The sequence below is a fragment of the Sphingomonas sp. 1185 genome (assembly GCF_040544655.1).
In the GTDB taxonomy this organism is placed as follows: Bacteria; Pseudomonadota; Alphaproteobacteria; order Sphingomonadales; family Sphingomonadaceae; genus Sphingomonas.
In genome coordinates this window covers 1-85,929 of record NZ_JBEPKL010000017.1, presented here as the reverse complement: position 1 = coordinate 85,929, position 85,929 = coordinate 1, and the positions used below count along the sequence as shown (strand labels likewise).

Annotated in this window: 74 protein-coding genes and 1 other RNA gene; 41 read left to right on the top strand and 34 right to left on the bottom strand. The window is 68.7% G+C overall.

The window, feature by feature from the left end:
• Nucleotides 1-165 precede the first annotated feature (165 nt).
• The 8 genes from ABIC44_RS12675 to ABIC44_RS12640 all read right to left on the bottom strand — a co-directional run bounded on the left by ABIC44_RS12675 (nucleotide 166) and on the right by ABIC44_RS12640 (nucleotide 7,314).
• Complete coding sequence (locus ABIC44_RS12675; protein ID WP_354295815.1) at nucleotides 166-855, bottom strand: N-acetylmuramoyl-L-alanine amidase; 690 nt, start codon at nucleotides 853-855, stop codon at nucleotides 166-168.
• A gap of 66 nt (nucleotides 856-921) precedes the next feature.
• Entirely contained in the window at nucleotides 922-1,812 is an 891-nt protein-coding gene (locus tag ABIC44_RS12670) for a CheR family methyltransferase (protein ID WP_354295814.1), read from the bottom strand.
• Nucleotides 1,812-2,927 (bottom strand): chemotaxis-specific protein-glutamate methyltransferase CheB, encoded by a 1,116-nt coding sequence (cheB, locus tag ABIC44_RS12665; RefSeq protein ID WP_354295812.1) that lies wholly within the window; start codon nucleotides 2,925-2,927, stop codon nucleotides 1,812-1,814. Before cheB ends, ABIC44_RS12670 begins: the two co-directional genes overlap by 1 nt.
• 32 nt (nucleotides 2,928-2,959) lie before the next feature.
• Complete coding sequence (locus ABIC44_RS12660) at nucleotides 2,960-3,325, bottom strand: response regulator (protein ID WP_307099978.1); 366 nt, start codon at nucleotides 3,323-3,325, stop codon at nucleotides 2,960-2,962.
• Between the two features lie 83 nt (nucleotides 3,326-3,408).
• Nucleotides 3,409-3,837: a chemotaxis protein CheW gene (locus ABIC44_RS12655; RefSeq protein WP_309696583.1), complete on the bottom strand. Its 429-nt coding sequence runs from the start codon at nucleotides 3,835-3,837 to the stop codon at nucleotides 3,409-3,411.
• A complete protein-coding gene (locus ABIC44_RS12650) occupies nucleotides 3,837-6,161 on the bottom strand; it encodes a chemotaxis protein CheA (protein WP_354295809.1) in 2,325 nt (774 codons plus the stop codon). Before ABIC44_RS12650 ends, ABIC44_RS12655 begins: the two co-directional genes overlap by 1 nt.
• 59 nt (nucleotides 6,162-6,220) lie before the next feature.
• Nucleotides 6,221-6,865, bottom strand: coding sequence for a histidine phosphotransferase family protein (locus ABIC44_RS12645; protein ID WP_307099983.1), 645 nt, complete (start codon nucleotides 6,863-6,865; stop codon nucleotides 6,221-6,223).
• A gap of 44 nt (nucleotides 6,866-6,909) precedes the next feature.
• Entirely contained in the window at nucleotides 6,910-7,314 is a 405-nt protein-coding gene (locus ABIC44_RS12640; protein ID WP_354295807.1) for a M67 family metallopeptidase, read from the bottom strand.
• Between the two features lie 17 nt (nucleotides 7,315-7,331).
• Between ABIC44_RS12640 and ABIC44_RS12635 the strand changes: the two genes are divergently transcribed.
• From ABIC44_RS12635 to ABIC44_RS12620, 4 genes are all read left to right on the top strand, one after another.
• On the top strand, nucleotides 7,332-8,279 hold the full coding sequence (locus ABIC44_RS12635; protein WP_354295805.1) for an RluA family pseudouridine synthase: 948 nt from the start codon (nucleotides 7,332-7,334) through the stop codon (nucleotides 8,277-8,279).
• A gap of 68 nt (nucleotides 8,280-8,347) precedes the next feature.
• The gene (rpoH, locus tag ABIC44_RS12630; protein WP_007404166.1) at nucleotides 8,348-9,253 is read left to right on the top strand and encodes an RNA polymerase sigma factor RpoH; all 906 of its coding nucleotides are present in this window, start codon (nucleotides 8,348-8,350) and stop codon (nucleotides 9,251-9,253) included.
• A gap of 2 nt (nucleotides 9,254-9,255) precedes the next feature.
• Entirely contained in the window at nucleotides 9,256-10,479 is a 1,224-nt protein-coding gene (locus tag ABIC44_RS12625) for a flavin monoamine oxidase family protein (RefSeq protein WP_354295803.1), read from the top strand.
• A 59-nt stretch (nucleotides 10,480-10,538) separates the two neighbouring features.
• Complete coding sequence (locus ABIC44_RS12620) at nucleotides 10,539-11,234, top strand: aspartate/glutamate racemase family protein (RefSeq protein WP_354295801.1); 696 nt, start codon at nucleotides 10,539-10,541, stop codon at nucleotides 11,232-11,234.
• Between the two features lie 63 nt (nucleotides 11,235-11,297).
• Here the strand turns inward: ABIC44_RS12620 and ABIC44_RS12615 are convergent, their stop codons facing one another.
• Nucleotides 11,298-11,954, bottom strand: a complete 657-nt coding sequence (locus ABIC44_RS12615) for an alpha/beta hydrolase (protein ID WP_007404127.1) — start codon at nucleotides 11,952-11,954, stop codon at nucleotides 11,298-11,300.
• 109 nt (nucleotides 11,955-12,063) lie between these two features.
• On the opposite strand from ABIC44_RS12615, the gene ABIC44_RS12610 reads away from it, so the two are divergent.
• From ABIC44_RS12610 to ABIC44_RS12575, 8 genes are all read left to right on the top strand, one after another.
• Complete coding sequence (locus ABIC44_RS12610) at nucleotides 12,064-13,110, top strand: cysteine desulfurase family protein (protein ID WP_307104593.1); 1,047 nt, start codon at nucleotides 12,064-12,066, stop codon at nucleotides 13,108-13,110.
• Complete coding sequence (locus tag ABIC44_RS12605; protein ID WP_354295799.1) at nucleotides 13,107-14,168, top strand: cysteine desulfurase family protein; 1,062 nt, start codon at nucleotides 13,107-13,109, stop codon at nucleotides 14,166-14,168. Before ABIC44_RS12610 ends, ABIC44_RS12605 begins: the two co-directional genes overlap by 4 nt.
• Entirely contained in the window at nucleotides 14,165-14,470 is a 306-nt protein-coding gene (locus ABIC44_RS12600; RefSeq protein WP_354295797.1) for a 2Fe-2S iron-sulfur cluster-binding protein, read from the top strand. Before ABIC44_RS12605 ends, ABIC44_RS12600 begins: the two co-directional genes overlap by 4 nt.
• A gap of 97 nt (nucleotides 14,471-14,567) precedes the next feature.
• Nucleotides 14,568-14,891 (top strand): hypothetical protein, encoded by a 324-nt coding sequence (locus ABIC44_RS12595; protein ID WP_354295795.1) that lies wholly within the window; start codon nucleotides 14,568-14,570, stop codon nucleotides 14,889-14,891.
• Between the two features lie 70 nt (nucleotides 14,892-14,961).
• Nucleotides 14,962-15,059: signal recognition particle sRNA small type (gene ffs, locus ABIC44_RS12590), an RNA gene on the top strand.
• A 209-nt stretch (nucleotides 15,060-15,268) separates the two neighbouring features.
• Nucleotides 15,269-16,954 carry a DNA polymerase III subunit gamma/tau gene (locus tag ABIC44_RS12585; RefSeq protein WP_354295794.1) on the top strand — a complete coding sequence of 562 codons (1,686 nt, stop codon included), beginning with the start codon at nucleotides 15,269-15,271 and terminating at the stop codon, nucleotides 16,952-16,954.
• Between the two features lies 1 nt (nucleotide 16,955).
• Nucleotides 16,956-17,279, top strand: a complete 324-nt coding sequence (locus ABIC44_RS12580; protein ID WP_307100000.1) for a YbaB/EbfC family nucleoid-associated protein — start codon at nucleotides 16,956-16,958, stop codon at nucleotides 17,277-17,279.
• Nucleotides 17,280-17,354: 75 nt separating this feature from the next.
• Nucleotides 17,355-17,609 carry a hypothetical protein gene (locus ABIC44_RS12575; RefSeq protein WP_354295792.1) on the top strand — a complete coding sequence of 85 codons (255 nt, stop codon included), beginning with the start codon at nucleotides 17,355-17,357 and terminating at the stop codon, nucleotides 17,607-17,609.
• A 644-nt stretch (nucleotides 17,610-18,253) separates the two neighbouring features.
• Here the strand turns inward: ABIC44_RS12575 and mtgA are convergent.
• The 3 genes from mtgA to ABIC44_RS12560 form a co-directional block, all read right to left on the bottom strand.
• Nucleotides 18,254-18,928 (bottom strand): monofunctional biosynthetic peptidoglycan transglycosylase, encoded by a 675-nt coding sequence (mtgA, locus tag ABIC44_RS12570; RefSeq protein WP_307100004.1) that lies wholly within the window; start codon nucleotides 18,926-18,928, stop codon nucleotides 18,254-18,256.
• 213 nt (nucleotides 18,929-19,141) lie between these two features.
• Nucleotides 19,142-19,309 (bottom strand): hypothetical protein, encoded by a 168-nt coding sequence (locus ABIC44_RS12565; protein ID WP_354295790.1) that lies wholly within the window; start codon nucleotides 19,307-19,309, stop codon nucleotides 19,142-19,144.
• Nucleotides 19,306-20,268, bottom strand: coding sequence for a threonine ammonia-lyase (locus ABIC44_RS12560; protein ID WP_354295788.1), 963 nt, complete (start codon nucleotides 20,266-20,268; stop codon nucleotides 19,306-19,308). The genes ABIC44_RS12565 and ABIC44_RS12560 overlap by 4 nt, the downstream gene beginning before the upstream one ends.
• Before the next feature lie 141 nt (nucleotides 20,269-20,409).
• On the opposite strand from ABIC44_RS12560, the gene ABIC44_RS12555 reads away from it, so the two are divergent.
• The 4 genes from ABIC44_RS12555 (at nucleotide 20,410) to ABIC44_RS12540 (ending at nucleotide 24,115) form a co-directional block, all read left to right on the top strand.
• Complete coding sequence (locus ABIC44_RS12555; RefSeq protein ID WP_307100012.1) at nucleotides 20,410-21,645, top strand: type III PLP-dependent enzyme domain-containing protein; 1,236 nt, start codon at nucleotides 20,410-20,412, stop codon at nucleotides 21,643-21,645.
• A gap of 184 nt (nucleotides 21,646-21,829) precedes the next feature.
• A complete protein-coding gene (locus ABIC44_RS12550; protein ID WP_309701615.1) occupies nucleotides 21,830-22,879 on the top strand; it encodes a 1,9-bis(guanidino)-5-aza-nonane synthase in 1,050 nt (349 codons plus the stop codon).
• Nucleotides 22,879-23,025 carry a hypothetical protein gene (locus tag ABIC44_RS12545; protein WP_309696624.1) on the top strand — a complete coding sequence of 49 codons (147 nt, stop codon included), beginning with the start codon at nucleotides 22,879-22,881 and terminating at the stop codon, nucleotides 23,023-23,025. The genes ABIC44_RS12550 and ABIC44_RS12545 overlap by 1 nt, the downstream gene beginning before the upstream one ends.
• A 106-nt stretch (nucleotides 23,026-23,131) precedes the next feature.
• Nucleotides 23,132-24,115: an alpha/beta hydrolase gene (locus tag ABIC44_RS12540; RefSeq protein WP_354295786.1), complete on the top strand. Its 984-nt coding sequence runs from the start codon at nucleotides 23,132-23,134 to the stop codon at nucleotides 24,113-24,115.
• 47 nt (nucleotides 24,116-24,162) lie between these two features.
• Here the strand turns inward: ABIC44_RS12540 and ABIC44_RS12535 are convergent, their stop codons facing one another.
• The 12 genes from ABIC44_RS12535 to ABIC44_RS12480 all read right to left on the bottom strand — a co-directional run bounded on the left by ABIC44_RS12535 (nucleotide 24,163) and on the right by ABIC44_RS12480 (nucleotide 39,636).
• Nucleotides 24,163-26,046, bottom strand: a complete 1,884-nt coding sequence (locus tag ABIC44_RS12535) for an XrtA/PEP-CTERM system amidotransferase (protein WP_354295784.1) — start codon at nucleotides 26,044-26,046, stop codon at nucleotides 24,163-24,165.
• 4 nt (nucleotides 26,047-26,050) lie between these two features.
• On the bottom strand, nucleotides 26,051-27,535 hold the full coding sequence (gene xrtA / locus ABIC44_RS12530; protein ID WP_354295782.1) for an exosortase A: 1,485 nt from the start codon (nucleotides 27,533-27,535) through the stop codon (nucleotides 26,051-26,053).
• A complete protein-coding gene (locus ABIC44_RS12525) occupies nucleotides 27,532-28,689 on the bottom strand; it encodes a TIGR03087 family PEP-CTERM/XrtA system glycosyltransferase (RefSeq protein WP_354295781.1) in 1,158 nt (385 codons plus the stop codon). Before ABIC44_RS12525 ends, xrtA begins: the two co-directional genes overlap by 4 nt.
• Nucleotides 28,686-29,717: a FemAB family XrtA/PEP-CTERM system-associated protein gene (locus tag ABIC44_RS12520; protein WP_354295780.1), complete on the bottom strand. Its 1,032-nt coding sequence runs from the start codon at nucleotides 29,715-29,717 to the stop codon at nucleotides 28,686-28,688. The genes ABIC44_RS12525 and ABIC44_RS12520 overlap by 4 nt, the downstream gene beginning before the upstream one ends.
• Entirely contained in the window at nucleotides 29,714-30,580 is an 867-nt protein-coding gene (locus ABIC44_RS12515) for an XrtA system polysaccharide deacetylase (RefSeq protein ID WP_354295778.1), read from the bottom strand. Before ABIC44_RS12515 ends, ABIC44_RS12520 begins: the two co-directional genes overlap by 4 nt.
• Nucleotides 30,570-31,913: an ExeA family protein gene (locus tag ABIC44_RS12510; RefSeq protein ID WP_354295820.1), complete on the bottom strand. Its 1,344-nt coding sequence runs from the start codon at nucleotides 31,911-31,913 to the stop codon at nucleotides 30,570-30,572. The genes ABIC44_RS12515 and ABIC44_RS12510 overlap by 11 nt, the downstream gene beginning before the upstream one ends.
• A 19-nt stretch (nucleotides 31,914-31,932) precedes the next feature.
• The gene (locus ABIC44_RS12505; RefSeq protein WP_354295777.1) at nucleotides 31,933-33,627 is read right to left on the bottom strand and encodes a porin family protein; all 1,695 of its coding nucleotides are present in this window, start codon (nucleotides 33,625-33,627) and stop codon (nucleotides 31,933-31,935) included.
• Entirely contained in the window at nucleotides 33,624-34,667 is a 1,044-nt protein-coding gene (locus tag ABIC44_RS12500) for an AAA family ATPase (protein WP_354295775.1), read from the bottom strand. The genes ABIC44_RS12505 and ABIC44_RS12500 overlap by 4 nt, the downstream gene beginning before the upstream one ends.
• Nucleotides 34,664-36,172 carry an XrtA system polysaccharide chain length determinant gene (locus tag ABIC44_RS12495; protein WP_309696643.1) on the bottom strand — a complete coding sequence of 503 codons (1,509 nt, stop codon included), beginning with the start codon at nucleotides 36,170-36,172 and terminating at the stop codon, nucleotides 34,664-34,666. The genes ABIC44_RS12500 and ABIC44_RS12495 overlap by 4 nt, the downstream gene beginning before the upstream one ends.
• A 14-nt stretch (nucleotides 36,173-36,186) precedes the next feature.
• Nucleotides 36,187-36,825, bottom strand: coding sequence for an XrtA/PEP-CTERM system exopolysaccharide export protein (locus ABIC44_RS12490; RefSeq protein ID WP_307100038.1), 639 nt, complete (start codon nucleotides 36,823-36,825; stop codon nucleotides 36,187-36,189).
• 88 nt (nucleotides 36,826-36,913) lie between these two features.
• Nucleotides 36,914-38,140, bottom strand: coding sequence for a pyridoxal-dependent decarboxylase, exosortase A system-associated (locus tag ABIC44_RS12485; RefSeq protein ID WP_354295773.1), 1,227 nt, complete (start codon nucleotides 38,138-38,140; stop codon nucleotides 36,914-36,916).
• Nucleotides 38,137-39,636, bottom strand: coding sequence for an AMP-binding protein (locus tag ABIC44_RS12480; protein ID WP_502959846.1), 1,500 nt, complete (start codon nucleotides 39,634-39,636; stop codon nucleotides 38,137-38,139). The genes ABIC44_RS12485 and ABIC44_RS12480 overlap by 4 nt, the downstream gene beginning before the upstream one ends.
• 302 nt (nucleotides 39,637-39,938) lie before the next feature.
• Here ABIC44_RS12480 and ABIC44_RS12475 point away from each other — a divergent pair, with 302 nt between their 5' ends.
• From ABIC44_RS12475 to ABIC44_RS12445, 7 genes are all read left to right on the top strand, one after another.
• Complete coding sequence (locus ABIC44_RS12475; protein WP_387428730.1) at nucleotides 39,939-40,187, top strand: acyl carrier protein; 249 nt, start codon at nucleotides 39,939-39,941, stop codon at nucleotides 40,185-40,187.
• On the top strand, nucleotides 40,184-40,879 hold the full coding sequence (locus ABIC44_RS12470) for an alpha/beta hydrolase family protein (protein ID WP_354295769.1): 696 nt from the start codon (nucleotides 40,184-40,186) through the stop codon (nucleotides 40,877-40,879). The genes ABIC44_RS12475 and ABIC44_RS12470 overlap by 4 nt, the downstream gene beginning before the upstream one ends.
• Nucleotides 40,867-41,694, top strand: coding sequence for a serine aminopeptidase domain-containing protein (locus tag ABIC44_RS12465; RefSeq protein ID WP_354295768.1), 828 nt, complete (start codon nucleotides 40,867-40,869; stop codon nucleotides 41,692-41,694). The genes ABIC44_RS12470 and ABIC44_RS12465 overlap by 13 nt, the downstream gene beginning before the upstream one ends.
• A gap of 75 nt (nucleotides 41,695-41,769) precedes the next feature.
• On the top strand, nucleotides 41,770-42,627 hold the full coding sequence (locus tag ABIC44_RS12460; protein WP_309696652.1) for an SDR family oxidoreductase: 858 nt from the start codon (nucleotides 41,770-41,772) through the stop codon (nucleotides 42,625-42,627).
• Nucleotides 42,628-42,652: 25 nt separating this feature from the next.
• A complete protein-coding gene (locus ABIC44_RS12455) occupies nucleotides 42,653-43,171 on the top strand; it encodes a ferritin-like domain-containing protein (RefSeq protein WP_354295766.1) in 519 nt (172 codons plus the stop codon).
• A gap of 31 nt (nucleotides 43,172-43,202) precedes the next feature.
• A complete protein-coding gene (locus tag ABIC44_RS12450) occupies nucleotides 43,203-44,069 on the top strand; it encodes a manganese catalase family protein (protein ID WP_307100053.1) in 867 nt (288 codons plus the stop codon).
• Between the two features lie 158 nt (nucleotides 44,070-44,227).
• Nucleotides 44,228-45,490, top strand: a complete 1,263-nt coding sequence (locus ABIC44_RS12445) for a M20/M25/M40 family metallo-hydrolase (protein ID WP_354295763.1) — start codon at nucleotides 44,228-44,230, stop codon at nucleotides 45,488-45,490.
• 115 nt (nucleotides 45,491-45,605) lie between these two features.
• On the opposite strand, the gene ABIC44_RS12440 is transcribed toward ABIC44_RS12445, so the two are convergent.
• Together ABIC44_RS12440 and msrC are read right to left on the bottom strand one after the other, a co-directional pair.
• On the bottom strand, nucleotides 45,606-46,607 hold the full coding sequence (locus ABIC44_RS12440) for an RcnB family protein (RefSeq protein ID WP_354295762.1): 1,002 nt from the start codon (nucleotides 46,605-46,607) through the stop codon (nucleotides 45,606-45,608).
• A 126-nt stretch (nucleotides 46,608-46,733) separates the two neighbouring features.
• Nucleotides 46,734-47,228 carry a free L-methionine (R)-S-oxide reductase MsrC gene (gene msrC, locus ABIC44_RS12435; protein WP_354295818.1) on the bottom strand — a complete coding sequence of 165 codons (495 nt, stop codon included), beginning with the start codon at nucleotides 47,226-47,228 and terminating at the stop codon, nucleotides 46,734-46,736.
• Between the two features lie 113 nt (nucleotides 47,229-47,341).
• On the opposite strand from msrC, the gene ABIC44_RS12430 reads away from it, so the two are divergent.
• The 3 genes from ABIC44_RS12430 to ABIC44_RS12420 are packed head-to-tail and all read left to right on the top strand — an operon-like array spanning nucleotide 47,342 to nucleotide 49,805.
• Nucleotides 47,342-48,232 carry a 2-dehydro-3-deoxygalactonokinase gene (locus ABIC44_RS12430; RefSeq protein ID WP_354295817.1) on the top strand — a complete coding sequence of 297 codons (891 nt, stop codon included), beginning with the start codon at nucleotides 47,342-47,344 and terminating at the stop codon, nucleotides 48,230-48,232.
• The gene (locus ABIC44_RS12425) at nucleotides 48,229-48,858 is read left to right on the top strand and encodes a 2-dehydro-3-deoxy-6-phosphogalactonate aldolase (RefSeq protein ID WP_309696662.1); all 630 of its coding nucleotides are present in this window, start codon (nucleotides 48,229-48,231) and stop codon (nucleotides 48,856-48,858) included. Before ABIC44_RS12430 ends, ABIC44_RS12425 begins: the two co-directional genes overlap by 4 nt.
• A gap of 5 nt (nucleotides 48,859-48,863) precedes the next feature.
• A complete protein-coding gene (locus tag ABIC44_RS12420; protein ID WP_354295760.1) occupies nucleotides 48,864-49,805 on the top strand; it encodes a Gfo/Idh/MocA family protein in 942 nt (313 codons plus the stop codon).
• Between the two features lie 167 nt (nucleotides 49,806-49,972).
• Here ABIC44_RS12420 and ABIC44_RS12415 read toward each other — a convergent pair whose 3' ends face one another.
• Nucleotides 49,973-53,059 (bottom strand): TonB-dependent receptor domain-containing protein, encoded by a 3,087-nt coding sequence (locus ABIC44_RS12415; protein ID WP_354295758.1) that lies wholly within the window; start codon nucleotides 53,057-53,059, stop codon nucleotides 49,973-49,975.
• Between the two features lie 447 nt (nucleotides 53,060-53,506).
• A complete protein-coding gene (locus ABIC44_RS12410) occupies nucleotides 53,507-56,563 on the bottom strand; it encodes a TonB-dependent receptor domain-containing protein (RefSeq protein ID WP_309701573.1) in 3,057 nt (1,018 codons plus the stop codon).
• Nucleotides 56,564-56,922: 359 nt separating this feature from the next.
• Here ABIC44_RS12410 and ABIC44_RS12405 point away from each other — a divergent pair, with 359 nt between their 5' ends.
• Nucleotides 56,923-57,954 (top strand): glycosylasparaginase, encoded by a 1,032-nt coding sequence (locus ABIC44_RS12405; protein ID WP_354295756.1) that lies wholly within the window; start codon nucleotides 56,923-56,925, stop codon nucleotides 57,952-57,954.
• A 95-nt stretch (nucleotides 57,955-58,049) separates the two neighbouring features.
• Here the strand turns inward: ABIC44_RS12405 and mprF are convergent, their stop codons facing one another.
• Nucleotides 58,050-60,611 (bottom strand): bifunctional lysylphosphatidylglycerol flippase/synthetase MprF, encoded by a 2,562-nt coding sequence (gene mprF / locus ABIC44_RS12400; protein WP_354295754.1) that lies wholly within the window; start codon nucleotides 60,609-60,611, stop codon nucleotides 58,050-58,052.
• A 388-nt stretch (nucleotides 60,612-60,999) separates the two neighbouring features.
• Between mprF and ABIC44_RS12395 the strand changes: the two genes are divergently transcribed.
• From ABIC44_RS12395 to ABIC44_RS12385, 3 genes are all read left to right on the top strand, one after another.
• Nucleotides 61,000-61,428, top strand: a complete 429-nt coding sequence (locus ABIC44_RS12395; RefSeq protein WP_354295752.1) for a PDZ domain-containing protein — start codon at nucleotides 61,000-61,002, stop codon at nucleotides 61,426-61,428.
• Complete coding sequence (locus ABIC44_RS12390; RefSeq protein WP_307100074.1) at nucleotides 61,397-62,086, top strand: winged helix-turn-helix domain-containing protein; 690 nt, start codon at nucleotides 61,397-61,399, stop codon at nucleotides 62,084-62,086. The genes ABIC44_RS12395 and ABIC44_RS12390 overlap by 32 nt, the downstream gene beginning before the upstream one ends.
• A gap of 77 nt (nucleotides 62,087-62,163) precedes the next feature.
• Entirely contained in the window at nucleotides 62,164-63,420 is a 1,257-nt protein-coding gene (locus ABIC44_RS12385; protein WP_354295750.1) for a sensor histidine kinase, read from the top strand.
• A gap of 137 nt (nucleotides 63,421-63,557) precedes the next feature.
• Here ABIC44_RS12385 and ABIC44_RS12380 read toward each other — a convergent pair whose 3' ends face one another.
• The gene (locus ABIC44_RS12380; RefSeq protein WP_354295748.1) at nucleotides 63,558-66,860 is read right to left on the bottom strand and encodes a trifunctional glycoside hydrolase family 18/polysaccharide deacetylase/glycosyltransferase family 2 protein; all 3,303 of its coding nucleotides are present in this window, start codon (nucleotides 66,858-66,860) and stop codon (nucleotides 63,558-63,560) included.
• Nucleotides 66,861-67,049: 189 nt separating this feature from the next.
• Between ABIC44_RS12380 and ABIC44_RS12375 the strand changes: the two genes are divergently transcribed.
• A complete protein-coding gene (locus ABIC44_RS12375) occupies nucleotides 67,050-67,799 on the top strand; it encodes an AcvB/VirJ family lysyl-phosphatidylglycerol hydrolase (RefSeq protein WP_354295746.1) in 750 nt (249 codons plus the stop codon).
• Between the two features lie 25 nt (nucleotides 67,800-67,824).
• On the opposite strand, the gene ABIC44_RS12370 is transcribed toward ABIC44_RS12375, so the two are convergent.
• Nucleotides 67,825-69,495: an alkaline phosphatase D family protein gene (locus ABIC44_RS12370; RefSeq protein WP_354295744.1), complete on the bottom strand. Its 1,671-nt coding sequence runs from the start codon at nucleotides 69,493-69,495 to the stop codon at nucleotides 67,825-67,827.
• Between the two features lie 174 nt (nucleotides 69,496-69,669).
• Here ABIC44_RS12370 and ABIC44_RS12365 point away from each other — a divergent pair, with 174 nt between their 5' ends.
• Nucleotides 69,670-72,102, top strand: a complete 2,433-nt coding sequence (locus tag ABIC44_RS12365) for a TonB-dependent receptor (protein ID WP_354295742.1) — start codon at nucleotides 69,670-69,672, stop codon at nucleotides 72,100-72,102.
• A gap of 99 nt (nucleotides 72,103-72,201) precedes the next feature.
• On the top strand, nucleotides 72,202-73,137 hold the full coding sequence (locus ABIC44_RS12360) for a cell wall hydrolase (protein WP_354295740.1): 936 nt from the start codon (nucleotides 72,202-72,204) through the stop codon (nucleotides 73,135-73,137).
• 7 nt (nucleotides 73,138-73,144) lie between these two features.
• Here the strand turns inward: ABIC44_RS12360 and ABIC44_RS12355 are convergent, their stop codons facing one another.
• Nucleotides 73,145-73,840, bottom strand: a complete 696-nt coding sequence (locus ABIC44_RS12355) for an HAD family hydrolase (protein ID WP_354295738.1) — start codon at nucleotides 73,838-73,840, stop codon at nucleotides 73,145-73,147.
• A gap of 94 nt (nucleotides 73,841-73,934) precedes the next feature.
• On the bottom strand, nucleotides 73,935-76,502 hold the full coding sequence (locus tag ABIC44_RS12350) for a PAS domain-containing hybrid sensor histidine kinase/response regulator (RefSeq protein WP_354295736.1): 2,568 nt from the start codon (nucleotides 76,500-76,502) through the stop codon (nucleotides 73,935-73,937).
• A gap of 184 nt (nucleotides 76,503-76,686) precedes the next feature.
• Between ABIC44_RS12350 and ABIC44_RS12345 the strand changes: the two genes are divergently transcribed.
• The 8 genes from ABIC44_RS12345 (at nucleotide 76,687) to ABIC44_RS12310 (ending at nucleotide 84,775) form a co-directional block, all read left to right on the top strand.
• The gene (locus tag ABIC44_RS12345) at nucleotides 76,687-77,139 is read left to right on the top strand and encodes a hypothetical protein (RefSeq protein ID WP_354295735.1); all 453 of its coding nucleotides are present in this window, start codon (nucleotides 76,687-76,689) and stop codon (nucleotides 77,137-77,139) included.
• Nucleotides 77,140-77,234: 95 nt separating this feature from the next.
• On the top strand, nucleotides 77,235-78,677 hold the full coding sequence (locus ABIC44_RS12340; protein WP_354295733.1) for a PepSY-associated TM helix domain-containing protein: 1,443 nt from the start codon (nucleotides 77,235-77,237) through the stop codon (nucleotides 78,675-78,677).
• 71 nt (nucleotides 78,678-78,748) lie between these two features.
• Nucleotides 78,749-79,267, top strand: coding sequence for a TspO/MBR family protein (locus ABIC44_RS12335; protein ID WP_354295731.1), 519 nt, complete (start codon nucleotides 78,749-78,751; stop codon nucleotides 79,265-79,267).
• A gap of 52 nt (nucleotides 79,268-79,319) precedes the next feature.
• The gene (coxB, locus tag ABIC44_RS12330; protein ID WP_354295729.1) at nucleotides 79,320-80,288 is read left to right on the top strand and encodes a cytochrome c oxidase subunit II; all 969 of its coding nucleotides are present in this window, start codon (nucleotides 79,320-79,322) and stop codon (nucleotides 80,286-80,288) included.
• The gene (ctaD, locus tag ABIC44_RS12325; protein WP_354295727.1) at nucleotides 80,285-82,795 is read left to right on the top strand and encodes a cytochrome c oxidase subunit I; all 2,511 of its coding nucleotides are present in this window, start codon (nucleotides 80,285-80,287) and stop codon (nucleotides 82,793-82,795) included. The genes coxB and ctaD overlap by 4 nt, the downstream gene beginning before the upstream one ends.
• Complete coding sequence (locus tag ABIC44_RS12320) at nucleotides 82,792-83,169, top strand: hypothetical protein (RefSeq protein WP_307100101.1); 378 nt, start codon at nucleotides 82,792-82,794, stop codon at nucleotides 83,167-83,169. Before ctaD ends, ABIC44_RS12320 begins: the two co-directional genes overlap by 4 nt.
• Complete coding sequence (locus tag ABIC44_RS12315) at nucleotides 83,166-83,744, top strand: cytochrome c oxidase assembly protein (protein ID WP_354295725.1); 579 nt, start codon at nucleotides 83,166-83,168, stop codon at nucleotides 83,742-83,744. The genes ABIC44_RS12320 and ABIC44_RS12315 overlap by 4 nt, the downstream gene beginning before the upstream one ends.
• Nucleotides 83,741-84,775 carry a c-type cytochrome gene (locus ABIC44_RS12310; protein WP_354295723.1) on the top strand — a complete coding sequence of 345 codons (1,035 nt, stop codon included), beginning with the start codon at nucleotides 83,741-83,743 and terminating at the stop codon, nucleotides 84,773-84,775. Before ABIC44_RS12315 ends, ABIC44_RS12310 begins: the two co-directional genes overlap by 4 nt.
• Before the next feature lie 10 nt (nucleotides 84,776-84,785).
• Here the strand turns inward: ABIC44_RS12310 and ABIC44_RS12305 are convergent, their stop codons facing one another.
• Nucleotides 84,786-85,556: an EAL domain-containing protein gene (locus ABIC44_RS12305; RefSeq protein WP_354295721.1), complete on the bottom strand. Its 771-nt coding sequence runs from the start codon at nucleotides 85,554-85,556 to the stop codon at nucleotides 84,786-84,788.
• Between the last annotated feature and the right edge of the window lie 373 nt (nucleotides 85,557-85,929).

Genomic DNA, 85,929 nt, shown 5'->3' with positions numbered 1-85,929 from the left:
CTTTGGGCTCGCTCAACCCCTCACCCAAGCTGCGCTAGCCAGCAGGCTGGCAAGCTTCGCTAACCCTCTCCCCTGTCCAGGGGAGAGGGAAGAAGCAATATTGAATGTCGATCCCGACCCAACGCCGTTCAGGCTGAGCGTAGTCGAAGCCCACGTCCCGCCCCCTCAATCATCCCCCTGCGGACGCGGGAGCAGCAGCGCGAGCAGGATCATCCGGCACTCCGCATCGATCTCGCCATCGATCAGCTCGGGGCGGAAGCGCCGCTGGAAGGCCATGATCGCCGCCATCCGGTCGGTCACGTCATAGCCGAACCGCTCCAGCGCCAGGCAGAAGCCCGCCTCGGTCCACATCGGGTCCATCAGGTTCTTGGTCGGGCGCGGCAGCGCCAGCCGCCGCCGGGCCAGCGCGCCCCAGGGGAAAAGCTCGCCGGGATCGCGCTTGCGGGCAGGCGCGATATCCGAATGACCGACGATGTTGCCGCGCGTGATGCCGTGGCGGCGCTGGATGTCGGCGACCAGTTCCATCACCGCCGCGATCTGTTCGTCGGGAAAGGGCCGATAGCCCCAGTCATGGCCGGGATTGACGATCTCGATCCCGATGCTCGCCGAATTGACGTCCTCGATCGCGCGCCAGTGCGAACGCCCCGCATGCCAGGCGCGCTTGTCCTCGTCGACCATGCGCATCACCGTGCCGTCCTCGGTCACCAGATAATGGCACGACACCTTGGCCTCCGGATCGCGCAGCCGGGCGATCGCCGATTCCGCGTCCTGCATCCCGGTATAGTGCAACACGATCATCGTTACGGGCAGTTGACGCGCGTCGAAATTGGGTGACGGCGTATCGACGATCGTCATGCAACCTCCTGAACAACCCCGCTGGGCCGCCCCTGTTAGCGGCATCGGAGCATCAAGGATATGACTTCATAGGCTCCTTATGGGATCGTCGGGATCGCATTTCTCGTAAACGCCGCGCCCGGCCGGATTGAGCTGGAACAGGTCGGTCTGGCCGATCACCGTCTCGCCCGCGCCCAGGATCAGTCCGCCCGAGGGCCGCATCGCGGCGGCCAGCGTCTGAAAGGCGCGCCGCTTGGGGTCGGGCGAGAAATACAGCATGACGTTGCGGCACAGCACCAGGTCGAAGGCGCCGCCCGGCGGCGGGTCGAGCACCAGGTTCATCTGGCGAAAGGCGATATGGCGCAGCAGGTCGGGGCGCGCGGCGAATTCATTGTTGGGCCGCCCTTCGAACCAGCGGACGAGATGCCGGATCGGCAGCCCGCGCTGCACCTCGAACTGGGTGTAGCAGCCGCTGCGCGCCCGAGCGAGCGCCGCCTCGCAGACATCGGTGGCGACGATCTCGGGCATCGCCGCCCCGCTCACCTGCTGACGCTCGGCAAAGATCATCGCCAGCGACAGGGGCTCCTGCCCGGTCGAACAGCCCGCGCTCCAGATCCGCGCGCGGCGGCCGCTGCGCTCCACCTCGGCGACGATCTCGACGATCTGGTCGAAGACATGCTGGTCGCGGAAGAAGGACGTCTCGCAATTGATCAGCGCATCGACCACCCGGCCCGCCAGATGCGGGTCGCGCCCGTCGAGCAGCGCGAGGACCAGCTGGTCCAGCGTCTCCAGCCGCCGTTCGCGCATCAGCGGCAGCAATACGGTGTCCACGCGGGTCGAACGGTGGCTGACGATCTGCTGCCCGGTGCGCGCCTCGAGCAGCGCGGCCAGGACGGTCAGCGCCTGGCGGGAGGCGGGCTCGGCGGCGGGGTTGGAGCGGATCGGCATCGCGCGGGGGCTGTGGGGCACGGACGCCATCACGGCTGCGCGGCCTTGGCCGCGCCTGCGGCCAGCATGGTGCCGATCGCCTCGGGCGGCAGGACCTGATCGGCCAGGTGGCGGCGGACGACCGCGCCGGGCATGCCCCAGACGACCGAACTGGCCTGATCCTGTGCGATGATCCTTCCCCCCGCCGCCTTCAACATCCGCGCGCCCTCCATCCCGTCACGCCCCATGCCCGTCAGCACGATGCCCCAGGCCCGGCTGCCCCACAGCTCCGCCATCGAGGCGAACATCGGGTCGACCGAGGGCAGGCAGCCGCTGCTCGCCCGGTCATGCTTCAGCCGGATCGACGCGCCGCCGTCGGGCAGCCCGACAAAGGTGACATGCGCATCGCCCGGCGCGATCAGGATCCGGCCCGGCCGCAACCGCATCCGGTCCTCGGCAATGTCGCAGGGCCGCCGCGCCACCGCCGCCAGCTGCGCGGCGAAATAGGACATGAAGGACGCGGGCAGGTGCTGGGTGACGACGATCGGCACCGACATGCTGGCGGGCACCCGTTCCAAGAGCTTGGCCAGCGCGTGAATGCCGCCCGTCGACGCCCCGATCCCGATCATCTCGGGCAGCGCCGCACCCCGTGCCGATGCCGGGGCGATCGGCGCTGTGGCGGCGGGCGACGACGATGCGTCGCCCTCCCCCATCCCGGCTCCGGCCCCGGTCCCGGCCCCGGTCCCGGCCAGCGCATCGAGCTTGTGCCGCAGGATCTCGCCGAACTCGGCCAGCCTCTGGGGCAGCGGCTTGACCAGCGTGTCGGCCGCGCCGTGCGCCAGCGCCTGCACCGTCGCCGCGCCGCCCTTGGGCGTGGAGGCCGAGACGATGATGATCCGCGCGCCGTGCCCCGCCGCCAGCATGCGCGGCAGGGCGGAGATGCCGTCCTGTCCAGGCATCTCGACATCCAGCAGGATGATGTCGACCCGGTTCTGGGCCAGAAAGGTCAGCGCGCCTTCGACATGGGTCGACTGCCCCGCGAGCACGAAGCGGTCATGCCCGGCGATCTGCCCGGCGATCAGCGCGCGCGCGACCGCCGAATCGTCGACGATCAGGATGCGGCTGGCCGGTCGCGGCGCGATATCGGGTTGGAGGAAAGACGCCATGGCGCTGCGCATGGGCGGCCGGTCGGCGGGGCTCAGATGACGCCGACCAGCTGGAGCTTGCTCTCCAGCGTGTCGCGGTCGAACGGCTTCATGATATATTCGTCCGCCCCGGCATCGATCGCCGCGCGGATATGCGCCATGCCGTTTTCGGTGGTGCAGAACACGATGCGCGGCCGCCGGTCCAGATTGGCCTCGCGCAGCGCACGCAGGAAATCCATCCCGCTCATCACCGGCATGTTCCAGTCGAGCAGGACCACGTCGGGCACCGATTCCAGACAGGCGTCCAGCGCCTCGCGCCCGTCGCCCGCCTCGCGCACCTGAAGGTCCAGCGTCTCCAATATATGTCGGGCGACCTTGCGGATCACCTTGGAGTCATCGACGACGAGACAGGTTTTCATGGGGCACGCCTTGTTACAGCAAAGACCCCAGCGGGATCCCGAAGGCCATCTAACCCTGCGAAAGTAAGAGCCGGGTTAATGGCTCAGGCGGCCGCCGCCGCGGGCGGCGGGACCAGCCGGGCCAGGTCGAGCACCAGCAGCGGCTCGCCGTCGCGCACCACCATGCCGCCCGCCGCGCGCGACCAGCGCCCCTCACGCGGCGGCGCATGCGGCATCGGGCGGGTCTCGAACGTCTCGATATCGTCCAGTGCATCGACCAGCATGGCGTAATAATGGCCGTCCTGCCGGGTGATGACCGCGCGGCGGATATGGTCGGCGGTCGGCTCCAGCCCCAGCGCCAGCCGGGTGTCGACCACGGTGATGACGCGGCTGCGCAGCGCGGTCAGCCCGCGCACCGACGGCTCGGCACGCGGCACCGCCACGACCTCGCCGATATCGACCACCGAATCGACCTGGTCGGCGTCGAACACCACGCCCTGGTCGGCGATGCGGGCGATCAGGAACAGCGGCATCAGCGGCCTCCCCGGCGCGCATGGCTGGCCAGCGCGGCGATCAGCGCGGGGCGGTCATAGCGATAGACGCTGTCGGCATCGGACGCCGCATCGCGCTCGCGGCGCAGTCGCACCACCGGCGCGCCCGAGGCATCCTCGGGCAAGGGCTCGTCCTCCATCATGAGGCGGACCGCGGGAACCTCGTCGTCCGCCGCCTGCACCGCACAGCGATAGCCATTGGCCTCCAGCACCGGGCGCAGGAAACGGTCCATCCAGGCCGCCCCCGCGCCGTCGAGCAGGCAGAGGAGCGGGCCATGGTCGCCCGCCCCGCTCGCCGTACCGCCGAACAGCGCCAGCGGGTCGAGGATTTCGATCGGCTCGCCCTGCCACACTGCGACGCCCAGCACCGTGCCGTCACCGGGCGACGGGGCGATATCGGCGGGCAGCTGAATGATCTCCAGCGCGGCGGCGATCGCATAGGCACATTCGGCCTCGCCATCGGTCAGGCGCAGCACCTCGATCTCACCCCCGACGGTCGCGCGGTCGAGCGCCAGGGCATCGACATGGTGCAGCGGCATCGTCGTCTCGCCCACCACCAGCCGGACGCGACCGCCCGAATGATGGACCGCCGCCGCCGCCGCCTTTTCGACCCGGTCGATCGCGCCCAGTGGCATCGCGCGGCGGCAGCCATCCAGATCGTCGAACAACAGCGCCGGGATCGCCGCTTCGTCGGCATCGTCCTCGCTCGCCGCGATGACCTCGCGGTGGAAGCGGAGCCCGGCCGCCTGCGCCAGCCCGCCGCCGTCGAGCAGCAGCATCGGCAGGCCGCTGTCGGGCAGCGTCTGTCCGGCATAAAGGCCGCTGCCCATCACCGCCGGGGCGGCGGGCTTGACCACCACCTCCTCGGTATCCAGCACATCGTCCACCCCCAGCGCATAGTCGCCGTCGCGGGTCGATATGATGACCAGCGTCATGGGCTCGGCGGGACCGACGCCCAGGAAACGGCCCAGCGGCAGCATCGGCAGACGCCGTCCGCGCACCGTCGCGACCTCGACCGCGCCGACCGGATCGATCCGGACCTGATCGCCGCGAATCTTGACGATCTCCTCGATCGACTGGCGCGCGATGGCGAAACGCTGGTCACCGACCGCGACGACGATGGTCGACATGATCGACAGGGTCAGCGGCACCTGGATGGTGATCGCCAGCCCCCGGCCCGGCCGGTTGTCCAGCGCGACGCGGCCGCCGACATGTTCGATATTGGCGCGAACCACGTCCATGCCGACCCCGCGTCCCGACATGGTCGACACCGTGTCGCGGCTGGACAGGCCCGGCTCGAAGACCAGCTTCTGCTTGTCGGCGGCGCTCATCGCGGCAACCTCGCCCGCGCTGTGGACGCCGTTCGCCACCGCCTTGGCGGCGATGCGTGCGACGTCGATCCCGGCGCCGTCATCCTCGATCTCGATCAGGATCTGGTTGCCCGACTGGCGCGCGGCGACGCAGATCTGCCCGGTCTCCGGCTTGCCCAGCCGGCGACGCTCGGCGGGGGTCTCGATGCCATGGTCGATCGCGTTGCGGATGATGTGGACCAGCGGGTCGCGCATCATCTCGATCATCTCGCGGTCGAGGTCAACATCCGACCCCTCGATGCGCAGCGACACCGCCTTGCCCAGTTCGGCGGCGGTGTCGCGGACCATGCGCGGCAGGGCGGAGAACAGCCCGTCGACCTTCTGCATCCGCGTCCGCGTCACCGTGTCGCGCATGTCGGCGACGGTCAGCGACAGCCGGTCTAGCGCCGCCTCGACCCGCGGGTCGAGCACGGAGTCGCGAAGCCGCCGCGCGAGTTCGTTGCGCGCCAGCACCATGTCGGACATGCCGCTCATCATCCGGTCGAGCAGGTCGACGTTCAAGCGGATGCTGCGCGGCGCGGCGCGGCTCGGCACCGCCACCTTGGCGACGGGGGCGACGGACGCGGTTTCCGTCCGGGTCAGCGCGGCGATCAGCGCGTCGTCGTCCGAATCGTCCAGCCCGGTCCCCGTCGCGATCGCCTCGACCACCGCGCCGATCCGGTCGACGATCCCCAGCACCGCATCGACCAGCGCGGTATCGGGCGTCCGGCTGCCGTCGCGCGCCGCCGCCAGCACGTCCTCGGCGGCATGGCTGAGCCGGGCAAGGCGCGGCAGGTCCAGGAAGCCGCAGCTTCCCTTGACGGTATGGACGAAGCGGAAGATCGCATCGAGCCGCGCCCGGTCGGCGGGCGCCGCTTCCCAGGCCACGATCTCGCCGGACAGCGCCTCCAGCGTCTCGCGCGTCTCGGCGATGAATTCCTGCAGCAGATCGTCCATAAATCCCCGAGGGCGCGTCCTTTCCGCTCCCTCTTGCCGCCACAAGATTAAAAGGGCGTTTACCCCGCCCGGATGGCCGCCCCCAGGATCATCGTACTGGGCGCAGGCTCATGGACCAGCGTCATGCCGCCATGTTCGTGGGTCAGCGTATGGACCAGGAATGCGGGTGCGGTGCGCGAGCCCAGCGGCTCGGTCCCCTGGCCCTCCATCAGCGTGCGGCGGATTTCGGGGTCGAGCAGGATGCGCGGCCCCTCGATCCGGATCGCGATCTCGATCGCCTCGCGCCCCGCCTCGGCCCCGATGTCGATCGTGCCGCCGCGCGCCAGCGCCTCGGCCGCGATCAGCGTCAGGTTCATCAGGATGCGCACCGCAGGCTTGGGCAGGCTGGGCTGTTCCACCAGCCAGCCCAGCGTCGTGCGGCGATTGTCGACCAGCAGCCCTTCGATCGCCGCCTTCGCCTCACCCATGTCGACCCGGTCGGCAAAGCCGCCGCCCGCGCCAAAGGCCAGGCGGAAGAATTTCAGCTTGTTGGCCGAGGCGCGCGCGCTGTCGGCCAGCAATTCCATGCAGCGTTCGCGCATGGCGGGGTCGGTTTCGTCGGCCAGCAGCTCCAGCCCGTTATTGAGCGCCCCCACCGGGGACAGAAGATCGTGGCACAGTCGCGAACACAACAGGCTCGCGAAATCCACCGGGCTGACGGTCATGAAAAATCCCTCGACAAACTGGCCCTTTGTGACGTGGGCATTCGCTATGCGCAAGCAAGTGCGAGCGGATCGAACCGGCCATGGCGTTCACCCGCCGCGACCGCGCGCCAGGCGGTGACCTGTCCGCCCCCCGAGATCAGCCAGATACTGCCGTCGGGCGCGGCATCGGCGGCGTCGCGCGGCGACGGTTCGGCCAGCCCGGTCGGGTGCGAGTGATAATGGCCGATCACCGGCGCCCCGCCGCCCCGCGCCGCGCGGTGCGCCGCGATCAGCGCGACCGGATCGATCTCGAACCGGTGCCAGGGCTCGGCCGCGACATTGGCGCAAGGCACGACCCGCGCGATGCGATCCCCCTGTCCCAGCAGCAGCCCGCAAACCTCCCGATCGGGCGAAGCGGCGGCGGTTATCAACAGGAAGTCCAGCGTATCGCTTGAAATCGTTACGGTCATGCCCAATTTACTAGGCTATGGACCGGGGGGTTTCCATCATCGATGCGCGGATCGCGCCCACAGCGGATGGCTGGCGGTTGGACCGTGCGCTGGCCGATGCGGTGCCGACTTTGTCGCGCGAACGGCTGAAGGTGCTGATCGCCAGCGGCGCGGTGACGCGCGATGGCGTGATGGCGCGCGACCCCGCCAAGCGGGCGGCGGCAGGCGATCTGTTCCAGGTCGCGGTCCCCGCCCCCACCCCTGCGCATAACGAGGCGCAGGATATCCCGCTCGTCATCGCGTACGAGGACGAGCATCTGATCGTCATCGACAAGCCCGCCGGGCTGGTCGTGCATCCGGCGGCGGGCAATCTGGACGGCACGCTCGTCAACGCGCTGCTCCATCATTGCGGCGGGTCGCTGTCGGGGATTGGCGGCGTGGCGCGGCCCGGCATCGTCCACCGGATCGACAAGGACACGTCCGGCCTGATGGTCGCGGCCAAGACCGACCGCACCCATGAGGGGCTGGCCAAGCAGTTCGCGGCGCACTCGATCGACCGCCGCTACCGCGCGATCACCGGAGGCATTCCGCGCCCCGCCGACGGCAGCGTCGACGCACCGCTGGCGCGCAGTCCGCAGAACCGCAAGAAGGTGGCGATCGTGCCGGGCGGCAAGCGCGCCGTGACTCATTACCGCACCATCGAAAAGCTCAACAACGCCGCGCTGGTCGAATGCCGCCTGGAGACGGGGCGGACGCACCAGGTTCGGGTGCATATGCAGTCGCTCGGCCACGCCTTGCTGGGCGACCCGGTTTATGGTAGAACAAAGGGTGCTCAAAAAGCCCTGCTCGATGAACTCGATTTCCGGCGCCAGGCCCTGCACGCGGCGCATCTGGGTTTCATTCATCCCATAAGCGGCCACGCTTTGGCGTTTGAGAGCCCGATGCCACCGGACATGCAGGAACTGTTCAGTCGGCTTCACGTATAGCAAAAGACCGCCTCGCGCCCGACGACGGGGCGAAACGGAATGACGCTCCAGAAAGGGAGATAAGGATCATGGCAAAAGGCAGCAACGTCCCGGCGACGATTCCTGCGCTCGGCGGGGAGCAGTCGCTCAACCGCTATCTGGCCGAGATCAAGAAATTCCCGATCCTTGCCCCGGAGCAGGAATATATGCTCGCCAAGCGCTTTCAGGAGCATGGCGACCCGGAGGCGGCGGCGCAGCTCGTCACCTCGCACCTGCGTCTCGTGGCCAAGATCGCAATGGGCTATCGCGGCTATGGCCTGCCGACGTCCGAGCTGATCTCGGAGGGCAATATCGGCCTGATGCAGGGCGTGAAGAAATTCGAGCCCGATCGCGGCTTCCGCCTGGCCACCTATGCGATGTGGTGGATCCGCGCCTCGATCCAGGAATATATCCTGCGCTCGTGGAGCCTCGTGAAGATGGGCACCACCGCGGCACAGAAGAAGCTGTTCTTCAACCTGCGCCGGATGAAGTCGAAGCTCGACGCGTTCGAGGACGGCGACCTGCGGCCCGAGGACGTGACCAAGATCGCCACCGATCTGGGCGTCAACGAGGACGAGGTCATCAGCATGAACCGCCGCATGGCGATGGGGGGCGACACCTCGCTCAACGTCTCGATGCGCGAGGATGGCGAGGGCCAGTGGCAGGATTGGCTCGCCGACGACGCGCCGCTCCAGGATTCGGTCGTCGCCGAGCAGCAGGAGGCGGATGTCCGCCACGACATGCTGGTCAGCGCGATGGACGACCTGAACGACCGCGAGAAGCACATCCTGACCGAGCGTCGCCTGACCGACGATCCCAAGACGCTAGAGGAACTGAGCCAGGTTTACGGCGTCAGCCGCGAACGCGTCCGCCAGATCGAGGTGCGCGCGTTCGAGAAGCTGCAAAAGGCGATGATGCGGATCGCCGGTGAGAAGCGGCTACTGGCGGCGGCCTGACCATGACCGGCCGCACCGTCGTCATCGGCGGCGGCGCGGCCGGGATCGCGGCAGCGCGGACGCTGCACGATGCGGGGCGGGATGTCCTGCTGATCGAGGCGGCGGACCGGCTGGGCGGGCGGGCGCAAAGCGTGCGGCTGCCGACCGGCCATGTGGTCGATCATGGCTGTGGCTGGCTCCATTCCGCCACGCGCAATCCCTGGACCGCCATCGCCGAGCAGGCGGGCTTCACCATCGACCGCCGCTCGCCCAACTGGCAGGTCCAGTGGAACGATCTGGGCTTTCCCGCTGACCGGAAACGCGCCTCGGGCGAGGCTTATGCCCGGTTCGAGGATGCGGCGATGGCCGCGCTCGACGGGCCGGATCGTCCGCTGTCCGACTTCGTAGGCGATGACGATCCCTGGCGGCCGATGATCGACGCGATCTCGGGCTATGCCAATGGCGCCTCGCTGGCCGAGGTGTCGCTGCACGATTGGGCGGCCTATGAGAATGCCGCGACCGACGACAATTGGGCGGTGGTCGAGGGCTATGGCACGGTCGTCGTGCATCATGCGGCGAATGTGCCGGTGCGGACCGGCGTCACCGCGACGCGCATCGACCATCGCGGCCAGACGATCCGCATCGAAACCTCGGCCGGGACCATCGAGGCGGATCACGTTATCGTGGCCGTCCCCACCCCGGTCCTGGCGGAAGGCAAGTTGACCTTCGACCCGCCCCTCCCCGCCAAACAGGAGGCCGCCGCCGCGCTGCCGCTCGGGATAGCGGACAAGGTCTTCCTGTCGGTCGAAGGCCCCCTGCCCTGGCCCGCCCATGCGCATCTGACCGGCAATCCGCACGCGCGGTGCACCGCCAGCCACCGGCTATCCCCCTTTGGCTGGCCGATCATCGAGAGTTTCTTCGGCGGCCCCTGCGCCGAGGCGCTGGAGGAAGACGGCGCGGCGGCGGCCTTCGCCATCGACGAATTGGTGGCGTTGCTGGGCAGCGACTGGCGGCGGCGCTTCACACCGTTGGACGCGACGCACTGGCGGCATGTGCCGCTGATCAGCGGCAGTTACAGCCATGCCAGGGTCGGCGATGCCGATGCGAGGGCCAGACTGGCCGAGTCGGTCGATGGTCGTGTCTTCTTTGCAGGCGAGGCCTGTTCGCGTGAAGATTTTTCCACCGCCCACGGCGCTTATGAAACGGGCGTGGCGGCGGCTCAGGATATCCTTTCAGCAGCACTCTAGGCATTTTTGCCTGCTTCCCGCATCATCCCCGACCGGGCATTGGTGCGATGGAGGCCGGGATGCGGACGATAGGATTGATCGGCGGCATGAGCTGGGAAAGCTCGGCCGAATATTATCGACTGGTCAACCAGGGCGTTCGCGATCGGCTTGGCCCGACCGCCTCGGCCTCCTGCCTGCTCTGGTCATTCAACTTCGCCGAGATCGAGGCGCTTCAGCACAAGGGTGACTGGGCCAGCCTGACGGCACGCATGACCGAGGCGGCGCAAAAGCTGGAGGCGGCCGGTGCAGATTTCCTTGTCATCTGCACCAACACGATGCACCGGACGGCCCCCGCCATCGAAGCGGCGGTGCGCATACCCGTGCTGCACATTGCCGACCCGACGGCAGAGCGCATCAAGGCCGCCGGTTTTCGCTCCGTCGGGCTGCTGGGCACGGCGTTCACGATGGAACAGGATTTCTACAAGGGGCGACTAACCGATCGTCACGGCTTGAACGTCATCATCCCCGATGCCGCCGACCGGGCGGCGGTCCACCGCGTCATCTATGAGGAGCTGGTCGCGGGCCAGGTCCTGGCACCATCGCGCGAAACCTATCGCGCGATCATTCGGCGCATGGTCGAACAGGGCGCCGAGGCGATCATCCTGGGATGCACCGAGATCATGCTGCTGATCGGCGCGGACGACAGCCCCGTGCCGGTGTTCGACACGACCGCGCTGCACGCGCACGCCGCCATCGAACGGGCGCTGGCCGACTGAGCCCGGCCATGAAAAAGGCCCCGGCTTTCGCCGAGGCCCTTTTCGTTCAACGATCCGACGCAATCACCGGATCGGCGAGTTCGGGTCCAGTCGCATGTCCAGATACCGGTCCACCGACCCCATCAGCTCGGGCATCTCATGCTCGAAGAAATGGTTGGCCTTGGGAATGGTGTCGTGATGGATGGTGATGTGCTTCTGGGTGCGCAGCTTGTCGACCAGCTTCTGGGTCGCCGCCGGGGTCGCGACCTCGTCCGCCTCGCCCTGGATGATGATGCCCGAGGAGGGGCACGGCGCCAGGAAGGTGAAGTCGTACATGTTGGCGGGCGGCGCGACCGAGATGAAGCCGCGAATCTCCGGGCGGCGCATCAGCAGCTGCATCCCGATCCACGCGCCGAAGCTGACGCCCGCGATCCAGGTGGTCGAGGCTTCGGGGTGGAAGCTCTGCACCCAGTCGAGCGCCGAGGCGGCGTCGGACAGTTCGCCGATGCCGTTGTCGAACGTGCCCTGGCTCTTGCCCACGCCGCGGAAGTTGAAGCGTAGCGTGGCGAAGCCGCGCCGCTGGAAGGTCTTGTAGAGTTCCTGCACGATCCGGTTGTTCATCGTGCCGCCCGCATTGGGATGCGGGTGCAGGATCATGGCGACGGGCGCGCGCGGACGCGGAGCGGGAGCGAAACGGCCTTCGAGGCGGCCTTCGGGGCCGGGAAAAATGACTTCGGGCATCAAAACTCGCCGATCTGGATCGCGCTGGTGGAGCGCCGGGAACGTTGCGCTATATAGGCGGGAAGGCCCTTTTCGCAATTGTTCGATCATTCCAGCTAGGGAACGAACCCTGTCCCGTCTTTACCTCGATCATGCCGCCACCACCCCGATGACCGATGCCGCGCGTGCGGCGCTGGCACAGGGATGCGCGGCCTGGGCCAACCCCTCCTCCCCCCATGCGGAGGGGCGCGCGGCCAAAAGGCTGCTGGAGGATGCTCGCTCGGCCATCGCGCGGGCGTTGGGCTGGGAGCATGAGATCCTGTTCACCAGCGGAGCCAGCGAGTCGCTGTCGATCGCGCTGACCCGGTCGATGGCGGAGCGGCGCTTCGTCGGCGCGATCGACCATGACGCGGTGCTGCGCGCCGCCCCGGATGCCGTGGTGATGCCGGTCGGGCCGGACGGCGTGCTGCGCCTGCCCGATCTGAGCGGTCCGCGCGCGGTCGTGACGGTGCAATGGGCCAATAGCGAGACCGGCGTGCGCCAGCCGATCGCCGAACTGGCCGAGGCGATCCACGCCGCCGGACACATCCTGCTGGTCGACGCCGCGCAGATGCCGGCAGGCGCGGACCGCGCGGTGATCGACCATGCCGACCTCGTCGCGCTGTCGGCGCACAAGCGCGGCGGGCCGCCCGGCATCGGCGCGCTGCTGGTCCGCAACCTGGCGGTGCTGGCTCCGACCGGCGGGCAGGAGCGCGGTTATCGCCCCGGCACCGAGAATATGCCCGGCGTGCTGGGCTATGCGGCGGCGCTCGCGGAGCCGGAGCCCGACCACAATGCGCTTCGCGCCTATTGCGACGATGCGATCCGGCGCTCGGGCGGGACCGTGGTCGCGGATGCCAGCCGTCGCCACCCGGCCATCGCCAGCTATCACATGCCGGGCAAGCCGTCGGCGGCGCAGCTGATCCAGTTCGACCTCGCGCATATCTCGGTCTCGGCGGGCAGCGCCTGCGCCAGCGGCAGCCTGAAGCCCAGCCATGTCCTGTCCGCGCTCGGCTGGAGCGAGGAGGCGGGGCGCGAGGTGGTGCGGGTCAGCTTCGGCCGCTCCACGACGCGCGAGCATGTCGACCGCTTCGTCACCGCCTGGCGCGCCATCGCGCGGGGGACGCGCGTCGCATGATCTATCTCGACTATCAGGCGACGACCCCGCTCGCGCCCGAGGCGCTGAAGGCGATGCTCCCCTGGCTGGAGCAGGGCCATGCCAATCCCCATTCCCCCCACCGCGCCGGGCGGCAGGCGCGTGCCGCCGTCGAGGTCGCGCGCGATCAGGTGGCGGCGCTGCTGCCCCAGGGCGGGCGGGTGGTGTTCACCAGCGGCGCGACCGAGGCGCTGAACTGGGCGATCAAGGGCGCGAGCGGCGGCATCGTCACGACCGCGATCGAACATGCCGCCGTGCTCGACACCGCGCACGCGACGGGGCGCGACCTGACCATCCTGCCGGTCGATGACGAGGGGCTGGTCGCGCCGGCATCCCTCGCACCGGGCGTTGGGCTGGTCGCGGCAATGCTGGTCAACAACGAGATCGGCACCGTCCAGCCCATCGCCGCGCTGGCCGAAGAAACCCATCGCGTCGGCGCCCGGATGCTGTGCGATGCGGTGCAGGGCTATGGCCGGATCGCCATTCCCGACGGCGTCGATCTGGTCGCGCTGTCGGCGCACAAGATTCATGGGCCCAAGGGCATCGGCGCGCTGTGGATCAGGGACGGCATCACCCTGCCCCCGCTGCTCCATGGCGGCGATCAGGAGGGCGGCCGCTCGGGCACGCTCAGCCCCGCTTTGTGCGCCGGGTTCGGCGTGGCGGCGAAGCTGATGGCGACGCGCGGCGAAGAGGACATGGCGCATGTCGAGCGGCTCTGGGCGGTGGCGATCGCGCAGCTGGGGCCGGACTGGACGATCAACGGGTCGACCGAGCGGCGCTATCGCGGCAATCTGAACGTCCGGCGCGAGGGGCTGGATGTCGCGCGGCTGATGTCCGACTGCCGCGACATCGCCTTTTCGGCGGGAAGCGCCTGCGCCAGCGGATCGGGGCGGACCAGCCATGTGCTGCGCGCGCTGGGCCTGGGCGATGCGCAGGCCAGATCCTCGATCCGGCTGGGCTTCGGCCGCTATACCACCGAGGCGGACCTGACGGCCGCCATCGCCCGGCTCGACGCCGCCGCCAGGGCGCAGCGGCCATGATCGGCCTGACCTTTATCGACCGCCGGGGGGATGCGGTTTCGACCCAGGCCATGCCTGGCGAGACGCTGCTGCGCGCCGGGCAGCGGGCGGGCCAGCCGATGGAGGGCACCTGCGGCGGACAGATGGCGTGCGCGACCTGCCATGTCCTGATCGATGCGGCCTATCTCGACCGGATCGCCCCCCCCTTGGCAGAGGAAGAGGATATGCTCGACCTGGTGCCCGATGCGACCCGGTCCAGCCGCCTGGCCTGTCAGGTCTTGCTGACCCCCGAACTCGACGGACTGACCGCGCGGCTTCCCTGAACCTGCGATAACCAACTGGTTCAGCACGCAATCATCGCCGATTCGGCAATATCCTCCCATGCTCGCCGAAGGGCGGGCCTACCGGGAGTAAAGCGTTATGAAACTTCTTGCTGTCTTGGGCGCCAGCCTGATCGCCGTTTCGGGTATCGCCGCCGCCGCGCCTGCCGCCGCCGCACCGCATGGGCCGCACGACCGCTGGGGTCCGGGACCGGGGCGTGGACCGGGCTGGGACCGTGGGCCGGGCTGGCATGATCGCGGCCCCGGCTGGAACCGAGGTCCGGGCTGGGACCGTGGCCCCGGCTGGCATCGCGGCAACAGCTGGGATCGGGGTCCGGGCTGGCGCGGTTACGGACGCCCGCGCGTCGTGTGCCGCTGGGTTCGCACCTGGGATGGGCCGCAGCGTCAGTGCTTCCGTCGCTGACCCTCTGACATGACGAACGGGGCCGGTGGGATAAGGGCTTGATCCCCCGGCTTCGTTTCGCCATATGCGCGGCGGGAGTCGGGCGGACGTAGTCATCGCCAACCCGGTCAGGTCCTGACGGAAGCAGCCGCAACGATTTCGCTGCGGGTCGTCCCGGCTCCCACCTTTCCAGTATTTCGGAACCGCACGACACAGCGTCGCCCCAGCGCAGGCTGGGGCCTTTTCGCGTTGGCGGGATGCACTGGCCAAAGGCTCCAGCCTGCGCTGGGGCGACGGTTGCGTGTGTGTCTTAACACACGATTTGACCTGACGCGGCGCGCCCGAGCGCCTATGTTGGTCGGCGATGCTTTCCCCTATCCCGACCACCCAGACCCGGCATGGCTGATTCGTTCGATCTGGGCGAACCGCCCCAGCCCGCCAAAGCGGAGGCGTATCGCGTCCTCGCGCGCAAATACCGGCCGCAGACCTTCGACGCGCTGATCGGGCAGGACGCGATGGTCCAGACGCTGGGCAATGCGATCAAGCGCGACCGGCTGGCCCATGCGTTCCTGATGACCGGCGTGCGCGGGGTGGGCAAGACGTCCACCGCGCGACTGATCGCCAAGGCGCTGAACTGCGTCGGCCCCGACGGCACCGGCGGCCCGACGATCAGCCCTTGCGGCGTATGCGAACCCTGCCGCGCCATCGCCGAGGGCCGCCATATCGACGTGATCGAGATGGACGCCGCCAGCCATACCGGCGTGGACGACGTGCGCGAGATCATCGAGGCGTCGCGCTATGCCGCCGTCTCGGCGCGGTTCAAGATCTACATCGTCGACGAAGTCCACATGCTCTCCAAGAACGCCTTCAACGCGCTGTTGAAGACGCTGGAAGAGCCGCCCGCGCATGTGAAGTTCCTGTTCGCCACGACCGAGGTGAACAAGGTCCCGATCACCGTCCTGTCGCGCTGCCAGCGATTCGACCTGCGGCGGATCACGGCGGACAAGCTGGCGGCGCATTTCGCCGATATCTGCGTGAAGGAAGGCGTCACCGCCGAGGAGGAGGCGTTGATGCTGGTCGCCCGCGCGGCGGAAGGCTCGGCGCGCGACGGCCTGTCGATCCTCGACCAGGCGATCGCCCATGCCGATCTGGAGGGCGGCGGCGTCACCGCGGCGGCGGTCCGCGAGATGCTGGGCCTGTCGGATCGCGGCGCGGTGCGCGACCTGCTGGGACTGGTGCTGAACGGCGACGGCGCGGGGGCGCTTGCCTCGCTGCGGCGGCAATATGACTATGGCGTCGACCCGCAATCGGTGCTGCGTTCGCTGCTGGAGACGGTGCACGGCATCACCCTGACCAAGGTCGGCACGCCGCACGACGCCGCGCAGCCGCTGGAGGAACGCGCCGCGCGCGAGGAATGGGCGGGATCGCTCAGCTTCCCCGCGCTGCACCGGCTGTGGCAGCTGTTCCTGAAGGGCCATGACGAGGTTGCCCGCGCCGCCCTGCCCATCGAGGCGGCGGAGATGGCGTTGCTGCGCGCCATCCATGCCTCGACGCTTCCCGATCCGGGCGAGTTGGCGCGGCAGCTTCGCGATGGCGGTGTTGCCGCGCCCAGCGCTCCGGCGGCGGTGCCACAGGCCGCGCCCGCGCCCGCGCCCGCGCCCGCCGCCATGGCCCCGCCCCCTCCTCCCGCCGAACCCGAGCCGCCCAAGCTGCCCGACAGCTTCGTCGCGATGATCGACCGGCTGGACGATATGGGACAACTGGCGCTCGCCGCGCGGTTGCGCCACGGGGCGCGTCTGGTGCGTTATACGCCGCCGGAGATGGTGTTCAGCGGATCGCGACCGATCGCGGCGGATACGCTGAGCGAGCTGATCGCGGCGCTGAAGACGGCGACGGGCCAGGTCTGGCGCGTCACGCTGGAGGATGTGCCCGGTGAGCCGACGCTGCACGAGCAGCAGGTCGCCGCCGAGGAAGCGATCAAGACCGCCGCGTGGGAGTCGGACATGGTCCGCGCCGCCCGCGAGGCTTTCCCCGAGGCCGAATTGATGGAATGGCCCGGCAAACGCAGTGTGAACGGAGCATGATGTGAAGAATCTCGACGAAATCCTGGCCATGGCCCAGAACGTCCAGAACGAACTGGAAAAGGCGCAGGCCAATCTCGACACGATCGAGGTCGAAGGCGTCTCGGGCGGTGGTCTGGTGAAGGTCAAGGCGTCGGCCAAGGGGCGGATCATCGGCATCACCATCGACGATTCGCTAATGCAGCCGTCGGAAAAGGGCATGCTGGAGGATCTGCTGGCCGCCGCGATCAACGATGCGCGGACCAAGGCGGATGCCGCTTCGGGCAGCGAAATGTCCAAGATGACCAGCGGCCTGTCGCTGCCGCCGGGCTTCAAGCTGCCCTTCTGATCCGCTTCCGGTCGTTTCGGGAACGGTATGGCGGTCATGGCGTTGCCCCCTCCATCATCAAGAGGAGGGAATGTCATGGCCGATGAACGTGTTACCGAAACCTATGGCACCCAGCCGCCGCATACCACGGTGATCGAGCGGCGCAGCGGCGGCGGTGGCGGCATGGCGATCGCCATCGTGCTGCTGATCGCGGTGCTGGTCGGCGGCTTCTATCTCTTCAGCCGGGGCGGCGCGGAAAACCGCCGGGACGCGGCCGTCACCTCGGCTGCCAAGAGCGTCGGCGATACCGCCAGGAAGGCGGGCGACGCGATTTCGGGCGACGCCAAGTAAAGCGATCCGCGACCGGCCGGGCCTATCGACGCCCGGTCGGTTGCGACGATGGCGGGTCATCTCCGCATCCGGGTCGATCAATCGGGTCAGCGGATCGCGGCCACCGCCATAGCCCGCCCGCCCAGCCTCGCCGGATGTGCAGCGCCTTTGTCCGGCATGGATGCCGCAGGGGCCGGTACCACCCAGGATATTCGGACCGCTCAACCCCGCGCCCGCTTCGTTCGGCGCGCCGGACAGTTCGCGCGCGGACGGCGGTATCCGATAGCGTTCGGCCGCATCGCGGCGACCGCATACCATGATCTCGTCTTGGGTCCGGGGACATTCGGATCACGGGAAGATGCGGGGCAGCGGAAGAGCCGAGGGCGCGGCCCGGAGCAGCATCAGTCCGATTGCGGCAGGTATCGCATGGGCTTCCCCTCGAATTCCCATGATCGTCGTGGAGGATCGTGGCTTTTGCGAGGCGGATGTTGAGCATGGAGCCACCGCCCTCCCCCATCCCCTCCCGCCTGCGGGAGGGGCTTGTTCGTGGTGACCGACACGCGCCAGCCGGGACCTTATAGTCCCGCCGCTCTCGACCGGCACGCCCCTCCCGCAAGCGGGAGGGGATGGGGGAGGGCACGGTGTCTCACCGAGCCCCCACCCCGTTACCGGATACAGGCATCCAGCCCCTGCCGCCGCACCACGCCCACATAGCGCGCGATGACGTTGCCGTGTCTGCGCACAAACCCGGTCGGCGCCACCGCCGCGCGCTTCTTGGGCAGCGGAAGGACCGCCGCGATCCGAGCGGCCTCGGTCGGCGACAGATGCGAGGCGTCATGGCCGAAATAGCGCATCGCCCCGGCATTGGCCCCGTACGTCCCGATCCCGGTCTCGGCGATGTTGAGATAGACCTCCATGATCCGCCGCTTGCCCCACAGCGTCTCGATCAGGAAGGTGAACCAGGCCTCGAACGCCTTGCGGACATAGCCGCCATTCTGGAACAGGAAGGCGTTCTTGGCGGTCTGCTGGCTGATCGTCGAGCCGCCGCGGATCCGCCCGCCCTTGGCGTTGCGATAGGCGGCGCTGGCCATCGCCTTGAAATCGAAACCGTTATGCGAGCAGAAACGGGCATCCTCGCCCGCGATCGCCGCGCGCGCCATGTCGGGGTCCATCTCCGACAAGGGCATCCAGTCCTTGGTCACGCCATGCCCGCCGATCACATCGCCCAGCATGGTGAAGGTGATGGGCGGCGGCACGAAGCGATAGATGCCGACCCAGACGACACTGACGATCACAAAGGCGAGCGCGGCCTTCAGGGCCCAGCGAGCGATGCGGAACATGAGGGGGCTTTAGCGGGGTTTGCGCGGCAGGTCACTTACCACCGCACCCTGCTCCCCGGCGAAGGCCGGGGCCCAGTTCCTTCACGGTCGAAGGCGCGCAAGGCGGTGCGTGGGAGGCAGAAGCGACCCGCTCGGACATGCCTCCCACGCTCATTCAGCCACCGCCACAAGCGCCATAGCAACGGGGCCCCGGCCTTCGCCGGGGAACAGGTGTCACGCCGTCCAGATCAGGACATTGCCGACCAGCACCACCGCCATCACCAGCATCAGCACGCCCTTGCGCCGATCCCCGCGCCGGATCGTCGCCACCCCGCCAGCCACGCAGGCAAAGGCCGCCAGCATCGCGATCCCCGGCGCCGCCTGGGCGATGGCCTCCGTCATCCGGCCAGCACGCGGACATAGGCGGCGCGGTCGACATTGCCGCCCGACAGGATGACCAGCATCCCGTCCTCCGCCGCCACCTTGCCCGCCAGCAAGGCCGCCAGCGCCGCCGCGCCGCCCGGCTCGACCACCAGCCTCAGCCGTTCGGCGGCGAAGCGCTGCGCCGCCGCCACCTCCGCCTCGGACACCGCGACGCCCTCCGCCCCGCGTCGCGCCAGCACCTCGAAGGTCAGCGGCGACACGCGCGTCGTCTGGAGCGAGTCGCAGGCGGTCGGCGGGGGATTGTCGCCCACCGGCTCGATCCACCCGGCCTCCAGCGAGCGGCGCATATCGTCCCAGCCCTCGGGCTCGACCACCGTCACCCGCGCCTCGGACAGCGCCAGCGTCAGCCCCGCCGCCAGCCCGCCGCCGCCGCAGGGCGTCACGACATGGGCGGGCGCGGGCAGGCCCAGCGCGGCCATCTGCGCCGCCGCCTCGACGCCCGCAGAGCCCTGCCCCTCGATCACCCAGGGATCGTCGAAGCTGGGCACCAGCGTCGCGCCGCGCGCCTCGGCCAGTCGCCGGGCGATCTTCTCGCGGCTTTCGGTCGCGCGGTCATAGTCGACGATCTCCGCCCCCAGCGCGAGCGTCCCCTCGCGCTTCGACGCGGGCGCATCGGCGGGCATCACGATGGTCGCGGCGATCCCCAGCCGCCGCGCGGCCCAGGCGATTCCCTGCGCATGATTGCCCGAGGAGAAGGCGACGACCCCGCGTGCCCTGGAATCGGCGTCCAACGCGGTTAATCGATGCCATGCGCCGCGCAGCTTGAACGCACCGATCGGCTGCAAGGATTCGGCCTTGAAGGCGACTGCTTTCCCATTGATATTGAACGGGAATAGTGGCGATGGCGGCAACACCCGCGCGATCTTTTCGGCGGCGTCGCGGACCCCGGCTTTTGTCGGCTGTCTTAGGATTGTCACTTTTTATCTCCGCCTCGCTTTCTACCGCTTTACATTGGAAAAGGTGGACCCTATTTCGCGCCTCCGCTGCCCCATGGGACTTCCAACCGCAAGGCAGCTTTTTGTCACCGTATGCCGTCAGGCAATTGGAGGTCCCTTGAGTTGCACCAGAATCATCGCGCGCTGGGGCTAGCTGCCCACTCGACCGCCGTCCCCTCCAACCTGGAGCGCGGCATCGACATCGCCAAGCGTCGCCCGGCTGATCCGGTCACGCTGCTTCGCCCGCACGCCGCTGCGCGCGCCGCCCGATTCTTCGTCGAGAAGTTTCCGGGTCGGCCGATGTATGCGGTGAAGGCGAATCCGTCGCCGGATCTGATCCAGATCCTGTGGGACAATGGCATCACTCATTTCGACACCGCCTCGATCGCGGAAGTGCGGATGGTGAAGTCGGTCGTTCCCCAGGCCGTCTGCTGCTTCATGCATCCGGTGAAGTCGGAAGAGGCGATCGCCGAGGCCTATTTCACCCACGGCGTCCGCACCTATTCGCTCGACAGCCTGGAAGAGCTGGAGAAGATCGTCCGCGCCACCAACGGTGCGACCGACCTGACCCTGTGCGTCCGCATGCGCGTGTCGTCCGAATATGCGAAGCTCAGCCTGGGATCGAAGTTCGGCGTCAGCCTGGAAGAGTCGAAGGACCTGCTGATCGCGACCCGCCAGGTCGCCGACGCGCTGGGCATCTGCTTCCATGTCGGCAGCCAGACCATGACCCCCGACGCCTATTCGGCGGCGATGGAGCGGGTGCGTGCGGCGATCGTCGCGGCGGCGGTCACGGTCGACGTGATCGACGTGGGCGGCGGCTTCCCCTCGGCCTATCCGGGCATGACCCCGCCGCCGCTGGAGCGTTTCTTCGAGACGATCCACCGCGCGTTCGAGAGCCTGCCGGTGTCCTATTCGGCCGAACTCTGGGCCGAGCCGGGCCGCGCGCTGTGCGCCGAATATTCGTCCGTCGTGGTGCGCGTCGAGCGTCGCCGGGGCAATGAGCTGTACATCAACGACGGCGCGTACGGCGCGCTGTTCGATGCGGCGCATATCGGGTGGAAATATCCGGTTCAACTGCTGCGCGAGCCGGATTCCGACGCGCGCGACATGGACTTCAGCTTCTGGGGCCCGACCTGCGACGATCTCGACTTCATGCAGGGTCCGTTCCCGCTGCCTGCGGACACGAACACCGGCGATTACTTCGAGATCGGGATGCTCGGTGCGTACGGCCAGGCGATGCGGACCCAGTTCAACGGCTTTTCCTGTCACGAGTTCGTCGTGACCGACGACGAGCCGATGTTCTCGGTCTATCGCGACGAGGCCGAGCACGCCCTCCCCGCGAACGTCGTCAAGCTGTAACCCGGCGACTTTAGCACCTCCTTTATCCCCTTCCGCTTCGGCGGGAGGGGAATGGGGTGGCATTGCGGTTTCGACCGCGATAAGGCCCCTTCGCATACCGGCACTGCCCCCGCGCAGAGCCGGGCCAGCCGGGTTACCGCGTCCCCAATAACGACGACGGCTTCTCGATGATGATGGAACCATCATGACCGACACGATCAACGACAACCGTAAGGCCGAGCTGCTCTCCAGCGTGGTCGAGCATATCGACATCACCAAGTTCGACGCGCGCCCGATCATCGATTCGATGGGCAAGATGAGCTTCACCAGCCGCGACCTGGCGCGCGCGACCGGCATCTACAACCAGATGCTGGCCGACAAGGACTGCTCGATCTTCCTCGTCATCGCGGGTTCGACCTCGGCGGGCGGCTGCATGGACCTCTATGCCGAGCTGCTGCGCTCGAACATGATCGACGGCGTGGTCGCGACCGGCGCGTCGATCGTCGACATGGATTTCTTCGAGGGCCTGGGCCACAAGCATTACCAGGCGCTGGAAGTGCCGGACGACAACACGCTGCGTTCGCTCTACATCGACCGCATCTACGACACCTATATCGACGAAGAGCAGCTTCAGGACTGCGACCACACGATCGGCAAGATCGCGGACTCGCTGGAGCCCAAGGCCTATTCGAGCCGCGCCTTCATCCGCGAGATGGGCAAGTACCTGGCCGAGCACGGCAAGAAGGACAACAGCCTCGTCAAGCTCGCCTATGAGCATGACGTGCCGATCTTCTGCCCGGCCTTTGTCGACTCCTCGGCGGGCTTCGGGCTGGTCAAGCACCAGGTCGAGCGCGCCAAGGAAGGCAAGCCGTACATGGTGCTCGACGCGATCGCCGATTTCCGCGAACTGACCGACATCAAGATCAAGGCGGGCACCACCGGCCTGCTGATGATCGGCGGCGGCGTGCCGAAGAATTTCATCCAGGACACGGTTGTCTGTGCCGAGATCCTGGGCCATGAAGACGTCGAGATGCACAAATACGCCGTGCAGATCACGGTGGCCGATGTTCGTGACGGTGCTTGCTCGTCCTCGACGCTCAAGGAAGCGGCGAGCTGGGGCAAGGTCGACACCGCGCTCGAGCAGATGGTGTTCGCGGAAGCGGGTTCGGTGATGCCGCTGCTCGCTTCGGACGCCTATCATCGCGGCCACTGGCGTGAGCGCGCGAAGCGTCGTTGGGGGGCTATTTTCGACTGATGTTGGACTTCTTGGAACGTGAGCAGCTTGCCTATCTGATCATCGGCGTGATCCTGCTCGCGGCGATAGCATTCGCGATCCCCTATTCCCGTCGTCGCAAGCGCGAAAAGCTGCGGCGTCGGGGGATCAAGAAGTACGGACATTGAGAAAAAGGGCGGAACCGCAGGGTTCCGCCCTTTTTTCTTGCCCGGCGCGCGCCCTCCCGGCAGGCTTGCCCCGATAACGCCGTGAGGCGCGGATGGAGAGGATAGGATGATCGACCGACGCTCTGTGATCGGAGCCATGGCGAGCGTGCCGCTGGCCGCCCGCGCCGCCGCGCAGGCCGCACCGGCCTCCGCCACCGGCATGACGCCCTGGCCGCCCGCCGAGCATTTCCCCCTCTGGCCCGGCCGTCCGCCCGGCGCGCGCGCGACTTTGCCCAGCCCCCGTCCCTCGATGAACGGCCCGGCGGGGCAGCAGCAATTGTGGCTGCGCGGCATCGCCACCCCGATCGTCGCGGTCTTCCGGCCCGAGCGGCCCGACGGTCGCGCCGTGCTGACCATTCCTGGCGGCGGCTATGGCTTCGTGTCGGTCCAGAATGAGGGGATCGACGTCGCGCGGACGCTCAACCCGCATGGCATCACCGTCTTCGCACTCGCCTATCGCCTGCCGTCCGAAGGCTGGGACCATCAGGCCGACGTTCCGCTCCAGGATGCGCAGCGCGCCATGCGGCTGATCCGCGCCAATGCGGCGCGATACGGCATCGACCCGGCGCGGCTGGGTATCGTCGGCTTCTCGGCGGGCGGGCATCTCGCGGGTTCGCTGACCGTCGGTTATGACGACCGGGTCTATGCGCCGGTCGATGCCGCCGACCGCCAATCGGCGCGCCCGCGCTTTTCGGGGCTGGTCTATCCGGTCGCCAGCCTGTCGACGCCGACCACCCATGCCGGATCACGCGACAATCTGCTGGGCCCCCATCCCGATCCCGCGACCAAGGCGCGCTATGACAGCCCACGCCGGATCACGGGTACCACGCCGCCGCTGTTCCTGGTCCATGCGGTCGATGACGGGCTGGTTCCGCTCGACCAGTCGCTCGACGTGCTGACCTGCGCCCGCGCCGCCAAGGTGCCGGTCGAGGCGCATTTCTTCGAAAAGGGCGGGCACGGCTTCGGCGCGCTGGGCGCCCCCGAAGGCGCTCCCGCGCGGCTGTGGCCCGATCTGTTCGACCGCTGGATCAACCACACGCTGGGGGCGTGATGCCCAAACCCCCGTTCGCCCAGTGCGAACGGATGGGGGATAGCCCCTCAGAACAGCCTTTGCAGGCTCCGCTCCAGCATCAGCATCTGCCACAGCGTCCGGCCATGGTCGGCCCGCCCCGCCCGGTGGTCGGCGGCCATGCGCCCCAGTTCGGCCAGCTGGAACCAGCCCGTCTCGCGCAGCAGCCCCGATTGCGCCAGCCGCGCCGCCTCCTCGGCCAGGGCGCCGCGAAACCACGCGCTGATCGGCGTGACGAAGCCCATCTTCGGCCGGTAGAGGATGTCGCGCGGCAGATAGGGCTCCAGCGCCTTCTTCATCAGCCATTTGCCCTGACCGCCGCGCACCCGCATCGCGGCGGGCAGGCGGGCGGCATATTCCACCAGGCGGTGGTCGAGCAGCGGCTCGCGCGCCTCCAGCCCCACCGCCATCGAGGTGCGGTCGGTCTTGGTCAGGATATCGCCGGGCAACCAGATCTTCAGATCGGCATATTGCGCGCGGTCGATGGCGTCGCGGGCGGGCGCGTCGCGCATCGCCGCGACATAGCGATCCTCGGCCCGGTGGCCGCCCAGCGCCGCCTTCGCCTCCGCCGAAAACAGTCGCGCGCGCCATTCCGGGCTGGTGACGCCCACCGCCCGCGCATAGGCCTCCGCCCCGTCCATCCCCAGCGCCAGCAGGGTCGTCTTGGCACGTAGCGGGCGCGGGGCCCAATCGGCCTTGGGATAGAAACGCCCGAGCGTCCCGAACAGCCCGCGGCGCAGGTCCGCCGGGAACAGGCCGCGGACCCGCTCCTCGCCCGCATGGAAGACATGGCGGCGATAGCCCGCCATCGCCTCGTCCGCGCCGTCGCCGGACAGCGCGACGGTGACATGCTCGCGCGCCAGCTGGCACAGCCGATAGGTGGCGAGCGCCGAGGCATCGGCAAAGGGCTCGTCGAAATGCGCGACCAGCGTGTCGATCAGCGTGAAGTCGTCGGCGCGCACCACCCGCTCGACATGATCGGTGGCGAAACGCCGGGCGACGGTGCGGGCATAGCCGCGCTCGTCATGCCCCGCCTCCTCGAAGCCGATGGTGCAGGTGCGCACCGCGCGCGGGGACGCCTCCGCCATGAGCGCGACCACGCCCGAGCTGTCGACGCCGCCCGACAGGAACGCGCCCAGCGGCACGTCCGCGACCATCCGGCTGGTCACCCCCGCCCGCATCCGCGCAAGCAGTTCCTCGCCCATCCGCGCGGCCGATCCGGTTTCCCGGTCGGAGAAATCCACGTCCCACCATTGCCGGGGAGACGGAATGGCCCGCCCCCGCTCGATCAGCAGGAAATGCCCGGCGGGCAACTTGTGGACGCCGCCCATGATGCTGGCATCGTCGGGGACATAGCCCAGCGCCAGATAATCCTCGACCGCGCGGATATCGGGCCGACGCCGGAACAGCGGATGCGCCAGCACCCCCTTCATCTCCGAGGCGAAGGCGACCGCGCCATCAGGCAACTCGGCCCAGTGGAGCGGCTTCACCCCCAGCCGATCGCGCGCCAGGAACAGCGCCCCCGCCCTGGCGTCATGCACCGCAAAGGCGAACATGCCGACCAGCCGGTCGAGCATCGACGGCCCCCAATGCCGCCAGCCGTGCAACAGCACCTCGGTATCGCCATCGGTGCGGAACACCGCGCCGCCCGCGCGCAACTCCTCGCGCAATTCGCGGTAATTATAGATTTCGCCGTTGAAGCAGACCGCGACCTCGCCATCGACCATCGGCTGGGGCGAGCCCTCGACATCGATGATCGACAGCCGCGCATGGGCGAAGCCGACACCGGGCGCGGTCCATAGCCCCTGCCCGTCCGGCCCGCGATGCGCCTGTGCGCCGATCATCGCGCGCAGCCGGGCGGGATCGACCGGCTTGGGCGTGGCGGGATGGAACAGACCGGCGATACCGCACATGGGATCAGCGCCGCCCGGTCAGTCGGTCGGCGAAGCGATCGATCGGCCCCAGCGCCTGGACGAACGCCTCGATCGCCTGGCGGTCATCCCCCTCGCTCGACACATGGACGGCGACCGCCACCTGGCGCCGGCCGAGCAGTCTGGCCTTCATCGTCTCGATCTTCACCCGTCGCATGTCCGGGGTCAGCGTATCGCCGATCCGGTACCAGCTCGCAACGACGCGCTGCATGGTCCGGCGATCGGGCGTCGTCTCGATCAGCCGGGTCGCATCGCCGCCCGCGACAGGCACCAGATCGGCGACGCGGATCCAGGGATCGGCTTCGTGCAGGATGCCCGTCCCGAACGCGCCCAGCTTGCCGCCCTCGCGCTGCTGGGGGAAGATGCCGACCGCCAGATCAACCTGATGCCCCTGTCCGTCGGCATAGGTGCGCAGCAGCACCTGCGCGCCGGGATAATAGGGCCGCCATTCGCTGATCTGCGGCGCGGGGGTCCAGCCGGGCACGTCGGGCAGCGCCATATGCGCGGGCAGCGTGGCGACGCGCGCCCCGGCAAAGCCGCTCCAGCTGGGATAGAAGGCGGTGATCGTCACCGCCAGGATCGCGGCGAACAGCGGGTCGATGCGGCGGCGCGGAATGGCGGAGAGGCGCGCGGGGTCGAAGGCGGGATCGTCGGGCGACCGGTCGAAGAACTGCCACCCGATCGCCAGCACCGCCGCCATGACGAAGGCGAAGAACACCCAGCCGAAGATGATATGATCGACGCCCCCCGCCACCTCGATCGAGGTCAGGTCGGCGGCGAAGATCGTTCCCCAGGCGCGGATACCGTTGGCCAACACCGGCACGATCACCGACACGATCAGGAACGCCGCACGCCGCCAGGGCGAACGGAAGCAGAGATTGGCGACCAGCGCCGCAAAGGCGATCATCGCCAGGACGAATTTGGACCCCGAACACGCCTCCGCCACCTCGAACCAGTAGCGCCCGGCATGGATGAGCACCCCGTCCGCGCTGGCGGGGATGCCGCTCCAGTCGAGCAACGGCATGACGATCGCCACGGTGATCTGCTGAAGCGGCTTTTCCAGTTCCGCGCCGAACGGCACCAGGAACCAGGCATAGGCCAGCGGGAACAACAGCCCGCGTGCCACCATCGGCCCCAGCAGCGTGACGACCAGCCCCTCCAGCGTCGCGACCAGCCCCAATTGCCGCACCAGTGCGACCGTGGCGGACTCGCCGAGCAGCCAGAGGAACCCGCCCGCCGCGACGAGCAGCAATCCCGGCCACCAGGCGACCGGGGTGAGTTGCTTCAGCTCCGGCCGCCGCTGCCAGATCAGCCAGCCGACGACCGGGCCGATGAACAGGCAATGGCCATAGGTCGTGCTGGTCCACCAGATCTCGACCAGATGCGCGACGTCGCGTCGCAGGAGGAACAGGACGAACAAAGCCGCCACGCCGAGCAGCGCCAGATGATAGCTCCAGCGTCCCGGCTTCACGACACCATATCCTTCATCAGCCGGTCGAGCGGCGCCAGCCGCGCCCCCCAGCAGTAACGCTCCATCACCCGCACGCGCGCGGCGGGATTGCTGGCGGGGCCGTTCAGCGCGGCGAGGACGCGGGCTGCGAAATCCCGGTCGTCCGCCGCCACCGCGATGGTGCCGCCATGATCGATCCCCTCGGCGGCGGCGCGCGACGCGACGACGGGGCGGGCCATCGCCATCGCTTCCAGCACCTTGTTCTGGATGCCGCGCGCCAGCATCAGCGGCGCGATGCAGACCGCCGCCCCCGCCAGCCATGGCCGCGTGTCGGGCACCTCGCCGGTGACGATCACCGCCTCCCCCGCCAGTCGCCGCACCGCCGCGGCGGGTGCGCGGCCGACAATGGCGAAGCGTGCATCCGGCCGGACGGCGCGGATGCACGGCAGGATGGTCTGGGCGAAATGGATCACCGCATCGATATTGGGGCGATAGTCCATCTGCCCGGTGAAGACGATCAGCGGGCCGTCCCGCACCACCGGCGCCACCGCGCCGGGCGCATGGACGGTCGCATCGATGCCGTTCTCAATGGCCAGGACATGGCCCTGCCCGCCCTGGCCGCGGAACAGGGCGGCCTCAGCCTCGCTGACGAACAGGGTCGCATCGGCATCGCGGGCCACGCGGCGCTCAAAGGCGGACAGACGTTTCGCCTCGCGGGCCAGCATCCAGGCCCTGGGGCCGGTCGCGCCATCCGCCATCGCGGCGAACTTGGCCGAGTCGACGTCCACCATGTCCATCACGGTCGGCCCTTGCCCGCGATACTGCGCCATCTGGCCCGAAAACACATAGGTCGCGGCCACCCCGCCCCGCCGCACCCCGGCCACCGCCCGCGCCATGGCGGGATGGGCAAAGGCGGTCAGCGAGACCGGGCGGCCGGTCGCCAGCGCCTCGACGGCGGCGCGCGGCATCCCCTTGGTGCGGGGGATCAGGTGGCAACTCGCCAGCAGGTCGCGGAATGCGGGCGGCGGATCGCGCTCGGCCTCGCTTTCGGCAAAGGCGCAGAGATGGATGCGCCAGTCGCGCGCCAGATGCCGCAGGATGTGGAAGCTGCGGATCTTGTCGCCGCGATCGGGGGAAAAGGGCACGCGGTGCGCGAGGAACAGCAGGTCCCTCACCCCAGCCCCCGTGCGATCACCGGCCCCGCGATCCGCGCCGCCCAGACCGGCATCCGCTTCCAGAGGGCGATCATCGCGGCATATTTGGGGTTGAGCGGATTGATCGCGCGCGGCCCATGGATGCTGCGGCTGGCATAGACCAGCGGTCGCCCCTCGAACCCCCAATTCTTCTTGAACGCCGCCGCGCCGGTCCCGACCTTCGACCGGCCGAAATCGAAGCGGTGACAACCGCGCGACCGCGCGTGCCGCATCAGCGCGAAATACATCAGGTCATTGGCGCGCAGGCCCCGCGCCGCCTGCGTGCCCCCGCCCCAATAGGGATAGACGGTGCCGCCATGATACAGGCTGAGCACGCTCGCCACCGCGCGGCCACGATGGCGCACGGTCAGCACGTCCGCGTCCAGCCGCGCCGCCGCCTCGCGGAACAGCCGCGCCGGAAAGACCGGGGTGCCCAGATTGCGGACCGATTCGGCATAGACGCGGTAATGCCCGGCCAGCATCGCCGCATCGGCGCCGGTCTGGACGGTCAGCTCATTGGCCAGCGCCTTGCGCACCTCGGCCCGCTGCTTGCGCGGGATCGCCTTCAGCTCGGCCTCGTCATCGGCGGCGATCGGGCGGACGAAGCCCAGATAGCTGTCGGCGTCGGGCGTCCAGCCATCCGGCACCGGCCCTCCGCGCAACTCGACCGACTCGATGCCCCGGTCGCGGGCGAGCGTCCAGGCCGCCTCCGCCAGCAGGTCCACGCCCTCGCCCAGCACGCCGCCATCGACGCCGAAGCCCGTCGACACCATCGCCGCGCCGAACAAGGGCGAGCGAATTTCGCTCAGCGGCAACAGGCCGACCAGATCGCCGTTGCGCTCCGCGACCAGGCAATGCGCCTTCTGGCCACAGCCCGCCGCCCCCGCCAGCAGCCAGCCGGTGCGATGAAAGGGCGTGCCACCGGCGGCATCCACGAACGCATCGATCCGCGCACGCTCCGTTTCGCGCGCCAGATCGGCGACGCGCAGGGTCGGCACCGTCGCGCTCATGCCAGCCGTGCCGCTTCCCTGGCCGCCACCTGATCGACCCGGCCCCAGTCATGCCGCCCGAGCAGCGCACGCAGCTTGCCCTCCATCGCGCCCAGCCGCGAATAATGGCGGATACGCGAGCGAAGCGGGGCGGCGGTGACGCGCGGCTGGCCGGGATCGATCTCCCAGGGGTGGAAATAGAACATCGCGCCGTGCCGGTCGCGCTCGACCTGCCCGATCGCGATGTCGGTCAGCCTGGCGGGCAGCATCCGGAAGAAGCCGCCGCCGGTCGCCAGCCGCCGCTGGCCGAACTGCGCCACCGTCACCGGCAACTCGATCAGATCGGCATCGGCCAGCGGCCGCCAAGCATAGCGCGGCGAGGCCGCCCAGCCATAATGGTCGTGCCGCAGCGGCGCGACGCTGGAGGAATAACGATAGCCCGCCTCCGCCAGCACGGGATGCGCCCAGGGGGTACGGGTGTCGATCGAGAAGCTGGGCGCGCGATAGCCGGTCACCGCCTGCCCACCCGCATCCTCGATCGCGGTGCGCGCGCGGAGCAGATCGGCGCGGAACTGGTCGGCGGTCATGGTGAAGACGCGCTGATGGTCCCAGCCATGGCTGGCCATCTCATGCCCGGCGGCGACGATGCGACGGATCAGGCCGGGATGGCGATGCGCGACCCAGCCCAGCGTGAAGAAGGTCGCGCGCGTCCCCGTCTCGGCGAACAGCGACAGGACCGCATCGGTATTGGCCTCGACCCGGCTGTCCAGCCGGTCCCAGTCGGCCTTGTCGATCGTCCGTTCGAAGGCGCCGACCTGGAACCACTCCTCGACATCGACCGACATGCCATGGAGCGGCCGGGCCGCGCCGGGCTCAGGCGGCATGGCCCCAGGCGCCCGTGCGGATCGTCGGGCTTTCCTCGCGGCGGGGCTCGCCGCGCGCGTCGGCATCGCTCCAGTCGACCATCAGCGTCAGCACGCGGCGCAGCGCCGCCTCCTGCTGCTCCAGCCGCGCCTCCAGCCGCGCGATCCGCTCCTCCAGCGCCGCGACCGGCGACGGATCGGTGGCGGCCGCCGGGGCGGGCTTGGCGGGCTGGGGTTCCGGCGCGGGCCTGGGCTCGGGGATCGGGCGCAGCGATACCGGCTCGGGCGCGGGCGGCGGGGCGACGATGCGCGGGCTGCCGCCCTGCCCCGTCTGGCTGTCGGGCATGATCCGGGTGCGGACGATCGGATCGGCCATCGCGGCAGGCGCGGGCGCCTGCGCGCCGTTCAGCGTCGCGGCGCCCAGCGTCCCCAGCCCGAAGACCGATCGGTCGAAGGCGGGTGCAGCGGCCTGGGGCGGTGCGATCGGGGCGGGTTCGGGCTGTACCCCGGCGTCGCGCGAAGCCGCGAACCGATCGCCCCCCATATCGGCGGCCATGTCGGCGGCGACGCTCTTGACGGTTTCCTCGCCGATCAGCTCGACCCCCTCGACCGCCGCCTGCAACAGCACGCGGCCCGCCAGCACGTTCAGACGGCGCGGGACGCCGCCCGACACCTCGTACAGCGCGTCGAACGCGTCGGCGGCGAAATCGGGGCGACCGGTCCATCCCGCCACCGCCAGCCGGTGCGCGATGTAATCGGGAACCTCGTCGGCCTCCATCGGGTCGAGATGGTGGATGGCGATGACCCGCTGGCGCAGCTGCTCGATGGCGGCCGAGCCGAGCAGGCGCTCGCGAAATTCGGGCTGTCCGACCAGCAGGATCTGGAGCAGCGCATGCCCCCCCGCCTGGAAATTGGACAGCATGCGCAGTTCCTCGAGCGAGGCGAGCGGCAGCGCCTGCGCCTCGTCGACGATCAGCAGGATGCGACGCCCCTCGCGCGCGACGCCGTTCAGCGCGCGCTCGATCGCGGCCAGCAGTCCCGCCTTGGACAGGCCCAGGCTGTCGACGCCCAGCTGTCCGGCGACGGTGCGGAGCAGGTCGTTCGGCTCGATCGCGGTCGACACGATATGGATGACGCGCAGGCGGCGCGGGTCGAGCGTCTCGACAAGATGGCCGACCAGCGTGGTCTTGCCCGCGCCGACATCGCCGGTGATGACGATGAAGCCCTCGCCCTGCGCCAGGCCATAGCCGAGATAGGCCATCGCCTTGCCGTGAGTCGCCGTCTCGAACCAGAAACGCGGGTCCGGCGTCAGCTGAAACGGGCGCTCGCCCAGACCAAAATGCGTCTCGTACATCATCGTGCCTTTCGGCCGGTCAGAACTGGTATCGTGCCGCGATCAGGGCCTGCGCCGATAGCGCGCTGGACAGGTCCCCGACCGTGAAGTGATACAATCCCACCGACGCGGTTGTTCCGAGCCGACCGAAGTTGCGGTAATAGCTGGCGGTCGATCCCAGCGACACCACGTCCTCGGCCCCCGCCAACTTACTGGCATAATAGTTAACGAAGCCGTTAACGTTAAGCCCCGAATTCGGGCCGAGCGCATGGCCGAAGAAAATCTGCGCGTACCAGCTTTCGTCCTCGGTGCCATAGACGACGATGCCCGGCGCATTCTGCGGCGCGAAGAGGCGGCGATTGGTATAGCCCAGCCCCAGACCCAGGGTCGAGCGGCCGCGCGTCATCGACACCATCGCATCCAGCCCGCGCGCGCGGTAGAGCGAGGTCTGCACCGATTGCAGCGCGTCGTTCAGGCACCCGCCCGGCGTCGTGCCGCTGGTCGAGAACACGCATCCGTTGAACTGCTGCCCAAAGGCATCGCGCGTCTCGACGAAATTGGTCGGCAGGTTGGACAGGCCATCGCGCAACTGCCGCCCGAAGGTCTGGATGCCGTCATAGACCGCGACCTGCATGACGACGCTGCGCGACGCCTGATAGCGCGCGACGCCGGTCACGCTGAGCGAGCCGTAACGCTCGCCGACATGCCCCTCCACCGAGGTACGGCGATCGGGGCGCCAGATCACGCCCGCATCATAATAGACGCCGTCGGTGCGATAGGCGATGCGACGCGGGCCGGTGGGCGCGGTGACGAAGCGGCCCCGGCTGTCGACCAGCGGGCGTCCGGCGGCGTCGACCGCCGCGTCGCGCTGGCTGCTCTCGATCCGCTCATAGCCGACCCCGGCGGTCAGCGCGACATAGGGAGAAATGGGTTTCAGCACGTCGCCGCGCACGAACCAGCCCTCGTAACGCTGCGCCAGCTGCCCGGCATCGTCGCGCTCATAGGAGGCGTTGAGCGACAGCCCGACCGGCAGGACCGCGCCGGGGCGGACATTGGCGCTGACCGTCGCCAGCTGGTTCCAGCTGTCGCTGAAATAGTCGAGGCGCGGCTGGCCCGGCGCGATGCCGCCAAAGCCCGGCGTGTCGACGCGGGTATAGCCCAGCCGGTAATTGGCGCCGATCTGCACCGGCCCGGCGCGGGTGGTCAGGACCGGACCGATATAGGCCGAATAGAGCTGCGAGATATTGCCGGTATCGCCGACCAGCACGCCCGGCGCGGCGCCGCGAATGTCCGATCGCGTCCGCGTGGCGAGCGCGCCGCCGTCCAGGGTCAGGTCGCGCGTCAGCCGATAGGTGCCGCGCGCCAGCCCGCTATGGATGTCATTGTCGGCATAGCGATCGTTCCAGCTGAACCGATGTTCGTAGCGATAGCTGAGCTGCGCCTGCGCGCGCGGGGTGCTCACCTGCGCATTCACGCCCGCCGCCAGGCTGGTGAAGGTCACCACATCGCCGCCGTTCAGATCGGCGCTCAGCAGTTGCCCCACCTCGATATAGGGGGCGATGCGGACACGCGATGCGGTGCCGCCCGCGGGCGCGGGCGCGACGCCGGGGGCTGCGCTGCCCGGCGCGGACGTGGAGGGGGGCGTGGCCATGCCCTGCACCTGCGCCGCCAGCGCCGACGGCCAGGCCGCCAGAGCCAGCGCCGAGGCGATCAGGACCGGCCGCGCCGCCTTCACCGGGCGTCGTCCTTGCCATATCCGCCATAATAGCCGAACCGGCGGCTGCCCGGCACGAAGGCGACGCTGTTGAGCACCAGCTGGATATGCTCGCACGCGTCGAGCAGCGCGATCGCGCCCGCGACGTCGCTCTCGGGCGTGCGGTCGGCGCGGACGACCATCATCACCTGCCCCGCCAGCATCGCCAGCACCGAGGCGGACGAGGCGGCCAGCGCGGGCGGCGAGTCGAAGATGACCAGGCGGCGCGGATTGGCCGACAACAGCCGCTGCAACACCGTCCGGGTCCGCGCCGAGGCGAGCAATTCGGTGTCGCTGGCGCTGCGCGTGCCGCAGGGCAGCACCGACAGATGCGGCACGTCGGTCCGGATCACCAGATCCTCGACATCGATCGCGCCATCGTCGAGCGCGTCGAGCAACCCCGGCCCCTCGGCCAGCCCCAGCCGGTCGAGCACGTCGGGCTTGGCGACATCGGCATCGACCAGCAGCACCTCGGTATCGCGCTCGGCGGCCAGCGACAGCGCCAGGTTGACCGCGCAGAAGGTCTTGCCGTCCTGCGGCCGCGCCGAGCAGATCAGGACGGTGCGCGCCTTGTCGGCATCGCCCGTCTCGACCAGGCGGCGGCTGGTGATGATCAGCTGGCGCTTGACCAGCCGGAACTCCTCGGCCAGCGGCCCGACCGGCGCGCCGGGGACGATCATACCGTTCTCGGCCAGCATCGCGCGGTCGACCATCGCGACGTCGCTGAAGCCGGGATTATATTCGCTCGCCAGGAATTCCTCGTCGCCCGGCTGCGCCAGGAACTCGGCCGGAATGCCGCTCAGGCTGGCGGGAAATTCGGGATCGGGTGCGCTGTCTGGCGCGACCATGGCGGGCGGCATCCGGTCCGCCTCGCGCGGCGCGACAGGCGTGGCGTCTTCGCCGCGCTCGCCCTCGGGCATGACGGGCGCGCGGACAAAGGACTGGAAGTCGTAGACATTCGCCGCGCGTTCGAGCAGCGAAGGCTCCCGCCGGGGCCGGTTCGGTTTCAAGGGCTTGGTCATGCCGCCATACCCCGCTGCAATAGCTCGATCGCGACCACCATCCCATAGGCCGCGCCCAGCGCCGCCGTCCCGCCGAGGAACAATTTCATCCGCTTGGCCCGGACCTCGGCCTGCGCGCGCGTGACGACCTCGCCGATCGCGCCGATCACCGGCAACCCCATCGCGCGTTGCAGCGAATGCGGCGTGGTGAAGGTCTGGCGCAGCTTGGACAGGGCAAAGGCGGTCCCGATCCCCAGTCCCAGCGCGGCCAGGAACACGCCGGTCAGCAGCAACAGGCGATTGGGCGCGGTCGGCGTGCGCGGATAGGTGGGCGGGTCGATCACCGAGAAACGCATCGAGTCGGTCTGGTTCTGCGCCTGTCCGCGCAACGCGACCTGTTCGCGCTGGCGCAGCAGCTGGTCGTAACTGTCCTTCAGCACCTGATAGTCGCGGTCGATCGCCCCCTGCTGCGCCGCCGCCTCGGGATCGGTCGACAGACTGGCGTTCAGCCGGTCGAGGTCGTTCTGCAACTGGCTCTTGCGCATCTTCAGGCTGGCGAGCTGCGCCTGCTTCTCGGCCGCCATCGACTGGAGCGACATGTAGAGCGGATTGGGCTGCCCGCCCGCCCCGCCGCCCGGCGGCTCGGCCCGCGCGGCGGCCTGCGCGACCGCCAGCTGGTTCTTCAGCGCGATCACGTCCGGATGGCTGTCGGTATAGCCGCGCGCCCTGGCATCGGCGAGCTGACCCTGAAGCGTCGCCAGCCGCGCGCGCGCAGGCCCGGCGACCCCGCCGCCCTCGCCGACGGTGCGCGGCGTGCCCGCCAGCTGCCCCTGCACCGCCGCGACGCTCGACTGGGCGGCGGCCATGTCGCTGTCCACCTGCGCCATTTGCGAGCGCGCCAGCCCGATCCGGTCGGCGACCGATCCGCTGCCCGGCAGGCCGCCCAGGAACTGGTTCTGATACTGGGCGCGCTTGGCCTCGGCGATCTGGAGCTGTTTCTGGCGGTCGTCCAGCTGCTTGTCGAGAAAGGCCAGGCTCTGGTTCGTGTTGTTGCGATCGCCGACCAGATTGGATTCGACGAAGATGTCGATCAGCTTCTGCGCGACCTGCTGCGCCAGCTTGGGGCTGGACTGGGTGACGGTCAGCTGGAAGATCGTGTCCTGCTGGTTCTCGATCTTGATGGACTGGGCCAGCGCGGAAACGCGCGCGGCGACGTCGGCGTCGCTCGACACCGTGCTGGCCAGGTCGGTGCCGCGCACCACCTTTTGCAGGTTGATCGCCGAGATCAGCGTCTGGCGCACCTGATCGACCGAATCCATCTGGCTGGCCTGGGTCGAGGCGATGCCGTCGGGCAGGATCTGCGCATTCTGCACCGCGATGCGCGCGCGCGATTCATACCGGCTGGGGATTTGCGAGACGAACAGCCAGCCCGCGATGCACACCGCCCATGCGACGCCCAGCGCCAGCCAGCGCCGGGTCCAGATCGCATGGATCGCTATGCGGATTTCGTCCTGGATGCTCGACATGCGCAGGCGCGACCTTAAAACATCGACTCGGGGATGATGATGACGTCGCCCGGCTCCAGCCGGACATTCGCCTTCGAATCGCCCTTGCGAAGCAGGTCGTTGATCTGAAGCGCATATTCGCGCTGCTTGCCGGTCTCGCGGTCGGTGCGCACCAGCTTGGCCTTGTTACCGGCCGCATATTGGTTCAGCCCGCCCACCGCGATCATCGCATCGAGCAGCGTCATGTTGGCGCGGTAGGGGATGGCGGCGGGCTTTTCGGTCGCGCCGACGATCCGCACCTGCTGACTATAGGTGCCGGAGAAATTCTCGACGATCACCGACACGATCGGGTTGGAGACATATTCCGACAGCGCCTTCTTCATGTCGTCGGCCAGCATCGCGGGCGTCTTGCCGACGGCGGGCATGTCGTTGACCAGCGGCGTGGTGATACGGCCGTCGGGGCGCACCTGGACCTTGGTCGACAGGTCAGGATTGCGCCAGACGAAGATGTTGAGCTGGTCGAGCGGGCCGATGACATATTCCTCGCCCGGCTGCTCCTTGCGCGCGACATAGCCCGCCGAGGGCAATTCGGGGTCCGGCCGCCCGGTCGAACAGGCGGTCAGCGTCGAGGCCGCCAGGCCTGCGAGCAAGAGGGGACGGGCGAACGATGCCATCGAAGGAGTCTCCTGAACCCTGTTATCCCGGCCGGAACAAAGGGCAAATTGCGCAGCGTCGCTATGCCATGAAGAGGTGAACAGAGCGTTAGTCGCTGTGATCCCTCGGCAATAGCTCGGCCGCAGGACCATGTCCCAAAAAGGCACAGGGACTGGCGGTGGCGCCATAGGCCCCGGCCAGGAAGATCGCGACGACATCCCCGACATCGCCGCGCGGCAGGGCGATCCGATCACCCAGCCGGTCGAGCGGGGTGCAGAGCGGCCCGACCACCGACACCGTCTCGGTCGCCTCGCCGCCCATCGCATGCGCCAGCGCCAGCGGATAGTTGCGCCGGACGACGGTGCCGAAATTGCCGCTGGCCGCGAGCTGATGGTTGAGGCCGCCATCGAGGATCAGGAAGGTCTCGCCCCCGCTCTCCTTGCGATCGACCACGCGCGCCAGATAGACCCCGGCCTCCGCCACCAGCCAGCGCCCCAGTTCGATCGCGAACCGGCTGTCGCGCAGGATAGCGGGGCGCGCCGCCACCGCCGTCTCCAGCGCGGCCCCCACCCGCTCGATGTCGAGCGCGGTATCGCCCGCGAAATAGGGCACGCCGAAGCCGCCGCCCAGATTGACCAGCGGCGGTGCCTCCCCCGCCTCCTCCGCCAGCCGCGCGGCGAGCGCGATGGTGGCGGCCTGGGTATCGATGATCGCCTGCGGATCGAGCGCCTGGCTGCCCGCATAGATATGGAAGCCGCGCCAGTCCGCACCTGCCGCGACCAGATGGCGGACCAGCGCGGGCACCCGCACCGCATCGATCCCGAAGGGCGACGGCCGCCCGCCCATCTTCATCCCCGAGCCGCGCAGCTCGACATCCGGATTGACCCGCACCGCCAGACGGGCGCGCACGCCCAGCCGTTCGGCGATGGCGAGCGCGCGGGTCGCCTCGCCTTCGGATTCCAGATTGATCGTCACCCCGGCGGCCAGCGCGGCGGACAGCTCGGCATCGCGCTTGCCCGGCCCGGCAAAGCTGACCGGACGCCCCAGCCGCTCGACCTTGGCCAGTTCGCCCGCCGAGGCGACGTCGAAGCCGTCGACCAGCTCCGCCATCGCGGCGAGCAGCGGCGGGAACGGATTGGCCTTGATCGCATAATGAAGGTCGATCGCGGGAAAGGCGGCACGGAACCGCGCGACGCGTGCCGCGACGATGGCGGGGTCATAGACGAACACCGGGCCGTCCCGCTCCGCCAGCCAGTCCGGCGCGGGGCGCCCGGCGATCGTCAGCATCCCGCGCTGGCCCGCATATTCGGGGGGGATCGGCCCCATCGGCTTCATGACGTCATATCCTTGTCGGCGATCGCGCGGCGCAGGGCGGCGCGGTCCAGCTTGCCATTGGCGTTGCGGGGCAGTTCCTCGCGCCAGTCGATGCGCGCGGGCTGCATGAAATTGGGCAGGTCGCGCTTCAGCCGCGCGCGCAGCGCGGGTTCGTTCGCCCGATCGCCCGCCAGGACCAGCACGATCGCCTGTCCCTGCGCCTCGTCCGCGACGCCGATCGCCACCGCCTCGCGCGCCTCGCCACCCGACAGGGCGGTTTCCTCGACCTCCTGCGGGCTGATCCGGTTGCCCGCGACCTTGATCATCTCGTCATCGCGCCCGACGAAGCGGAGCAGGCCGTCCGCCCCCTCCACTACCGTATCCCCCGACCAGACCGCGCGGGGCCAGCCCGGCGCGGGGCGGAAACGCTGCGCGGTCCGCTCCGCATCGCGCCAATAGCCCTGCGCGACCAGTGGCCCGGCATGGACCAGCTCGCCCGGCTCGCCCGGCGCGGCGCGGGTTCCGTCGGGACGCAGCACCATCACCTCGGCAAAGGGAATCGCACGGCCGATCGCATCGGGATTCGCGTCGATCAGCGCCGGGTCGAGATAGGTGGAGCGAAACGCTTCGGTCAGGCCGTACATGGCGTAGAGATCGGCCTGGGGAAACCGCTCGCGCAATCCCCGCACCAGTCGCGGGGTCAGCGCGCCGCCCGAATTGGTCAGCCGCCGGATCGGCGCGACCGCCTCCTCGGGCCAGTCGATCCCCAGCAACTGCGTCCAGAGCGGCGGCACCCCCGCCAGCACCGTCGCACCGTGCCGCGCCACCGCCTTCACCACATCGCGCGGGGTCAGATAGTCGAGCGGCGCCACCGCCCCTCCGGCCGCCCACGTCGAAAGAAGCTGGTTCTGGCCATAGTCGAAACTGAACGGCAGGACGCCGAGCACCCGGTCCTGCGGGGTCAGCCGCAGATAGTCGGCGACGGCGATCGCCCCGAACCACAGATTGGCGTGGCTCAGCATCACCCCCTTGGGCCGCCCCGTCGAGCCGGAGGTGTAGAGAATCGCCGCCAGCGCCTCCGGATCGGCGGAGGACCGGGGCAGCGCCTCGCCCTCCCCCGCCTCGGTCGTGACCAGGACGCCGGGGGGTATGTCGCCTTCCTCCAACGTGGCGGCGCGCGGGGCGTGGGTCAGCAGCATCGCGGCCCCGCTGTCCGCCAGGATATGCGCGACCTGCGCCCGCTTGAGCAGCGGATTGACCGGCACATGGACCAGCCCCGCGCGCGGCGCGGCGAGCGGCATCAGCGCGGCGACGCGCGTCTTTGGCAACCATGTCGCGACCCGCGCGCCGGGGGCGAAACCCTGTGCCGCCAGCCATCCCGCCAGCCGCGCGACCGCCGACTCCACCTCGGCGAAGGTCAGGGCGGCGTCGCGTTCCAGCAGGGCGGGCGCGTCGGGCGCCCCGCGCAGGACATGGTCGATGGGCAGGGCGGCGGGTTGGGGGACCATGCGCGTCATCTACAGCCGGGGGTGGTGGAAAGTCGAGCCGAGCGGGTGTGGAGCCTTGTGGCGGACGGTTGGCGATATGGCGGCCCTCCCCCAACCCCCTCCCGCCTGCGGGAGGGGGCTTTTGAAGCGAGCGCTTCCACCCTTTTTCTCCCCTCCCGCAGGCGGGAGGGGTTGGGGGAGGGCCTGGGACTCCAGACCCCTGCCATAACCCCAAAACCCAAAGCCGTTGCCCAACGCGCCCTCCCGGACTAACGCTGGGGGCGATACCAACAACAGGGCGACAGGGATTGGGACTCCAGGCGAACGGGGATGTGGACGCGACGGTGCGCGGCGTGCTGGCCGATGTGCTGGGGCTGTCGCATGAGCGCGTGGCCGGTTTCACCGCCGAGACGCCGCTGTTCGGCGCGCTGCCCGAGCTGGACTCGATGGCGGTGGCGGGCGTGCTGACCGAGCTGGAGGATCGCCTGGGCATCCTGATCGAAGATGATGAGGTGGACGGCGAAATGCTGGAGACCTTCGGCCAGCTGGTCGCCTTCGCCAGCGCCAAGGCGCCCGCTTGATCGACTATTATGACTGGCCCGGCGGGCGCGAGGCGATGTTGCGCTTCGGCCCCGCGCAAGGGCCGGTCGTGCTGGTCGCGCTCCCCTTCTGGGAGGAAGCGAACCGGACGCGGGCGCTGGCGGTGGCGATGCTGCGGCGGCTGGCCGATCACGGCATCGGCGGCGCGCTGCCCGACTGGCCGGGCACGGGCGAGAGCCTGATCGACACCGAACAGGCCAGCATCATGCAATGGCGCGACGCCCATCAGGCCGCCGCCGAGGCGCTGGGCAACCGGCGCTGTTACGGCGTGTCGATCCGGGCGGGGACGCTGATCGACGGCTTTGCGCTGTTGTCGGGGCGCTGGCATCTGGCGCCGATGACCGGCGAGGCGGTGCTGCGCGACGTGATCCGGCTGCGCGCTGCAGCGGGGCTGCGCGGCGACGAGCATGGCCTGTTCGGCGCGGAGTCGCCGGTGCGGATCGCGGGCAACCGGGTCTCGCCGCACTTTTTGGCCGGACTGGCGGGGGCCGAACCCTATGACCAGCTCGGCGTGCCGCGCCGCGTCGTGCGCCTCGGCCATGACCGCGCCGCCGCCGACCGCACCATCGACGCGGTGCCCCCCTGGCGCCGCGCCGAGCCGCAGGAAGACCCCGAACTCGCCGCGACGCTGGCCGAGGATATCGCGCACTGGATCGCCTCATGCGAAGGCTGATCTCCTTCCCCTGCGAGGCTGCGAGGCTGGTCGGCACGTTCGACGAAGGCGCCCTCGACACCGGCCTGCTGATCGTGTCGGGCGGCAACGAGCCGCGCATGGGCGCGCATCGCGGCCAGGCGATGCTGGCGGCGCGCATCGCGGCCAAGGGCTATCCGGTGTTCCGCTTCGACCGGCGCGGGGTCGGCGACAGCGAGGGCGTCAATCGCGGCTGGGAGTCGAGCGGCCCCGACATCGCCGCCGCCGTCCATGCCTTTGCCGAGGCGAGCGGGTGCGCGCGGATCATCGGCTTCGGCAATTGCGACGCCGCCGCCGCGCTCGCGCTCCACGGGCGCGAGGCCGGGCTGGACGCGGTGCTGCTGTCCAACCCCTGGCTGTCGGACGAACCCGACGCGCTGCCCCCCGCCGCCGCGATCCGCCGCCATTATGCCCGCAAGCTGATGGACCCGCGCGAATGGCTGCGCGCGGCGCGAGGGGCGGTGGATTTCGACCGGCTGCGCCAGGGGTTGAGCAAGATCGCCGCGCCCCCCGCCCCGCTCGACGCGACAGCCGTGCCGCTGCTCGACGCGATCGGTCACTGGGGGGACAGCGCCGCGATCATCCTGGCGCGCGGCGATGCGACCGGGGTGGCGTTCCGCGCGGCCGCGCGCGGCCATGGCTTTCCGATGACCAGCATCGCGACGGACTCGCACAGCTATGCCGACGCGCTGGACGCGCTGGAGCGCGAGATCCTCGCCCGGCTGACCCAGGCGGCGGCATCGGATGGACCGAGCGCTTTGCACGACAGTATAACGGAACTCAAAAATACCGATTAACACGTTTTAGGATAATGGTTTTTTCCGGAACGCCTCTCCGCTCCGTCTATTGGATCGGGCAAGGAGAGACGGTCCATGAACGAACGCCCCACCCCACCCCAACCCGAACAGCAGCAGGACATGCCCGGCGAGACGGAGGCGATGACCCCCCGTCCCGATCATGGCGAACACAGCTATGTCGGCCATGGCAAGCTGACCGACAAGAAAGCAATCATCACCGGCGCGGACAGCGGCATCGGCCGCGCGGTCGCCATCGCCTTTGCCCGCGAGGGCGCCGATGTGGTCATCTCCTATCTGTCGGAGGATGAGGACGCGGCCGAGACCCAGCGGCTGGTCGAACAGGCGGGCCGCAAGGCGCTGCTGATCCCCGGCGACGTCAGCGATCCGGCGCATTGCCGCACCATCGTCGAGCGCGCGGTCCAGACCTTCGGCCGCGTCGACATCCTGGTCAACAACGCCGCGCACCAGGCCAGCTTCCAGGCGGTCGAGGACATCAGCGACCAGGAATGGGAGGTCACCTTCGCCACCAACATCCATGCGATGTTCTATCTGGTGAAGGCCGCCCTGCCGCACATGGGTGAGGGCGCGTCGATCATCAACACGACCTCGATCAACGCGGACAAGCCCAACCAGCAACTGCTCGCCTATGCGACGACCAAGGGCGCGATCCACAATTTCACCGCCGGGCTGGCCCAGATGCTCGCCGAGCGCAACATCCGCGTCAATGCGGTCGCGCCGGGGCCGGTCTGGACCCCGCTGATCCCCTCCACCATGCCGCCCGAGGCGGTGAAGAGCTTCGGCCAGCAGACCCCGATGGGCCGCGCCGCACAGCCCGCCGAACTGGCCCCGCCCTATGTCCTGCTGGCGAGCGGCGAGGCCAGCTACATCAGCGGCGCGACCATCCCCGTCACCGGCGGCACCCCCTTCCTCTGATCCCGAAACGAAGGAGCGATGATCCATGGCTACCCTCCCCAATGACGTGGTCGCGGCGGTCTTCGTCGCCGGACTGAAGAACGCCCATGCCGTCGAGCATCAGGCGCTGGCGCTGATCGACCGGCAGCTCGACCATCTGTCCAACTATCCCGACGTCGCCGACCGGCTGCGGATGCACCGGGGCGAGACCGAGCAGCAGATCGTCCGGCTGGAGGAGATACTCGACGGGTTCAACGAGAGCCGCTCGGTGCTGAAGGACGCCGCGCTGTCCTTCTCGGGCAACATGGCCGCGCTGGGCCACACCTTCGCGCCCGACGAAATCCTGAAGAACAGCTTCGCCAACTTCGCCTTCGAGAATTTCGAGGCGGCCAGCTACAAATCGCTGCTGACCATCGCCGATGCCGGCGGCTTCGACAGCGCCGCGCTGCTCACCCAGTCGCTGAACGAGGAACTCGCGATGGCGGCCTGGGTCGACGACAACAATGCCGCGCTGACCCGCCGCTATCTCGAACGCCGCGCCGCGGGCGACACCGCCAGCCACTGATCCGACACCCCCGAACCAAGCGAGGCCGACCATGTATTATCACGACAAGCGCCTGCAATATCCCGTCCGGGTCGACAGTCCCGATCCCCTCTTCGCCCGGATGCTGCAACAGGCGATCGGCGGCGTGGAGGGCGAGATCCGCGTCTGCATGCAATATTTCTTCCAGGCCTGGGGCAATCGCGCGCCCAGCCCGAAATATCGCGACATGCTGCTGAACACCGCGACCGAGGAGATCGGCCATATCGAGATGCTGGCGACCGCGGTCGCGCTCAATCTCGACAAGGCGCCCGCCTCGCTTCAGGAGGAAGGTGCGGCGGACAGCATCGTCGGCGCGGTGATGGGCGGCGAGAATCCCCGTCACGCGATCGAGGGCACGCTCCACAAGCATATCCTGTCGACCGGCCTGGCGGCGCATCCGTCGGATTCGGACGGGGTGCCGTTCGACATGAGCCATATCTATGCCAGCGGGAACATCGCCGCCGACATGTATTGCAATGTCGCGGCGGAAAGCACCGGCCGGGTGCTGGCGACCCGCCTCTATCACGCCGCGCACGATCAGGGGATGAAGGACATGCTCCACTTCCTGATCGCCCGCGACACCATGCACCAAGAACAATGGCTGGCGGTGATCGAGGAACTGGGCGGCAAGGATGCGCTCCCCATTCCCAATTCCTTCCCGCAGGCGAAGGAAAATCAGGAGCATAATTACGACTTCTTCGTCACCTCGGTCGACGGCACCTATCCCGAAGGGCGCTGGACGCAGGGGCCGAGCCTGGACGGGCGCGCCGAATTCTCGGTCTTCCGCAACGAACCCATGGGCGAGGAGCCGGTCCTCGGCCCCGCCCGGCCGGACAGCTGCGCCCAGGCCGAGCAGATGGCGGAAAAGCCGGTCGCGTAGGACCGCTTCCCCTCCTTCCTACTTCGGAAAGGAGAGGCAGACACATAAGCCGCCCCGGTCCACACCGACCGGGGCGGTGTTGCATCGGGCATCCGGGCGGCTATCCCTCGGGAAATCCATCACTTGCCTCGCATTCGCCTCTCCGCCAGTCTGGCGCGATGATCCTTCCGCTTCTGCTCGCCGCCGCCGCGTCCGCCACGGCCACCCCCTCGCCCGCCCGGTTGAAGGCCGATGTCGAAACGCTGGTCGGCTTCGGCACGCGTCACACCCTGTCGACCACCACAGACCCCAGGCGCGGGATCGGCGCCGCGCGCGACTGGGCCGCGCGACAGTTCGAGGCGATCGGGCAAGGCTGTGGCGGCTGCATCACCGTCGAACGGATCAACCGCCGCTTCACCGGCCCGCGCGCGCCGAACGGCGTGATGGTCGAGGATGTGCTGGGCATCCAGCGCGGGCGCGACCCGAACCGCGTGGTCATCGTCGGCGCGCATATCGACAGCCGCGTCACCGACGTCATGGACGCGACCTCCGACGCGCCGGGGGCCAATGACGACGCCTCGGGCGTGGCGCTGGTGCTGGAGGCGGCGCGCATTCTGTCGAAGCAGCATTATGACGCGACCATCGTCTATGCGGTCTTTTCGGGCGAGGAACAGGGGCTGTGGGGCGCCACCCTGCTCGCCGACACCGCCAAACAGCGGAACTGGCGCGTCTCGGCGATGCTGAACAACGACATCGTCGGCAACACCATCGGCCAGGGCGGCGTGCGCGAGGCGCGCTGGGTCCGCGTCTTCTCCGAGGGGATTCGCGCGTCCGAAGATTTGCCCCAGCAGATCCAGCGGCGCGGCAATGGCGGCGAGGATGACGGCCCCAGCCGCGCGCTCGCCAAGGCGATCGACGGCGTGGCGGACAAGCTGGGCGGGCTCGACGTGTTCCTCGACCGGCGGCCCGACCGGTTCGGGCGCGGCGGCGACCATGAGCCGTTCCTGAAGCTCGGCTATCCCGCCGTCCGCTTCTCGGTCGCCAACGAGGATTGGGACGCGCAGCACCAGGATCTGCGCAAGGAAGGCAATGTCGCGTTCGGCGACACCATCGACAAGATGGACTTTCCCTATCTGGCCAAGGTGACGGCGATCAACATCGCCACGCTGGCCCGGCTGGCCGCCGCGCCGCCCGCGCCCGACAAGGTGACGATCAGCGGGGCGCTGTCGCGCGATACGCAGGTGGAATGGGCCCCGGTGCCGGGCGCGGTCCGCTATCGCGTCCACTGGCGGCGCAACGACACGGGCCAGTGGAGCCAGTCGCGCGACGTGACCGAGACGAAGGCCGTGCTGACCCAGACCCCGGTCGACGACCACTTCGTCGGCGTGTCGGCGGTGGCGGCGGACGGATCGGAAAGCCTGGTCACCTTCGGCGGGCGCTGACGCCGCCGCATCCCCGTCCATCAGTTGGGATGCCGCCCCGTGGGAGTATACGGAGCGGCATCCCGATTATCGACCCGGCGTCTCTCAGGTCGATAATCCCCCCTGGGGGAAGGCTTCAGCGACGGACCAGCTTGCTCCGTATCCGCGCCCGGCGCGGTGCCTGGCGCACGACTTCGGTCGTGGTGGTCGTCGTTGTCGTGGTAACAGGCGCCCCCTGTACCACAATCGTTGTCACTGTGGGAGCGGGATAATAATAGCCGCTGTCATAATAACCTGGCTGGCCTTCGGCGAGCGTGCCGACGGTCGTCGTGGTGGCCACGGTGGTCCCGTCCCGCGTCACGATGCGCCGCCCCATGGCCGGCGGCGGGGGCGGTGGAGGCGGCGGGGGCGAATAGTCGCCGGGATAGCCATAATCCGGGGCGCCGTAATCGTCATGGCCCGGCGGCATCCGACGCCGCCGATCCTCCGCCCGGTCGATGGCATAGCCCGCCACAGCACCGACGCCCGCGCCGATCAGCGTCCCGCCCAGCCGGTCGCCGCGTCCCGCCACCAGATTGCCCGCGACACCCCCGGCGACCGCGCCGATCGCCGCGCCGCCCAGCCCGTCGTCACGCCGGACCGGCGGGGGCGGCGGATAGCCACCGGCATGGCCCGCCCGCCCCGCTCCGTCCCAATCGACGTCATGGACGCTGTCATAGACCGCCCCGCGCGGATCGATCAGGACCGCGTCGTCATAATAGCGCGTCCAGCGATAACCGACCGGCGGCTGCGGCAGGCGATAGACTGCCCAATCGGACACGCCGAAACGCGGGCTGTTCCAATAGCCCGGCACGACCATCCCGCGTACCGGCCGACGATAGGCGGGCCAGCCGCCCGGCGCATTGGCCCCGCCCCACCAGCGTCCGCCGACCTTGCTACCCCAGCGATCCGGGCGGACCGACGGCACGCCGACCGTGCTGGTCGAGACGATCGGGGCCGCCACCGGCCCGGACGCGGCGTCTAGGCCGGGACGCGGATAGCTGGCCCCGGCCCGGCCGGGCCCCTGCCCCTGCGCCGCGACCGGCGCGCCGAGCGCCAGGGTCAGCGTAAGGGCGATCAGAGGCGAGGTGGTGCGCATGGCGTAAAATTCCCCTGTATCAATGCGAAGGACGTCCCCTAAACGCCTTTGCCGAAACGCGCTTTGATACCAGCGCGCCACCATCGCCGATAGCGCCGCCCCGCGTCCCGAATCGGATCAGCCGGGTCAGTCGGCCGCCGTCACCAGTCGCGGCGCGAGCAGCGTCACCAGCGCCTCGCACCCTGCCTGATCCTCGGCATCGAAACGGCTGGGCTCGGGGCTGTCGAGATCGAGAACACCGATCACCCGGCCGTCATGCAGGACCGGGACCACCAGTTCCGACCGGCTGGCCGCGTCGCAGGCGATATGGCCCGGAAAGGCATGGACATCGTCCACCCGCTGAGTCTCGCGGGTCGCGACCGCGGCACCGCACACGCCCTTGCCCACCGGGATGCGGATGCACGCCGCCTTGCCCTGAAACGGACCGAGCACCAGCTCGCCACCCACCATGCGGTAGAAACCGGCCCAGTTGAGATCGGGCAGATATTGCCAGATCAGCGCCGAGGCATTGGCCATGTTGGCGACCGCATCCGCCTCTCCGGCGGTCAGCGCGTCGAGCGCGGCATGAAGGTCGCGGTAAAGCTCCGCCTTGGACCCGGCGGCGATATCGAATTGGTACATATCCCGAATGTAGGCGGGTGCGGGCGCGACGTCATCCCCCGCCGACCAGCTTGCGCCGGGCATTTTATTGTCCTACAAATCGCGCGACAAGATAAGGAGAGGCCGTGCCCACCGTGCCATCAGACGTGACGCCCGCCTATATCGCGATCGACTGGGGCACCACCAACCGCCGCCTCTATATCCTGGCCGATGACGGCACGATGCTGGACACGGTGCGCGACGATCGCGGCGTGTTGTCGATGCAGCCGGATGCCTATCCCGATGAGATCGCCGCGATCCGGACGCGGTTCGGCAAGCTGCCGATCGTCGCGGCGGGGATGGTCGGGTCGACGCGCGGCTGGCGCGAGGCGGCCTATGTCCCCGCCCCGGCGGATCTGGCGATGCTGGCCGGTGCGGCGACCCGCATCGCCGATCAGGACGTCACCATCGTCCCCGGCATCTCGCTGCTGACCGCGACCCGCGCCGACGTGATGCGCGGCGAGGAGGTGCAGGTGCTGGGCGCAATCGCCGCCGGGCTCGCCCCCGCCGACGCGCTGTTCGCGCAACCGGGGACGCACAACAAATGGGTGCATACCCGGGACGGCCGGATCACCGACTTCGCCACCACCATGACCGGCGAGCTGTTCGCGCTGGTCAAGGGGCATGGCATATTGGCGGGGATGCTCGATGGCCCCGTGGCGGACGGCCCCGCCTTTCGCGACGGCCTGGCGCGTGGCTTCGGCGCGTGCGACCTGACGGCGGCGCTGTTCGGGGTGCGCGCCTCGGTCCTGCTCGGCCGGATCGCGCCCGAGGACGCGGCCGCCTATGCCAGCGGACTGCTGATCGGCAGCGACATCGGTGCGGTGCCGGACATGGCGGGGCGCACCGTCCACCTCCTGTCCAGCGGACTGCTCGCCGACCTCTACACCATCGGGATCGCGGCGCGGGGCGGCACCGTCGTCGCGCTCGACAGCCATGCCGGTTTCCTCGCCGGACTTCACGCCATTCGGGAGCATTTGTCATGACCGACCCCGCCGCACGGTTCGCCGCCGCCTTTGCCGCCTGCCCGCTCGTCGCGATCCTGCGCGGCCTGACCCCGGACGAGGCGATCCCCGTCGCCGACGCGCTGGTCGAGGCGGGCTTCACGCTGATCGAGGTGCCGCTGAACTCGCCCCAGCCCTATGACAGCATCGCCGCCATCGCGGCGCATGTCGGAGACAAGGCGATCGTCGGTGCGGGCACGGTGCTGACCACCGAGCAGGTCGACCGGGTGAAGGCGGCGGGCGGCACGCTGATCGTCTCGCCCAACACCGACACACAGGTCATCGCGCACAGCGTGGCGGAAGGGCTGATCTCGCTGCCCGGCTATTTCACCCCGTCCGAGGCCTTTGCCGCCCTGAAGGCGGGCGCGCACGGCCTGAAGCTGTTCCCGGCCGAGGGCGCTTCGCCGACCTTCCTGAAGGCACAGCGCGCCGTCCTGCCGCGCGAGGTCGCGGTGCTGGCGGTCGGCGGGATCACGCCCGACAACATGGCCGAATGGCGCGCGCATGGCGCGGACGGCTTCGGCCTGGGCTCCAACCTCTATCGCGCGGGCAAGCCGGCGGCGGATGTCGCCGTGTCGGCGCGCGCTTATGTCGAAAAGGCACGCTGATACCGATGACCGACACGATCCGCCTCGCGCTGGTCGGCATGGGCAAGATCGCCCATGACCAGCATGTCCCCGCCATTGCGGGAAACCCGGCCTTCGAACTGGTCGCCACCGTCAGCCGCTCGCCCAACGGGGTCGAGGGCGTGCCGCATTTCCACGACATCGCGGAACTCGCGCAAAGCGACGTGACGGTCGATGCGGTGGCGCTGTGCACCCCGCCGCAGGTCCGCCACGCCATCGCCGCCGCCGCGCTGGAGAACAACTGGCACGTCTTCCTCGAAAAGCCGCCGGGCGCGACGCTGGCCGAGGTGGCGGTGCTGGAGGAGCTGGCGGCCAAGGCGGGCGTGACGCTGTTCGCCAGCTGGCATTCCCGCTACGCGCTGGGGGTCGAGCCCGCGCGCGAATGGCTGTCCGCCCGCAAGGTCACGTCGGCGGCGATCACCTGGCGCGAGGATGTGCGGCAATGGCATCCGGGCCAGGCCTGGATCTGGGAAGCGGGCGGCTTCGGCGTGTTCGATCCGGGCATCAACGCGCTGTCGATCGCGACGCACATCATGCCCCAGCCCTTCTTCATCGAACGCGCGACACTGGACTTCCCCGCCAATCGCGACGCGCCGATCGCCGCCGACGTGGCGTTCCGCACGACCGACGGCACGCCGGTCACGCTCGACCTGGACTGGCGGCAGGAGGGGCATCAAAGCTGGGACATCGTCGTCGAGACGACCGACGGCACGCTCACGCTGGCCGAGGGCGGCGCGGTGCTGACCCTGCCCGACGGTTCGACCCCGCACCGTGAAGAGGGGCTGCACGGCGAATATCCGGGGCTCTACGCCCGCTTCGCCGAATTGGTGAAGGGCGGCCGCTCGGACGTCGACATCGCCCCGCTGCGCCACGTCGCCGACGCGTTCATGCGCGGAAAGCGGCGCGAGGTTGAGGATTTCGTGGAATGAGGCCGACTTCCCGCTCAGCCTGAGCGAAGTCGAAACAAGAACAGCGTCCCGATTTCGTTCGACGCGAACGGTCGGGGAGTGACACAGAAAAGGCCGACTGCCCCATCGGGCGGTCGGCCTTTTCCCTTTGGGCAAAGGCGGGATGCCGAAGCACCCCGCCCCTCTCATCAGAAGTTGATGGTCGTCCCGATCGAGATCTGGCGACCGAGCGCATCGTAACGCTGCGGCGCGGTGTTCGCACGCGACAGGGCCACGGTGTACGAGTTCGGAATGATCGGCGGGTTCTTGTCGAACAGGTTGTTCGCGATGATGCGGAACGCGAACTGCCGCGCGATATTCCAGGTCAGGGCCAGGTCGAAATAGCTCTGCGGCGCGATCCGGGCATAGGTGTTGCGGAAATTGGCGGCGGTGCCGCCGATATCTGCATTGCCCGAATTATAGGCCGTGGTGAGCGATCCCGTATAGCGCCAGTTGAACGAGGCGTTGAACGTGTTGTCCGCCGTCGTCCAGGTGGTGCGCAGGCCGTGCATCCACTTCGGGACCAGCTGGCCGCAGGCGATGCCGTTCGAGAAATAGCCCGCACAGTTATACTGGCTGCGCAGCGGCGAGTCCTGGCCACCGGCCAGCGTGGTGAGCGAGCCGTTGAAGTTCCAGTCGAGGCGCCCCGCCCCGCCAAGGCCCAGCGTGTACTGGCCCTGGAAATCCCAACCATAGGCCAGCGAACGATAGAAGTTCGTCGTACCCTGACGGATGAAGCCGCTGGTCGGGTTGTTGGCAGGCGCATTGCCGATCGATCCGGTCGTCGGATCGCGCACGATCCCCTGACAGAAATAGGGGTCGCCATTGGACGCCAGGCAGCCGTTCAGGAAGTAGTCCGCGCCGTTGTAGCTCAGCGAGTTGACGATGCGGATCTGATAGCGATCGACCGAGAAGACCAGGCCGGGCACGAAGCTGGGCTTCACGATCAGGCCATAGGTCAGCGTGTAGGCCGTCTCCGGGTCCGCCGTATAGCCGCCGGTACGCACCGTGCAGCCCTCGGTCGGGCAGAGCAGCGACGTGCTGCCGTACAGGTTATCGGCCAGCCCGGTCTTGCGGCACAGATCGCGCGAGGCGAGCGGAGCGGTCGTGACCGTGCCATCGGCCTGCGTACGCTGCACGGGAGCGCAGAAGTCGGTCAACGTGCTGTTACGACCATAGCGGATCGCCGTCGCCTGCTGGATCTCGTTCACGGTCGGCGCGCGCTGCGCCTTGTTGTACGAGGCACGGAAGGTCAGGTCCGACACCGGCGCATAGATGCCCTCGATCTTCCAGGTCGAGAAGGTCTTGGGATTCGAGCTGTACTTGGAGACGCGGAAGCCGCCATTGGTCTGCAGCAGATGCGCAAACGGCTTGTCCTGGATCAGCGGCGCCTGGATCTCGATGTTCGATTCCCAGACGTCCTGACGCAGGTCGCTGCGGCTGTCGCCATTCTGGCTGATATAGACGTCGTTGGCGGTCGAGATCAGGCGATCCTTACGGTACTCGGCACCCAGCGAAATGGCGAGACCGTCATTGGCCCAAGGCGTCTTGATGCCATATTTGGTCAGGTCGCCGGTCACCGTGCTGATGACGTCGTACAGGATGCCGACCTGGCCATTGACGCCGCTCTGGCTACCCGGCCCGTTGAACAGATAGTTGGTCAGCGCGCTGTTGCCGGTTCCGGCGCGGAAGGCATCGAAGGGGACGCAGGCGCTGTCGCCGCCGTTCAGGTTCGACACGCAGGTCGGCGTGCCATTGACGTTGACCACGTTCAGCGAGCGATTGACCCGGTCGGGGTCGGCGAAGGGCGAGTTGCGCAGATCCTGCTGGTTGCGCGCGTAGACGCCACCAATATCGTAGGTCCAGGCATCGCCCACCTTACCGCGCAGGCCGCCGGTAGCCCGGATGCCCTGGTTGATATAGGTATCGACCAGATAGGGCTGTCCGTTGAAACGGTAGCGAACCTCGAGCGGGACCGAGTTGGTCGCGCCCGAAGCGCAGCCCAGCGCACCCGCCTGCCCCGCCGACAGGAATGGGTTGTTGCAGTTCACCTGATAGGGCGTCGAGCCATAGACGGTATAGCTGTAGACGCGCAGCGGGCTGGGGTTGATCGACTTGTCGCGGAACCAGATGGCGTCGCCGTACAATTCGAATTCCGGCGCGATCTGGAAGCTCAGGAAGCCGCCCGCGGTATAACGCTCGCTCTGACGCTGGAAGGAATAGTCGTCATAGGGGTTGGCCGCGACGCCCGGGCGCGGCCCATAGGAGACGAAGCTGCGCGTCCCGTCCGGATTGTTGACATAGGCGGTCCCGGAGTTCGGCCCCGAACGCGGCGAGATATAGCCGGCGGGCGAATAGGTCGACACCGGCGAACAACTCAGCGGGCCGTCCTTGCTGGTCTGCGCGAGCGGGCACGCCGCGATCGAGCGATCGCCGGTGCGAACCAATTCGGCGGTGCGATAGTTGACGAATGCAGAGACCTTCAATCGATCGTCGAGCAGCTTCTTGCCTGCGGTCAACGTGACATCGGCTCGGCCGCCGTCATTGGTCAGGCCGAGAGGGGTGCTGAAGCCCACGCCACGCGCCAGCGGCGTAACGATGTTGCTCTTGTTCAGGTGATTGTAGAAGTTGTAGTTCGCGTCGACCCGAAGACCGTCGAAATCCTTGCGCAGGATGAAGTTCACGACGCCCGACACGGCGTCCGAACCATAGACCGACGACGCGCCGCCCGACAGGATGTCGACGCGCTGAAGCAGCGAGGCAGGGATGATGCCCGTATCCTGCCCGTTCATCGTGCCCAGCCGCTTGCCGTCAAGCAGCACCAGCGTCCGCTCGAAGCCCAGGCTGCGCAGCTTGATCCGCTGGCGACCGTCGGAATCCTGATAATTCTGCTGCGCGTCGGGCGCGATCTGCGGCAGGCGGTTGAGAACCTCTTCGACGTTCAGCGGCGCCTGCGCCTGGATATCCTGCGCGGTGACCGAGGTGATCGGCGAGGCCGAGGCAAGATTCGGGCGGGCGATGCGGGTGCCCGTCACGATGACGTCGCCATCGTTCGACGCCTGCGGCGTGCCGGTGATCGCCGCCACGCGGGTTTGCGCGGCTTTGGCGCTGGACGACGTGGCTTCGTCGGAATTTGCCTGTGCGGTCGGATCGGTCTGCTGAGCGAGCGCCGGTACGGCGATCAGCATGGTGCTGGCTGACAGAGCGAGCCAGGATATCGGGTGAAGCAGCTTCATTCGGTTACCCCCTTTTTTCGCCGAGAGCGTTTTCGCTTAAATCGGCGCGTTACTAAGACAGTACAGCCAGGGGCATTCGGTCAATAACCTAGGAATACCGATTTATAATCTTATGGCGTTTCGCCAACGCTTGTTGCAATTCCGCAACAAAAAATTACGGCAAATAAGCCTTTGAAAATAAACGATTAAACCACAGGTCAAACGAACAACAATCTACTTTTGCTTGATTATCAGTGTCTTAATATCAGTCGCAACGACCTGCGAGATGGTCGCTCGATCGAAAACTCGCCTCTCTATTTTTTAGTACCTGTTGAACTCAATATAGTACCAATATGAGATATATCGGCCGCAGATCGCCTGCAAAAAAGGCCGGTCGTCCGCAGGGACGACCGGCCTTTTCCGTTCGAGGATCGGCGGAGTGCCGGAGCACTCCACCGGGGGCGTGGATCAGAAGTTGATCGTCGTCCCGATCGCGATGTTGCGGCCCAGCGTGTCGTAACGCTGCGGGATGGTGTTGGTCCGCGCCAGGCTGATATTGTACGAATCCGGCACGATCGGCGCGGACTTGTCGAACAGGTTGTTCGCGATCAGGCGCAGCGAGAACTGCTTGGCGATCGCGAAGTTGAGCGCCAGGTCGAAATAATTCTGCGGCGCGACACGGTAATAGTTGGTCAGCACACGATCCGGCGTACCGCCGATCGCCGAGTCACCCGAATTGTTGGCGTTGGTCAGCGAGCCGACATAGCGCCAGTTGAGCGATGCGCTGAACTTCTTGTCGACCGTGGTGTAGGTCGTGCGCAGGCCATGGCTCCACTTCGGGATCAGCTGGCCACAGCCATTGCCATAATAGCCCGCGCAGTTGCGCTCGGGCTGAAGCGGCGAGTCCTGGCCACCGGCGGCGGTGGTCAGCGAGCCATTGAAGCCGAAGTCCAGACGGCCGATCGATTCCAGGGTCAGCGCATATTGCGCCTGGAAGTCCCAGCCCTGCGCGATCGAGGTGTAATAGTTGGTCGTGCCCTGGCGGATATAGCCGCCGTTGAACAGCTGGCCGGTGGTCGCGTTGCGGACGATGCCCTGGCAGAAGAACTGGTCGCCGCCCGAACGCAGACAGCCATCGGTGTAATAGCTGTAGTCGTTATAGCCGAGCGAGTTGTCGATCTTGATGCGATAGCGATCGACCGAGAAGACCAGCCCCTTGATGAAGCGCGGCTTCACGACCAGGCCATAGGTCTGGGTATAGGCGGTTTCCGGATCGGCGGTGAAGCCGCCCGAACGCACCGCGCAGGCGCTGCTGCCGTTGGGCGTGGTGCCGTTGCTGCACAACAGGTCGCGGCTGCCGTACAGCGCGTCCGACAGGCCGGTGGCGCGGCAGACCTCACGCGATGCGATCGGCGCGCCATAGGTGACGCCATTGGCGCCGGTGGTCACGGTCGGGGCGCAGAAGTCGGTGAAGGTGCCCGATCCGCCGCCCACGAACTCGACATTGCTCGCCTGGCGGATCTCGACCACGGTCGGCGCGCGCTGCGCCTTGTTGAACGAGGCGCGGAAGGTCAGGTCGCTGACCGGGGCATAGACGCCCTCGATCTTCCAGGTGTTGAATGCCTTGGGATTGCTGCTGTACTTCGAGACGCGGTAGCCGCCATTGACCTGCACCAGCTCGGCAAAGGGCTTGTGCTCGATCAGCGGGGCCTGGACCTCGATATTGGCCTCGACCACATCCTGGCTGAGGTTCGTGTCGGTGCCGCCCAGCGCGGCGCGATAGGCGCTGTCGGCGCGCGACGTCAGCGTGTCCTTGCGATATTCGGTGCCCAGCGCGATCGCCAGCCCCTGTTCGGCGAAGGGCGAGGTGATGCCGTACTTGCCGAGGTCGCCGGTGACATTGGCCTGGACGTCGTACAGCGTGCCGGTGGTTTCCGACGTGCCGGTGCCGAACAGATAGTTGATCAGCGCCGGGTTGTTGTTGCCCGCGCTGAAGATGTCGAAGGGCACGCAGCCCGCCGCGCCGCTGGCGCAGACCGGGTTGGCCGCCGTGCCGCCGACATTCACCGCATTCTGCAGCGTGCCGGGAACGCGGAAGCTGGGCGTATAGTCCTGATGGTTGCGGGCATAGACGCCGCCGACATCATAGGTCCAGGCATCGCCCACCTTGCCGCGGACGCCGCCGGTCAGGCGGACGCCGGTGTTGATGAAGGTGTCGGGCCGGTCGTTATTCTCGCCCAGGCGATAGGCGAGCGTGACGGGCACGCTGGTCACGCCGGTGGCGCATCCGATCGCGGTCGCCTGCGTCCCCGACAGATAGGGGTTGTTGCAGTTGACGTTGACGGTGCCGCTCGCGATCGTCGGATAGTTGGTGTACGACTTGTCGCGGAACCAGATGCCCGAGGCATAGAGCTCGGCTTCCGGCGCGAGGTCCAGCGTGGCGAAGCCGCCCGCATTCACGCGCTCCGAGGGACGCTGATAGGCATAGCCGCTGAAATAGTTGGACGCATTGCCCTGCCCCGCGCCGAACGGCACGAAGGTGCGCGTTCCGTCCGGATTGTTGACATATTGCGCGCCCGCATTCGGGCCCGACTGGGGCGTGATGAGGCCGCTGGTCGAACTGCTGGGCGTCAGGCCGCAGGACAGCGGGCCGTTGAGCTGCAACTGGGTGAGATAGCAGCCCGCATTCGAGCGCGAGGTCAGCGCGATCTCGTTGGTCTGGCGATAGTTGACGAAGCCGCTGACGTGCAGCTTGTCGTCGAACAGCTTGGTGCCCGCCGTCAGCGTCAGGTCGGCGCGGCCGCCGTCATTGGTCAGGCCCCGCGCGCTGCCGAAGCCGGCGGCGCGCGCCAGCGGCGACACGATCGTGTCCTTGTTGTAATGGTTGAAGAAATTATAGTTGGCGTCGAGCTGAACGCCCTCGAAATCCTTGCGCAGGACGAAGTTGACGACGCCCGCGACCGCGTCCGAGCCATAGACCGACGAGGCGCCGCCGGTCAGCACGTCGACGCGCTGCAACAGCGAGGTCGGGATGATGCCGACGTCCTGGCCGTTCTGGGTGCCCAGCCGCTTGCCGTCGATCAGGACCAGCGTGCGCTCGAAGCCCAAGGTGCGCAGCTTGATGCGCTGGCGACCGTCGGAGTCGTTATAGGTCTGCTGGCTGTCGGGCGCGACCTGCGGCAGACGGTTGAGCACGTCCTCGACATTGACCGCGGCCTGGGCCTGGATGTCCTGGCGCGTGACCGAGGTGATCGGCGCGGCGGAGGCGAGGTTGGGACGGGTGATGCGCGTGCCGGTCACGACGACGTCGCCGCCGCCCGGGCTGGCCTGCGGGGTGCCGGTGATCGCGGCCGAGCGGGTGGCGGCGGCATTCGCGCTCAGATCGCCCGGATTCTGGTCGGCGCCGGTCTGCGGCGCGTCCGCCTGGGCACCGGAGGTTCCGGTCTGCTGCGCGATGGCGGGCGCGGCGAGCATCATCGACGCGGCCGAGAGGGCCAACCATGATGCGGACTGCTGGATTCTCATACATCTCCCCTAAGGCCCAAGGCTGATTTTGTCGGGCGCGGGAGAAAGACAAACATTTTGAGGAATTTGGTCAATACCTAAACCATACCTTTATGCCCCCAAGGATGGCATTGGCATGAAACTGTAACCAGAAAGACACAATTATTAACGATTTGAAACCTTTGCATGACGGCGGCGCCATGTTCCCCGGCGACCCCGGACGGCCGCGCGCCGCCGACTCGCCCAGCGGGTGATCGCGACGGTCACGCCGGGGCGGGCAATTGGTGTTATATCGGTTTGCAGGCTTGCGGCTCCGCGCGGGGCCGCGCACAATCGGGCGACGAAACGCCCGGCGATCGCGGGCGGGGGGAGCACGCGTGATGAAAGAAGGTCGACGGGGTTTTCTGGGTGGGATCGCCACGCTGGCGGGGATCGGTACGGGACTGGCCGCCGCGCCCGCCCGCGCCTTTGCGCAGGCCGCCGGGCCGCGCGCGACGATCGTGTCGACCTGGGATTTCGGCGCACCGGCCAATGACGCGGCCTTTGCCGCCGGGCGGGCGGGCGGATCGCTGATCGACATGGTCGAGGCCGGGGTGAAGGTGCCCGAGGCCGATCCGAACAACCATTCGGTCGGCTATGGCGGTTACCCGGACCGCGACGGCCATGTCACGCTCGATGCGGTCATCATGGACGATGCGGGCGGCGTCGGCGCGGTCGCCGCGCTGGAGGATACGGTCCATGCCATCTCGGTCGCGCGCGCGGTAATGGAGCATACGCCGCACACCTTCCTGGTCGGCGAAGGCGCGACCCGCTTCGCGCGCGATCGCGGCTTCCCGCGCACCAACCTGCTGACGCCCGAGGCGGAGAAGGCGTGGCGCGAATGGCTGAAGACGCAAAACTACAAGCCCGTCGCCAATAGCGAGACCGGCACCTATGGCGCGGGCCGCCCCGGCACGCCGGGCGGCGCGCTGGACCATGACACGATCGGGATGCTGGCGCGCGATGCTGGCGGGCGGATGGCCGGCGCCTGCACGACCTCGGGCATGGCGTTCAAGATGCGCGGGCGCGTGGGCGACTCGCCGCAGGTCGGCTCGGGCCTCTATGTCGAGCGCGGGATCGGCGGCGCGACCTCCACGGGTCTGGGCGAGGAAGTCACCCGAACCGTCGGCACCGCGCGCGTCGTCGCCTCGATGCGCCATGGGCTGAGCCCGCAGGCGGCCTGCGAGGAAGCCGCCCGACATATCGCCACCCTGCGCGGCGATGCGATCAAGGGGGTGCAGGTCGGCTTCCTGGCGATGGACACGGCGGGGCGGATCGGCGCCTTCTGCCTGTTGCCGGGCTTTACCTATGCCGTGACGGACGCCGCCGGGCGGACGCGAGTGGAAAAGGCCCCGTCGCTGTTCAAGGCCTAACCTTCCTCCCCTGTCAGGGGAGGTGGCGCGCGTAGCGCGACGGAGGGGTGTCCCGCTATCGAGAGAGCGACACCCCTCCCTTACGGGGGAGCAATTCAGCCTTGCTCGCCCCCATCGGCGATCAGCGCGTTCAGGTCGCGCAGCGCCTTGACCAGCCCCAGCCCGCGCGGCCCCGCAATATAGCGCGGCGCCCATTCGGGCTGGAACTTCTCCTTATAGGCGCGAAGGCCGCGAAAGCCGTAGAAACGCTCGCCATGCCGGAACACCAGCGAGGCCAGCTTGGCCCAGGTCGGGGCCATACGCCGCCCGCCGACTCCGGATAGCGGCGCGAGGCCCAGCGCGAAGCGGCCATAGCCCTGCGCCTGGCCCCACAGCATCAGCTCGACGAACAGATAGTCCATCACCCCGCCCGGCGCGTCCTCGACATGGCGCATCAGGTCGACCGATAGCTCGCGCCGATCCCCCGCTTTCCACAGATTGGCGAAGGCGACGATCCGCCCTTCTACCCGCACCAGCGCGCAATCGGTCATCGCCAGATAGGCAGGGTCGAAGCGGCCCAGGCTGAACCCCTTCTCGCCATGCCCCTTGGCCATCAGCCAGTCGTCGGACACCGCGCGCAGTTCGGGCAGGATCGCCGGCACCTCGGCGGCGGGCAGGATCGCGAAGCTGGCATTCTCGCGCGTGCGGAAACGGTTGAGGGTCTGGCGAAGCCCGCGCATCCGCCCGCCTTCCAGCGCGAAACGCCCCAGGTCGATCAGCGCCTCCTCACCATATTTGATGATCTGGAGGCCCATCTCGATCGCGATCTCCAGCGCGTCGGGGGTGATCTGATAGAGCATCAGCCGGCCTTGCGCGGCGTCGGCCATCGTCCGCAGCTGCCACAGCAGGTCGGCCCAGGCGGCGCGCGGCCCGACCGGATCGCCCATCGCGATCCAGCTGGTCCCACGCACCTGATACATCACGAAGGCGTCGTCCTCGGGCGAGAACAGGAAGCGCTTGTCGCCGAGCAGCGCGAGGGCGGCGTCGGTCCGCTCGGCCTGTCCGACGATCGCCAGCACCCGGTCCATCGCGGGGTGGTCGGTCTCCCCCGGCGGCGCGGCGAGGAACAGCCGCCACAGCCCCGCCCCCGCCAGCATCACCGCGACGCCCAGCGCCGCACGCAGGAAGCGCGAGGCGTCGTCGGACAGCGCGAACCGCCACCACAGCGATTCCTGATAATCGACATGCTTATAGGCGAAGAAGCCGATCCATCCCGTCCCGACGATCACCACCGCGACGCTGAACAGCCAGGCGGGCGACAGGGGCCGCGCGACCAGCGAGGTGCGCCGGTAAAAGGCGCGGCGGCTCATCTGGAGCAGCAGCGCGATGGAGAGGCAGACCGCCGCCTCCTCGTAATCGATCCCCTTGGCCAGCGAGAAGACCGCGCCCGCGACCAGCAGCGCACGCGCCGCCAAGCTCGCCCCGTCCAGCCGCCGATACAGCCCCGGCGCCAGCAGCAGCAGCCCGGTGCCGACCAGGCTGGCGGCGAAATGCGACGCCTCGATAAAGGGCAGCGGCAGGACATGGACGAGGTGATGGACGCGCTGCGGAATGGCGGGCAGCGATCCCGACAGCAACAGGATCGCCCCGCCCCCGAAACAGGCCGCGCTGAGCAGCGTCGGGGCCACGCCCAGCAGGACGCGGCGTATGTCGCGCAGCGCCTTGATCGGCCGCCGCCGCGCCTCGTCCCAGGCAAGCAGCGCGATGCCCAGGCCCAGCGGCAGCAGATAATAGAGGACGCGGTACGCGATCAGCGCGGCGAACAGCTCGGTGCGGTCGACCGGCACCGTCGCCAGCACCACCGCCTCGAACACGCCGATCCCGCCAGGCACATGGCTGACCAGCGCGACGATGATCGCCAGCGCATAGGCGAGGACGAAGGCGGGCAGCAGCTCGGGCGAGGCGCCCGGTAACAGGACGAACAGCGCCGCGCTGGCGCAGAGCAGGTCGAGCGAGGCGATGGCGATCTGCGCCAGCGCCTGCCCGGTCGTGGGCAGCGGCACGCTCCAGGCGCGCCAGCCGACCCGCTTGCCCGGCCGCAATGCGCAGAGCAGGATCAGCGCCAGCGCCCCCGCCACCACCGCCGCGCCGACCCAGCGGACCGCGCTCTGCCCCAGCACCAGCGCATCGAGCGTGACCGGCCCTTCATGGAACACCAGCCCCAGCCCGGTGACGCTGAACACCCCGAACCAGAAGGTCGCGCTGGCGATCGCGATGACGCGCGCGATGTCGGGACCGTCCAGCCCGGCGGCGGCATAGACGCGGTAGCGCGCCGACCCGCCGGTCAGCAGCGCCAGCCCCAGATTGTGGCTGAGCGTATAGCTGGTGAAGGACGCCATCGCCGCCGTCCGCCAGCGCAGCGGCCGCCCGATCACGCGCAGCGCGATCACGTCGTAAAAGGTCAAGGCGATATAGCTGGCAACGGTCAGCGCCGCCGACAGCATGATCTGGTGCGGGTCGATCGCGTAGAAAGCCGCGCGGACATCGGCCAGCCGGATCTGGCGGGTCAGATGATGCAGCGCCGACAGCCCCAGCGCGACGAGCAGCACCACCGCTGCGACCGCGAGATAGCCGCGCCGCGCCTTGGCATAGCCAAGCGCCCGGTCGAGCCATCCCATGTCCCCCGCCCCTTCCGTCATGCCCCGCCCCCCGGCGAACGCGACACGACGAGACGGCATAGATCGCCACCCGCCGCCTTATGGCCCGTCATGGCCGCAAACCTTTCATCCTCTACGCACACCCACCCATCGCCCGCCCACACCCCTGCACGACGCGGCGACCCGCCATGGCCATAGGACCGTCCCTGCCCCTGTCACCTTTCGGCCACCTGACAAGTGTGTCATGTGGATACAAGCGATTTGATGACAGAAGCGTCACGTCTCGCCCACCCTCCCCTCAGGTCGCGATCGATAGAAGGACAGGTGTGAAACGCCTTGCCCGCCCTGCCTCCGCCCATGCCGCCTTGCCTGCGGCCATGGATCGGCGCGTCCCGGCCGGACGGGAATCGTGAAGGGGTTGCGGATCGTCGGCTGGGGCGCGGCGGCCGTCGCGCTGCTGGGCGCTGGCGCGATGGCGCTGCTCGTCGGGCACTTGCCGCTTCGCGCGGGCATGCGGACGGGCACGACGCTTTATGGCGCGACCTTCGTGCCGATGGGCGACGACCGGCCGGGGCTGGTCGTCACCAGCCTGCGCAGCGACCTGGACGGCGACCCCGGCACGATCGACAATCTGCCGCTGCACGTCGGCGATACGGTGGTGGCGGTCGACGGTCGCCCCGCCACCTCCTTCTCGCTGCTGCGCGACGAGGCGCTTCGCGATCCCGAAGCCCCGCTCCGGCTGCGCATCATGCGCGACCATGGCCTCCACACGATCACGCTGCTAAGGACCGGATCGGGAGGACTGCGTGGCCAACAGGATTTTGTTGATCGAAGATGATCGCTCGACGGCGGATTATATCGCCAACGGGTTGCGTGAAGAGGGATTCCTGGTCGACCATGCGGCCAATGGCCGCGACGGCCTGTTCCATGCGACCGACGGCACCTATGACTGTGTCGTGCTGGACCGGATGTTGCCGGGCATGGACGGCATGGCGGTGCTGGCCGCGATCCGCGCCGCCGGGATCGAGTCGCCGGTCCTGATCCTGTCCGCCATGTCCTCGCCCGAGGACCGGGTTGCCGGGCTGACCTCCGGCTCGGACGATTATCTGACCAAGCCCTTCGTCTTCGCCGAACTGCTGGCGCGCATCCGGCTGCTGATCCGGCGCGGCGGCACCACCGGCAACGCGCCGCAGACCAAGCTGGTGTGCGACGACCTGGAGATGGACCTGCTCGCCCACCGCGTCCGGCGCGCGGGCAAGCCGATCGAGCTTCAGCCGCGCGAATATCGGCTGCTCGAATATCTGCTCCAGCATGTCGACCAAGTCGTGACCCGTACCATGTTGCTGGAGGGGGTGTGGGATTTCCATTTCGACCCCAATACCAACGTCACCGACGTGCATATCAGCCGGTTGCGCAAGAAGATCGACGAGGGCTTTGCCCGGCCGCTGCTCCACACGGTGCGCGGGTCGGGTTACAAGCTGGGGGTCGAGAAATAGCCTCGGGCGTCTTCCGTTCGACCACGCTGCGCTTCGCGCTGCTGGTCTTTGCGCTCCAGCTGGTCGGCGCGGGCGCGATGGTGGCGACCGTTCGCCACCTGACCCGCGGCGAGATCGCCGACCAGGCCGAGGACGCCGCCAGCGACCTGAGCGACGAACTGGCGGGCATGTGGCGCAGCGGCGGGCAGGCGGCGGTGCGCGCGGCGGTCGCGCGGCGGCTGACCACCGACCGGGTGCCGCTCTCGGTCATCCTGCTGACCGATGCGCGCGGCCGCTTCGTCACCGGCAATATCGCCGAATGGCCGCCCAACGTCCCCACCCCCGGCGCCGCGACGATCGAGATCTTCCGCATCGGCCATTCGCAGCCCGAGCGGATGCGCGTGCTCGCCACCCGCCTGCCCGATGGATCGCGGATGCTGGCGGGGCATGTCGTCGAAAGCGAGCTGCGCGTCGCCCGCGCGATGGAAGAGGCGATGGCGGTCGGCATGGCGGCGGCGATCGTGCTGGCCGCGCTCGCTGCCTGGATCGCGGCGCGGATGATCGAGCGGCGGCTGGAGGACACGGTGGCGACCGCGCATGCGGTGGCGGCGGGCGAGCTGTCGCGGCGGGTCGTCACCCAGGGCGGCGACGATGCCTTCGACGCGCTGGCGGGGGCGGTCAATGCGATGCTCGACCGGATCGCCCTCCTGATGACCGAACTCAAGATCGCGACCGACGGGCTGGCGCACGACCTGCGCTCGCCGCTGACCCGGTTGCGCGCCACGCTGGAACGCGCGCTGGCCGAAACCCAGGACGAAAGTGCGAGGGCGTCGGTCGGGCGCGCGCTGGAGGAAGGCGACCGGCTGCTCGCCATGCTCGACACCGCCTTGCGCATCAGCCGGGCCGAGGCGGGGCTGGGCCGCGATGCCTTTGTCGAGGCCGATCTCGCCGCGATGGCGCGCGACGTCGCCGACATGTTCGAGCCGCTGGCCGAGGATCGCGGCATGACGATCCAGGCCGAGGCGCCCGACCGGCTGGTCGCGCTGGTCCACCGCGAACTACTGGGCCAGGCGCTGGCCAATCTGGTCGACAATGCGCTGAAATACGGATCGGGCGCGGTGACGGTGCGGGTCGAGCCGGGCCCGGTCCTGATCGTCGCCGATGACGGCCCCGGCATCCCGCCCGAGCGGCGTGACGAGGCGCTGAAACGCTTCGGTCGGCTGGACGCGGCGCGCAGCGAGAGCGGCGCGGGGCTGGGCCTGTCACTCGCCAGCGCGGTGGCGCATCTGCATGGCGGCACGCTGGCGCTGGAGGATCATGCGCCGGGGTTGCGGGTCCGGATGACGCTGGGGTGATGCCCCACCACCACCGGGCTGGCGCCCGGCGGTCCCCCTCCCCAAGCCGAGCTTGGGGAGGAATTATATCCTAAATCCTCCCCATCTCCGATGGGGAGGGGGACCATCGCGTCAGCGATGGTGGAGGGGCAAGGCGCTTACGCCCCGACATTGCCCGTCCGCTCCAGCTTGCCCCAGCCGACGATCCACCCGCCGATCGCCGAGCTGATCGCGCGCAGCACGACCCAGTACATGATCTGGCGATAGACCAGCCGCTGCGCGACCAGCAGATGCGCGGGGTAGCGCACCCGGTTGCCGTCCAGCCGATAGGCCAGCCATCCGCACAGCACGTCGATCGCGGTGAACGCCGTCCAATAGGCCGCCATCTGGAACACGTCGGTGCTGGTCTGCGCCCAGCCATGCTGCGCCACCCGAACCGCCGTGCCGATGATCGACAGGACCAGCGCCAGGTCGATCAGCGGCGAGATCGCGGCGAAGATGATCTGGAACAGCCAGGCCTGGGGCAGACCGACCCGCGCGAGCCCGGCGGGCTGGCCGGTGCGGATCACCCGGCGATGCTTCCACAGGCATTGCAGCGTGCCGAACGCCCAGCGGTAACGCTGCTTGGCCAGCGCCTTGAAGCTCTCGGGCGCCTCGGTCCAGGCGACGGCGCGCGGATCATAGGTGACGCGCCAGCCCGCCCGCTGGATCGCGATGGTCAGGTCCTGGTCCTCGGCCAGCGTATTCTCGGGATAGCCGCCCACCGCGTCGAGCGCGGCACGCCGCCACGCCCCCACCGCGCCGGGCACCACCGTCATCGCATCGAACCCGGCCAGCGCGCGGCGTTCCAGATTCTGCGCGGTGATATATTCGACCGCCTGCCAGCGGGTGACGAGGTTCACCCGGTTGCCGACCCGCGCATCGCCCGCCACCGCGCCCAGCTTCGGGTCGGCGAACCAGCGGGCCAGCTTGGCGATGGTGTCCGGCTCGAACTGGGTATCGGCGTCGAGCGCGATCACCACCTCGCCCGCCGCGTCCTGCAACGCGCGGTTCAGCGCCGCCGCCTTGCCGCCATTGGGCAGGGTGAGCAGCCGGACGCGCGGCTCGTCGGCAAAGGCCGCGCGCACCACCGCGCTGGTCCCGTCCTTCGACCCGTCATCGACCACGATCACCTGCAATCCGGGATAGTCGCTGGCCAGCACGCGGCTCACCGACTGGGCGATCACGCGCTCCTCGTTGAAGGCCGGGATGATGACCGAGACGCTGGGAGTATATTCCGGCGGCACCGGCTTGGACTTGCGACCCTGGAACCAGGCGAGCCCCGCCATCACCACCGCACGCGCGATGCCCAGCGCGATCGCCAGGTAGAACAGCCAGGCGAGCGATGCGGACAGGAAGGCCAGCACCACGAAGATCGCGACGTCGGTGCGCACCGCCAGCAGGTCCTTGCCGTCGACCACCGGCATCGCCTGGTCGCGGCTGACCCCGACCAGCTGCGAGGCGGGCACGAAGCGATAGCCCTGTGCGCGCAGCGTATCGATGATGCGCGGCAACGCCTCGACCGTCTGCTCGCGGTCGCCGCCGCCATCGTGCAGCAGGATGACATTGGCCGAATTGTCGGCCGTCGCGCCGTGCACCTGGTCGATCGTCTGCTGGACGATCTGGTCGGTGCCGGGACGCTGCCAGTCATTGGGATCGACGTGCAGCCCGACGACCGTATAGCCCAGATTCTGCGCGACCAGCGCCGGGTCGATCTCGTCGGCCGTCGTCGGCTCGGCATCGCCGAAATAGGGGGCGCGGAACAGCGTGGTCGAGCGGCCGGTATAGGCCTGGATCAGCCGCTTGGTCGCATTCAGCTCCAGCTTGATGGTGCGTGCGCCCGTCGTCGCCATGTTGGGATGGGTATAGCTATGATTGCCCAGCTCGCTGCCGCCTGCGACGATGCGGCGGAGCAGCTGGGGATGCTGCAATGCGTTCTCGCCGATGACGAAGAAGGTGGCGGGCACATGCTCGCGCTCCAGCACGTCCAGGATCTTGGGCGTCCATTCGGCATCGGGGCCGTCGTCGAAGGTCAGCGCGACCGTCTTGGGCAGCGCACCGGCGCGCTGCACGACATAGGGGGTCGGATAGGTGCGATAGACCTCGTTGCGGATCACCCCGTCCTTGTCATAGCGCAGGTCGCGCTGCCCCTCGGTCGGCTGCGCGGTGATGCGCAGGATCTCGCCCGTCCCCTCGACATCGACGTTCAGCGGCGAGGCGACCGCGCCCAGCCGCGGGATGACCCCGCGCGCCGTGCTGCGGAACGCGGCGAAATCCGCCCACAGGCCGGGATCCTCGGACCCCAGCTGCCAGAAGGCGATGTCGTCGATCCCCAGCCGCTTCAGCGCCTGGAGCTGGTTCCAGCTGGTCGCGGCGTCGAGCATCCAGACGGTGTGATGCTCGCCATTCTCGTCATAGGCGAAACCGGCATTGCCGCTGGCCGGGTCGAAGCTGACCTTCGCCTGGCTGTCATGCGCGATCAGCCAGGCTTCCTCGATCGACTTGGATTCCGCCGGGCCCTTGGCGGGCCAGTCATAGGCATAGCTGCCGAGCGCGACGATCAGCTTGTCGCGACCGACCTCGCGCAGCGCCTTCTCGGAGGATTGCAGGAACCAGGGCTGCGCCGCGATCGGGCCGGGGGTGCCGGTCTGCCAATGCTGGTCATAGGCCATCAGGATGATGCGGTCGACGACGCGCGCCAGCCGCTGCAACTGCCATGCCTCGTCCTCGGCGGGGACGGTGACGGCCAGCACCGCGCCCTTGGGCAGATGCGCCTTGATCCGCTGGAGCAGCCGGGGATAGCCCGCCATGGCGCTGGCGGGCAGGTTCTCGAAGTCGATGACCAGGCCCGACTGGCGATTGGCCGTCACCGACTGGCCGAGCCGGGTGGCCAGCTTCTCGGACGCCGCCGGGCTGGCGATGATCCGCGCGATCGTCGTGCCGTCCCATTCGTCGGCGGTCAGGTTCTGGACCATCGGCAACAGCCGGGGCGGCCGGGCGGCGCGGGACAACAGGGTGGCGAGCTTGGGATCGTTGCTGATCGTCAGTTCGCCCTTGGCGCCCGCGACGTTCATCAGGCTGGGCACCAGCCAGTCGATCTGCCCCATATGCGCATGGAGCGACGCCAGCGCCGAGTCATTGCCGGGCGTGTAGAAGGCGATGGTCAGCGGGCTATGCCCCTGCGCCACCGACCGGCGCGGCAACCATGCGCCGCGCCGCCCCTTCAACTGCGCGGTCGGCTCCAGCGTCATCGCCTGGCGCCGCGCGAAGGGCAGCGGCAGCACGCCCGAATTGGGCACCGCGACCAGCGTGGTGGCAAAGGCGATCGCGGCGACGATCACCGACAGGATCAGGACGGCCACCGCACGCCGCGCCCACGCGCCCCGACGGCCCGTCGGGTCAAAGAAGATCGGCTTGGTCACTGCGTCGGTCCCCGGTTCGTTACCATATGATGCGGGTGCCCCTATGCCGCCCGCATGTTTCCATCCCCCGCCGATGGCAGACGTCGCGCATAGAGGGGGTGATCGCGATATTACAGATTTTTCATGTGACGGCCGCGCCCCGGCACATCGATGCATGGCAAGTAGCCGCCCGCCCCTTTAGGAAAGGTTATGTCCGTTCTACTCTCACGTCTTGGCCGCCATCGCGGGCGTATCCTTGCCGGGGTTGCGGCATTGCTCGTCGGCGGCATCGCCATCCTGCTCTATTCAGGCAATTATTTCGCGCGCGACCCGGTCACGCGCTTTCCGGCGCAGGGGCGGGCACAGCCGATCCTGGTCCTGTCCCTCTCGGGCGACATGGGGCTGCGCTATGGCATGGGGGGCGTGGTGGCGCGCGGCCTGAGCGCGGCGGGGATCGAGGTCATCGGCATCAATTCGCCGGTGCTGTTCCGGGTCCACCGCACGCGCGAACAGGTCGATGCGGTCATCGCCGACGCGGTCCGCCGCGCCGTCGCGGAGGCGGGCGACCGGCGGCTGGTGCTGGTGGGGCAATCCTATGGCGCGGACATGCTCCAGACCGGGCTGGCGCACCTGCCCGCCGATCTGCGCGCACGGGTGGCGGCAATCGTGCTGGTGGTGCCGGGGCAGACCGCCTTCTTCCGCTCCGACCCGACCGGGATCGCCTATATGGGCAAGCCGGACAGCTATGCCTTCACCACCGCGCGCACGATCGACTGGGCTCCGCTCACCTGCATCTATGGGCTGAAGGAAAAGGACAGCCTGTGCCCCTTGCTGAAGGGCGGTCCGGCCAGGGTGATCGGCCTGCCCGGCAATCATTATCTGGACCATGATGACGCAAAGCTGGTCGCCGCCGTGCTGGCGGCGGTGCATGGCGGCCCCTCCCCCGCCGCGCGGCGGTAGCGACGGAGGAGGGGCGCGCCGCCGGTCAGGCCGGCAGCGGCTCGATCGGCGCGACGGCGCCGGTCCGCGTCCGCCAGATCGCCGCACAGCCCGGCGCATAGGGCTTGGCCATGACGGTCGACACGGTCATGTAGCGCGCCGTCGCGCTGTCGCGGGTGAGCGTCAGGTGCAGCCAGCCCTTGTCCTCCTGGTCGCAGAAGCGCACGACCTTCGGATTGGCCGCCGCGATCTCGCGGCCGATGCCGGGCATCATGTCGCCCCAGGACGGGCTGGTGATCGAGGTGCCCGCGAACTCGGCCGCGACCAGCGTGCCGTTCGCATCGTACAGGTCGTTCGCCCAGGCCGCATGGCTGTCGCCCGACAGGACGACCGGCCGACTGCCCGCGCGGCGAAAGGCGGCATAAAGCCGCTCGCGCGCTGCCGGATACCCGTCCCAGCTGTCGAAGTTGAGCGGCAGGCCCGCGCGATACCCGGCCTGCGCCTTGGCCAGATTGCGATGCTCGGTTTCGGACAGGCGTTCGGTCAACCTGGCATAGCCCGCCGGGCCCATCTGCTTTTCCAGATCGGGGCCGTCGATCCGCGCCATCACCACCTGATTGCCGATCACCTGCCACGGCGTGCCCGCCTTGACCGAGCGGGTCAGCGTCCGCTCGATCCAGTCCAGCTGGTTCGCGCCCAGCAGTTCGCGGTCGGGTCGGGCCCGCTCGGCCATCATCGCGGCATATTCGCCCGGCTCGGGCGCGGCGCCCTTGGCATGGACCTGCTTCGACCGGGCGAGCAGCCGCGTCTCGACCATCACCAGCGTCGCCAGATCGCCGAAGTCGAAGCTGCGGTTGATCGCCTCCCAGGGCTGGCCGGGCCGGGGATCGCGGATCGGCATCCACTCGAAATAGGCCTGCATCGCCGCCGCCTTGCGCCGGCCCCAGTCGCCTTCGGTCGTGGGCTGGTGGTTCTCCGCGCCGCCGATCCAGTCGTCATTGGCGACCTCGTGATCGTCCCACACGCAGATGAAGGCGGCGCGGGCATGCGCGGCCTGCATATCGGGGTCGCGCTTCACCTGGGCATGACGCTGGCGGTAATCGGCGAGCGTCACGATCTCGTGCGCGGGCTCGGGCAGGCGGTTGAGTTTGTGCCCGCGATCCGTGCCATAGCCGTCCGCGCCATATTCATAGATATAGTCGCCCAGATGCAGCACCGCGTCGAGCCGCTCGGTCTTCGCGATCGCGTCATAGGCGTTGAAGAAGCCGCCGGGATAAAGCTGGCACGACACCACCGCCAGCACGACATCCTCGACGGCCCCGCGCGGCAGGGTGCGGAAACGCCCCTCGGGCGAGCGCAGGCCCGCCGCCTCGAACCAGTAACGATAGTCGCGGCCGGGCTGAAGGCCGGTCACCTCGACCTTGGCGGTGTGGTCGCGCGCGGCGCGGGCGGAGACGCGGCCCGTGCGCAGGCCCACCGCATCATGGCCGCCGATCGGCGCGACATGCCAGGTCAGCGCCACGTCCCGCGCCGCATCGCCCTCCGCCGGGGTGGCGCGGGTCCACAGGATCGCGCCGTCGGGGGCCGGATCGCCGCTCGCGACGCCGTGGTCGAAGCGCACCGCGCCGGTCGCGGCCTGCGCCATTCCGGCGGGCATGGCCAGCGCGGCCCCGCTTCCCATCAGCGCCATCGCGCGGCGTCGGTTCATGATCGTCATCGTGTCAGTCCTTTCGGACCGAACGGCTAATCCCGTCCCACGACAGGGGGATGGCGTGCGGATGACGGTTTGGCGACACATGTGGAACGCCGTCACGGATTTGAAACAAGCCGGACACCGACTGGTAATCCCTGCTAATTACGAAGCCCGAAACAAAGTCCTTCGGGGGGAAAAATGCATTCGACCACAGGCCGCCTGACGGTGGCCACAATCCTGCTCGGCCTGGCGCAGACGGCCCTCATCGCACCGGCGGGGGCGCAGGCGATGATCCAGCCGCAAGGCGATCCGCGCGATGCGGACGACAAGGCCGACGTCATCGTCACCGCGCAGAAGCGCGAGCAGCGGATCGCGGACGTGCCGCTGACCGTCACCGCCGTCACCGGCGCGCGCATGGCCGATCTGGGCATCAATTCGCTGTCCGAGGTCGCGCAATATATCCCCGGCCTCCAGATCCAGGAGCAGAGCGCGAACAGCCCCGGCTTCGTGATCCGGGGCATCACGTCGGACTCCGGCTCGGCGCAGCAGGGCGCGCGCGTCACCGTCTATTACAACGGCATCGACACCAGCCGGAAGCAGGGCGCCTATCAGGACCTGTACGATATCGAACGGATCGAGGTCGCCAAGGGACCGCAGGCGACGCTGTTCGGCACCGCCGCCGCGGTCGGCGCGATCAGCATCATCTCGGCGCGCCCCCATGCGGGGACCGAAAGCGGGATCGTCGCCTCCTATGGCAATTTCGACCGAACCCAGGTGTCGGGTTTCCTCAATGCGGGCAACGACGTCCTCGCGGGGCGCATCGCCTTCGCCTATAAATATCGCGACGGCTATGTCCGCAACATCGCGGGAGACCCGAAAATCCCCAACCAGAATCAGGGCCGCGTCGACCAGGACGACCTGAACGGACAGGACCAGCGCGGCCTGCGCGGATCGCTGCGCTGGACGCCCAACAGCTCGCTGACCGCCGACCTGATCCTGACCTATGACGGACAGCGCAATCCCGGCACCGCGTTCAAGAGCCGGGTCTTCGCCCCCACCGGGGGACAGACGGGGGATTATGGCTATGCCGAGTTGTCGGGTTCGCCCTTCTCCGCCGGGGTGCTGGGTGCGCGCAAGCTGGGGCTGACGCGCAACGTCTATGACGCCAACCTGACCGTCGCGGTCGATGTCGCGCCGGGCATCACCTTCACCACGGTCAACGGCTATCGCCGGTTCGACGCGCTCGAGGTCTTCGACGCGGATGGCGGCCCCGCCTGGTATCTGGAGTTCGGCGAGGATGCGCGCGGCGACCAGTGGAGCCATGAGGGCCGCTTCGCCTTCGAGGGAGCCAAGGCCCGCGCCTCGTTCGGCTGGAACGCCTTTTTCGAAAACGGGCAGCAGCGCGTGCCCTTCTCGACCGAGGAAGGCACCTATCTGGCCTGTTCGGTCGTGCGCGACTTCGCCCCCATCCGCCAGATGCTGAACGCGGCCGGACTGCCGACCGGCACCGCCTGCGTCGCGGCCAACGGCACCATCCCGGCGACGCGCGCCACCGCGATCCTGTCGCGCGGAGCCGCGACCGTCCTGCCCTATAGCGCCAGCTTCGCCAATGACGGGCGCAACAACAGCTATTCGGTGTTTGGCGACGCCAGCTGGATGCCCACCCCGGCGCTGGAGCTGACCGCGGGCGCGCGCGTGCTGATCGAGGATCGCCGTTCGGCCTATAGCGCGGTCATGCCCGACAGCCGGTTGCTGGCGGGCGCGGGCATCTTCACCAGCCTGCTCGGTGCGGCCAATACCAAGGGGCAGGTCTTCACCGCGCAGCGCAGCTATGCCGCGATCCTGCCGCGCTTCAACGCGCTCTATCGGCTGGGCGGCGGCGTGAACCTCTATGCGACGATCAGCAAGGGTCGCCGCTCGCCGGTCGTCCAGCTCGATGCGCAGCGCGTCGTGCCGCTCAGCGTCGCCAATTCGGGCGCCGTTCCCCGGTTGCAGATCGTGCCCGAGGAAAGCGTCTGGAATTACGAGGGCGGCATCAAGGGGCGGGTCGGCCCCTTCTCCGGCGCCGCCTCGGTCTTCTACCAGCGTTACAAGGGTTTCCAGGTCTCGGTCTTCGAAAACGGGCTGACCGTCACGCGCAGCGCGGGCTCGGCGAACAATATCGGGGTCGAGTTGGAGGGCAATCTGGCGGTCCATCGCTGGCTGAACCTGTTCGCGACCTTCGCCTATATCGATGGCGGCATCGCCGACGATCCGGCCAATGGCGTGTTCGCGGGCAACCGCTTCCGGCTCCAGCCCGATACGACCGCCTCGGGCGGGGCGAGCCTGCGCATTCCCGTGGGCACGTCGGCGACCTTCTATGCGACGCCCAGCGCGACCTATCGCTCCAAGGTGTTCTTCGAACTGCCCAACAGCGCGGCGATTTCGCAGGGGGGCTATACGCTGGTCAATCTGCGCGCCGGGCTGGAATTCGGCGACCGGGGCCGGTTCCATGTCGGGGGCTTCGCGCGCAACCTGACCGACAAGCGCTATCTGATCGATGCCGGGAATACCGGCGGCATGTTCGACGCGCCCACCTATATCGCGGGCGAGCCGCGCTTCTATGGCCTGGAGGCGGGCGCGCGCTTCTGACGGCGAACAGACGCGTCCGTTTCCGGTGACTTAACCGCTTTCTAACCCTGTCCGCCCTAGAGCGGCGTCCATGAACGGGCGGGTTGGAAAGCGGATGTCATGCGGCGCTGGCTGATGTTGATCGCGACATTGGCGATCGCCACCTCGTGCACACCGGCGCGACGAGCCCATCCGCATCTGACGCTGGACGTGCCGCCGCCGACCACGCGGACGCTGCTGCGCCAGCTCGCGCTCGACGTGCCCGAGACCGACCTGCCCGAGACGCTGGCGCCGGGCACCCCGATCGAGATGGCCGCCGCCCCCGCCTTCCACGGCATCGCCCGCACCGCGCGGGACGCGGCGCGCGCTGCCGAATGCCTGACCGCCGCCATCTATTACGAGGCGCGCTCCGAGCCGGTCGACGGCCAGCGCGCAGTGGCACAGGTGGTGTTGAACCGCGTGCGCGACCGCGCCTTTCCCAAGAGCATCTGCGGCGTCGTCTATCAGGGTTCGGATCGCTCGACCGGGTGCCAGTTCAGCTTCACCTGCGACGGGTCGATGAACCAGCCGCGCGACCCCAACGCCTGGGCCCGCGCGGCGGCGGTGGCGCAGGGGGCGCTGGCGGGGCTCGTCTATGCGCCGGTCGGTGCGGCGACCTTCTACCACGCCAATTACGTCCTGCCCTGGTGGGCCTCCAGCCTGAACCGCATCGGCGCGGTCGGCAGCCATATCTTCTATCGCTGGCGCGGTGCGCTGGAGCGCGACCTGTCCTTCCGACAGGGCTATGCCGGTGTCGAGCCCGCCATCCCGGTCCGCGCCGCCGCCCCGGCCATGGCCGACAGCATCGCCGCCGTCGCGCCCGAGGCGGTCAACGGCGTGACCATCCACCGGGGCGATCCCTCACGCCTCGTCGCCGATGATGGCCCTGAGATGGCGCCCGCGCTCAAGGTGCCGGTGACGACCGCCGGGGTCCGCATCCATCGCAACGGCTTCGCGCATGACGGTGCCGATGTTTCGCAAGGGGCCATTGTCGGCGAGGAAAGCGATCCGGGCTGAAGCCCGCTCAGCCGATCATGTCGATCCAGTCGGGCAGGTCGCCCAGCCGGTCGAGTTGCCGAAAGCGCGGATGATCCTGCGGCACCTCCCCCGCTTCATGGCTCCAGGCCAGCGGCTGGGGGATATAGGCCGCCCAGGCCCCCGCCTTCAGCGCGGGCAGGATGTCCGAGCGCATCGAATCCCCCGCCATTACGGCCGCTTCCGGCGCGACGCCGTGGCGGTCGAAGATGCGCGCGAAGGTGTCGGGCGTCTTGTCGCTGACGATCGCGACATCAGCGAAATGCGCCCCCAGCCCGGAGGCCGCCAGCTTGGCTTCCTGGTGCAGCAGGTCGCCCTTGGTCACCAGCACCAGCCGCCCCCGCTCGGCCAGCGCGGCCATCGTCTCGGCGATGCCGTCGAGCAATTCGACCGGATGCGCGAGCAACCGCCGCCCCGCCTCCAGCAACCGTGCGACCAGCTCGGTCGGCAGGGTCGGCCCGGCCAGTTCCACCGCCGTCTCGATCATCGACAGGGTGAACCCCTTCGCGCCATAGCCATAGAGTCGCAAATTGCGCCCCTCGCACGCCTCCAGCGTCGCGCGTGCCACCCGCGCCTCGGCAAAGGGGGCGAGCAGGCCGACCAGCGCCTCCTCGGTCTCGGCGAAATGCCGCATATTGTGCCAGAGCGTGTCGTCCGCATCGAGGCAGATGAGTTCGATCGCCATGCCCATATCTCCCGTTACGCGCCGCTTTCCATCACGATTTCGGGGATGATGCGCAAGCCCGGCCGGGGGCGCGACCGGGTGCCGTCGCGGCGGATCAGGACGCGTGGGGATCGTACCGTCGCGCACCCGCGCCCATCGCGGCCTGGATGCCCGTGACCAGCGCATCTACCGTGAAGGGCTTGGTCAGCAGCTGCATCCCCGGCGCCAGATGCCCGCTGTTCAGCACCGCGCTCTCCGCATAGCCGGTGATGAACATGATATTCAGATCGGGGCGGATTTCCCGTCCCGCCTCGGCCATCTGGCGCCCGTTCATGCCGCCGGGCAGCCCGACATCGGTGACGAGCAGGTCGATCCGCCGGTCCGAGCGCAGCAGGGCCAGCCCGGCGGCGCTGTCGCCCGCCTCGATCACCCGATAGCCCATGTCGCGCAGCACATCGGCGATCATCAGCCGCACGGTCGCCTCGTCATCGACGATCAGCACCGTCTCGCCCGCGCCGCTTGCACTTTCGCGCGCGGCGGCGGGGCCGGACTGCTCCGTCTCGACCAGCCCGTCATGGCGCGGCAGATAGAGGTGGACGGTCGTCCCCTCGCCCGGCGTCGACTGGATGCGGACCTGGCCGCCCGACTGTTGGGCGAAACCATAGATCATGCTCAGCCCCAGCCCGGTCCCCTGCCCCAGCGGCTTGGTGGTGAAGAAGGGGTCGAACGCCTTTTCGATGACGTCGGGGGTCATGCCGGTCCCGGTATCGGTGACGCACAGCACCAGATAATCGCCCTCGGGTATGTCGCCGAAGCGCGCATTGTCATCGGCGAGGTGCCGGTTGACCATCTCGATCGTGATCCGCCCGCCCTCGGGCATGGCGTCGCGCGCGTTGATGCACAGGTTCAGCAGCGCATTCTCGAGCTGCGGCGCATCGACCAGCACGGTCCACAGATCGTCCGCGCCGCGCGTCTCCAGCGTGATGGCCGGGCCGACCGTGCGCTGGATCAGGTCGGTCATGCCGCCGACCAGCGCGGCGATATCGGTCGCGCGCGGGGCGAGCGTCTGGCGCCGCGAAAAGGCGAGCAGCCGGTGGGTCAGCGCCGCCGCCCGTCGCGCCGCGCCCTGCGCCGCGTCCATGTAACGGTCGACATCGGCGATGCGCCCCTGCGATAGCCGCAACGCCATCAGTTCCAGCGAGCCCGAGATACCGGCGAGCAGATTGTTGAAATCATGCGCCAGCCCGCCGGTCAGCTGTCCCACCGCCTCCATCTTCTGCGACTGGCGCAGCGCCTCCTCGGCGCGCATCAGCTCGGCGGTGCGGTCGGCCACGCGCTGTTCGAGCTGGTCGGTCAGCGCGCGCAGCTCGGCGATTGCGCAGTCGCGTTCCGCCTCCAGCGCCCGGCGACTGCCGACATCGATCAGCACGCCGGGGAAATGCAGCGGCGTGCCGTCGGGCGCATGATCGACCCGCCCGTTCGCCTCCAGCCAGTGATAATGGCCGTCGCGGCGGCGCACGCGATATTGATGCGCATAGGCGCCGCCCCGCGTGATCGCCTCGTCGATCGCCTCGGCCAGCCCCGCGCGGTCGTCCGGGTGGACCGTCTCCACCACCTGCGCCAGGCTCAACCCGTCATGGCCGAGCGCGGGGTCCAATCCGAAGGTGCGCGCGAACGGCTCGTCCACGGTGAAACGGTCGGTCGGCAGGTCCCAGAACCAGGTGCCGATGATCGCCCCGGCCTCCAGCGCCAGCTGCACCCGCTCAGCATTCTGGCGGGCGCGGGCCTCGCTCTCGCGTAGCTGGTGTTCGACGCGGATCCGCTGGGTGATGTCGAAGCTGACCCCCGGAAAGCGGACGCAGCGCCCCGTCGCGTCGGGAATGCAGCGGCCTTGCGCCGACACCCAATGGACCGTGCCATCGGCCTCGACCAGCCGATATTCGGAGACGAAGCGCCCCTCCCGGCCGATGCCGGTCTCCGCCATCGCGGCGCCGACCTCGGCCTGGACGCGCTCCCGATCGTCGGGGTGGATGCCCTGGAAGAACTCGGCGATCGGCATGCCCCGCTCGGCCGCCACCGGATCGACCCCATACATCGCCGCGAAGCGCGCATCGGAGCGGACCGAGTCGTTGCACACGTCCCAGTCCCACAGGCCGACATGCGCGCCCGAACTCAGCGCCAGGTCCAGCCGCTCGTCCGCCTCGCGCTGCCGCCGTTCGGCCAGCACCCGCGCGGTCGTCTCGCCCGTGACGCAGACCATGCCCGCGATCCCGCCGTCATCGTCGAAGACCGGCGAATAGGAAAAGGTCCAGTAGCTTTCCTCGGGCCGCCCCTCGCGCGCCAGGTCGAGCCGCATGTCGGTGACCTGCGCGACCCCGCCCGACAGCGCCTTGTCGACCAGCGGCGAGATGTCGTCCCAGATGCTGCCCCACAGGATGCGGAACGGCATGCCCATCGCCGTCGCCGCACGATAGCCCAGGATCGGACGATAGGCGTCGTTGTAGAAGGAGATCAGGTCCGGCCCCCAGACCAGATACATCGGCACCGGACAAGCGAGCATCGTCGCCAGCTGGCATCGCAGCGCGACCGGCCATGTGCCCGGCGCGCCGAGCGACGTCGCGCCCCAGTCGAAGGCGGTGATCTCGTCCACCACCTGGCCCGACAGGCCGCGTAGGAATTCCAAAGATGATTGCGCCATCATGCCATTGTCTAACGATGCGTCGCCGGGTGCCATAATACGGTATAGAAGCAACAGTCTTCAGAAATCGTTAGCCTTTTCCCCATGACCCGTCGTCAGGCGGCCCGGTCGCGCGTCAAAGTCGATCTGTCCGGGTGACAGGCCGGACCGGGGCGGTTAGGCCGGTCGGGTGACGGCGATCCGAAGCCTGCTCGCGCAACGCCATGGGGCCGTGCTGCTGTGCGCGGCGGCGTTGCTGCTCAGGCTGATCGTGCCGACCGGCTATATGATCGGCGATGTCGGGGGGCATATGGCGATCACCCTGTGTCCGGGCAGCGCCACTCCGCCCGCCCAGGCCGCCCAGGCCGCCCCGCCGATGACGCATGGCCACGGGCATGGCCTGTCCGCCGCGACCGCCCCCGCCCATGGTTCGCACGACCATCGTGGGCGCGAGCATGGGGCCGACCTGCCCTGCGCCTTTTCGGGACTATCCACGGCCGGGCTGGCGGCGGTCGATCCGGTCCTGCTGGCCGCGTTCATCGCCTTCGTCATGGCGACGGGGCTGGTCGCGCCAGCCCTATCGCGCCCGGCCGCGCCGCTTTATCTCCGCCCGCCGCTTCGGGGACCGCCCGCACAAAGCTGACCGCGTTTCGTCGGGTGTCGCATGCACGCGATGCCCCTTTCCGATCCTCGCCCCGTTATCGGCCATGCCGATACGGGCCGGTCGAAAGCGCCTTCATGCTGATATCGTCCCCGCAGCCGGACCGGTTCCCGTCCGGCGCCCCCTCCGCGTACCCCGCATCCCACGCCGCCTTTCACCGCACCATCTGGCGATGGCATTTCTGGGCGGGATTGCTGGTCGCGCCCGTCCTGCTGATGCTCAGCGCGACGGGCGCCATCTATCTGTTCAACGGCGCGCTGAACGACGCGCTCTACCCCGGACTGCGGTTCGTCGCGCCGCATCGCGGCGATGTCCCGATGTCGCGGATGATCGCGGCGGCGCTGGCGGCGCATCCCGGCTCCGCCTCGCGGGTCGACATGCCCGACACCGCCGATCGCGCCGCGGTCGTATTCGTGACGCCCGACCATGGCGAGCCGCTGCGCGTCGCGGTCGATCCCGGCACGGGGCGCGTGCTGGGCAGCGTGGTCTATGACCGCACCCTGGTCGGCTGGGCCGACGCCATGCACCGGTCGATGCTGATGGGCGTGGCGGGCGAGCGGCTGGTCGAGCTGGCGGTCAGCTGGGCGCTGGTCCTGCTGGTGACGGGAATGATCCTGTGGTGGCCGCGCGGGGGCTGGCGCGCGGCGGGCACGCTCTATCCGCGCCTGTCGGGGCGGGGACGGCGTTTCTGGCGCGATCTCCATGCGCCGCTGGGCCTGTGGAGCGTGGCGCTGATCGGCTTCCTGATCGTCACCGGCCTGCCCTGGGCGGGGATCAGCGGCCCGTTGCTCCACCGGGTCGGCGCGGCGGCGGGGATCGGCTATCCGCCCTCCTTCCGCCAGTACAATATCCCCCGGAGCGTCCCGATGAAGGCGGCGCTGGGCGAGGCGCCCTGGACGCTGGAGGATGCGCCGATGCCGCAGTCGGGGATGGCCGCCATGTCGGGCGACCATGCCGATCACAGCCCCGCCACCCCCGGCACGACGCGCGATCCGGCGGTGATCCGGGGGACCGACCGGGTGACGGCGATTCTGGCTGCTCATGGCTGGTCGGGCAGCTATCGCCTGTTCCTGCCCAAGGGGCCGCGCGGCGTCTATACCGTCTTCACCTATCCCGGCCGGCCGGAGGGACAGAAGACGCTCTATATCGACCGGTACACGTTCCGCCCGATCGGGCCGGAGGTCCGCTATGCCCAATATGGCATTGTCGGCCGTGCGGTGGAGTCAGGAGTCCAGCTTCACATGGGCCAGTATTTCGGGCTGGCGAACCAGTTGCTGATGCTGATCCCGTGCCTCGCCATCTGGGGGCTGACGATCAGCGGGGTCGCGATGTGGTGGAAGCGGCGTCCGGCGGGACGGCTGGGCGCGCCGCCGCGACTGTCGGGCGCGCGGATTCGCGGGCTGGTCGTCGCTTTGGTCGTCGCGGGCGTCGTCCTGCCGCTGTTCGGCCTGTCGTTGCTGGTCGTCGCGCTGCTGGACCGCATCGCGGTGGCGATGCGGCGGGGAATGGCGCGGGCGTAAATTCGCGGGTCCGCTGAACGGCGGGGGCGCCTGCTCGTTGTCGCTGCGATCACATGAGTTTCGGAGAGACGATGATGAACGCCACCCGCTCCACCGGATTGTCGCCGCTGATCGCGGGCGGCGCGACGGCCGCCGTGCTGGGGCTGAGCGCGCTGGTCGGGCGGCGCAACGCCCCCGACCGGTCGCATCCGGGCATCCGCCGCTGGTATGCCCGGCTCGACAAGCCCGGCTTCACCCCGCCCGACAAGCTGTTCGGCGCGGTCTGGCCGGTGCTGGAGACGCTGGCGGGGGTGGGCGGCTATCGCCTGCTGCGCGCGCCCGCCTCGCCGCGTCGCAATGCGGCGGTGGCGCTGTGGCTGGGCAACAGCGCGATGATCGGCGGCTGGACCGAGCTGTTCTTCCGGGCCCGCCGCCCCGGTCCCAGCGCGGTCGCGGCAGGGGCGATGACCCTGGGCACCGCCACGCTGGCCGCCACCGCGTGGAAGATCGACCGCCCGGCCGCCGCCAGCGTGCTGCCGCTGGCCGCCTGGCTGGGCTTCGCCACCGTACTGGCAAGCGAGGTCGCGCGTCGCAACCCGCCGGAAAAATGACGCTTCGATGAAGATTACATGAACCGTTTCGCGACCGAAGCGTTCGGGGGGCATGCGGGGGACTAGCATCATCGGAACGATTGCGGCGGCCAGCCTGCTGGCCGGATGCAATGCGCATCAGTCGACCCTGGCCCCGTTCGGCGCGGATGCGGTCGATATTCGCCATCTTTTCATCATCATGCTGGTCGGCGCGGTAGCGATCGCGGCGGCGGTCGCGCTGTTGATGCGCCATGCCGTCCGCGCGCCCGAGGGGGCGATCAGCCATCGTGGCGGGATGCGGATCGTGCTGTGGCTGGGCGGGATCATCCCGACGATCGTCCTGCTCGGGCTGCTCGCCTATTCGCTTCCCTATATGCGCCCGCGCCCGGTCGCGCCCGCCGACCTGCAGATCGCGGTCGATGGCGAGCAATTCTGGTGGCGCGTCACCTATCGCCCCGCCGCCGGGACCCCGGTCGAGGGCGCCAACGAGATCCGCATCCCCACCGGCCGCACCGTCGCCTTCCGCCTCAGCGCGGGCGATGTGGTGCACAGCTTCTGGATTCCGGGGCTGGCGGGCAAGATGGACATGATCCCCGGCCGCACCAACACGCTGGTCGTCCGTGCCGACAAGCCTGGCCGCTATCGCGGGCAATGCGCCGAGTTTTGCGGCCTGTCCCACGCGCTGATGGCGTTCGACGTCATCGCCATGCCCCCCGGCGCGTTCGACGCCTGGCTGGCCGGACAGCGCCGCCCGGCGGTGGCAAGCGATGGCGAGGGTGCGCGGCTATTCGCCGCCAATGGCTGTGGCGGCTGCCACACCATCGCGGGGGTGACCGCGCGGACGCGGATCGGCCCCGACCTCACCCATTTCGGATCGCGCCGGACGCTGGCGGCGGGAATCCTGCCGATGACGCCCGCCAATGTCGCAGGCTTCATCCGCCACCCCGAAAAGACCAAGCCGGGCGTGCGTATGCCGTCCTTCCCGCAACTGTCGCAGGATCAGGCCATGGCCCTCACCCGCTATCTGCAAGGCCTGAAATGAGTCTCCACGCCCAGGACGATCCCGCCCTCCGCGCCGCGCAGGAGGAGAGGCTTCGCGCGGTATGGAAGCCGCCGAGCGGCCTGTTCCTGCGCTGGACCGACACCAACAACAACCGCGTCGGCGTCTGGTACACGCTGACCGCCTTCGGCTTCATGCTGTTCGCCGGGGTGCTGGCGCTTATCATGCGCACCCAGCTGGCGGTGCCCGACAACGACCTCGTGTCGGCGAACACCTTCAACCAGCTGTTCACGCTGCACGGCTCGGTGATGATGTTCCTGTTCGCCGTGCCGATGTTCGAGGCGGTGTCGATCATCCTGCTGCCCCAGCTGCTCGGCGCGCGCGACCTGCCCTTTCCGCGCCTGTCGGCCTTTGGCTATTGGAGCTTCCTGATCGGCGGCGTGTTCGTCTCCGGCTCGATCTTCTTCAACGCCGCCCCCGATGGCGGCTGGTTCATGTATCCGCCGCTGACCACCCGCACCGACCTGTCGGGGCTGGGCGCGGACATCTGGATGCTGGGCCTGTCCTTCATCGAGGTGTCATCGGTCGCCGCCGCGGTCGAGCTGATCGTCGGCGTGCTGAAATGCCGCCCGCCGGGGATGCGGTTGAACCTGATGCCGCTTTATGCCTGGTACATCCTGGTCGTGGCGGTGATGATCCTGTTCGCCTTTCCGCCGCTGATCGCGGGCGACCTGTTGTTCGAGATGGAGCGGCTGCTGAACTGGCCCTTCTTCGATGCGGCGCGCGGGGGCGATCCGCTGCTGTGGCAGCACCTGTTCTGGATCTTCGGCCATCCGGAAGTCTATATCGTCTTCCTGCCCTCCATCGCGCTGTTCGCGATGATGATCCCGACCTTCGCGCAGCGGCATCTGCTCGGCTATCCGTGGATCGTGCTGGCCGCGGTTGGCACCGCCTTCCTGTCGTTCGGCCTGTGGGTCCACCACATGTTCGCGACCGGCCTGCCCAAGATCAGCCTGGCCTTCTTCTCCGCCGCGTCCGAGGCGGTCGCCATCCCGACCGGCGTGCAGATCTTCGCGTTCATCGCCACGCTATGGGCGGGCAAGGTCAAATGGTCGACGCCACTCCTCTATGCGAGCGGCAGCCTCGCCATCTTCGTCATCGGCGGGCTGACCGGGGTGATGGTCGCGGTCGCGCCGTTCGACTGGCAGGCGCACGACACCTATTTCGTCGTCGCCCACCTGCATTATGTGCTGATCGGTGGCACGCTGCTGCCGCTGTTCGGCGGGCTTTATTATTACTGGCCGCTGATCACCGGCAAGAAACTGTCCGACCGGCTGGGCCGGACCGCCTTCTGGATCATGTTCGTCGGGGTCAATCTGACCTTCTTCCCGATGCACCTGTCGGGGCTGGAGGGGATGCCGCGCCGCGTCTTCACCTATCCGGCCGAACTCAATATCGGCTGGCTCAACCTCGCCTCGACGGCGGGCTCCTATCTGTTCGCGACGGGCGTCCTCGTGCTGGTCATTGACCTTGCTCTGTCGCCGACCCGCGCCAAGGCGCCGCGCAATCCGTGGAATGCGGGCACGCTGGAATGGCTGGCGCATCCGGATGACGAGGATTGGGGCATCCGTTCGGTCCCGCTGATCGAGAGCCGCTATCCGATCTGGGACCAGAAGGATTTCGTCGCCAAGGTCGATGAGGGCCGCTTCTTCCTGCCCGATGCCGAGGAAGGCCGCCGCGAGACGATCATCACCTCGGTCCTCGACGCCAAGCCCGTCTCGGTGATCCGGCTGGGCACGCCCAGTGTCAAGCCGATGGCGACCGCCGTGGCGCTGGGCGCGGTGTTCATTCTGACCACCTATCACCTCTATTGGCTGGCCGCGCTGTTCGGGGTGGTGACGCTGGCGGCGATCGTCTGGTGGCTGTGGGATACCGCCGAAATTCCCGAAAAGCCCGAAAAGCCGATCGGTCACGGCATGCGCATGCCGCTCTATATCTCGGGGCCCGCCGCGCCGGGATGGTGGGCGATGTTCATCACGATGATGGCGGATGCGACCGCCTTTTCGGGCCTCGTCTTCGGCTATTATTTCTACTGGACGATCCATCCCGATTTCGGCGCCGGGTTCGACGGACCGGGGGTCGGCGGGCCGATGCTGGCGCTGGGACTATCGCTGGGCAGCTGGGTGGCGACGCTGGCGGCGCGCGAGGTCCATGCGCGGGGCGGCGTCGCGGGCGCGCGCATGCTTCTGCTGGTCGGCGCGAGCGCGGCGGGGGCCAGCCTGTTCGCCGGACTCGCCAGCCTGAACGGGCTCGACCCCGAGGCCAATGTCTATCCGGCGATCGTCTGGGTGCTGGTCGTCTGGACCGTCGTCCACGCCGCCGTCATGGTCGTCATGCAACTCTACACGCTGGCGCGCAGCCTGGCGGGCCGGATGACCCCCATCCATGACGCCGACATCCGCAACATCACCGTCTATGCGCATTTCTTCGCGCTGACCGCGATCGTCACCTATCTGACGGTCGGGCTGTTTCCGGAGACGGGGCTGTGAGGCGCTGGCTGAAGCGCGCGCATCGGCTGCGCGTCACGCTATGGACGCTGATCGTGCCGCCGACCGTCTGGGCGGTGCATTTCCTGCTCTCCTATCTCTGGGCGGCCGTCTCCTGCGCCAAGATCGGCGAATGGGCGCTGTTCCCCACCGTCTTCGCCATCGCCACGGCGGTCGCACTGGTGATCATCGTCGCCTCGGGGCTGATCGCGTGGCAGCAGTCGCGCACGCCGGGCGATCCCCCGCCGCACAATGAGGGGACCGATATCGACCGGCTGCGCTTCCTGGCCTATTCGACGCTGCTATTGGCCGGGTTGAGCTTCATCGCGGTCGTCTTCACCGCGTTGCCGGTCCTCATGCTGGGGGATTGCCGGTGAGGCGCGGCATGCTGATCGCGGGCCTCGCGCTGCTGCCGCTGGGCTGGATGCTCAGCCCGCTGGGCATGACCGGGCATATGGCCGCGCACATGATCGCGGTGGCGATCGCCGCGCCGCTCGTCGCGCTGGGGTTTCAGGGCCATGCGCTCGACCCCGCCGAGCGCTGGCCGCGTCTCGCCAGCCCGATGGTCGCCGCACTGGTCGAGGCGGTCGTGGTCTGGGGCTGGCATGTGCCCGCACTCCGGCGGCTGGCCGACCACCAGCCGGTCTGGCTGGTGGTCGAGCAGGCGAGTTTCCTGATCGCGGGCCTCTGGCTCTGGTCCGCCGTGCTGGCGCCGCGTCACCGCGCGAGCGGGGTGGCCGCGCTGCTCGTCACCTCGATGCACATGACCCTGCTCGGCGCGCTGATCGGGCTCGCCCCGCGCCCGCTCTATAGTCATCACGGCGCGGGCGCGCTGGAGGATCAGCAGCTGGCGGGCGTCATCATGCTGCTGGTCGGCGGCATCGCCTATCTGTGCGGAGGTCTCGCGATGCTCGGCCGCTTGCTTCAGGTCCGGCAGGAGGCGCACGCATGACGATCCGCATCACCTGGAAACGCGTCGTCGCGACGCTGATCGGCCTGTTCGCGCTGGGCATGGCCTTTGCCTGGTCGGGGGTCATGAACCTGGCCGCGTCGAGCGGACACTGGGCGATCACCGACTGGTTCCTGCACTGGGCGATGCGCAACTCGGTGCGCACCCATGCGGCCTTCTCCTCGCCCAAGGACCCCGCCGACGCCAGCGGGCTGGTCAGCGCGGCGGGGCATTTCGCCAATGCCTGCGCGGTCTGCCACGGCGCGCCGGGCCAGAAGCCCGCCCCCGTGATGCAGACGGCCACCCCGCCCGCCCCCGATCTGGCGGTCAATGCGCGCGAATGGACCGACAGGCAGCTGTTCTGGATCCTGCAGCACGGCGTCAAATATACCGGCATGCCCGCCTGGGCGGTGCAGGACCGGCCGGACGAGGTGCGGCGGATGGTCGCCTTTGTCCGCCGCCTGCCCGACATGACCCCGGCCCAGTATCGGGCGCTGGTCGCCGAAGCGTCGCCGGCGGTCGATCCGGACAATTGCGCCGGCTGCCACGGCACCGACGGTCGCGGGCGCGGGAGCCCCGACATTCCGATCCTGGCCGGACAGAACCCCGCCTATCTCCTCGCCGCGCTTCAGGGCTATGCGAACGGCACCCGGTCGAGCGCGGTGATGCAGCAGGTCGCGATGCGGATGGACCCCATCGCGATGCAGACCGCCGCGCGCCGTTTCGCCGCCATGCCGGGGCTTGGCGGGCGTCCTTCCGGCAACGCGGCGGCGGCGCGGATCGTGACGCAGGGCCTGCCCGAGCGCCAATTGCCCGCCTGTGCCAGCTGCCACGCGCCCGGCAAGCCCTATCCGGTGATCGCCGGACAACGCGCGAGCTATATCGCCGCGCGGCTCCGCCACTGGCAGGGCGACAAGAATGTCGTCGATGCGCGCAAGAGTCATGCGACCATGCCCGTTATCGCGCGACGCATCCCCAAGGAGATGATCGACCCGCTGGCCCGCTATCTGGCTGGCGAAGGCGAGCCCCGCTGACCGGGGCGGCTCAGCCCATCGCAGCCCAGGACGGCTCCTCGGGGACCGTGCCGGGCGGCAGGCACCGGAAGCCGGGTCGCGCGAACAGATAGCCCTGCATGTAGCGGACGCCCAGGCGGCGCAGCGTGTCATATTCGCCGAGCGTCTCGACCCCCTCGGCCATGACGGCCATGCCCATCTTGTCGGCGATGCGGATGACCCCTTCCACGATCATGCGGCGCGGCATCGCCTCGTCGATCCCGCGGATCAGCGCCATGTCGAGCTTGATATAATCGGCCCTGACCTGCCCCAGCAGCGTCAGCCCGGCCTGCCCCGCGCCGAAATCGTCGATCGCGGTGCCGAAGCCCATATGCGAATAGGTGTCGAGGATCGTCTTCAACGCCGCACCGTCGCCCGGATCGGCGCGCTCCGAAAATTCGAAGATCAACCGCTCGGGGGGCAGGTTCAGCCGCCGCGCGGTTTCCAGCGTGGGCTCCAGACAGGCGATCGGGCAATAGACCGTGGCGGGCAGGAAGTTGATCGCCAGCCGCGCATCGCCGTCGAGCAGCCCGGCGGCCACCGCCCCCTCGATCGCGGTCACCCGGCATTGCTGGTCGAAGGCATAGAGCGTGTCCGGCGTCACCCTGGCGAGAATGCTCGCCGCGCTTTCCCCCTTGATGCCCCGGACCAGCGCCTCATAGGCCATGGGTCGGCCGGTCGAGACGTCCATGATCGGCTGAAACGCCATGGCCATGGGAAAGACGGCATATTCGGTGTGAGAGCGGCGATACCCCGGCTGCATGGCAATCTCCTTCGCCCGAAAGCATAGGGCAAAGCCACTAAATCGCCGTTAATTGTCGCAGCCTTGCCGATATAGCCATGCGAGCGGCTGGAATATTCATAATGTTCGGGAGGAATCATCGACTTCCGTCGGCATCATCTTATGATGCGGCGATATTTTCTGTTCTCTGGATAGGGATGGCAGGGAAATTACCCTCTTCGGATGACGGCCCCGGCGTGGAGCGCCTTCGCAAGTGTCCGGTTCGTGGCGACGCCCCACCCCAACCCCTCCCCTGAAGGGGGGGACTGTTTACATTGGCCGCATTGTGGATTCTTGTCCGTTCCTGTGATTTGAGACGGGGGGATGGAATGCGTTGCCCAAGGTGTGATGGGAC

What these genes read in the sequence shown, in the direction of transcription:
- ABIC44_RS12675 (WP_354295815.1), bottom strand. Translation starts at nt 855, where the DNA reads ATGACGATCGTCGATACGCCGTCACCCAATTTCGACGCGCGTCAACTG.
- ABIC44_RS12670 (WP_354295814.1), bottom strand. Translation starts at nt 1,812, where the DNA reads ATGGCGTCCGTGCCCCACAGCCCCCGCGCGATGCCGATCCGCTCCAAC.
- cheB (WP_354295812.1), bottom strand. Translation starts at nt 2,927, where the DNA reads ATGGCGTCTTTCCTCCAACCCGATATCGCGCCGCGACCGGCCAGCCGC.
- ABIC44_RS12660 (WP_307099978.1), bottom strand. Translation starts at nt 3,325, where the DNA reads ATGAAAACCTGTCTCGTCGTCGATGACTCCAAGGTGATCCGCAAGGTC.
- ABIC44_RS12655 (WP_309696583.1), bottom strand. Translation starts at nt 3,837, where the DNA reads ATGCCGCTGTTCCTGATCGCCCGCATCGCCGACCAGGGCGTGGTGTTC.
- ABIC44_RS12650 (WP_354295809.1), bottom strand. Translation starts at nt 6,161, where the DNA reads ATGGACGATCTGCTGCAGGAATTCATCGCCGAGACGCGCGAGACGCTG.
- ABIC44_RS12645 (WP_307099983.1), bottom strand. Translation starts at nt 6,865, where the DNA reads ATGACCGTCAGCCCGGTGGATTTCGCGAGCCTGTTGTGTTCGCGACTG.
- ABIC44_RS12640 (WP_354295807.1), bottom strand. Translation starts at nt 7,314, where the DNA reads ATGACCGTAACGATTTCAAGCGATACGCTGGACTTCCTGTTGATAACC.
- ABIC44_RS12635 (WP_354295805.1), top strand. Translation starts at nt 7,332, where the DNA reads ATGGACCGGGGGGTTTCCATCATCGATGCGCGGATCGCGCCCACAGCG.
- rpoH (WP_007404166.1), top strand. Translation starts at nt 8,348, where the DNA reads ATGGCAAAAGGCAGCAACGTCCCGGCGACGATTCCTGCGCTCGGCGGG.
- ABIC44_RS12625 (WP_354295803.1), top strand. Translation starts at nt 9,256, where the DNA reads ATGACCGGCCGCACCGTCGTCATCGGCGGCGGCGCGGCCGGGATCGCG.
- ABIC44_RS12620 (WP_354295801.1), top strand. Translation starts at nt 10,539, where the DNA reads ATGCGGACGATAGGATTGATCGGCGGCATGAGCTGGGAAAGCTCGGCC.
- ABIC44_RS12615 (WP_007404127.1), bottom strand. Translation starts at nt 11,954, where the DNA reads ATGCCCGAAGTCATTTTTCCCGGCCCCGAAGGCCGCCTCGAAGGCCGT.
- ABIC44_RS12605 (WP_354295799.1), top strand. Translation starts at nt 13,107, where the DNA reads ATGATCTATCTCGACTATCAGGCGACGACCCCGCTCGCGCCCGAGGCG.
- ABIC44_RS12600 (WP_354295797.1), top strand. Translation starts at nt 14,165, where the DNA reads ATGATCGGCCTGACCTTTATCGACCGCCGGGGGGATGCGGTTTCGACC.
- ABIC44_RS12595 (WP_354295795.1), top strand. Translation starts at nt 14,568, where the DNA reads ATGAAACTTCTTGCTGTCTTGGGCGCCAGCCTGATCGCCGTTTCGGGT.
- ABIC44_RS12585 (WP_354295794.1), top strand. Translation starts at nt 15,269, where the DNA reads ATGGCTGATTCGTTCGATCTGGGCGAACCGCCCCAGCCCGCCAAAGCG.
- ABIC44_RS12575 (WP_354295792.1), top strand. Translation starts at nt 17,355, where the DNA reads ATGGCCGATGAACGTGTTACCGAAACCTATGGCACCCAGCCGCCGCAT.
- mtgA (WP_307100004.1), bottom strand. Translation starts at nt 18,928, where the DNA reads ATGTTCCGCATCGCTCGCTGGGCCCTGAAGGCCGCGCTCGCCTTTGTG.
- ABIC44_RS12565 (WP_354295790.1), bottom strand. Translation starts at nt 19,309, where the DNA reads ATGACGGAGGCCATCGCCCAGGCGGCGCCGGGGATCGCGATGCTGGCG.
- ABIC44_RS12550 (WP_309701615.1), top strand. Translation starts at nt 21,830, where the DNA reads ATGACCGACACGATCAACGACAACCGTAAGGCCGAGCTGCTCTCCAGC.
- ABIC44_RS12545 (WP_309696624.1), top strand. Translation starts at nt 22,879, where the DNA reads ATGTTGGACTTCTTGGAACGTGAGCAGCTTGCCTATCTGATCATCGGC.
- ABIC44_RS12540 (WP_354295786.1), top strand. Translation starts at nt 23,132, where the DNA reads ATGATCGACCGACGCTCTGTGATCGGAGCCATGGCGAGCGTGCCGCTG.
- ABIC44_RS12535 (WP_354295784.1), bottom strand. Translation starts at nt 26,046, where the DNA reads ATGTGCGGTATCGCCGGTCTGTTCCATCCCGCCACGCCCAAGCCGGTC.
- ABIC44_RS12520 (WP_354295780.1), bottom strand. Translation starts at nt 29,717, where the DNA reads ATGAGCGCGACGGTGCCGACCCTGCGCGTCGCCGATCTGGCGCGCGAA.
- ABIC44_RS12515 (WP_354295778.1), bottom strand. Translation starts at nt 30,580, where the DNA reads ATGCCGCCTGAGCCCGGCGCGGCCCGGCCGCTCCATGGCATGTCGGTC.
- ABIC44_RS12510 (WP_354295820.1), bottom strand. Translation starts at nt 31,913, where the DNA reads ATGTACGAGACGCATTTTGGTCTGGGCGAGCGCCCGTTTCAGCTGACG.
- ABIC44_RS12500 (WP_354295775.1), bottom strand. Translation starts at nt 34,667, where the DNA reads ATGACCAAGCCCTTGAAACCGAACCGGCCCCGGCGGGAGCCTTCGCTG.
- ABIC44_RS12495 (WP_309696643.1), bottom strand. Translation starts at nt 36,172, where the DNA reads ATGTCGAGCATCCAGGACGAAATCCGCATAGCGATCCATGCGATCTGG.
- ABIC44_RS12490 (WP_307100038.1), bottom strand. Translation starts at nt 36,825, where the DNA reads ATGGCATCGTTCGCCCGTCCCCTCTTGCTCGCAGGCCTGGCGGCCTCG.
- ABIC44_RS12485 (WP_354295773.1), bottom strand. Translation starts at nt 38,140, where the DNA reads ATGAAGCCGATGGGGCCGATCCCCCCCGAATATGCGGGCCAGCGCGGG.
- ABIC44_RS12480 (WP_502959846.1), bottom strand. Translation starts at nt 39,636, where the DNA reads ATGACGCGCATGGTCCCCCAACCCGCCGCCCTGCCCATCGACCATGTC.
- ABIC44_RS12465 (WP_354295768.1), top strand. Translation starts at nt 40,867, where the DNA reads ATGCGAAGGCTGATCTCCTTCCCCTGCGAGGCTGCGAGGCTGGTCGGC.
- ABIC44_RS12460 (WP_309696652.1), top strand. Translation starts at nt 41,770, where the DNA reads ATGAACGAACGCCCCACCCCACCCCAACCCGAACAGCAGCAGGACATG.
- ABIC44_RS12455 (WP_354295766.1), top strand. Translation starts at nt 42,653, where the DNA reads ATGGCTACCCTCCCCAATGACGTGGTCGCGGCGGTCTTCGTCGCCGGA.
- ABIC44_RS12450 (WP_307100053.1), top strand. Translation starts at nt 43,203, where the DNA reads ATGTATTATCACGACAAGCGCCTGCAATATCCCGTCCGGGTCGACAGT.
- ABIC44_RS12445 (WP_354295763.1), top strand. Translation starts at nt 44,228, where the DNA reads ATGATCCTTCCGCTTCTGCTCGCCGCCGCCGCGTCCGCCACGGCCACC.
- ABIC44_RS12440 (WP_354295762.1), bottom strand. Translation starts at nt 46,607, where the DNA reads ATGCGCACCACCTCGCCTCTGATCGCCCTTACGCTGACCCTGGCGCTC.
- msrC (WP_354295818.1), bottom strand. Translation starts at nt 47,228, where the DNA reads ATGTACCAATTCGATATCGCCGCCGGGTCCAAGGCGGAGCTTTACCGC.
- ABIC44_RS12425 (WP_309696662.1), top strand. Translation starts at nt 48,229, where the DNA reads ATGACCGACCCCGCCGCACGGTTCGCCGCCGCCTTTGCCGCCTGCCCG.
- ABIC44_RS12420 (WP_354295760.1), top strand. Translation starts at nt 48,864, where the DNA reads ATGACCGACACGATCCGCCTCGCGCTGGTCGGCATGGGCAAGATCGCC.
- ABIC44_RS12415 (WP_354295758.1), bottom strand. Translation starts at nt 53,059, where the DNA reads ATGAAGCTGCTTCACCCGATATCCTGGCTCGCTCTGTCAGCCAGCACC.
- ABIC44_RS12410 (WP_309701573.1), bottom strand. Translation starts at nt 56,563, where the DNA reads ATGAGAATCCAGCAGTCCGCATCATGGTTGGCCCTCTCGGCCGCGTCG.
- ABIC44_RS12405 (WP_354295756.1), top strand. Translation starts at nt 56,923, where the DNA reads ATGAAAGAAGGTCGACGGGGTTTTCTGGGTGGGATCGCCACGCTGGCG.
- mprF (WP_354295754.1), bottom strand. Translation starts at nt 60,611, where the DNA reads ATGGGATGGCTCGACCGGGCGCTTGGCTATGCCAAGGCGCGGCGCGGC.
- ABIC44_RS12385 (WP_354295750.1), top strand. Translation starts at nt 62,164, where the DNA reads ATGGTGGCGACCGTTCGCCACCTGACCCGCGGCGAGATCGCCGACCAG.
- ABIC44_RS12375 (WP_354295746.1), top strand. Translation starts at nt 67,050, where the DNA reads ATGTCCGTTCTACTCTCACGTCTTGGCCGCCATCGCGGGCGTATCCTT.
- ABIC44_RS12370 (WP_354295744.1), bottom strand. Translation starts at nt 69,495, where the DNA reads ATGACGATCATGAACCGACGCCGCGCGATGGCGCTGATGGGAAGCGGG.
- ABIC44_RS12365 (WP_354295742.1), top strand. Translation starts at nt 69,670, where the DNA reads ATGCATTCGACCACAGGCCGCCTGACGGTGGCCACAATCCTGCTCGGC.
- ABIC44_RS12360 (WP_354295740.1), top strand. Translation starts at nt 72,202, where the DNA reads ATGCGGCGCTGGCTGATGTTGATCGCGACATTGGCGATCGCCACCTCG.
- ABIC44_RS12355 (WP_354295738.1), bottom strand. Translation starts at nt 73,840, where the DNA reads ATGGCGATCGAACTCATCTGCCTCGATGCGGACGACACGCTCTGGCAC.
- ABIC44_RS12340 (WP_354295733.1), top strand. Translation starts at nt 77,235, where the DNA reads ATGCTGATATCGTCCCCGCAGCCGGACCGGTTCCCGTCCGGCGCCCCC.
- ABIC44_RS12335 (WP_354295731.1), top strand. Translation starts at nt 78,749, where the DNA reads ATGATGAACGCCACCCGCTCCACCGGATTGTCGCCGCTGATCGCGGGC.
- coxB (WP_354295729.1), top strand. Translation starts at nt 79,320, where the DNA reads ATGCGGGGGACTAGCATCATCGGAACGATTGCGGCGGCCAGCCTGCTG.
- ctaD (WP_354295727.1), top strand. Translation starts at nt 80,285, where the DNA reads ATGAGTCTCCACGCCCAGGACGATCCCGCCCTCCGCGCCGCGCAGGAG.
- ABIC44_RS12310 (WP_354295723.1), top strand. Translation starts at nt 83,741, where the DNA reads ATGACGATCCGCATCACCTGGAAACGCGTCGTCGCGACGCTGATCGGC.
- ABIC44_RS12305 (WP_354295721.1), bottom strand. Translation starts at nt 85,556, where the DNA reads ATGCAGCCGGGGTATCGCCGCTCTCACACCGAATATGCCGTCTTTCCC.